Source organism: Marinomonas spartinae (genome assembly GCF_900089775.1).
In the GTDB taxonomy this organism is placed as follows: Bacteria; Pseudomonadota; Gammaproteobacteria; order Pseudomonadales; family Marinomonadaceae; genus Marinomonas; species Marinomonas spartinae.
Genome location: NZ_FLOB01000015.1, coordinates 1 through 91,949, shown reverse-complemented (window position 1 = coordinate 91,949; position 91,949 = coordinate 1). Strand labels below are relative to the sequence as shown.

76 protein-coding genes are annotated in these 91,949 nt (G+C 44.1%); 44 read left to right on the top strand and 32 right to left on the bottom strand.

Annotated features, from left to right (window positions below; translation table 11 throughout):
• Positions 1-571: 571 nt before the first annotated feature.
• Genes MSP8886_RS19550 through MSP8886_RS19520 form a run of 7 tightly spaced genes read right to left on the bottom strand, consistent with a single transcriptional unit; the run spans position 572 to position 7,410 of the window.
• Positions 572-1,858 (bottom strand): hypothetical protein, encoded by a 1,287-nt coding sequence (locus tag MSP8886_RS19550; RefSeq protein WP_067019960.1) that lies wholly within the window; start codon positions 1,856-1,858, stop codon positions 572-574.
• A gap of 46 nt (positions 1,859-1,904) precedes the next feature.
• Positions 1,905-2,693 (bottom strand): cyclase family protein, encoded by a 789-nt coding sequence (locus tag MSP8886_RS19545; RefSeq protein WP_067019957.1) that lies wholly within the window; start codon positions 2,691-2,693, stop codon positions 1,905-1,907.
• Between the two features lie 9 nt (positions 2,694-2,702).
• A complete protein-coding gene (locus MSP8886_RS19540; RefSeq protein WP_067019954.1) occupies positions 2,703-3,695 on the bottom strand; it encodes a fumarylacetoacetate hydrolase family protein in 993 nt (330 codons plus the stop codon).
• Between the two features lie 34 nt (positions 3,696-3,729).
• On the bottom strand, positions 3,730-4,077 hold the full coding sequence (locus MSP8886_RS19535) for a Rieske (2Fe-2S) protein (protein WP_067019951.1): 348 nt from the start codon (positions 4,075-4,077) through the stop codon (positions 3,730-3,732).
• A 36-nt stretch (positions 4,078-4,113) separates the two neighbouring features.
• Positions 4,114-5,052 carry a VOC family protein gene (locus MSP8886_RS19530; protein ID WP_067019948.1) on the bottom strand — a complete coding sequence of 313 codons (939 nt, stop codon included), beginning with the start codon at positions 5,050-5,052 and terminating at the stop codon, positions 4,114-4,116.
• A gap of 21 nt (positions 5,053-5,073) precedes the next feature.
• Entirely contained in the window at positions 5,074-6,204 is a 1,131-nt protein-coding gene (locus MSP8886_RS19525; RefSeq protein WP_067019945.1) for an FAD-dependent oxidoreductase, read from the bottom strand.
• 45 nt (positions 6,205-6,249) lie between these two features.
• Positions 6,250-7,410: an alpha/beta hydrolase family protein gene (locus tag MSP8886_RS19520; protein WP_067019941.1), complete on the bottom strand. Its 1,161-nt coding sequence runs from the start codon at positions 7,408-7,410 to the stop codon at positions 6,250-6,252.
• 249 nt (positions 7,411-7,659) lie between these two features.
• Between MSP8886_RS19520 and MSP8886_RS19515 the strand changes: the two genes are divergently transcribed.
• The 7 genes from MSP8886_RS19515 to MSP8886_RS19485 all read left to right on the top strand — a co-directional run bounded on the left by MSP8886_RS19515 (position 7,660) and on the right by MSP8886_RS19485 (position 16,430).
• The gene (locus MSP8886_RS19515; protein ID WP_067019938.1) at positions 7,660-8,565 is read left to right on the top strand and encodes a LysR family transcriptional regulator; all 906 of its coding nucleotides are present in this window, start codon (positions 7,660-7,662) and stop codon (positions 8,563-8,565) included.
• Positions 8,566-8,834: 269 nt separating this feature from the next.
• Complete coding sequence (locus tag MSP8886_RS19510) at positions 8,835-9,890, top strand: sugar phosphate isomerase/epimerase family protein (RefSeq protein WP_067019935.1); 1,056 nt, start codon at positions 8,835-8,837, stop codon at positions 9,888-9,890.
• A gap of 4 nt (positions 9,891-9,894) precedes the next feature.
• Positions 9,895-11,028: a Gfo/Idh/MocA family protein gene (locus MSP8886_RS19505; RefSeq protein ID WP_175365326.1), complete on the top strand. Its 1,134-nt coding sequence runs from the start codon at positions 9,895-9,897 to the stop codon at positions 11,026-11,028.
• A gap of 232 nt (positions 11,029-11,260) precedes the next feature.
• The gene (locus MSP8886_RS19500; protein WP_067019932.1) at positions 11,261-12,565 is read left to right on the top strand and encodes a C-glycoside deglycosidase beta subunit domain-containing protein; all 1,305 of its coding nucleotides are present in this window, start codon (positions 11,261-11,263) and stop codon (positions 12,563-12,565) included.
• Between the two features lie 101 nt (positions 12,566-12,666).
• Positions 12,667-13,893: an MFS transporter gene (locus MSP8886_RS19495; RefSeq protein WP_175365325.1), complete on the top strand. Its 1,227-nt coding sequence runs from the start codon at positions 12,667-12,669 to the stop codon at positions 13,891-13,893.
• 6 nt (positions 13,894-13,899) lie between these two features.
• Positions 13,900-15,537, top strand: coding sequence for a GMC family oxidoreductase (locus MSP8886_RS19490; protein ID WP_067019926.1), 1,638 nt, complete (start codon positions 13,900-13,902; stop codon positions 15,535-15,537).
• A gap of 218 nt (positions 15,538-15,755) precedes the next feature.
• Positions 15,756-16,430, top strand: a complete 675-nt coding sequence (locus tag MSP8886_RS19485; protein ID WP_067019923.1) for a TetR/AcrR family transcriptional regulator — start codon at positions 15,756-15,758, stop codon at positions 16,428-16,430.
• An 18-nt stretch (positions 16,431-16,448) separates the two neighbouring features.
• On the opposite strand, the gene soxR is transcribed toward MSP8886_RS19485, so the two are convergent.
• The gene (gene soxR / locus MSP8886_RS19480; protein WP_067019920.1) at positions 16,449-16,901 is read right to left on the bottom strand and encodes a redox-sensitive transcriptional activator SoxR; all 453 of its coding nucleotides are present in this window, start codon (positions 16,899-16,901) and stop codon (positions 16,449-16,451) included.
• 163 nt (positions 16,902-17,064) lie between these two features.
• Between soxR and MSP8886_RS19475 the strand changes: the two genes are divergently transcribed.
• Positions 17,065-17,490: a VOC family protein gene (locus MSP8886_RS19475; protein WP_067019917.1), complete on the top strand. Its 426-nt coding sequence runs from the start codon at positions 17,065-17,067 to the stop codon at positions 17,488-17,490.
• A 103-nt stretch (positions 17,491-17,593) separates the two neighbouring features.
• Here MSP8886_RS19475 and aphA read toward each other — a convergent pair whose 3' ends face one another.
• The gene (gene aphA, locus MSP8886_RS19470) at positions 17,594-18,304 is read right to left on the bottom strand and encodes an acid phosphatase AphA (RefSeq protein ID WP_083201058.1); all 711 of its coding nucleotides are present in this window, start codon (positions 18,302-18,304) and stop codon (positions 17,594-17,596) included.
• A 671-nt stretch (positions 18,305-18,975) separates the two neighbouring features.
• On the opposite strand from aphA, the gene MSP8886_RS19465 reads away from it, so the two are divergent.
• Complete coding sequence (locus MSP8886_RS19465) at positions 18,976-20,805, top strand: M4 family metallopeptidase (RefSeq protein WP_067019911.1); 1,830 nt, start codon at positions 18,976-18,978, stop codon at positions 20,803-20,805.
• 171 nt (positions 20,806-20,976) lie between these two features.
• On the opposite strand, the gene ileS is transcribed toward MSP8886_RS19465, so the two are convergent.
• Complete coding sequence (ileS, locus tag MSP8886_RS19460; RefSeq protein WP_067019907.1) at positions 20,977-24,150, bottom strand: isoleucine--tRNA ligase; 3,174 nt, start codon at positions 24,148-24,150, stop codon at positions 20,977-20,979.
• Between the two features lie 322 nt (positions 24,151-24,472).
• Between ileS and MSP8886_RS19455 the strand changes: the two genes are divergently transcribed.
• The 3 genes from MSP8886_RS19455 (at position 24,473) to MSP8886_RS19445 (ending at position 25,444) form a co-directional block, all read left to right on the top strand.
• Complete coding sequence (locus MSP8886_RS19455) at positions 24,473-24,661, top strand: type II toxin-antitoxin system Phd/YefM family antitoxin (RefSeq protein WP_442399533.1); 189 nt, start codon at positions 24,473-24,475, stop codon at positions 24,659-24,661.
• Between the two features lie 112 nt (positions 24,662-24,773).
• Positions 24,774-25,229 (top strand): Tse2 family ADP-ribosyltransferase toxin, encoded by a 456-nt coding sequence (locus MSP8886_RS19450; protein ID WP_067019904.1) that lies wholly within the window; start codon positions 24,774-24,776, stop codon positions 25,227-25,229.
• Positions 25,229-25,444 (top strand): hypothetical protein, encoded by a 216-nt coding sequence (locus tag MSP8886_RS19445; protein WP_067019901.1) that lies wholly within the window; start codon positions 25,229-25,231, stop codon positions 25,442-25,444. The genes MSP8886_RS19450 and MSP8886_RS19445 overlap by 1 nt, the downstream gene beginning before the upstream one ends.
• Positions 25,445-25,566: 122 nt before the next feature.
• On the opposite strand, the gene modF is transcribed toward MSP8886_RS19445, so the two are convergent.
• Both modF and ilvC read right to left on the bottom strand, forming a co-directional pair.
• Positions 25,567-27,006: a molybdate ABC transporter ATP-binding protein ModF gene (gene modF, locus MSP8886_RS19440; RefSeq protein WP_067019897.1), complete on the bottom strand. Its 1,440-nt coding sequence runs from the start codon at positions 27,004-27,006 to the stop codon at positions 25,567-25,569.
• Positions 27,007-27,151: 145 nt separating this feature from the next.
• On the bottom strand, positions 27,152-28,624 hold the full coding sequence (gene ilvC / locus MSP8886_RS19435) for a ketol-acid reductoisomerase (RefSeq protein WP_067019895.1): 1,473 nt from the start codon (positions 28,622-28,624) through the stop codon (positions 27,152-27,154).
• Positions 28,625-28,845: 221 nt separating this feature from the next.
• On the opposite strand from ilvC, the gene ilvY reads away from it, so the two are divergent.
• On the top strand, positions 28,846-29,724 hold the full coding sequence (gene ilvY / locus MSP8886_RS19430; RefSeq protein WP_067019892.1) for an HTH-type transcriptional activator IlvY: 879 nt from the start codon (positions 28,846-28,848) through the stop codon (positions 29,722-29,724).
• Positions 29,725-29,772: 48 nt separating this feature from the next.
• On the top strand, positions 29,773-31,134 hold the full coding sequence (locus tag MSP8886_RS19425; protein WP_067019889.1) for a GGDEF domain-containing protein: 1,362 nt from the start codon (positions 29,773-29,775) through the stop codon (positions 31,132-31,134).
• Positions 31,135-31,149: 15 nt separating this feature from the next.
• Here the strand turns inward: MSP8886_RS19425 and MSP8886_RS19420 are convergent, their stop codons facing one another.
• Positions 31,150-32,274: a DNA alkylation repair protein gene (locus MSP8886_RS19420; protein ID WP_067019886.1), complete on the bottom strand. Its 1,125-nt coding sequence runs from the start codon at positions 32,272-32,274 to the stop codon at positions 31,150-31,152.
• Positions 32,275-32,643: 369 nt separating this feature from the next.
• Between MSP8886_RS19420 and MSP8886_RS19415 the strand changes: the two genes are divergently transcribed.
• The 4 genes from MSP8886_RS19415 (at position 32,644) to MSP8886_RS19400 (ending at position 38,038) form a co-directional block, all read left to right on the top strand.
• Positions 32,644-34,383 carry an ABC-F family ATP-binding cassette domain-containing protein gene (locus MSP8886_RS19415; protein ID WP_067019883.1) on the top strand — a complete coding sequence of 580 codons (1,740 nt, stop codon included), beginning with the start codon at positions 32,644-32,646 and terminating at the stop codon, positions 34,381-34,383.
• A 179-nt stretch (positions 34,384-34,562) separates the two neighbouring features.
• Positions 34,563-34,961: a cupin domain-containing protein gene (locus MSP8886_RS19410; protein ID WP_067019880.1), complete on the top strand. Its 399-nt coding sequence runs from the start codon at positions 34,563-34,565 to the stop codon at positions 34,959-34,961.
• Positions 34,962-35,076: 115 nt separating this feature from the next.
• Entirely contained in the window at positions 35,077-37,557 is a 2,481-nt protein-coding gene (locus MSP8886_RS19405; protein ID WP_067019877.1) for a glycogen/starch/alpha-glucan phosphorylase, read from the top strand.
• Between the two features lie 49 nt (positions 37,558-37,606).
• Positions 37,607-38,038 carry a VOC family protein gene (locus MSP8886_RS19400; protein ID WP_067019982.1) on the top strand — a complete coding sequence of 144 codons (432 nt, stop codon included), beginning with the start codon at positions 37,607-37,609 and terminating at the stop codon, positions 38,036-38,038.
• A 202-nt stretch (positions 38,039-38,240) separates the two neighbouring features.
• Here the strand turns inward: MSP8886_RS19400 and MSP8886_RS19395 are convergent, their stop codons facing one another.
• Positions 38,241-39,128, bottom strand: a complete 888-nt coding sequence (locus MSP8886_RS19395; RefSeq protein WP_067019874.1) for a LysR substrate-binding domain-containing protein — start codon at positions 39,126-39,128, stop codon at positions 38,241-38,243.
• Between the two features lie 115 nt (positions 39,129-39,243).
• On the opposite strand from MSP8886_RS19395, the gene MSP8886_RS19390 reads away from it, so the two are divergent.
• Both MSP8886_RS19390 and MSP8886_RS19385 read left to right on the top strand, forming a co-directional pair.
• Positions 39,244-39,906, top strand: coding sequence for an FMN-dependent NADH-azoreductase (locus MSP8886_RS19390; RefSeq protein ID WP_067019871.1), 663 nt, complete (start codon positions 39,244-39,246; stop codon positions 39,904-39,906).
• 343 nt (positions 39,907-40,249) lie between these two features.
• The gene (locus MSP8886_RS19385) at positions 40,250-42,373 is read left to right on the top strand and encodes a methyl-accepting chemotaxis protein (protein WP_067019868.1); all 2,124 of its coding nucleotides are present in this window, start codon (positions 40,250-40,252) and stop codon (positions 42,371-42,373) included.
• A gap of 180 nt (positions 42,374-42,553) precedes the next feature.
• Here the strand turns inward: MSP8886_RS19385 and MSP8886_RS19380 are convergent, their stop codons facing one another.
• Complete coding sequence (locus tag MSP8886_RS19380; RefSeq protein ID WP_067019865.1) at positions 42,554-43,960, bottom strand: MFS transporter; 1,407 nt, start codon at positions 43,958-43,960, stop codon at positions 42,554-42,556.
• 141 nt (positions 43,961-44,101) lie between these two features.
• Between MSP8886_RS19380 and MSP8886_RS19375 the strand changes: the two genes are divergently transcribed.
• From MSP8886_RS19375 to lodB, 4 genes are all read left to right on the top strand, one after another.
• A complete protein-coding gene (locus tag MSP8886_RS19375) occupies positions 44,102-44,986 on the top strand; it encodes a helix-turn-helix transcriptional regulator (RefSeq protein WP_083201057.1) in 885 nt (294 codons plus the stop codon).
• 90 nt (positions 44,987-45,076) lie between these two features.
• Positions 45,077-45,658 (top strand): hypothetical protein, encoded by a 582-nt coding sequence (locus tag MSP8886_RS19370; protein ID WP_067019862.1) that lies wholly within the window; start codon positions 45,077-45,079, stop codon positions 45,656-45,658.
• Between the two features lie 191 nt (positions 45,659-45,849).
• Positions 45,850-48,252, top strand: a complete 2,403-nt coding sequence (gene lodA / locus MSP8886_RS19365) for a CTQ-dependent lysine 6-oxidase LodA (protein ID WP_245659154.1) — start codon at positions 45,850-45,852, stop codon at positions 48,250-48,252.
• Positions 48,253-48,254: 2 nt separating this feature from the next.
• The gene (gene lodB / locus MSP8886_RS19360; RefSeq protein ID WP_067019859.1) at positions 48,255-49,373 is read left to right on the top strand and encodes a lysine-epsilon-oxidase maturase LodB; all 1,119 of its coding nucleotides are present in this window, start codon (positions 48,255-48,257) and stop codon (positions 49,371-49,373) included.
• A 106-nt stretch (positions 49,374-49,479) separates the two neighbouring features.
• Here the strand turns inward: lodB and MSP8886_RS21990 are convergent, their stop codons facing one another.
• Positions 49,480-50,073, bottom strand: a complete 594-nt coding sequence (locus MSP8886_RS21990) for a helix-turn-helix domain-containing protein (protein ID WP_083201056.1) — start codon at positions 50,071-50,073, stop codon at positions 49,480-49,482.
• Between the two features lie 390 nt (positions 50,074-50,463).
• Here MSP8886_RS21990 and MSP8886_RS19350 point away from each other — a divergent pair, with 390 nt between their 5' ends.
• From MSP8886_RS19350 to dsdA, 4 genes are all read left to right on the top strand, one after another.
• A complete protein-coding gene (locus MSP8886_RS19350; protein WP_067019856.1) occupies positions 50,464-51,459 on the top strand; it encodes a bile acid:sodium symporter family protein in 996 nt (331 codons plus the stop codon).
• A 74-nt stretch (positions 51,460-51,533) separates the two neighbouring features.
• Positions 51,534-52,754 (top strand): sugar transporter, encoded by a 1,221-nt coding sequence (locus tag MSP8886_RS19345; protein WP_067019853.1) that lies wholly within the window; start codon positions 51,534-51,536, stop codon positions 52,752-52,754.
• 172 nt (positions 52,755-52,926) lie between these two features.
• Positions 52,927-54,414, top strand: a complete 1,488-nt coding sequence (locus tag MSP8886_RS19340; RefSeq protein ID WP_067019850.1) for an amidase — start codon at positions 52,927-52,929, stop codon at positions 54,412-54,414.
• A gap of 30 nt (positions 54,415-54,444) precedes the next feature.
• On the top strand, positions 54,445-55,767 hold the full coding sequence (gene dsdA / locus MSP8886_RS19335) for a D-serine ammonia-lyase (protein ID WP_067019847.1): 1,323 nt from the start codon (positions 54,445-54,447) through the stop codon (positions 55,765-55,767).
• 17 nt (positions 55,768-55,784) lie between these two features.
• Here dsdA and MSP8886_RS19330 read toward each other — a convergent pair whose 3' ends face one another.
• Positions 55,785-56,720, bottom strand: a complete 936-nt coding sequence (locus MSP8886_RS19330) for a LysR family transcriptional regulator (RefSeq protein ID WP_067019975.1) — start codon at positions 56,718-56,720, stop codon at positions 55,785-55,787.
• Between the two features lie 196 nt (positions 56,721-56,916).
• Here MSP8886_RS19330 and MSP8886_RS19325 point away from each other — a divergent pair, with 196 nt between their 5' ends.
• The 9 genes from MSP8886_RS19325 (at position 56,917) to MSP8886_RS19285 (ending at position 66,726) form a co-directional block, all read left to right on the top strand.
• Positions 56,917-58,467 (top strand): ABC transporter substrate-binding protein, encoded by a 1,551-nt coding sequence (locus tag MSP8886_RS19325; protein WP_083201055.1) that lies wholly within the window; start codon positions 56,917-56,919, stop codon positions 58,465-58,467.
• A 120-nt stretch (positions 58,468-58,587) separates the two neighbouring features.
• Complete coding sequence (locus tag MSP8886_RS19320) at positions 58,588-59,505, top strand: ABC transporter permease (protein WP_067019845.1); 918 nt, start codon at positions 58,588-58,590, stop codon at positions 59,503-59,505.
• Positions 59,506-59,515: 10 nt separating this feature from the next.
• Entirely contained in the window at positions 59,516-60,424 is a 909-nt protein-coding gene (locus MSP8886_RS19315; RefSeq protein WP_067019842.1) for an ABC transporter permease, read from the top strand.
• A gap of 17 nt (positions 60,425-60,441) precedes the next feature.
• Positions 60,442-61,437: an ABC transporter ATP-binding protein gene (locus MSP8886_RS19310; protein ID WP_067019839.1), complete on the top strand. Its 996-nt coding sequence runs from the start codon at positions 60,442-60,444 to the stop codon at positions 61,435-61,437.
• Positions 61,437-62,270: an ATP-binding cassette domain-containing protein gene (locus MSP8886_RS19305; RefSeq protein ID WP_067019836.1), complete on the top strand. Its 834-nt coding sequence runs from the start codon at positions 61,437-61,439 to the stop codon at positions 62,268-62,270. Before MSP8886_RS19310 ends, MSP8886_RS19305 begins: the two co-directional genes overlap by 1 nt.
• Positions 62,271-62,361: 91 nt before the next feature.
• Positions 62,362-63,777, top strand: a complete 1,416-nt coding sequence (locus MSP8886_RS19300) for a M20 family metallopeptidase (protein WP_067019833.1) — start codon at positions 62,362-62,364, stop codon at positions 63,775-63,777.
• Positions 63,778-63,787: 10 nt separating this feature from the next.
• Positions 63,788-64,984 carry a M20 family metallopeptidase gene (locus MSP8886_RS19295; protein WP_067019969.1) on the top strand — a complete coding sequence of 399 codons (1,197 nt, stop codon included), beginning with the start codon at positions 63,788-63,790 and terminating at the stop codon, positions 64,982-64,984.
• 30 nt (positions 64,985-65,014) lie between these two features.
• Positions 65,015-65,422: a Rid family detoxifying hydrolase gene (locus MSP8886_RS19290; protein ID WP_067019830.1), complete on the top strand. Its 408-nt coding sequence runs from the start codon at positions 65,015-65,017 to the stop codon at positions 65,420-65,422.
• A gap of 290 nt (positions 65,423-65,712) precedes the next feature.
• Entirely contained in the window at positions 65,713-66,726 is a 1,014-nt protein-coding gene (locus MSP8886_RS19285) for a 1-aminocyclopropane-1-carboxylate deaminase (RefSeq protein WP_067019827.1), read from the top strand.
• 104 nt (positions 66,727-66,830) lie between these two features.
• Here MSP8886_RS19285 and MSP8886_RS19280 read toward each other — a convergent pair whose 3' ends face one another.
• The 5 genes from MSP8886_RS19280 to MSP8886_RS19260 form a co-directional block, all read right to left on the bottom strand.
• Positions 66,831-67,283, bottom strand: a complete 453-nt coding sequence (locus tag MSP8886_RS19280) for an Lrp/AsnC family transcriptional regulator (RefSeq protein ID WP_067019823.1) — start codon at positions 67,281-67,283, stop codon at positions 66,831-66,833.
• 564 nt (positions 67,284-67,847) lie between these two features.
• Entirely contained in the window at positions 67,848-68,567 is a 720-nt protein-coding gene (locus tag MSP8886_RS19275; protein ID WP_067019820.1) for a riboflavin synthase, read from the bottom strand.
• Between the two features lie 235 nt (positions 68,568-68,802).
• Positions 68,803-71,064 (bottom strand): penicillin acylase family protein, encoded by a 2,262-nt coding sequence (locus tag MSP8886_RS19270; RefSeq protein ID WP_067019817.1) that lies wholly within the window; start codon positions 71,062-71,064, stop codon positions 68,803-68,805.
• Positions 71,065-71,572: 508 nt separating this feature from the next.
• Complete coding sequence (locus tag MSP8886_RS19265) at positions 71,573-73,162, bottom strand: methyl-accepting chemotaxis protein (protein ID WP_067019814.1); 1,590 nt, start codon at positions 73,160-73,162, stop codon at positions 71,573-71,575.
• A 487-nt stretch (positions 73,163-73,649) separates the two neighbouring features.
• Positions 73,650-74,348: an oligogalacturonate-specific porin KdgM family protein gene (locus MSP8886_RS19260; protein WP_067019811.1), complete on the bottom strand. Its 699-nt coding sequence runs from the start codon at positions 74,346-74,348 to the stop codon at positions 73,650-73,652.
• Between the two features lie 275 nt (positions 74,349-74,623).
• On the opposite strand from MSP8886_RS19260, the gene aroQ reads away from it, so the two are divergent.
• Positions 74,624-75,154: a gamma subclass chorismate mutase AroQ gene (gene aroQ, locus MSP8886_RS19255; RefSeq protein WP_067019808.1), complete on the top strand. Its 531-nt coding sequence runs from the start codon at positions 74,624-74,626 to the stop codon at positions 75,152-75,154.
• A 57-nt stretch (positions 75,155-75,211) separates the two neighbouring features.
• On the opposite strand, the gene MSP8886_RS19250 is transcribed toward aroQ, so the two are convergent.
• The 7 genes from MSP8886_RS19250 to MSP8886_RS19220 form a co-directional block, all read right to left on the bottom strand.
• Positions 75,212-75,574, bottom strand: coding sequence for a hypothetical protein (locus MSP8886_RS19250; RefSeq protein WP_083201051.1), 363 nt, complete (start codon positions 75,572-75,574; stop codon positions 75,212-75,214).
• Between the two features lie 101 nt (positions 75,575-75,675).
• Positions 75,676-77,088, bottom strand: a complete 1,413-nt coding sequence (locus tag MSP8886_RS19245; protein WP_067019805.1) for a DUF945 family protein — start codon at positions 77,086-77,088, stop codon at positions 75,676-75,678.
• Between the two features lie 210 nt (positions 77,089-77,298).
• Entirely contained in the window at positions 77,299-77,937 is a 639-nt protein-coding gene (locus MSP8886_RS19240) for a tetratricopeptide repeat protein (RefSeq protein ID WP_067019963.1), read from the bottom strand.
• Between the two features lie 14 nt (positions 77,938-77,951).
• Positions 77,952-78,758 carry an SDR family oxidoreductase gene (locus tag MSP8886_RS19235; RefSeq protein WP_067019802.1) on the bottom strand — a complete coding sequence of 269 codons (807 nt, stop codon included), beginning with the start codon at positions 78,756-78,758 and terminating at the stop codon, positions 77,952-77,954.
• Complete coding sequence (locus MSP8886_RS19230; RefSeq protein WP_067019799.1) at positions 78,755-79,441, bottom strand: iron-containing redox enzyme family protein; 687 nt, start codon at positions 79,439-79,441, stop codon at positions 78,755-78,757. The genes MSP8886_RS19235 and MSP8886_RS19230 overlap by 4 nt, the downstream gene beginning before the upstream one ends.
• Positions 79,438-80,907, bottom strand: a complete 1,470-nt coding sequence (locus MSP8886_RS19225) for an AMP-binding protein (protein ID WP_067019796.1) — start codon at positions 80,905-80,907, stop codon at positions 79,438-79,440. The genes MSP8886_RS19230 and MSP8886_RS19225 overlap by 4 nt, the downstream gene beginning before the upstream one ends.
• Positions 80,907-81,587: a thermostable hemolysin gene (locus MSP8886_RS19220; protein ID WP_067019792.1), complete on the bottom strand. Its 681-nt coding sequence runs from the start codon at positions 81,585-81,587 to the stop codon at positions 80,907-80,909. The genes MSP8886_RS19225 and MSP8886_RS19220 overlap by 1 nt, the downstream gene beginning before the upstream one ends.
• 367 nt (positions 81,588-81,954) lie before the next feature.
• Between MSP8886_RS19220 and MSP8886_RS19215 the strand changes: the two genes are divergently transcribed.
• Positions 81,955-82,152: a class II aldolase/adducin head domain-containing protein gene (locus MSP8886_RS19215; protein ID WP_245659153.1), complete on the top strand. Its 198-nt coding sequence runs from the start codon at positions 81,955-81,957 to the stop codon at positions 82,150-82,152.
• 2 nt (positions 82,153-82,154) lie between these two features.
• A complete protein-coding gene (locus tag MSP8886_RS19210; RefSeq protein ID WP_067019789.1) occupies positions 82,155-83,087 on the top strand; it encodes a 2-hydroxyacid dehydrogenase in 933 nt (310 codons plus the stop codon).
• Between the two features lie 43 nt (positions 83,088-83,130).
• Here the strand turns inward: MSP8886_RS19210 and MSP8886_RS19205 are convergent, their stop codons facing one another.
• Complete coding sequence (locus tag MSP8886_RS19205; RefSeq protein ID WP_067019787.1) at positions 83,131-84,336, bottom strand: Aq_097 family APC-type transporter; 1,206 nt, start codon at positions 84,334-84,336, stop codon at positions 83,131-83,133.
• A 26-nt stretch (positions 84,337-84,362) separates the two neighbouring features.
• Entirely contained in the window at positions 84,363-86,228 is a 1,866-nt protein-coding gene (locus MSP8886_RS19200; RefSeq protein WP_067019784.1) for a cation:proton antiporter domain-containing protein, read from the bottom strand.
• 406 nt (positions 86,229-86,634) lie between these two features.
• Here MSP8886_RS19200 and MSP8886_RS19195 point away from each other — a divergent pair, with 406 nt between their 5' ends.
• Complete coding sequence (locus tag MSP8886_RS19195; RefSeq protein ID WP_083201049.1) at positions 86,635-88,614, top strand: sensor domain-containing protein; 1,980 nt, start codon at positions 86,635-86,637, stop codon at positions 88,612-88,614.
• Positions 88,615-88,700: 86 nt separating this feature from the next.
• Entirely contained in the window at positions 88,701-89,762 is a 1,062-nt protein-coding gene (locus MSP8886_RS19190; RefSeq protein WP_067019779.1) for a zinc-binding metallopeptidase family protein, read from the top strand.
• Positions 89,763-89,862: 100 nt separating this feature from the next.
• Here MSP8886_RS19190 and MSP8886_RS22840 read toward each other — a convergent pair whose 3' ends face one another.
• Positions 89,863-90,297: a YebG family protein gene (locus MSP8886_RS22840; RefSeq protein WP_067019777.1), complete on the bottom strand. Its 435-nt coding sequence runs from the start codon at positions 90,295-90,297 to the stop codon at positions 89,863-89,865.
• 154 nt (positions 90,298-90,451) lie between these two features.
• Here MSP8886_RS22840 and MSP8886_RS19180 point away from each other — a divergent pair, with 154 nt between their 5' ends.
• Together MSP8886_RS19180 and MSP8886_RS19175 are read left to right on the top strand one after the other, a co-directional pair.
• Positions 90,452-91,324, top strand: coding sequence for a mechanosensitive ion channel family protein (locus tag MSP8886_RS19180; RefSeq protein ID WP_067019773.1), 873 nt, complete (start codon positions 90,452-90,454; stop codon positions 91,322-91,324).
• Positions 91,325-91,333: 9 nt separating this feature from the next.
• Positions 91,334-91,840, top strand: coding sequence for a YceB family lipoprotein (locus MSP8886_RS19175; RefSeq protein ID WP_067019770.1), 507 nt, complete (start codon positions 91,334-91,336; stop codon positions 91,838-91,840).
• Positions 91,841-91,949: the final 109 nt, after the last annotated feature.

The window sequence follows — 91,949 nt, the reverse complement described above, 5'->3', positions numbered from 1 at the left end:
TAGTTTTAAAGTATCCATAGTCTCTCTTTTGTTAAATGGCTTGTTTTTTGGTCGAAATAAAATCATTTAATGAGAGAGAGGCATCTATTACAACACCTTGTCAGACACACTTATTGGGACGGTATGAAGATTTTAAATAAGAAGGCCCTGATAGGTTATCCTTTCAGGGCTTTTTCTTGTCTCAAGCTTTTTTAACCCCTCCCCTTAAAAAGGGGAGGGGACAGAAGATTTACTGTTTACTCCTCCCCCTTGCCAAGGGGGAGGTTGGGAGGGGGTCAAGGCGTTGAACCACCTGATCCTACCCGCCTTTTACTCGCCACAGGCGTTCAGAATTGACTCTTGATTCGCCGCAGGCGCTCAGCATCGACGATGGTCGTATGGGGCTCTCTATGACAGACTAGCAGATTTGCCATTGTATTCGCTTGCGCCTGTTTCGCAGGCCCAACGCATCGGCGCAAATCCAATAGCAAGGTGTTGATTGGTCTGAATGTATCTTTTCAAAGATGGTGAGTTAAAAGGGTAGATATGGATAAACCTATCTACCCTTGTGTTGAGCTTTTTAGACAGAGGATTAGAATTTGTATATTACTTTCCCTAAAACGGATGAGCCATTAAAGTTAGAGGCTTTTCCATTGGCATCTAGATAGGGGTTGTTATCGAAGCCCCTTCTAAAGCTATTGTTAGGGGTGACGGCTAAAAGGAGTGTCAAACCTTTGACTTGTTGAGGGGTGTAAATGCTGACAAGTCCCACTTCATATTCATGCAAGCGAGCGCCTTTATAATGAAACCCAAAACCATAACGAGCTAAAAAGCCTGCTTTATAGCTTTCATTAAAGGTATGGAAGTAGATAGCCGCCAGTAGGTTTTCATTGTTGAAGTTAAAATCTTTTGTAAAAGCGTGGGTTAGATTAACGTTATTACCTTTGGTACCGGAGGCAAGGTCATTTTCAAAGCTCCCTAAGCCGTAGGCTCTATTTGCTTTTGTGTAACTGTAGCCTAGAGCAAGGTAATCAGAGGGGTAAAAAAATTCAGCTTTGATTTGCGCTAAATAAGCTTGTTTATCAAACATTTTGTTCCTAGCACTCATATTTTTATAGTTTTCTAGAGCGTTGACATAAAAGAGTTTAGAAGAGAGTCTTTTGTTGGAAAAACGGTAGGCATATTCAAAAATTTGACTGCGTAGATAGTCTTGCCCTTCACCAATGACGTATCGATAAGAGTGGTTATTGTGTTTGTATGTGACGTCTAAGGTATTGATGTAGTCAATATCAATACCTTCTTTGGTTTTAAAATCAGCACGGCTAGAAGCATTTGAATCTGAATATTGAGTTAAATAGCCACCTTTTATTAGCCAATTTTTGGATTTTGTTTCACCTGTTAGACCATAGTAGGCACTTTCGATAACTTCATCTTCTCGGTTCAGTGCCCCAAAATCTCTTAGTACCCGTAGCCCTTCATACAGGTGAGTGTCAAAGCCATTAACCTTAAAGTGTTGTGTCAACACAGCATGAGAGACCTTAGAAAAGCCTTCTGCTACGTATTCTCCATTAGGTTTTATTCTATATTTTAATACTTTTTTATTGTAAAAAGCTGGTCCATACCTGATTGGGCCAACGGCGTAAAGCCCAAAATTAAAGCCAAAGACATTTTCATCTGGTGAGGTAAAGTCGAATGCTGCTGCTTTTACCCAGTTTGTTAGATTTGCTTTGCCTGTTTTATCATAGCGTCCGCTTTTTATTCCTTGATAGACACTTTCGATTGTTACATCATATTTACTTTTGGTGAAAAAATCGCCCAAAGTATTATCTGCATGGGCTAATGGTGAAAGAGCGCATAGTGCTATTATTGTTTTTTTCATTTTATTCTCTCTTATTTTTATTGTTGAGCTTTATATAAAAAATTACTTAATCATTAAAAATGGCGACTGCTCTAATAAACCCCGCTGATGCATGTTTGATTTTGTAAGGGAAGCAAGAGACGAAAAAACCATTTGCAGGAAGGGATTCTAAGTTGGACAGTTTTTCCATTTGGCCGTAGCCGATGTTTCGGCCCGCTTTATGGCCTTCCCAGATAATAGACGCGTCTCCTGATTCAGCGAAGCGTTCTCGGGTGTATTTGAAGGGAGCATCCCAGCTCCAAGCATCGGTTCCGACAATGCGAACGCCGCGCTCTAGCAGATACATGGTGGCGTCTTTTCCAATACCTACACCAGCTTCTAGATACCCTGGCTCGCCATAAATTGCACCTGCGCGGGTGTTCACTAGAACAATATCGAGTGGCTGAAGGTCATGATTGATGCGTTTTAGTTCCGCTTCTATTTCCACTGCACTAATCACATGCCCATCTGGAAAGTCGCGAAAGTCGAGTTTGACGCCTGGCTGCAAACACCAATCCAAGGGCAACTCATCAATGCCATACGCAGGCTTGCCGCCATCGGTGGTAGACGCATAATGCCAAGGTGAGTCCATGTGAGTGCCGTTATGGGCACTGATTTGCATTTTTTCCACCGCCCACGCTTCGTTACCAGGTAGATCTTCTTTTTTTAACCCTGGAAACATGCCTGCCATTTCCGGCCAGCCTTGTTGGTGATCGGTGTACTCAATTTTAGGTAGTAGTGGTGGTGGGTCAGTGTATGGGTTGTTGTCTAAGGTGACGGATAAGTCGACGATACGTCTGTTTTTTGAAGGTTTCATAGTTTCTCCTTAATTCTTAGGGGAGTAGGGTTGCACGAATTGATCGATTCCACCGAACATCGACTGTCCGCTTTCGTCTAATATATCCATTTGGATACGGTCACCGAATTTCATAAATTCTGTCGATGGCACACCTTGATTGGCAATCATTTCAATGGCTCGACGTTCAGAAATACAAGCAGAGCCTGCTTCTCGATCAGCATTGGAGAGAGTGCCAGAGCCAATAATGCTGCCAGCACTGAGCTTGCGAGTTTTCGCTGCATGGGAAACTAGCTGGTGAAAACCGAAACTCATTTCGCGACCATTTGGGTGCCCGAACCACTGGTTATTCCATGTAACTTGTAGCGGTAAATGAATGCGTCCATCCTGCCAAGCATCACCCAGCTCATCTGGGGTAATGGCGATGGGGGCAAAGCTGGTAGATGGTTTGGCTTGAATGAAGCCGAAGCCTGTTTTCATCTCTTTAGGTGCAAAGGCACGCAGGCTGATATCGTTTAGCTGTACGATTAACTTAATGTGTCCTAGGCTCTCTTGCTTGCCGCATCCCATGGGCACGTCATCGACGATGACTGCCACTTCGCCTTCGAAATCAATGCCGTGATCTTCACTGATGGCAATGATTGGATCATAACCGCCCAAAAAATCATCCCCAGCGCCTTGATACATAAGTGGTGTCTTGTCGGCGCCAACAATAGGATCGAGATGAAAGGCTTTTTGCATCAGATCAGAGTGGTTTAGAAAGGCAGAACCATCTAGCCATTGATAGGTTTTTGGCAAAGGAGCGGTGGTTTGTTGTGGGTGGAAGGGGAAAGCATTGTGATCTTCCCCCTTATTTAACAACTCGTAGCGTGCTTGCAATGAGGTTTCGAGCTGCTGCCAATGGTTAATGGCATATTGTAGGGTTGGTGCAATGTCAGTGACTAACGATGCTTGGCTCATGTCTTTAGAAACCAGTATCAGTAGGCCATCTGAATGAGAGGATTGTAGACTCGCTAATTTCATACCTTTGTCCTTTTATTCTTATTGTTGTTGCTTGCTAGGCGATGGTGTCTTGTTCTAGGTAGAGGTTGTTGTCGATTAACTGAAAATTGACTTTGACCAATCTTTTACCTAAGCAAGGCCCATATATGCAGAGCCCTGTGGTGGGCTCAAACCGTGCACCATGGGCATAACAAATAATGTTTTTCTTATCTTTTGAGAGGAACCGATTTTTCTTATATTCCAAGCTCACAGGTTCGTGAGGACATTGGTTTTTATAGAGATATACCTGTTCCTCTTTATAAACGGCAAAGAGCGTATCTGACCCTGTGCTAAACGGGTCAACCCCCATGGTTGTTTTGTCTTTTAGTTCGTCTAACGGACATAAATAGAGGAGTGTTGCCATGATCTCTCTCGTTACGTTTATGAACATTGTTGGCGATCAGTGTTTTTCTGGTGGTGCTCCACCTGGTGCCCATTTGTCTTTTGCTGAGAACAAAAAAAGCTGCGAGGTATCGGCAGACATTGGCGCTTGTCGAACGGCCCATGTGTCATCGTGTTTGTCCATATCTGCATCGTATTCAATATGGCAACCCAGTGGGCTGTTGAAATACCAAAACCAATTAGAGCCAAATAGATGACGCCCTGGCCCCCAAAAGCTTTGGTAACCTTTTTCTTTGAATCGTGTCCCTGCGACTAACACTTCAGTGCCACTGCCCATGTGGAAGGTGAAATGCTCACAGCCTTTGACGAAAGGAGGGGTTTGAATCATGAACAAACAGTGATGATCGTCTGAGCCTGCTGGTCGCATAAATGGTCCTACACCTTGGAATTTATCGGTCGTTCTAAAGCCCAAACGTTGATAAAAGGCCTCGGCTTTGTCGGCATCATTAACGAAGTACACCACATGGGAGAGAGTACGAGGCTTGGCCGACATTTCAGGGTCAACCGCGACCTTATTCACTGGTCGTTGGGCGGGGTGGCCTGGTGCGTTGGTTAAATCATTCGGTGCCTCAATCGGGCGTCGTTCGGTGATTTTAAAGGCAAGGGCAAATTTTTCATCGTCAATAGAATGCAATACACCGTGCTCATCAACCGAGACTTGGCGATCTTTCTCAAGTTCTTGGCGAATCTCATCTAAGTCACTTTGCTTTTCGACAGCGTAAATAGTTTCGATCAGGCTTGGGGAGGGCAAACCATTCCTCGGCGCAGTAGGGTGATGTCCAAGGCAAATTTCTATGGCTGTGCCATCAAGTGCTTCGTAGCGGCTGATAGGCGCCGAAGTATTCACGCAGTTCAAGCCATAGTCGGTTAAAAACTCATGGCAAGCCTCTATGTCATCTACTTGAAAAACTAAGGTTTCAAGGCCAATTATGTTCATGTAATGCTCCTTGTGTATGACTTAAATGGCCTGTGCCATTGCTTGGAAAGAGGTTTTCATTAATTGACCATGCTCTTGCTTATCACCGTGTTGAATTTCGATTTCGGACAAGCGAGCTGAGTTTTTCACCACAAGTTCACAGCGTTTAAAGCGTCTTTCGTGAAAGGCATCTAGTGCGGCTTGAAGTGTGCTTTGACGGTGTAATTCGTCCGCCAGAACTATGCCGCTTTCTATACCGATACAAGCACCGGATGCTAGATGGGGCGTCGTTGCAGCGACGGAATCGCCAATCAACACGATGCGACCTTTATTCCAAGGTGCAGGCATTAATAGATTGAACAAAGGGCGATAGTCGATATTTGCTCCCTCTTCGAAAAGGTGGGGAATAAGTGCCTGTAAAGCTGGGTCTGGAAATGGTTTGATGAGATCCGCCATGATATTTGTCCATAGGATTGGATCGATGTGATCTTTCGTAGGACGACTTTCAGTAATGAACATATACATATTGGCATCAGAACAAGGATTCACTCCAATTTTGACGTCATCCGAAAGCCATATTCTGGTGCTGTTGATTTCGCTTGGCCTTGGAATAACGGCGCGCCATACACCTTGTCCAACGTATTCTGGAGTCGGAGCATTAGGGAAGAATTGGCCTCTTAGCTTAGAGTGCAGCCCTTCGGCACCAATCACTAAGTCATAATCTTTTTTCGTGCCATCTAAAAAGGTGACATGAACCTGATGTTCGTCTTGTTCGATGGTCTCAAAGCTGTTGCCTAAGAACACATTGGTCCCCAGCTCGAGCACTTTATTGGAAAGGATCTTGCCAAGTTTAGGACGCAAAATTGCACCTTCGCCCGTTACCTCCGAGCCTTCTACGCCGCCGCCAGAAATATGAGCAATTAGGGCGCCATGTGGTGCTAATAAGTCAGCTCCGGTAGAGTGATGACCTTCTTTTTCAAATTCCTCATACACACCAAGTTTCTCTAATGCTCGTAGAGTGGCCGCACCTAAGGAAATGCCAGCACCTTCTGGGCGCCATGAGGTGTCCAGTTCAACCAGATCCGCTTCGATATCGTGTTTGCGTAATTCAATGGCGGTTGCCATTCCTGAGAAACCACCACCAACGATAAGTACTTTATTGACTGCAGACATCGTTAACCTCTTATTTTTATTCTATAAATTGTTAATTTTATTTTTTTAAGCTTTGGTCCGGCCGCCTAAGTTCTCTGCGACCCAGTCAGCAATGTAGGTTCCGGCATTGGCTGAATTGTCAAAGCTAGAATGTTGCACACCGCCTTCACGCTCCGTGAAAATTTTTAATTCGCGTTTTGGAGAATTCACCAGCTGTTCATAGGTACGTTCAGCCCAGTGCAAGGGAATTTGTGAATCTTTGCTGCCATGGGTAACCAAGAAAGGAACCTTGATTTTTTCAACCACACCATCCAAATGAACGTTTTCCGCAATCTTGAAGAATTCATCGCGATCCTTCGCGCCCCACACCCATTGCACGTGCTCCCAGTAATGAGGGACAGGAAAACTGCCTTCTTTTTCTAGGCGCTTTTTCTGAACATCGCGCCAGTCATGGTTTGCGCCCCAGACCACACCACAGGCAAAGCGAGGTTCAAATGCCACAGCGCGTGGGCAGTAGTAGCCGCCAAGAGACACACCTTCACAGCCAATACGTGTTGGATCGATATCGTCCCGAGTTTCTAGGTAATCCACCACTTTTGATGCCCACACTTCTGCGTTGTATACCGCGTGAAAACCTTGTAAACGAATGGCTTCACCCGTGCCTGGCTGGTCAACAATCAAAGACGCGATACCGCGTTGTGCTAACCATTTAGGAAGACCGACGCGGTATTTCATTTCTTTGGTGGAATCCAAGCCATTGACTTGAACAAGTACAGGCATTGGGCCTGTCGCATTGTCGGCAGGAACAAATAGGGCTGAAAGATGTTTGCCTTCATAGGGAATTTCTACTCGCTGACATGCCTCTCCAGAAAGTTGAAGACCACGATGAAAGGTGGTTTGAAAACGATCGTACAGGGCCGCACGACCATCAGAATGAATCCCTTGCAAGCGCTCTGCTGTAAGATAGTAAATGGCGGCGCGGTTATATTTATCGCCAGCGGAATACAAGCGTCCTAAGGCTTCATCTTCTTCGGCTAAGCCACATAGTTTATTTGCCATTTTTGACCAGCTTTCCCGGAAGGCGATAGAGGCAGCGGCATCGGGTTTGTCAGCAAATTCTTTAAGAGGACCACACATTTCTTGGACTTCACCAATTTTTGCTCCCATTTCTAGGGCAAGATTAATGGACAAATCCCAAACGTAATTGGTCGGAAAAAAGCGAAACATACGAACTCCTAATTATTTTTATAGTGAGCATGGTGTTATTGGGCCAGGACGCTGCGGCTTTCGTCCGCCACTTCCTTGCTATGATGGGGATCATGGTATTGAAAAAAAAATAAAACTATAAATGGATTCTATTTCTATAATGTATTGATGGCATCGATACAACATGAGTAAAATTGACTTCTAGGTTGATGTATTTGAGTCGCTAAGATCACTCATCACGATAAAAACAAAACAATAAGAAGAAGTAACATGCATTTTCGTAAATTAGATTTGAATTTATTGGTTGCTTTAGATGCCTTGATTCGCCTGCAAAGTGTGAGTTTAGCTGCGGAAGAATTGCACTTGAGTCAATCTGCGATGAGTCATTCTTTATCGCGCCTTAGAGCTTATTTCAATGATGATATTCTGATGAAAGTAGGGCGTAATATGATGCTTACGGCCTTGGCTGAGCAGTTAGAGCATCCTATCCGGGATATACTGATTAGAATCGATGCCTCAATCATGATGAAGCCTGGGTTTGATCCAGCCCTCTCTGATCGTGAGTTTCGCATCTGTGTATCGGATTATATTTTAAACACCTTGATACCCTATGTGCTTGAAGTGGCGAGTGAGCAGGGCAGTAAGGTAAAAATGAATTTTTTGCCTCAGGTTAGCGACCCTAAAAAAGAATTAGACAGAGGCAGTGCGGATTTACTGATTGTACCCGATGTTTTTTGTTCCGAGGATCAGCCCAGCGAAACACTGCTAACGGATGAATTTGCTTGTATTGTGTGGAATCAAAACCCACTTGCCCAACAAGGGCTGACACGGGAAAGCTTTTTGGTCTCTAGTCATGTTTGCATGCAACCTCCTCATTCAGACCTTTCTTTTGAAGGCTATTGCTTTGAAAAAATGGGCATAAAGCGACAAGTTGAAGTACTGACTTATAGTTTTTCCAGTATCCCTAATTTAATTGAGGGAACCAACCGAATAGCCACAGTGCAGAAAAAGCTCATTAAAAAAGCCATTTCACAAGGCGCAGAGTTGACCAGTTTAGCGGCACCAGTCGAATTGCCCGCATTGCAAGAGAGTATGCAGTGGAGTAGATACCAAAATACTGATTTAGGCATGATTTGGTTACGCGAACTCATGAGAGAAGCCGCTAGAAGGCTTTAATCTAGCGGTTCACTTTTTGATGGTTCGTGATGACGTTATTAATATATTTGGATATTTTTTATATTTAAAAAACTTATCAATATATTTAAAAAATAAAATTAATTTAATTATTTTAATCGGGCACACTGAAAAAAGCAGTAAGGAATAGCGAGGTTTGCAAGCGCTCTTTTGGCTGAGTATGTGTCTGTTTTTTTATACTTAGCAGCGATTGAGCGTAAACTCACTTACTGAATTTTTATCAGGGCATTTGTATAAGGATAAAAAATAAAATGCAGACAATAAAAGGACCGGCCATTTTTTTGGCCCAGTTTGTGGGCGATGAAGCCCCTTTCAATAACTTTGATGCCATTTGTGGTTGGGTGGCATCATTGGGTTACAAAGCGGTACAAGTGCCAACGTGGGATAAACGTTTGATGGATTTGGAGCGTGCCGCAAGCAGCCAAGAATATTGTGACGAGCTAATTGCGACGGCAGCACAACATGGCGTGGTGATCTCTGAATTATCCACCCATTTGCAAGGCCAATTGGTAGCGGTACACCCAGCGTACGATGAAGCATTTGATGGCTTTGCCGACCCCAGTGTGAGAGGCAACTCTGATGCTCGGCAAGCATGGGCGGTTGAGCAACTCAAAATGGCTGCCAAGGCCTCCAAGCGTCTTGGTTTGACGGCTCATGCAACCTTTTCCGGTGCATTGGCATGGCCTTACTTTTACCCTTGGCCACAGCGTCCTGCGGGGTTAGTCGAAGAGGCATTTGCCGAGCTGGGTCGACGCTGGACACCGATTCTTGATGCGTTTGATGAGGCCGGCGTGGATTTGTGTTATGAGATTCATCCAGGTGAAGATCTCCATGATGGCGTGACATTTGAGCGTTTTCTCGATGAGGTCGATCATCATCCACGAGCTAATATCCTCTATGATCCAAGCCATTTTGTGTTACAGCATTTGGACTATTTGGCCTTTATTGATCATTACCACGACCGCATCAAGATGTTCCATGTAAAAGATGCAGAATTGAATCTTAGTGGTAAATGTGGTGTCTACGGTGGTTTTCAAAATTGGGTCGACCGTCCAGGGCGTTTTCGTTCCATTGGCGATGGCCAGGTGGATTTCAAAGGCATTTTCTCTAAACTCTCCGCTTATGATTTTGCGGGTTGGGCGGTATTGGAATGGGAATGTTGTTTGAAACACCCTGAAGATGGTGCTCGCGAAGGTGCGCAGCATATTCAAAATTTTATTATCCGCGTGACCGATAAAGCATTTGATGATTTTGCGGATAGCGGTGTGGATGCGAAAGCGAATCGTCGTATGTTGGGATTGGAGTAATAGGATGTCTGAAGTAAGTAAACGACGTTTACGTCTAGGTATGGTGGGTGGCGGTGAAGGTGCTTTTATTGGTGAAGTGCATCGTTTTGCTGCGCGTCTTGATGATCATTATGAGCTGCTGGCTGGGGCTTTATCGAGTCAGAGCGAAAAGGCAAAACGCTCTGCCGAATCGCTAGGTATTATTCGTTATTACACGGATTTTGAGGTAATGGCGGAGGAAGAAAGCAAACGAGAAGATGGCATTGAAGTTGTGTCTATCGTGACGCCAAATCACCTCCACGCTTCTATTGCCGCAGCCTTTTTGGCAAAAGGTATTCACGTTATTTGCGATAAACCCCTGACGGCAACCTTGGTTCAAGCGGAAGAATTATTAGAGAAAGCCAAGCATTACCAAGCGCAATTCTTATTGACCCATAACTATTCTGCCTACCCTATGGTGCGCGAGGCACGGGCCATGGTGAAAGAAGGTCAGTTGGGCTACATTCGTTCTATTCAGGTGGAATATGTCCAAGATTGGTTAACTTCTGCGCTAGAGAAAGAGGGTAATAAACAAGCCTCATGGCGATCGGATCCTAGCCAAGCGGGTATTGCAGGCTGTGTTGGGGACATCGGCAGCCATGCTTATCAGCTAGCCTGCTTTGTTGCAGATACTCAAGCTCAACAAGTATTGGCAGACTTATCTAGTTGGGGAGAGGGGCGTCAGCTCGATGATGAGGCGAATATTTTGATTCGTTTTAACAATGGTGCAAAAGGTCATTTGTGGGCCAGCCAAGTGGCACTAGGCAATGAAAATGGTCTGCGCTTGAGAATATATGGTGATAAAGCAGGGCTTGAATGGTCTCAGGAATCGCCTAATGAGTTGACTTTCTCTCCTATCGGATTGCCTCGTCAGAGCTTACGTCGTGGTAATGCGTATTTAAGCCAAGCTGCGAGCAGTGCGTCACGTATTCCCTCAGGTCATCCTGAAGGTTATCTAGAGGCGTTTGCTAATTTATATCGAGAATTTGCACTACAGCTTATGGAAAATACAAAGTCTGATGTCCTTCCAAGTTTGCTTGATGGTCTGCATGGTATGAAGTTTATTACTGCAACCGTGGTATCTAGCAAGCAAGGCAGTGAGTGGGTTTCGGTTTCTTAAAGAGATCTTATATTTAAAAATATTTCAAAAATAGAATTATATTTTATTTTTGGTCTTGCTTTTTTGTTGCTAAAATAGAATTATATTCTAGTAATATTTTCGCTGTCGAAAAATTAAAATAACTAACCGATAAAGTGATGGTGTCATTGTCCTTTGAAAAGTAACGCTTTTGGTGGGTTGGCCTAGGCCAACCATTGAGGTCAATGATCATTGCCATCCCAAGGAAACTAACATGTTAGAAAGAACCATTATTCAGTCTCGTGGCTGTAAAAATGTGACCTTGCCAAATGGCAAGCCTGGATTTCAATTTCAAATTCGTAATCCAAATTATCGAGGAGTGCAGGCGAGTTTAGTGGATGGCATCGACATTAAGCTAGATGGCCTTTCCTACGAGTTTGATAGTGCTCTGTGGACTTTGCAAGGGGAAACTTATCGTTTAGAACAGCTACGCCAGAGCGTCGACGTTCGCTGGCAGTTGGATGAATTAGCTACCATTACCTTGCCCGTAGAACAGCCCATTCAATGCGGTGTGCATGACTTATTTGTTTGTGTCTTTATTCGTCGACCTTACATTCCTGCTCAATTTTCTCGTTCCCCTTTTAAAACTTCAAAAAAAGTCGTTGTGGTTGATAAGGATGATTCCGCCTCTAATATCAAACTGGGCGTATCCACCTACAGTTATTCAGGCGATATCAATACCTTGATGACATTAGAAGATGTCATGGCAGACATGGCTGATATCGGCGCGAGCGGTTTAGAGATGCTGAGTGAGGGCGATATCCCAGGTTATCCAAATATCTCTAGCACTTGGCTGGATAATTGGTTTCGATTGCTGGATCAATATACGTTGCAGCCAACTAACCTAGGCACTTGGGTTGATACCAATATGTGGCTAGATCGAGACCTCACTGTAGCGGAAGGGGTGGCACAAATTCAGAAAGATCTTCAAATTGCGTCACAGTTAGGTTTTTCTTCTATTCGTCCAAAGTTTGGTGTGACGTCCCTTGATCTCTTGCCTCATCCCATTTGGCGTGAAGCGGTAGAGCGTTCCCTGGAGTTAGCGAATAAGTTGAATATCGTTATTTGTCCTGAAATCCATAGTCCAACCCCGATCAAACACATTGTTACTCAAGGGTATATCGACTTTATTGAGGAAACAAAAACCGATCACTTCAAACTCATTGTTGATACTGGAATCTTCCAAACAGCACCTTGTGATGATGGTCATGAAGGCATTGAGCTCAAGCCTGGGCAAAAAAGACCGCCATTCCTTGAGCCACTTAAAGTACCAATGGCGGACCTTGCCGAAATATTGCCACATGTTCACTTTATCCAATCTAAATTTTTTGAAGTGGATGATCAGCTTAATGATCTACATGTGCCTTGGTCTGACATTGTTCAGACCCTAGAGGCGAACAATTGGTCAGGTTGGTTATCGAGCGAATATGAAGGGCGTCGTGAATCGTATCGCGGCCGTGATCAAATTCGTCGCCAGCATGCGCTATTACGCTCATTGCTCAATCAAAATAATCACTGAATAACAGAGAGTGAAAAGACAAAAACATGACGCGGTATCGCGTTGAGAGAATGTATTTTACATACCAAAAAAACAAAAATAATATTTTGGAGATCAAACCTATGTTTGGCATCACACGATCCAGCGCTAGTCGGGGCCGGGGTACAACGGCAAAAGGCATTACCCTGCTTTACGCGCAAATATTACCGGTTATGGCAATCGTCTGCTTATTTCCAGCGATTCCAAAACTGTTTCAGCATTTTGGCGGCATAGAGCATGCGGCCATTTTTATCCCCATGATTGTCACCATCCCATCTTTATTCTTAGCGATTTTTGCACCTGTAGCAGGCATCGTATCAGACCGTTATGGTCGACGTGTCTGTTTTACTGCTGGAATGGCGGTGTATTCTATCGCTGGTTTGGTACCTGTTTTGGTGGATCGGCTCGATATGATTGTTGCGAGTCGCGCAGTGCTTGGGATCGCGGAAGCTTTTATTATTACGGTGTCCAGTACCCTAATAGCGGATTACTTTGGAGAGCGGCGCCATGGCTGGGTCTCTTGGGTTGGTATCTCGACTTCAATCGCGGGTACTTTATTAATCATCGCCGGCGGAGCTCTCGCCGATATCAGTTGGAAAGGCCCTTTCTTTATTTATCTGCTTGCCATCCCTGGCTTTATTATGACGCTGATATTCATTGATGAACCTTTGAAATCCAATACGGAATCAAGTGGTACGATACAACCACTTGGCTTTCCTTTCAAAATAGCCTTTTTAATCGGTGGTGTGACCTTTGTTGCTTCCATTGTTTACTATGTCGAACCCTTAAATATAGCCAATATTTTATCTGCTGCGGGTATTGAGTCATTTTCTACAATCGGTGTTATTCAAGCCTTAACGACCTTGCCTTATATTCTGGGAGCCATGTTATATCGTTGGTTATTCCGCTGGAGCATTGGCAATTTACTTGCTCTAGCAGGTTTGTTTATCGCGATTGGTCAAATTGTGATCGGCTTTGCCCCACATTATATCTATGTTTCCGTTGGTGCTTGTATTCAACAACTGGGCGCTGGCATGGTCATTCCTGCTTTATTAGCGTGGGGACAATCCATTTTACCTTTTGAGCAGCGCAGCCGAGGTATGGGGATTTGGGCAACGGCTTTTTTCACAGGCACTTTCGTGTGTCCAATGCTGGTCAATATGGTCGAGCAAGCCCATGACTTGCAAAAGGCGATGGTGGTTTTTGGCTTTATTGCTATGGCGCTTGCTCTGCTGAGTTTCTTTTTCGCTCAGAGCCAAAAAATGAATGCTGTTAATAATAAATCTCATGCTGCTCAGAAGGGGCAATAAATCATTATGACATTACAGACAAAACACTTTGATTACATAATTGTTGGTGCAGGTTCTTCTGGCTGTGTGTTGGCTGATAGACTCAGTGCCGATGGAAAAAGTAGTGTGCTTTTAGTTGAAGCGGGCGGGCGTAATCATTCCGAGTTAGTGAATATGCCACGTGCTTTTTTGAAAATGTGGGGGACACCGGGGTATTTTTCCTACTTTCCTATTAAGAATCAAAAAGATAGACCCGCTGATGAAACCTGGGTTTATGGCAGAGGGCTGGGTGGTTCCAGCTCAACCAATGGTACGTGGTTCTTGCGAGGTATGCAGGCCGATTATGACTCATGGCGAGACTTAGGGCTGAGTGAATGGTCATGGAAAGACGTATCCCGTTGTTTTAATGAAATGGAAAGCTATCAATATGATCATGCTGATCCCTCTCGCGGCAGAAAAGGTCCGTTACAAATCACGGAATTACCTTATCGATCCCCTGTGTTGGATGCGACACTAAAAGCAGGTCAGGAGTTTGGCCTGCCAATATTGAAGGATATTAATACGCCAAATACTCAAGGCATTGGCTATACCCAAGCAACAGTGGATCGCCGTGGTCGAAGAGCGTCGTCTTATCGTGCTTTTTTGAAGCCTGCATTAGGGCGCAGTAATTTGACGGTCATTACGGATACGTCTGTACTGCGTATTGTAATGGAAGGATGCAAAGCCACAGGGATTCGTTGTAAGCAAAATGATGAGACCTTCGACGTGTATGCTAACCGTGAAGTGATTGTCAGCGCGGGAGTGATGCAAAGTCCAAAGTTGTTACAGGTGTCGGGTATTGGCCCGGCTGATGTATTGGAACGTGCAGGCGTTGAGGTGGTAAAAGATTCCCCTAACGTTGGTCGACACTTGGTTGATCATGCCATGTTGTCTATTTCTTTTCGTATGAAAAATGCCAAAGGAGCAAATTTTGAATTTGACGGGTGGCGTTTGACGAAAAATGTACTGCAGTACTATTTAACCAGAACAGGTCAAATGGCCTATACTTCGCCTGAGTTGACCGCACTGATTTCTATGAAAGGAGAGCCAAACTGGCCTGATGTTCAATTTGGCATAGGGCCATTTTCTATGCGCTCATCTGAGGAGATGAAAGCGAATCCGGGTCAAGGTGCGCTTGAAGATAAACCAGGATTGACCGTCAACGCTATGTATCTTCGTCCTAAAAGCCGCGGTAGCATTTCAATCGAGTCAGCCGATATTAATGTGCCTGCGTTGAACGATGCCAATTGGTGGGGAGATGCAGAGGATCGGCAAACCTATATTCAGCTAGTAAAATTGATTCGTCGATTTATTGCTCAGCCAGCCTTATCGAAATACATTGAGCATGAGGTGTCACCGGGGGATGATTGCCAAACGGACGAGCAGATCTCTCAAGCATTAAATTGGTTAGTCAGTGCGGGTCTGCATGCGACTGGAACTTGCCGTATGGGCTCTCCTGAAGATTCTGTATTAGATTCAAGACTGAGAGTGCATGGTATTAAAGGGTTACGAGTCGTTGATTGCTCTTCTATGCCGACGCCACCTTCTGGTAATACTAACGGGCCAGCGATGATGCTTGGTTATAGAGCAAGTGAGTTGATTCTTGAGGATAGGGAGTCAGAATAGACTTTCATTCTGTCTCTGGCCTTTGTGTGGTAAAACTGCATATTAGTCGAAAGTCTGATATTGTTTCTTTAACATTCAAACGATCATTTGGATCGTTGCCAGTGTATTTATGAGAACCCAAGTATGTATGTACTTGGGTTCATTTCTTTCTTAAAAAGAATGAGTCACTTTTTTGTCTCTATCGCCTCATTTTAGGAGATAGATTTAAGTAGAACGTTATGTCTAAAAATTTGAAATTCGAAACAACGCTTGCGCAAAGTGCTTCCTGTGTCCGAAAACCCCAGCAAGGCAGAAGTGTAGCCTCACTTAATAGAATGTTTGATGCAGCAATGGGGTTGTTACAGGAAAGAGGAAGTGACGATTTTACGCTGCAAGAAGTGAGTGTAATAGGTAAGGTTTCAATTGGCTCTATCTATTATCGCTTTAAAAATAAGGACGAGTTAGTGAGGGAGTTGCTTTTTCAGGGCATGCATAAAATGGCTGAAAAAGAGCAGGATGCCATTAACTCGTTACTGGAAGAGTGTACAAATTTAGCGGATTACATGCCTCGTTATGTCAAAGCGTATTCCGACATATTAAAAGACCATGCGTTGTTGATGCGGCTAGCGATGCGTCGTGCCGGTATGGACCCTCAAGCAAGCAGCTCTGGTAATGAGAAAATGAGAAAAGCCATGAAGATAAGTGTCGATGCTGTATTGAATTTTCAGGATGAAATTACCGGCAACGCTGCGCTAAAAGCGAGTATGGTTTTCCAAATTATTTTTGCCTCTTTAGCGCGACACTTGAGTTTGGATACAGAGGATGATTCGACTCTCAAGCAAGACTGGAATGAATTGATCGAAGAGCTGAGCGCCATGACGCTTTCCTATTTAGAAAATGACATACGCTATTGAACTCCATCTATCTCGCTTTTATTTCATGGATACTTTTCGATCTAAGAGAATAGGGCCTGTGCCTTCGGTGGCGAGTTTGTCTTGGTCATTGTAGATGGGACACTGAGTTAAGGACAAGCAGCCGCAGCCAATACAGCTTGTTAGTGAGTCACGAAGATTTTCTAGATATGCAATTCGGGTGTTTAATTCTTCATTCCAGTTTGATGCGAGAAGCTGCCAATCTTCTTTTGTCGGTGTTCTATTCTCCGGTAGTGAGTCAAGGGCATGCTTAATGTTATCTAGTGTGATACCGATTTTCTGAGCGGCCTTGATAACCGATATTCGGCGTAAGGTATCTCGATGATAACGGCGCTGGTTTCCCTGATTACGCCAGCTTTTAATTAAGCCTTTTTCTTCATAAAAATGTAGCGTCGAGACATTAACACCGCAGCGTTTTGCCATGTAGCCTACGGTTAGTTCCTCTTTTTTCATAATCTTTCCAGTCTTAAAAAATAAATAGGGAAAAGTCTAAAAAACACTTTACCTCAATATAACTTGAGGTTCTATAGTGAAGACACTGCAACACAGAAGGCTGCTACGGTGTGTTTTTGCCTTTGTTTATTTCAACCCTACAAGGTAATTAAGGAGAAAAAGTATGAGACTGGAACATCTTAACTTAGTCGTGAAGGACATGGATGCAACGCTAACCTTTTACAAAGCCGTATTTCCTCATTGGCGAATTCGTGCCCAAGGCACATCGGATTGGTATGGTGTCCAGCGCAATTGGGTGCATTTTGGTGATGATTATCAATTTCTTACCTTTAACGATAATGGTGCTGGAGAAAATCGCGACCTTAAAGATCATCGAGTTGGATTGGCTCACTTTGCTTATGTCACTAATAATCTAGAGGCTGTTATCAATCGTATAAGGCTGGCGGGCTTTCAGGAGTCGCACAGAGGGCCAGAAAATCCACACCGGAAAAATGTCTATTTTATCGACCCATCTGGCTATGAAGTGGAGTTTGTTGAGTATTTATCTGACTTGCCTGAAGAGCGTAACAACTGTCATGATCTGGAATAGAGGACTTTGATCTGCTTTGATACGAATGCATTAAAGAAAATAGAAAGCCGCAAGACAAATAGTTTGCGGCTTTTAAATACCTATAGTTAAGGAAGTCGAGTGCCTAGTATTGGGAGTCTTTTAGGACTCGCTCGCCATAGATTCCATTCTTTGGAATCGGTTTATAGCTAGAGTTGGCTGCACGCATAACACGAATTCCTTCCGCGCCTGCATTACGTGCCGAAATGATATCGCCATCGGCATCACCATAATAAATCTTGATATCATGCTGTTTTATGTATTTCGTTTTTGTGTATTCCGTGCGGCTAGACCCTGCAAAAATGACATTGTGCATATTTTTGATATCAAAGGTCTTTTTCAAATACTCTGTCGTAAAATGACACTTAGAGCCAGTGCGACCCGTAATAAAGTAGATGCTATCACCACGTTGCTGGTGCATGGCAATTAACTCTTTTGCAATGTGTTTGGGCATACTGAATTTGTCCCATCCACAGTTCGCCTTATCCCAAAACTTTTGATTGCTTAAATAAGAGTAACTATTTGGTGAGAATTCTTGTTGGCCACGGTAAAACACGGGAGAGCTAAACAAGGTTGTATCATCAATATCAAAGCCAACGGCAAAAGGCGCTTTGCCTTGGAACTCTTGTTTGAGATCCGCAACAGAAATCATTTTCACATCCTTTGGCATGCCGGCAGTGGTCATATCAATGGTGGAATAGCCCTTATGAGTGCCTGGTGTTTTCGGGTCGGCATTAGCCGATAGACTAGCTATACAAGTCAGTACTAAAGTCATTGAGCGTAAAGTATGGTTCACAGTGTTCCCTCAGCGTTATTGTCATAATAGGGACTTTTGCATGACTGCTGCGTATGCCAATAGCGTATTAAAAATAGACTCAAAACACGTATTTATGGAGCATAAACTTTGCTTTTTCGTCTATTTTGCTTCGTCTAGGCTTTGCTCGTGATGTCCTACAAAGGGTCTCTAATGGCTTTTATTCTATAGATAAAAAATGTGACTTTCTATGATCTTGTTTTGATTCATTAAAGAGCAAAAGTAGGTGGCTTATTAAGACAGCAGGTTTAGGTGTTTGTGTGGATGTATACAGAACACTTAGAATAAATGTATTTTTTCATTGCTTTAATGTGTTTATTTTTAATGATGTAGGCGTATTTTATGAAGATGAAAAATGCCTATAGATAATATTTTGATGTTTACATGCTTTAAAATGATGGGAGGCTATTTTGTAACTTATTGATGTTTTGGCACTATTTTCTCTTTTTTTGATATTTATTTGAGTGTTTTGTTGATGCCATTTAAATGAATATGTATTCATTTAAATGGCATGTGTGCATTAGCCTTTTCTCTTCTCTACTAGATTGTTTCTGAAATGTCATAGAATGTTGTTAGTGCGAGACCTCGCATTTGGAGTTAATAGCTGGCGTACTAGATATTAACAATTAAGGAATACTCTCAAGGAATGAGAAATGAATAAAACACAACGACACAAAAATTGGTTTTTGGCTATTGGTATTGCGGCTGCTTTTCCTGTTTCCGCAGCAGAAATGGTAACAGTTCAAGATAGGGGGTTACTTGAACAGTCACTGCAAGCTCAGTCCCGCAGTATTGCTCCAGTCGAAACTGGATTCAAAGCCGTAAAACGCGTAACGCTACCCAACGGAAAAGTCAAAATCCGCTATCAACAAACGCATTATGGTCTTCCCGTTTTCAATACCTCTGTGGTGGCCTCAGAATCTCAATCTGGAAGTAATGACGTCTATGGGGTTATGGCACAAGGGATTGCCAATGATATATCTATCCTTCAGCCAGCTTTTGATAAGAAGAAAGCTATTAGTCTTGCAAAATCCAGCTATGAGGGCAAAAACAAATTAGTGGCTAGTGACACTAAAACAGAAAACGAAAATGCTAAGCTAATGGTTCGTCTTGATGAAAACAACCAAGCCCAGCTGGTTTATATGGTTAACTTTTTTGTTGCCACAAACACGCCAGCGCGTCCATTCTTTTTCATTGATGCCACCACAGGAAAAGTGTTGAAAACGTGGGAAGGGCTAAACCATATAGAGGAAAAGGGTACTGGACCTGGAGGGAATGAGAAAACAGGTCAATATATTTATGGTTCAGACTACGATGGATTTACTATCGATAAAACAGGGACAACCTGTACGATGGATAATAGCGTGGTTAAAACAGTCGATCTTAATGGGAGGGAATCTGGCAGTACTCCGTACAGTTATAAGTGTACTGACTCTCGAAACTATAACGACTACAAAGCGATTAATGGCGCTTATTCTCCACTCAATGATGCCCATTACTTCGGTCAAGTTATTTTTGACATGTACAAAGACTGGCTTAACACTTCCCCCCTTACATTTAAGCTGACCATGCGTGTGCATTACGGTAGTAATTATGAAAATGCTTTCTGGAATGGTACGTCAATGAGCTTTGGTGACGGAAAGAATAGGTTCTATCCACTGGTTGATATTAATGTCAGTGCTCATGAAGTGAGCCATGGTTTTACTGAGCAAAACTCTGGGCTTATTTATGAAGGTATGTCCGGCGGAATGAACGAAGCGTTTTCGGATATCGCAGGGGAAGCAGCAGAATACTACACCAGAGGTAAGGTCGACTGGCTTGTTGGTGCAGATATCATCAAATCATCTGGTGGACTGCGTTATTTTTATCAGCCTTCACTAGATGGCCGATCTATCGATAGCGCTTCACAATACAATGATAGTCTTGATGTTCATAACTCAAGTGGTGTCTACAACCGTGCTTATTATTTGCTAGCAACGAAATCTGGCTGGAACCCTCGTAAAGGGTTTGAAGTGTTTGCGGTTGCAAACCAATTGTATTGGACGGCAAATAGTACCTTTGATCAAGGAGCGTGTGGTGTTGCAAAAGCTGCGAAGGACTTAGGCTATTCCGTTGCTGATGTTGAATCTGCCTTTAAAACAGTAAGTGTAAATGCGTCATGTGGTACTGGATCAACGCCAGAATCAGTTCTAAAAAAAGGAGAGCCTAAAACCAACTTGTCAGGGGGAAAAGGATCTCAAACGTATTTTACTTTCACCGTGGATAGAACATCGAGATCAACCATAAGAATGTCTGGTGGAACAGGGGATGCGGATCTGTATGTTAAAGCCGGTCAAAAACCTACGAAATCGTCATACGATTGTCGTCCCTACAAAAATGGCAACACCGAACGCTGTACCATCATTACTCGCCCAAATACAACCTACTATATTATGTTAAATGGTTATCGCAGTTACTCTGGTATTACACTCAGCCTAAACTAGTGATTTAACCGATAGCAACCAATTTTAAAAGCGCACATCATCGTGCGCTTTTTTATGGTTACATGCCCTACTCAAGGATATATTGCCATCAGCAGAACTGACTTATGGCAACATGGGAAGGGAGCTTCATGGACCTCTCTGACAAGAAGGAGAGCCCACAGATTGATATAATTATTGTTGATTGCTTAAATCAACCATGACTTTAACCATGCCCAGATCCGTCACTAAGGGGGGAATCGTCTCAGATAAATTCGTAAAATGCAGTTTATCTGCCAAGGTGTCTGTCTTAATGTACTCAAGGTATTGCTGACACCAATGAGCCAGTTCGTCACTCGCTTCAATGCTAATGTCGATACGATCCAATACCTTGTAGCCCTGTTGTTTACGCATTTTCTGAATATGGCTGACAATCTCTCGCATGGCGCCTTCTGCCACCAGTTCTTCTGTCAGTTCTGGGTCGATGCTGATCGACACAAAACGGTTGGATGTGGTGTGTGTACCTGCTTTGGCCTGACGATAGACGTGAATCTCCTCTTGGTTAAATACTTGCCCGTCCACCTCGATTTGCCCTTGGGTTTCTAAATGCTCCAGCTCTTGCTCATTGAGTTGCGCAATGCGTGCAGCATAGTATTTCATCTGCTTGCCAAGGCGTTTGCCCAAAACTGGGAAATTCGCTTTCGCGTAGAAATCGATGAAGTCATTCTCTTGTTGGCTAAAGAGTACGTCTTTGATGTTCAACTCGGTTTGAATGTAATCCGTCAAACGGGCGATATCGTTTAGTACCTGAGCCTCTTTATGCAATACGGTCAGCGATTTGAGCGGGGTTTTTAGTTTAATTTTCAAATCGTTACGCAGTTGACGACCCATTACCAAGATATGCTGAACACGAGCGACACTGGCTTCTAAGTCTTCGTGTTTTAATGCCGTATTCGCTGTGGGGTAGTCACACAAATGCACAGACTCTGGCCTATCGTTAGCGGAAAAAGGCAGCAGCTCTTGGTATAGATGCTCCGCAAGGAAGGGCGTAAAAGGTGCCATTAACGTACCAAATGTATCCAAACAAGAGTACAAAGTGTCATAAGCCTGTTGTTTGTCTTCATTCATTTCTTTTTGCCAAAAGCAGGCTCGATTCAAACGGATATAGCCATTGGTGAGATCTTCGATAAACTCAAAGAGCGCAGGCACCACGTTGTAGAGATGGTAGGCTTGCATCTCCTGATTGACCTTGGTTGTTAAGGTTTGCAGGCGAGACAATATCCACTGATCCAAGATGTTATCAGAGGGGTTGTCCGATCCAGTGTCTTGCCATTGGTCGATCTCGGCGTAAGTCGAGAAGAAGCGAAAACCATTGAGCCAAGGCAACAAGACCTGACGCACCATATCTTGTACGCCAGCATCAGAAAAGCGTTGCTCTTCCGCCTTTACCAAGCCTGAGTTGATCAAATAGAGACGCAAAGCATCCGCTCCGTAATGCTCCATCAGAGTATCAGGGGGAGTATAGTTTTTGAGGCGTTTGGACATTTTCTTGCCATCTTCTGCCATCACAATGCCATTGACGATAACGTTTTTAAACGCTGGTCGCCCAAACAAACATTGGCTGAGAACTTGTAAGGTGTAAAACCAGCCTCGTGTTTGATCCACTCCTTCTGCGATAAACGCAGCAGGGAAGTTTTGCTCAAATTGCTCTTTATTTTCAAAGGGGTAGTGCACTTGTGCATAAGGCATGGCACCGGACTCAAACCAGCAGTCGAATACTTCCGCAATGCGTCGATAGGTGCCTGGCTCCTCTGGAAGGGAGAAAGTCAGTTCATCAACATGATCGCGATGCAAATCGTCGACAGTGACGCCGGTGTAGTTTTTTAACTCTTCTATAGAGCCAAGGCATAAGTGTTTTCCTGTTGTATCGTTTACCCAGATTGGCAGCGGAGTGCCCCAATAGCGGTTACGCGATACCGACCAATCGATCGCCCCTTCTAACCATTTTCCCATTCGGCCTTGTTGGATATGCTCTGGCACCCAATTGATCTGTTCATTGTTGGCTTGTAGCTCGGCACGCATCTGCTCTACCTTGATGTACCAAGAGGGCACAGAGCGATAGATGATGGGCGTATCGGAGCGAGGGCAAAAAGGATAACTATGGGTGATGGTTTCCTGACGGTACAAAAGATCACGCGCTTTTAATGTTTGCAGGATGGCTTTATCCGCGTCTTTCACATACAAGCTTTCGAAGTCTGTCACTTCATGGGTGAAGCGGCCACGACTGTCCAAAGGGCAAACAGAGGCGTGTAGACCATTGGCTTTGCAGACGCGGTTATCGTCTTCGCCAAAGGCGGGGGCCATGTGGACAATGCCTGTACCACTGCCAGTTGAGACAAAATCATCGGCAAATACTTGGAAAGCGCTGGACTCATTCAAGTGGCTAAAATACGGGAAAAGCGGCTCATAGTGTTTACCACTCAATTCCGCTCCTAGAGCTTTATCGAGTACCTCTATATCACGGCCTTTGCTCATAGACTCTAGTTGCGTCTCGGCAAGCCAAAGAGTTTTGTTGATAGAGGCATCATGCACTTTGACATAAGGAATGTCTGGGCCAACGCACAGGGCAAGGTTTGAAGGCAATGTCCAAGGAGTCGTCGTCCATGCTGCAAAATAGGTGTCTTCCTCTACGAGTTTAAACAACACTGTGACCGCAGGATCTTGAACTTCCTTGTAGTTAGAGCTGGCTTCAAAGTTAGATAATACGGTTTCCAGCTCAGTGGAGTAGGCAATGACCTTGTCGCCTTGGTAGACGAGCCCTTTATCCCACAACTGTTTAAAGACCCACCAAACGGATTCCATGTACCAAGGCTCCATGGTGCGATAATCGTTGTCAAAATCTACCCAGCGGCCAAGGCGCGTGATGGTCTTTTCCCACTCGCTGGCATAACGCTGAACAATGCCACGGCATGCCCCGTTGTAACGGGCGATACCCAGCGATTCAACCGCTTCTTTGGCGGACATGCCAAGGGATTTATCGATTTCATGCTCGATGGGCAAACCATGACAATCCCAACCAAAACGGCGTTCTACATGGAATCCTTTCATCGTAAAGTAACGCGGGATGATGTCTTTGATGGTTGATGCCACTAGATGACCATGATGGGGCAACCCCGTTGCAAACGGCGGCCCATCGTAAAACACATAGTCGGGTTTATTTTTCGACGCGGCAAGAGAACGCTTAAAAATCTGTTTATCCTGCCAAAATGTCAATACAGCCTGTTCGGCATCAACGAACGAAAAACGCTCGGATGTAGAGGGATTATTCGCCTCGGGGGCTAAATGCGAAGGGGAGTCTTGAGTGCGCATATCGGCTTCCTGTTAACACCCAAGAAGCCGAAAAAAGAAACCCGCCTCTTGGGCGGGTTTGCTTTATTTACTCAACAACGAACCCACCACTCCTAGGAATGATGATAATAATTCGTTGTTGAGTAAGGGATACGTTTTTCATAGCTCTATTTTTACCTTTGCAGAGAGGAGTCGTCAAGGGATATTCAGCATCTGTTTGCTTGATAAATGATCAGTCGCAAATTAAGATGACCTTTTATTAGGTCGATTAAAGGTGCTTTAAAATGACTTCTAGAATCCTTTCCGACGTGGCTGCCAGTATTACAGAGTTTAAGCCAACCCGATGAAAGTTGCCGCCAGCGCACACGGTAAAGCGGTTGCGGTATTAAATCGCAATGAACCTGCGTTCTACTGTGTCCCTGCCGAAGCGTATGAAGCCTTAATGGATAAATTGGAAGATATGGAACTGATAGCACTCGTGAAGGAACGCGCCAATGAAGAAAGTATCCCAGTCAGCATCACTGACTTATAAACTCGAATTCAAAAAGAGTGCTCTGTAAAGAATGGCAAAAACTTGGGGCGACGCTACAGCAGAAATTTCTTAAAAAAATATTCAATTTACATTAAAGTAAAAAGGGAAGAGTATGGATAATGTAGAACTTTTAGAAGATATATTATTAGAGTCAGGAAGTATTGATCGTTTTTTTGGTAGAAAAATACCAGTAGACTTGTGGAGGGCAAAGAAAGTAAAAAGTAATGAGCCATTGTTCAATTTGGTTGAGACTGAAATTGAAAGAAAAAGAGGTGCTCCAAGAAAACCTGATATTACTATAGAGAATGATAGGGTTTTTGTTAGAGATAGGCCAAGAGGAATTAGTACCTTTGATAGGCCAAATACTTTTAAAGGACAGTGGGAGTACTATAAGTTACCTGCAGGTTCCTTGTTACCTAAGGGGCTGGTCATTGTGAGAGATTCTTATAACCCTGTATTTAAAGCTACTCATCATACTATAGCTCCTGAAATGGATATGCCTCTTGTACGCTTTAAAATGTTACTTAATCAATTAGCGAGTATGATTGAAAAAGATGAGGTGGCTTAATGCAAATAAAAGATGATTGGTTAGCAACTATTTTGTGTGCTATGAATGATGCAATAAAGTTTAATGATACTTTAAGAAATAGTGAAACAGTTACGGATGTTGAGGATGTAGAAGAGTGGTTGATGCAAATTTTTGAATGTAAGGAATATTTGCAGGAAGAAATTTCGAAAAATCCACAGCTAATGAGCCGGTTAGAAAAGCATTTTAAAATTTAAAACTGTCGACTTAATACATTTCTAGTCGGAAATATAAAACATATTTTTTAATTTTGATAAAATTTTTTGATGAAAAGCCAACTCATTCAGTTGGCTTTTGTCGTTTCTGAAAGTCGAAAAGCCTAGTTGTTTTTCTTCAACCCCAAGTAGTTCTCTATCCCTTTGATCTGGTCTTCCGCGTGGTGGTTGACGTAGAGAACCGTGGTTTCTTTTCCTTCGCAGATTTTTTCGATTAGTGCGAGGACGAGCTGGCGGTTCATGTCGTCTAGACCAAGGCAAGGTTCGTCTAGGATCAATAATGGTGGGTGTTTCACCATGGCGCGGGCGATGAGTAATAAACGCTGGTCGCCGTAGGAGAGTTTGTTAAAGGGGTGGTCAGCGCGGTCTTCCATGCCTAGCAGTGCAAGCCATTGGTCGGCGATTTTCTTTTGGTTATCGGTGGATTTGCTGTACATGCCGATGCTGTCATAGAAGCCGGAAATAATGACGTTTTTGCAGCTGGTGCTGACGCGGTACTCCCACTGTAGTGCCGTGGAAACGTAGCCGATAAATTGTTTGATCTGCCAGATGCTTTCGCCGTTGCCGCGTTGAAAACCAAAGACGAAAATATCGTTGGTATAGCATTGCGGATGATCGCCGGTAATCAATGACAAGACGCCCGTTTTGCCGCTGCCATTGGGGCCGCTGAGTTGCCAATGTTGCCCTTGTTCTATGGTCCAATCTAGTTTATCGACAATCACAGTATCGCCGTATTTGATGGTGGCTTGCTTGAGTCTGACCAGTGGCTGGTTTGGATCGAGTGCTGGCAGTTTATTCGCTGGGTCGGCGTCTGGCACACTTAGATCTGTGGTTTTCAGATGCAGTAATTGATACAACTCGTTAAAAGCATTTTCGTCTTTTTTATCTACTGTTAGAGCCAGCTTGCCATTGTCTACATACGCAATGTGGGTGATAAAATCTGGCATTTCATCAAATCGGTTAAGCACCATGATCATGGGGGTGGTATCGACTATGCTTGCCAAATGTTTTTGTAGCATGGTAAGCGTATTGGCGTCTAAGCCGTCGAAGGGTTCATCGAGAATTAATACATCTGGTTTGCTGGACAAAGCGCGAATCAGCATGACTTTGCGCGTTTCGCCTGTGGAGAGTTTACGGAAGGCACGGTCAAGCAATTGGCTTAAACCGAACTTTTCTACCAGTGCTTGGGCCAGTTCTGGATCTTGGCAGTTATCGAAAATCATTTCATGAACGGGCGTCCCGAGGGAAATCACGTCCATGATGTCGGCGTCGTCTTTTTTTAGTTCTTTGGCAATCAGTTCGGCTTGGGCTTCAAAAGACACCAACCCCACATTTTGCGGAAGGCCTGTTATCGTGCCATTTTCAATCTCACCAACGCCTGCAAGCACGGCCGCCAAGGCCGATTTACCCGCGCCGTTTGTACCGGTAATTACCCAGTGCTGGTCAGGCTCAATGGTCCAGTTAATCTCGCTTAGCGTAAAGCGATCATCAAAGTTCACCGTTACCTTGTTGAAGAGAATATTATCTAAGCGGATGCTGCCCATGGTATTTCCTAATGTTTTGTTGAGAACAAGAAAGACAAAAAAGCCGAGTTCTGAAGCTCGGCTTTTTAAATGAAAATGACGATGTTATGAGCGAAGCCAATACGAGTCTATTTTTAACAAAGTATTGGCGAGCGCAATAATCGTATTAAACGATTTTTTTCATGTCCGCCATATGACCACGTAAAACAGAGCCTACCGCTTCAACTGGATGAGAGCGAAGCGCTGTGTTTACTTCGATCAAACGAGCGTTGTCTACGCCATTGTCTTCTACAGAAAGCCCTTTACCGATGACGTCAGACTTGATGCCTTTTATGAAATCAGCCAATAGAGGCACACAAGCATGGTTGTACAGGTAACAACCGTATTCTGCTGTATCAGAGATCGTCGCGTTCATTTCGTACAGTTTCTTACGAGCGATGGTGTTCGCGATGAGTGGGGTTTCATGTAGAGACTCATAGTAAGCCGATTCTGCAATGATGCCCGCAGCCGTCATGGTTTCAAATGCTAGCTCAACACCTGCTTTCACCATAGCCACCATCAAGATACCCTTGTCGAAGTACTCTTGTTCAGAGATTTCTACGTCGCCAGCAGGCGTTTTTTCGAAGTTGGTTTCAGCGGTATCTGCACGCCATTGAAGCAAGTTTTTGTCGTCGTTTGCCCAGTCTTCCATCATGGTTTTAGAAAAATGACCGCTCATGATGTCGTCTTGGTGCTTGTTGTACAAAGGACGCATGATTTGCTTAAGTTCTTCAGCCAGATCAAATGCTTTGATTTTAGCTGGGTTAGAAAGACGATCTAGCATGTTGGTCACGCCGCCGTATTTCAATGCTTCAGTTACAGTTTCCCAACCGTATTGGATCAATTTAGAGGCGTAACCTGGATCGATGCCTTCTTCAACCATTTTGTCGAAGCAAAGGATAGAGCCTGTTTGCAACATACCACAAAGGATAGTTTGCTCACCCATCAAGTCAGATTTCACTTCGGCGATGAAAGAAGACATTAGAACGCCTGCTTTATGACCGCCAGTACCCACTGCGTAAGCTTTTGCTAGGGCTAGACCTTCGCCTTTAGGATCGTTGTCTTCGTGAACAGCGATCAGTGTTGGAACACCAAAGCCACGAACGTATTCAGCACGTACTTCAGAACCTGGGCACTTAGGTGCTACCATGATAACCGTTAGGTCGTCACGAATTTGCATGCCTTCTTCCACGATGTTGAAACCGTGAGAGTAAGATAGGCAAGCGCCTTCTTTCATAAGTGGCATAACCGCTTCAACAACAGAAGAGTGTTGTTTATCTGGTGTTAGGTTAAGAACCACATCAGCTGTTGGAATCAAGTCTTCGTATGTACCAACAGTAAAACCATTCTCTGTGGCGTTTTTCCAAGACTGACGTTTTTGAGCGATGGCTTCTGGACGCAACGCGTAAGAAACATCAAGGCCAGAGTCACGTAGGTTCAAGCCCTGGTTAAGACCTTGTGCACCACAACCGATGACAACCATTTTTTTGCCTTTTAGCGCTTCTACGCCATCCGCAAATTCTGACATGTCCATGAAACGGCATTTGCCCAGTTGTTCTAGTTGCTCGCGTAGCGGCAATGTATTGAAGTAGTTAGCCATGGTAAACATTTCCTAGTTTTTATGTTTAATGTATCGGCCATAACAGCATGCCGATATTAAAAATGGATGACACAGCCGCCAAGCAAGATTCTGATGACGTTCTGCGAGTAGAGCTAATCTATCCTAGTAACATTTTTTCGTAAATTGATATATTCGCAATATAGTGTCCCACTTTTTGCAAACATGGTTTATGATGAGTAGTTCGTAGGCGAAGGTGTGTTATGAAGATTAGAACGATCAAGCAATTTCTTGCGTTAGCAGAAGCATTGAATTTCGGGCGCGCTAGCGACGAATGTCATATCAGTATTTCGGCCTTGTCGCGTAACATTCGACACTTAGAAGATGAACTAGGTGTTGTGTTGTTTAATCGTGATAATCGCACTGTTGTGTTGACCAAAGAAGGACAAAAGTTTCTCAAGTACGCCCGTGATACTAGTCGGCAATGGGATTTGATCCGCCATGAGCTGACGGATAATCCCGATGAGCTGAGTGGTGAAATCAGTCTCTATGGTTCGGTCACCGCCAGTTATAGTTTCTTGTATGAATTACTGCGCCGTTTTCGCATTGCCTATCCGGCGATTGAGATTAAGCTGCGTACTGGTGATCCAGAGCATGCGATCGGGCACATTCTGGATGGTAAAGAAGACATTACCATTGCTGCGCGGCCTGCGAATTTACCCCGTGGTATGGCGTTTAAGCCCATTGCCATTTCACCTTTGTTATTTATTGCGCCACTAGATCAGCAAGTACCGAATGTACCTGCCAATCCCCCTACTAGACCAGAAGAGTGGGCGCACATTCCGATGATCCTGTCGGAAAGTGGCGTGTCTCGAACCCGTGTCGATGAGTGGTTTCGTCAACATGACATTACGCCACGGATTTATGCGCAGGTAACGGGTAACGAAGCCATTGTGAGCATGGTGAGTTTAGGCTTTGGCATTGGTGTAGTGCCCAAAATCGTCTTAGATAATAGCCCGTTGATGGATCGAATTAAGGTGCTAGAGGTAAAGCCTGAGTTAGCGCCTTACGACATTGGTTTGTTTACCTTGAAGAAAAACTTAAAAAATCCCTTGGTCGACGCTTTTTGGAGTTTGATGTAAGACCTATTTGCCAATGTCTCGTTAGAGAGTAATTAGAAAGAGTAATATATGTTTAAGTGGTTTAATGCCTCCATTACAAGAAAAGTGAGTAGTCTTTCTTTTGTTCTGTTGTCTTTTCTGTTTGTGGTGATTCTTTATTCTGTTTTAAAGTTGCAGAAAATAAATTATGAAATGCGGGAAGTGGCTCAGATTGATGTGCCTTTATCGGACGTTATCTCACAGATAGAGCTTATACAACTTAAGCAACATTTATTGATGGAAACCATCCGTCAACAAAAACAAGCTCTTTTCGATCATCCATCACTGAAAAAGAAAGCCTTGCTCGGATTCAATGACTACAACAGGTCATTGTCTGAACAATTAGTTAAAGCCATGCAGGTCATTCAAAATGGCCTGAAGCGTGGCGGTGTACGAATACAAGTGGCGGATCATCAAACATTGATTAAACAGATTCGCTCATTGCATATTGAACGGGAGGCTTTTGATCATCTAGTAAACCAGTTTTTTTTACATGGAGATACCGATTTTTCTCTCCATTGGAGCAACATAGAAAAGCATTGTAAAAAGCTCGATACTCAGTCCGGTATGTTATTAAAAAATATCGATCAACTAACCCTCAAGGCGTCTCTTTATACTGAAAGACAAGAGCAAGAGTTGATGATAGTGAACGCGATCTTAGGTATCGCGGCATTGTTCATCGGGACGTATTTGACCTTATATATTGTGCAGTCGGTACGGAGCCGAGTGGGCTCTATTCGTTGGAAAATTGAATCTTTACATCGAACGTTAGGCGAAGACTCTGATGAAGTGGGTGCCAACTCCTATCAAGATTTAGATGAGTTTAGTGTGCTTGAAGCGGATTTGAATATCTTGACGAATCGGCTTTCTAAAGAGCGTAGCAATCGCTATGAAGTAGAGCGTCAATTGATTGAGCTTGCCACGCGAGATAAGTTAACAGGCGCCTATAATCGTCATAAATGGGATGAGTTATTAAAAGAAGAGTTAGCGTTAGCTAATCGTGGCGGTCGATTTAGTCTTGCGCTGATCGATGTCGATTACTTTAAAAAAATTAATGACATGCATGGTCACGGTGTGGGGGACAAAGTGTTGCAATTTCTGGTGACGGAGTTAAATAAACTCATCCGCGAGACCGACATGCTGTTCCGAATTGGTGGGGAAGAGTTTGCCATTCTACTAAAAAATACAGGTCTGGATGAGGCCGGTAAGCTTGCCGAAGCGCTTCGCTTGAAAGTTGAAACATTCAACACGCCTTCTCTTCCTAGGTTTACGATCAGCCTCGGTGTAACAGGCAGCCAAGAAAGCGACGATCAAGTTAGTATTTTAAAGCGTGTGGATATGCTGCTGTACAAAGCGAAAGGGGCTGGACGAAATCAAGTGAAAATAGGTTAGTTCCCCCATGCCCTATCAGAAGAGTGTTAATAAGAAATCCTCTTTCGCCATAGAGACGCCGTTAATCATGATTTCCACGCTATGTTGTCCACTGTAATAGGCTCTTGTGGTAATGGGCTTGAAAAGGTGCTTCTTGGTGATAAATAGGTGTTGACTCGCAGGCAGAGTGACTTTTTTCCATTTAAATACTTTGGGTGAGGTGGTGCCGTTTTTCTTTTGATGATGGATAACATAATCAATCATCAACGTTTGGTCTTTATTCAGATCTGAGCTTAGTGAAAAGGAAAACACAAGTGATTGGTTTAGTGAGATGCTCGGCGTTGCAATAGTCAGTTGATGGCTTTTTAATTCTGGTGTGCCATAACCGAATGCTTTTAGTGCCGTGGTGTGACCTTGTTTTAATAAGGTGCGACAAGCGTGACGAAGGAGTTGCTGGCGAGGTGTATTTGCCCCTTTCATCCAGTCGATGGCGAGATCAGCGACTAGGTCAGGGTGATCTTTGGCGATGTCATTCAGGTTGTTGGCAACCGAGCGGCGTACATATTCTTCTGGATCATCGAGGAGTTTTTCCAATAATCGAATCACGAGCGTAGGATCTTTAATAAAGTCTGGCAACTGCATCGCCCAAGGTAAGCGCGGACGAGTTCCTTCGGATATTAAGCGTCGTACGTGTTTATTTTGGTCAGTAATCCAGCTATCTAGTGTATTTAAGGTTTTTTCTGGTACCGTTAATAAGAAAAAACGAATGCCAAACTCGGAGGTAAAGCGACGAGTCATGGCGTTTAGCAAGGTCATCGAAAATTCATGGTAGTCGATGCCATATTGCCCCACGTAATCCGCCATCGGCATAATGGCCCAACCTGTGATGCCACTTTCCTCTGTATGTGAATCGTTGCTGTCTGACTCCGTTGCCAAGCTGGCAAGCAGAATATTGCCCGCTTGGATAAAATCTTTGGGTAAATAAGAGGCCATGGCCTTGGTGATTTGCGCTGAGCGTTCTTTCAGCTCTAGCGTTTCAAGTTGATAACAAGCCGCTTCGGTAAAGCCTTGAGCATCAAACTCTGTCCAATGATGTTGAAAGTGGCCTGCCATTTTTCTTATAACAGTGTCATTGAAGAGGTTTTTAAACGGTTCAGACATTGGTTTCGTTTCCTTCAGCGGTTTGATCTTAAATTCCACCTAAATATGCCGCTATATTGGCACATACCTGTGTCAATTTCTGTCAGTATAAAAAAACACTTTTTGTTGGCCGCGTTGATATTCTGACAGACTGCGGTATATACTTTCTAGACCCCATTCACTCGTCAGATAAAGGAGGCCACCCATGCAAGAAATTGCATATCAATGTGAATTAGATTTCGCATTTCATCTTGGTGATCCACGCACAGCGCAAATTTGTTGTTAACGCACAGATTTCGCTGATATTACTATTCTGAACTGATACACAACGTCTGAACATGTCAGTGCTCATCTGTGCCTATCTTTTGATATGTTGCGCATAGGTGATTTATGTCTTTAATTTCTGTTATCGAATTATCTTATCAAGCGGGTAGTAAGCGCCTGTTTGACTCTTTGTCTTTTTCCATTGAATCTGGCGATCGTATTGGCCTTGTGGGCCACAATGGTTGCGGTAAATCGACGCTATTAAAACTTCTTCTTGGCGAGCTGACGCTAGACAGCGGTCAGTTGCATCGTCAGCGGGGGCTTAAGATTGGCTTGGTTGAGCAATTTTTATCCCCAGAGTTAGAAGCCATTTCGGCCCATCAAGCGGTACTGGATAAGATTCCAGCGGATGAACAGGTCGTACGTGGTTATCAAGTTGATACCTTGTTACAACAGCTTGGCTTTGACGAGGCGACCTTACAACGTCCCTTAAACTCTCTCAGTGGCGGTCAGAAAAACCTCGTATTATTTGCTCGTGCCATCATTGAAGAGCCTGAATTGCTGTTGTTGGATGAACCGGGTAACCATATGGACAGTCGTGCTATGTATTGCTTAAAACGTTATTTGAGCTTGCCGGATACGCCGTCGTTTCTGATGATTTCCCATGACCGTGATTTATTGGACTCGGTGACACAACGGACTTTGTGGCTTCGTGATGGGCGTTGTTATGCCTTTCATCTTCCTTATTCACAAGCCAAGGTCGCGCTTGCGGAGTCGGATGAAGCGGCCCGAAAAACTCGGGAAGCGGAAGAAAAAGAAATCGATAAGCTAAAAGCCAGTGCCAAGCGATTGGCTACCTGGGGGAAAGTGTACGACAACGAAGACTTAGCACGAAAAGCCAAGTCTATGGAAAAACGCATCGATAAGTTGGAAATCAATAAAACCTTCGTCACTCAAGGGTCAGGGTTATCGTTAAAAGTGGACAGTGAGTTTTTAAAAACCAAACAAGTCTTTGTTTTTGAAAATGAAACCATTAGCAGTCCGGATGGTCGACCGCTGTTTAGCATTGCTGATCTTAACTTTCGCCCCGGTGATCGTATTGCTCTACTGGGTGTCAATGGGAGTGGTAAATCCAGCTGTATTGAGCACTTGATAAAGGTGCATCAACAAAATGTTGGTGAGCAGAGTGCCACCCGTTTTAATCCTAATGTGCGCATTGGCTATTTTGACCAAGAGCTTGAGCAGTTCAATGTTGAACTGGGAATCGCGGATTGGATCCGGCAAAACTGTACTGCCAGCCAAGAAGAGATTCGTCGTGTGCTGATCCAATGGGGCTTTCCCTACCTTGATCATGGCCGACGAGTCAATGTACTCAGTGGTGGAGAACGGGCACGTATTTTGCTGCTAACCTTTCTGTTGGAGCAACCGAACCTGTTGATCATGGATGAACCGACCAACCATATTGATTTGCAGGGTAAGGAAGAATTGGAGTCTGACCTGACGCAAGAGGGCATCTCTTTGCTGTTTACTTCCCATGACCAGCGGTTTATTGAAAATATCGCCACGCGTTTTTGGTGGATCCACAATGGTCAGCTGGTGGAACTGCACGATAGTGATGTTTATTTCACTTCTCAGGGAGATGACGCTGGTAGTAAACCAAGTGCACTCACTGATGCGTCTCCTTTATTTCCAGAAGAGTCGGTTGCTACAGCGGCCATGACGGAAGATGAGCGAATATTGGAGCGTATTTGCGAATTGGAGCGGTTGCTAGAGGAGGATCTGGCTCGTAAACCCAAACGCCAGAAGCCCGCTAAGCAACAACAATGGCAGAAGGAATTGACTGTCTTAAACCAACAACTTGAATAGAGTCGCTTTTATTCCTGATGTAAGCAGGGCTTTTCGAACGTGAAATGCCCTGCTTTCGGTGTTAAATACAGGATAAATGATCGTGACGGAATACCAAGTCATTTGTGGTATCGTCCTTTGAAACGTGTCGATTGAGCGCCATATTTGTTCAACCGTCCTAACAAAAAAAGGTGAGCTAAATGAGTAAATTGGCGAAAAAATCTATTGAAACGGCCTTTTCGGGCTTGGAATATCTGCCGAATCGCACACCAGAAATGGCCTTTTCTGGTGGGGCGAGTAAGGCCTTTCTTGAATTATCCCAATACCGAGATGGTGCCATTTATGTGGGGCATTACTCTGGTAACAGTGAGTGGGAGCGGCATTCCGTTGGTGATGAAATTGTCATGGCTTTAGAGGGAACGACTACGCTGGTGTTATTAATCGAAGGTCAGGAAGAAAAGCATCTGCTTAACGAGCAGGAATTATTCGTTGTTCCTAAGAATGTATGGCATAGATTTGAATCATCGACCCACTTCAAGGTGATGACTGTGACACCACAACCCACTGACCACTCTTTAGAGAGACCAACAGACTCATAACGGTATTTGGTTATCAGACGTGACAGGAGCGAATTAACATAATATAAGACCTGTATAGTGCGTATTGTTTTCAGTCCGATCTTTTTCATTTAACCCATCATAAGGTGAGCAGGTTATGTTTTCAGTGACGGATTCTTCCCATGAAGATTCTCATAACGGTTTGGCTTCTTATCAAAGTATGAAAGACAGTATCTTGCATCATTTGCGTTATACCTTGGTGCATTTGCCTCAGCAAGCTACCCCAAGAGACTGGTGGCTGGCCTTGTCCCTTGCAATCCGTGATCGTATTACGGATGACATGGTAGAAACGCAGGTGTCGCATACGCGAGAGAATGTGCGACGGGTGTATTATCTATCAATGGAATATTTGATGGGGCGAATGCTGATCAATAATGCTCATAATGTTGGTGTGTATCACGAAGCGAAACAAGCCATCGAAGAACTGGGCCTGGATTGGGAGCAAATTTGTGATGAAGAAATGGACATGGGTCTAGGAAACGGAGGGCTCGGGCGCTTAGCGGCCTGTTTTCTGGATTCGTTAGCGACCTTAGACTTACCTGCGATTGGCTATGGCATTTATTATGAATTTGGTTTGTTCAAACAAGAGTTCTTGCAAGGGAAACAGGTAGAGCATCCTGATACTTGGATCAAATATGGTACACCTTGGGATGTCATGCGTCCGGAGTATTCGCAAACTATTCAGTTTTATGGCCGCGTGGAGGTCTCTTACGATAGCGCTGGTAACTGTCGGCCGAATTGGGTGGATACACGAAGTGTTATGGGCGTACCGTTTGATATTCCCGTCGCCGGCTATGACACGAAAACCGTTAACTTTTTGCGATTGTGGTCTTCCCATTCCACAGAAGACTTTGACTTGGAAGAATTCAACAAGGGCGATTATGTAGAAGCAGTGCATTCTAAAGTCCTTGGGGAAACGATTTCCAAGGTATTGTATCCGAATGACCAAAATGCCAATGGTAAAGAGCTGCGTTTAATACAACAGTACTTTTTTGTGGCATGCTCTTTAGCGGATATTTTACGACGGTTTGAGGTGATGAATTCGGATTGGTCAAGGTTACCAGAAAAAGCCGCCATCCAATTGAATGATACGCATCCCGCCATTGCCGTTGTCGAATTGACCAGGACGTTACTGGATGACAAACATTTAAGCTGGGAGACCACCTGGGATATTGTCACTCGTACTTTCGCTTATACCAATCATACTTTACTGCCCGAAGCGTTAGAAAAATGGGGGGTGGAATTATTCGAAAGGGTTCTACCACGACATTTGCAGTTAATCTATGAAATCAACTATCGCTTTCTAGGTGACGTTGAGCAGCACTGGCCTGGTAGGGATGATATCAAACGGGCGATGTCCATCATCGAAGAAGGGAATCATAAAATGATCCGCATGGCCCATTTGGCGGTGATTGCAAGCCATAAGGTCAATGGTGTGGCAGAACTGCACTCACAATTACTCAAGAGTGAGTTGTTCCCTTATTTTGATCAGCTTTACCCTCATAAATTCACCAACAAAACCAATGGCATCACTCCACGCCGCTGGTTATTGAATTGTAATGAAGGGCTGGTGCAACTCTTTGACCAATATGGTATCGAAAACGACTGGCCAAAGAACTTAGATAGGCTGCGTCAGTTAGAAACCTTACAGGATGACGAGGACTTTTTGACCGCTTTTATGGACGTCAAACATCAAAATAAAGTCCATCTTGCCCAGATTATTAAAAGAGAATGTCATATCGACGTGGATCCCCATGCTTTGTTTGATGTGCAAATCAAACGCTTGCACGAATATAAACGTCAGCATTTAACGCTATTAAATATTCTGACGCTCTACCATCGATTATTAAATTCACCCGAGTTAGATATGGTCCCGAGGGTCTTTATTTTTGGCGCCAAAGCGGCTCCGGGCTACGCATTAGCCAAAACCATTATCCATGCCATCAACTCCGTTGCGGATGTGATCAATAATGACACACGTATTAATGGGAAATTGAAAGTGGCCTTTCTGCCCAATTATCGAGTTTCCTTGGCATCACATATTATTCCAGCGGCCGATTTGTCCGAGCAAATCTCCACTGCTGGGAAAGAAGCCTCTGGAACAGGGAACATGAAATTGGCATTGAATGGCGCGGTGACGATTGGCACCTTGGATGGGGCGAATGTGGAAATATTGGAAGAAGTGGGGCCAGAGAACATTTTTATCTTCGGGCTCAATGTCGACCAAGTCCAAGAACTGGATCGCCATGGTTACCAGCCTTATCAATATTACCAGCAAGATGAAGAACTGAAAGGTGCCTTAGATTGGCTCTGTTCGGGTCATTTCTCGCCAAACGACCCCCATGCCTTTGATGATATTCGAAATAGCCTCCTTCAAGGTGGGGATCCTTATAAAGTCATGGCAGATTATCGAGCTTATGTTGATTGCCAACAACGCGTCTCAGAAGCCTATCAAGACAAAATGCGTTGGGCAAAAATGGCGGTGATGAATACCGCTCGGGTGGGTAAATTCTCATCGGATCGTACCATCCAAGAATACGCTGATGAGATTTGGACATTACCACCTTATTCGGTTTAAAGCGTATTGGCTGCTCTTAGAACCATTAGAAAAAGAGAAAAAAGAACACATGAAACAAGACGTAGTACATATTGCCCTAGTGGTTCGAGACTATGATGAAGCCATTGATTTTTATGTTAATAAGCTAAAGTTTGAGCTGTTGGAAGACACCTACCAGCCAGAGCAAGATAAACGCTGGGTGGTCGTGTCGCCGCCAGGTTCAAAGGGTGTGACTTTGTTATTGGCAAAAGCCTCTAAACCAGAACAAATGGACTTTATCGGCCACCAAGCGGGTGGTCGTGTCTTCTTGTTTTTAAACACCGATGATTTTTGGCGAGACTACGAACGTATGCTCGCCGAAGGGATTCACTTTATCCGACCGCCTGCCGAGCAGGAATACGGCACAGTGGCGGTATTTGAAGACTTATATGGCAACCTATGGGACTTGCTACAACTCAAAGACGACCATCCTATTTCTAGTCGGTTGAAAGCGCTCACCTGATATGTCGTTTTATCAGATTATTCCTTCCCCTTTTGTCTTCCAAGGTTAGGAGGTTAGGACGGGGTGTTCTGGTAGGCCGTGCTTGTTTTATCGTTGCGTCGAAGGCTGAGGATAGGGAGAAACAACCGTGATTAGCCGAGTTATTTACGATAAGACGATGTAACGAAGGAGATATGGATGGACAGGTATGCTTTATTTTTAATCATTGCAATAACAACCATTCTTTAAAATGAATTGCAGCTTGGTTGGTTTTCAATCGCTTGGGCATAACAAGGTAGTAATGTAAACCAGTAATAGATCTTGCCATTTTGTCCGTACCTTGCATTAACCAGCCATTTTTAATCGAGTTTGCGACGGCAAGCTGGCTGATGATGGCGATGCCTTGTCCAGAAAGTGCGGCCTGGGCGGTGAGGTTTTCATCGTTAAAATAACGAATATGTGGTTGAGTGTTGGCAACGATGCTTTTTATCGTTTCTTCTATTCCTAAATTTGGTAGGTTTGGGTTTTTCCATTGAGTACAGAAAAATACGGCTTCAGATAGGTTTTCATTGTGTTTTTTCCAATAGTCAGGTGTTGCAAAGAAGCCAATTGATTCTTGAATTAAAGGTTGGTGAATAAGTGTCTTAGTTTCAAGTTGTTTAGGCGGCTCTCCGTAACGAATCGCCATATCGACTCGTCTATCATGTTCCATATCTATAATAGATTCTTCTGCTCTTATTTGAATATCGATGTCTGGATATCGCTGCTGAAAATGCGCAAGCTTGGGAACCAGCCACATGGCCGCAAACGAGTTGGTGGTGCTGATGGTGAATGTTTGAGGGGATCCTTTTAATTGATTTACTGTTGAGAGTAAATCCTGCAGAGATTGATTGGCAGACGCTGCCAGTAATTCGCCTTCTTTCGTTAACGTCACCGCTCGCGTTTTTCGTTCAAATAATCTTACTTTTAAGCTGTCTTCAAGTGTTCTGATTTGATGAGAAATCGCCGTCGGCGTCACATTCAATTCATTGGCAGCGTCTTTAAAACTGCTTAACCGAGCAGCGGATTCAAAGGCTTTGATGGCATTTAGAGAAGGGAGTTGATGAAACATAAAGGTACTCTATGGATGAGAATAATTACTTTATAGGAAAAATAACACCATTTGTCACTAAAACGATTGCCGAACACACTATGCCTACTCACTATCAATGAAAGAGGCATAAAATATGAAAACTATTCTACATATCGACTCCAGTGTTCGTCGTACTGACAGCTCAACGCAAAGCTATAATTCGATTTCGAAGTCATTTGGACGTTATTTTATTGAGCTATGGCTGAATAAAAATCATCATGACAAAGTGATATATCGAGACCTCGGTCTCAACTCTCCCAGCTTTATTGATCAGGATTGGATTGCGGCCGCTTTTACCCCTAAAGGGCAAAGAAGCCCGTCTCAACAACAAACATTGGCCGAGTCCGAGGAATACTTTTCTGAACTGACCCAAGCCGATGTGATTGTGATCACCTCACCCATGTATAACTATGGGATGCCAGCAGTATTGAAGGCGTGGTTTGATCAGATGCTGAGAGTGAATAAAACCTTTACTTTTGATCTCGCTCGTGGGGATTTTCCCATTGAACCGACCTTATCGGGCAAAACCTTAGTCTTATTGACGTCATCTGGGGAGTTTGGTTTTGGTGCTGGTGGAGTACGTGAGCATATGAACCATTTAACGCCGCATATTAAAGCGTTGGCGCAATATCTGGGAGTGGATCAGTTCTATGAGATTGGTTCGGAATATCAAGAGTTTTCCGATGAGCGCCATCAGGCTTCGGTGGAAAACGCGCAACAGGATATTGCTGCATTAGTCGATCAGTTAAGCGAATGAAGGATCACCTAAAACCGCTAGTAGAAAGTGGATGCTTGTTGTTTGTCCCAGTGTATTCCATTCGTGCCAAATTGGTGATTAAAGGTAAGAAAGGCATTATCAAGAATAGAGAGCCAACTTTGGTATTGGAGGCTTTTTATAGTAATGATATTCACTATTATTAATCTCTTCTTAAGTCAGATGATATTGGTAAAATGAGCAATATTGCTCTAAAAGTGTTAGTCGGTTGGGGAGAGAAGCTAAATAATAGTTTTTAGATACAAATCTAAACTGTATTAATATATCTTTTAGTGCTTAATTATAGTTTTTAAGAAAGAAATTATCATTGATAAGTAGGTTTGCTATGGCGAGTGTCTCCCTTAAGAATAAGTTGTTACTCATTAGTATCGGCTCTGTTTTATTTATTTCTTTGTTATTCACGTGGCAAACTTACTCAAAAATTTCTTCCTTAAGTGATCAATTAAAGCAGGATGCTGTTGTTGATCTCAAAGATTCGGCTATATCTAAACTTAAGCTGAATACTCGTGTTGCTGGCGAGAAAATCCAAGCTTACATTGAGAAAAACCTTGATGTGGTGAATGTTTTGGCAGCGCAATTGTCTAATAATTTGAACTTATCAGCGCCTTTGTCTAGAGAGCAAGTCTTGCCTCTTATAACGGCCGCAAAGAAAAGCGCCCCCAATGCCAGTGTCCTATATAGCTTTTTTGAGCCTAATGCATTCGATAATAAAGATAGCGAATACGTGGGCAAAGACTCCAATGTCGGCGCTAAAGATGATGGTTCCTTTAGTATCACGGTGGCTGTAGGTGAAGATGGAAAGGCCGTTTACTATCCAATTGATAGCGCAAAAATAAAATACAATACCGAGAAAGATCCTAACGGGCAGCGCATTTCTGAGTGGTATTTATGTCCGCGTGATACGAAATCCGTTTGTCTTGTTGAACCCTATTTGTTCGATTTGCCTAATGGCTCTAAAGTTCTCATGACGAGCTTAACGGTGCCTATTATGAACGGTGGTGTGTTTAAAGGTATTGTTGGTGCGGATCTTGATTTGCCTGTTATACAAGTGTTTGCTAATGAATTATCTAAGGGGCTTTATGATGGGCAGGGCTCTGTCACTATCGTTAGTAAAAAAGGACTGATTGTTGCTTCTAGCAAATATAAGGAAAGTTTAGGTAAGCCGTTTAAGACAATCGATACCAAAAACGGTCAAGCGTTGTTAGCACTGTCTAAGAAGGGAGGCGTATTGGAGCAAGATGGCCAATTGATTGTTGCTCAGCCTTTAAACCTTGAAAGTGCGAATACTCAGTGGCACTTTTTGATTAGCTTGCCTATGTCAGTTGCCATGGCGAAGCTAGATAAAAAATTAGCGTTGATGGCAAGCGTTAAACAAAGAGCACTCATTGAGCAGTTATCATTGGCTGTGATTATTGCTATCGTTGCGACACTGCTAATGTTGTTGATTATTCGCTCCATTATCCGCCCATTGCAATTGCTGAATAAGCAAGTGGCTCAGTTGTCTGGTAATGAAGGGGATCTAACACAAACTCTAGATTTACATTCACATGCCGAATTGAACGAATTGAGCGCTAACTTTAATGTGTTTCTACAAAAACTTCGTGGGATGGTGAACTCATTAAAATCCATTGGAGTAACGGTAAGGGCATCTTCGGGTGAGAATGTGAGCGCGAGTCAGAGCTCTTTAGCAGAAACTGCACAGCAAAAAACAGAAATTGCGAATGTGGTTCTGTCGACTCAAGAAATGTCTAACACGGCCCATGAAGTTGCCGGAATTACTGCTGAATTAGCAGAGAAAATGAAAGAAATGAATCATACAGTTAGTAACTCTCAGCATAGTATCGTGAGTTCAACGAATACGGTTCAAGAGCTTAGCAGCAGTATGGAAAGTGCAAAGGACTCTATAGATAAAGTCTCTGCGCGTTCGAATGATATTAATCAAATTCTAGAAGTCATTCGTAGCGTGGCTGAGCAAACGAATTTGTTAGCTTTGAATGCCGCGATTGAGGCGGCTCGAGCGGGTGAGCAAGGGCGAGGTTTTGCAGTGGTGGCGGACGAAGTACGCAGCCTTGCTTCTAAAACACAAAACTCTACCGAAGAAATTGACAGTTTAATCAGTAACTTGCAACAAGAAGTGAAAATTGCGGTCAGTAGCATTGCCAACAGTGGTGAAAAAGTTGCGTTATCCGTTAAGTCTACTCAAGAGGTGAACGATAGTCTCGCCGCAGTGGTTAACGAAATAGAACTGATAAATGACCACATTCAACAAGTGGCGGCGGCGGCAGAAGAGCAAAGCCAAGTCAGTATTGATATCACTGGTATGTTGAAAAAAATAGAAGACGCGGCCGAAGTGTTAGCACACTTTGCGCACCAGACGAATGACAGTAGTGAGCAAGTGACTCACCAGTTGGATGAGTTGGATAGCCAATTGAATAAACTGAAGAGTTAATTGTCTCAGAAAGTGTCATGATCTGTTGATAAAAAACGGGTAGGCTCAGTCTACCCGTTTTCTTTTGGGGCCACTTTACTATTTTTTATCTATCCATAAGTGACGAAATAATCGCAATCGAATCAACATCATTACCCTCACTTATCTGGTGATCAATGTGAGTTTGTAGGACGTATTCCCCTAGATATGATGCAATTTTCGACGATAGATAAGCCCAAAGATGACTAAGGTGCCCATCAAACACACTTCGGCGCATAAGGTGGTGGATATGGCGATTTTATGGCTTTGGGTGATATCAAAGGTTTGATAGGCGATGGAGCCAAGTAGGGCGGACCCTAGACCAAAAGCGGCTTGTTGTATTGTGGTCAGCATGGCGCTGCCTGCTCCAGCATCTTTTGAAGCCACTTCGGACAAGCCAATACGGAAAAAGCTGCCAACGATAAAAGACTGTCCTAACCCGATAAATAAGGTGGTTGGTAGTAAGGTCGTAATGCCGATATTTGGCCAAAAATGGTAAAAGGTCCACGCTAAGCCAAGCAGCCCAGGCATTTGTAATGCACAACCTACAAACAGCGTATTGAGCTTGCCAATGCGGTTGGATATTTTTGCCGTGAAAAGAGAGCCTACAAAATACGCCATACCCAGCATGATAAACGCATTCCCAGATTCCAGAGGAGACTTCCCTAAGCCAGATTGAAAGGTTAGGGCGACCGAGAACATGAAGCCACTCCAACTGGCGAACATAAAGATCGCCAGAATAAAGCCAAATTGAATGGAATGAAGACGTAACAAACGAGGCGGCATTAGTGGGAAGCGCTGACGATTTTCTTGGCGCTTTTCAATATTCCAAAATGCATACAAAAGAGGGATAACACCTAAGAGCATAACAATAAATGGCCATGACCAGTGGTATTCCGGTCCAAGCGAGACAGGAATCAGCAGACAAAGCAGTGCTGCTGCAAGAATAAAAGTACCAGGCCAGTCCACATTGGCAGGGTGCTCTGAACGACTTTCAGGTACCCAAACACGAGCAAAAACAAGAATGCCGAGACAAACGGGAATATTGATCAAAAAGACACTGCGCCAGCCCAGTCCTGCCACATCGCCAGAGACTAAAAAGCCACCGAGAACCTGTCCTAAGACAAACGCCAAACCACCAATGGCGCCATAGAGGCCAATTGCAAAAGAGTGACGTCTGCCCGTTAGTGTGACATGTAAGGTGGCGAGAATTTGCGGCACAATCATGGCTGCACCGACACCTTGAATAGCACGAGCGAACAAGAGTCCATTGATGGAAGAGGCAATCCCACAAGCGAGAGAGGCAATACCAAAGACCCAGACGCCGAGAATAAACAAATGACGGCGGCCAAAGTTATCGCCTAGTCGTCCCCCCATTGCCAAGCATACTGCGAAACTCACACCATAGGCGGCCACCATTAACTCGAGTTGAATATGGCTGGCATGGAGGGACTCAGCGATGGAAGCGAGCGCTACGTTGACGATGGAAAAATCAATTAACGGCAGTAGCTGGCCTGCCATCAGAATGATCAAACCAGCTCGGCTTAGTGTCTTTGCTGTTGTCGTCATTTTCTCTGTTTCTCTTGATTTATCATTGAATGGTCGACAGTATGTAAAAACCGTTAAACAGGTACCAGTGTTTGGTTATCCTAGTACTAGAACTACCTGTTTGGCTTCTATTCAGCAGACCTATGCTATGAAAGAGGGAGTATGACAACCGCCTTGCTTGATTCCCATCAACAACACCGTACAAAAAATGTTGGCTTTATTGCTCAAGATAATCGCAAAGAGCTTGGGTTGTATTTACGTCGGCGCCGAGAAAGTTTAGACCCATCACGCCTGGGTATTTTACACAGTGGTCGGCGACGCACGCCCGGCTTACGTCGTGAAGAAGTGGCCATGCTGGCAGATGTGAGTACCACTTGGTACACCTGGTTGGAACAAGGTCGAGAGGTGAATGCTTCTGTTGCAACCTTAAGTGCGATAGCTAAGGCGTTACAATGTAGCGAGGTAGAAACCGCCCATGTGTTTACCTTGTCTGGCTTGTCTCGACCAGCTGAGTACCAGCGACAATGTCAGAAGTTATCGTCAGTGAATCAAATGATTCTCGACCAACTGAATCCCATGCCAGCGATAGTGCAAAATGCGCGTTTTGATATTTTGGGCTTTAATCAAGCTTATCGTGAGTTAATGGGGGTGGATTTAGCGTCGTTACCGGATGAACATCGTAACTGTATGTATTTGGCCTTTACTAATGATGAGTGGCTTATACGAATGGACAATAAGGAGGTAATTTTGTCGCGTATTGCGGGGAGCTTTCGTGCGGCAATGGCAAACTATATGGATGATCCTAGTTGGCAAGCTAGATTGAGCATGATGCAAGCCGCTTCAGCTGAGTTCAACCGTTACTGGGAGCAATATGAAATCCTTGATGTTGAAAATCATGTGAAGAAGTTTCTTATTCCAGATCTTGGTAAGATGGCTTTTCATCAGGTTAACTGGTGGTCTGCCCCGAAAAATGGTGAACGCCTAATGGTGTATGTGCCGGACGATGAGGACACCAAAGCCAAACTGGAGCGTTTGGTGATTGGCTAAAGCTATCCTATTAACTGATACTCTATTGATACTGGAAAGCTTTGGTATTCATGCATATTCTCTAACAACACGCAGAGTAAGGAAAAAGTGATGGACTATACTGTAACGCTACAGGCTGACAAAAGAATGCTTTCAGGTGTTGGCAGAAAACCTATTCATCAGGAGGGCAGTATTGGTATAACGGCTTGCCAATTTGGTGAAGAGCCTGCACCAGAAGGCTCTTACAAGTTGTATACCAGTAATGTGGCGGCAAATAATGAAGATACAGATGTGTTTGCTTTCGATATGCCTCAATCGATACCTGAAGGAGCGCATGTTCGTTTCAATCTAGCCATACAAATTGATATTAATAATGCTGTTAACGTCCAAATCCGAATCAACCCTGATAAGACAATAGAGTGGCGCTGGTTAGCCTATATTGGGGCGTCTTCTGATTGGAGCGAAAATAATACTGACGCTAGTTGGCAAGACAATGGGCATGAATATTTGATCTATATGGTTAACCAGCAGAACGAAAAGAACTTTTGGATATACGTAGGACGCGTTCCAATGGTATACAATTTGCCACCTGCTTTTTTTCCTCCTGATTCGCTCATCCCTAAACCGTTACAACCGACGGTTGAGATTGGCGGACGCAAATTTAAATTGCCAAGAACGCTCTTTGATAACTAGGCAAAAGTAGCTAAGCAAATGACTGATAGACGGCACGATAAATGCTATTGTGCTGTTACTCCTCTTCTTTTCTTCCCTTTGTCAATAAGACAACTGACACCAAACTGATACTGCTAAAAATGCCCCCGCCTGTTTTACTGAAATGGTAATGGAAACACCCCCCATTTTAGCTTGAGTAACAGGAGCAAGATATGACACTTTCAATTCACCCTTCCGTTGGTGTGGCTCGATTGGGCAATGCAGAAGGTAATAATTTTGTTTTAAACCCCACGAAGATTGGTGGTTTGCCCCATGAACACGATGAGAATATGCAACCGACGACGGAAGTTATCAACTTTAAAGATGAAGCGGGTCGTATTCGTCGCCAAGGACAGGTATTTAAAGTCTTTGATGAGTCTGGTGAAGAGTTAACACTGCAATCGCCTAATGTTGAGCGTATTGAATGGACGGTGCATTTAGCCAATAAAAAAGCGGCATGGTATGACTTTAACGAACTTAATGGCAACCTGCTTTATGGAGAAGAAAACAGTTACAGAAACAGAAAAACGGAGCTACGCAATCCATCGGTTGGCTGTAACATCGATGATGTAGAGAGGCAGAAACTGATTATTGATCTGGGGCCACGAACAGTATCAGGATCTGCTGAAAGTATGGCATCTCATCCGGTTATCAAAGCTGAGTTTGATATAAGTAGTATACCAGATGACTACTATACAAAAGATAAGTATGGAGCAAACGTAAAAGAAGAGGATAGATACTTTCCGCCACTAGATGTGAAACAAGGGGAAGATTTTAAAAGCTTAGGAACGCTTATTATGAATAAGCATGGTCATTTGATTGTATTGGGAGGTTATGGTCGCGCTGGTGGTAATACCGACTTAGAAGGTTACGGCGGTGGTAATGATTGGTTTGACGATATTTCGGACGGACCTGTCTCATGTATTGTTACTTTCAAGGGCGGTTCTAAATCCGATCCGGTTAAAGCTTGGGTTGTGGTGGGGTCCCCCGACTTTGCTCCTGAAATCGTCAATATTTCTACCTTAAATGATACCTTTTTTGATGTCGGTGTACGGAATTTTAACTTGGCTCCAGATATATATGATCTGAAAAAATATAAGAATCGTTATGATCAGGATGGTTATCATTACAATAAGAATGGTTATGACAAAGACGGTTATGACTCAGATGGTTGTAATGATAGTGGCTATAATAAGAATGGCTATCAGAAAGGCTTTAATGAAAACTATATCGCCAACTACGAGCGAGATATCCTTCCTATTATTCAGCGTATTAGTCAATATCAGTGGGTAGCGAATGTGCAGTCCATGAGCGGTTTCTTTTCTTATCAGTTTGATTATCGTGACAACAGTGAGGCAAGAAAGCCGGAACGGATGAAGTATTATAACTACTTTCGCCAGCTGGATAAGAAAGTCATTGGTGATTATGATCAGCCCCAGCAGCAGCTTATTAGTGGGGATTCTGATGGAAATAGATTCCCCATGATGCCACTGAACTCGGGCAGCAACTCAGTAAAAAGCGCCAATGCGTATGATCTAACTAACAATGTAGTGGAAAAGTTTCTTGCCTTAGATGCCACGCAAATGTTTTTGTTAAAGCAGTGGGCTGAAGGGAAATTCAGTGTTGGAGACTGCCAAGCTTTCCCTGTTAACCCTATGGATGCTGCCAGTATTGGTAATTGCGTGGGCTTGCCTATGTGTCCAGGTATTGAAGTGACATGGAGCCTACAGAATCCGGCCTTGTACGAAGATGCATATAAAATTAAGCACTATAAGAGTATTGATGATTACGCTGAAACTGGCTTATCACCGGGTCGAGATGAATGTGAAGGTGGTGGTTGTGAACCAGGGGATTTAACCAAACGTATGGCATGCCCTTGGCAGGCGGATTTCTTCAATTGCACAGTGCAGACGATTAATTTTAATGAGCCTAAAGTCAATAAGGCGACTCAGACAGAGACGAGTCGTACTTTCAAAGAGACGGATGTCCAATGGAGTGGATTGCCCGAAGGCGTTAACGTTTCCCCTGTTATCACGGCCTCAGCAACGAAAGAAGTTGGAAAAAATGACAGTAAGCCGCTTCCGCCAAACTACTACAGTTATTGGTGGCCGCCACAAAGCCCTTGGGATGTGCTAACTGGGGAAATGGATGCTAAGGGTCAGCTCCTGAGTCATTTTCCTGCTGGTCAGCAAATCAACTATGCTCGTGGAATTAATAGCTATGGTCAGATGGTGGAGCACTGGTCTGCGCTGGCTTTTATTCGGGATCAAAACTCGAAAAATGAAGGCTTCCCCTATTTCACGGAATCCGAAAGAAACCATGAACTGTTTGAATACAGAGAAATAGGCGTGGGGCAAATCAGTGGGAACCCTAAAGATAACGAGACTACCTTACCCGTGCTTTTCATTAATGATAAGAAAGTGCCTTTTGGAACCGTCAAGGATGAATTAAGGGATATTAGTAGCGGGGAAACGGAGAAAGGTAGAAATATGGCGAAATATCTGGAAGAGCGTGCTTTTAAACCTGTTCGCTCGACAAATATTCTTCCACGTTCAGGCACTCGGGCGAGAGGTTAGTGATGCAAACGTATGATGCCATTATCATCGGAGGCGGCCCCGCTGGGGCCGCTTGTGCGCTCTCCTTGATGTTGTTCCACGATAAAAAAGTGTTGTTGCTTGAGCGTGGCGATTTCACACAACCGCGTATTGGTGAGCAGGTTTCTCACAGTATCTTTGATTTTTTGGAGTATCTGGACATACCACGAGAGGCGTTTGGAGCAGGGTGTTTTACACCAAATTATGGCAAAGAAAGCTATTGGGGCAGTGATGTGGAGACTCATCATTTCAGCCTGTTCACGGCACAAGGTAAAACCTATCAACTGGATCGCGCGCGTTTTGATGAGACCTTGCTGATGACAATATCAGAACGAGGAGGCACGATTATTCCTCGCTGTAAACAAATTAGCATGGCGCAACAAGAAGGCTGTTGGCAAGTTCAGTGTGTTCATCCTGAACAAGGTACACTGCACTATCAAAGTGAGTATTTGATCGATGCGTCAGGTCGACAGACAAAAATAGGTCAATTGCTAGGAATTGAACGAGTGGTGACCGATCAGCTTGTGGGTATTGGCGCCTTTGTTGAGCATCCTGAGCGTGTCTTCGAGCAGCAACAGAAAATTGAAAGTTGTGAATATGGCTGGTGGTATATGGCAGGCTTGTCGAAAGACCTTGCTGTGGTAACCTGCTTTACCGATATGGATATCATGAAAGAGAAGCAGCTTAATCATCAGGAGGTTTGGAATCAGTGTCTCGCTAAGACAACTGCTATTGGTGGCTCTTTGCAGGGCTGTATTTCTACGCAGCCAAAGCTTTGGGTAAAACAAGCCAACAGTCAGTATTATGCTTCAGATTTCCCAGAAAAGTTTGTTGCCGTTGGTGATGCGGTCGCCTCTTTTGACCCGATTTCTTCTATGGGAATAGGGTTTGCAATGCTCAGTGGTTGCCATGGTGCTTATGCGCTAATGCATGAACAAAAAACAGCCGTTCGGGATTATCAACAAGATGCCATACTGACTTTTGATGAGTACTGCGAAACCAAATGGGACTTTTATAAAAAAGAGCAACGTTGGCCTAATCACCCTTTTTGGCAGCGCCGTCTAATTAAGCCTAGTAAACAACAACATAGAGTAAGCGCCTAGTTTGTTGGTGTTTGCTTGGCTAGAAGTGATTGTAGCCACATCGCGTGGCTTCCATTACTTATTTTGATCCTAATAGATGCGGCGCGAATGCCGCTAGGTCGTGCTATTAAACACTATGGTCCAATATACGATCGGGCCTTTTGTTGTGAATAAATAAAGGCTGGAAATTTGCCTCTGAGTTGTGTTCCGTGATGGTGGATTCAATAAATAAACGAATATCCGCTTGAAACGTCGATTTTAGCTTGGCACATAGACACTGGATCTGTTTATACACCTGTGTGTCGTCTTCACTGATGTGCCAGTCAATTGTTATATAATTGCCTTGTTGGTGGCAGCGTTTCTGTGAGCTATCTAATAGAGAGTCAATTTTTGTTCTGTGTATTGGATTTTTTGTTTCGATAACAATGGTTAAGGTATTTTTATTCTGAGTGTGGGAACCTGATAATACTCTTGGAGAGCTTGCAGACTTGTTATCGGTTATGAGTAATTCAACCGGAATACCATAAAACGTAGCGAGTTGTGTTGCAGTGCGATAGAGGACATTCATCCCCAGTTCCGCTCGCTTAATGGAAGAAACGGACACGAGAAGGCTTTGCTTCATACATGCTTCAGCGACTTTTTCTTGGCTTAAACCTCGCTGTTTTCTTTGTGCTTTTAACACATCAACATTTAATGAAATACGTCCATCCTTGTTGTTCATGATTCTCTCCAAAAGTCTTTGCTAAGTAACCAATAGCCTTTTTATTTTATGGATGGCAGCGGTTCCGCTTGTCATCAAAAGTCAGTCTATTAAGTTAGTAAGCTTTCTTTCAAAGGGCAATTACACAGTATTACACAAGTTTTATTTGAGCCGCTCATGGCATTGCGTTACATAGAATCCATTGTCATGCTCTGTTTGACTTCGGTGTTGTCACAATGCCTCTTTCAGTGACTTAAACTCGTGAAAAAGTATGCTGTTGTCCGCAATATTCATATTTTTATTGCTTTTGTTTTGTCTCAGACAGTGGACAATACGTCTTGTAAAAAACACGCTGGCATACGGTTATTTAGAAGCCTATGAGCGGCTTTTTTGAGGTAATAAAAGAGGGAGATGACGTTGTTTGCGTTGATAAAAAAAGAGTGGTTTTTGGTGGGAATGTTGCTGGCAATTGTTTTGGCGGCATTGTTGCCTAAGGTGGGGTCAAGTGGTGGTGTTTTGCACTTGGACCAAGTGACACAATGGGGGATTGCCCTTGTTTTCTTTTTACATGGTATCGGGCTTTCGCCTCGGGATATACGCAAAGGCTTAAGCAACTGGCGGCTTCACTTGTTTATTCAATCCGCCACTTTCGTCATTTATCCTCTGGTTTGGCTCACGTTGGGGCATTGGTTTGAGAGCTTTTTGCCTAAAGCTTTGGCGTTTGGCTTTTGTTATTTACTGGTTCTGCCAAGTACCATTTCCTCTTCTGTGGCGATGACAGCAATAGCAGGTGGTAATGTGCCTGGGGCGATTTTTAATGCTTCCTTATCCAGTGTGTTAGGTATTTTTCTGACGCCTCTTTATGTTCAGTTATTTATGGGCTTTACCAGTAGTCATGCGGACTTTAGTGGTACTGTTGCCCACATTGCCTTGTTATTGTTTGTCCCCATGGTAGCAGGCCAACTGCTGCGCCCATTTATTGGACAATGGGTGAGTCGCCATAAAGCGATCACTGGCAAACTGGATAAATGGGTTATCTTGCTGATTGTCTATAATGCATTTTGTGATTCGGTTGTGCGTGGTATTTGGCATGATTTTACCATCGTCACTTTGTTGTACGCGGTGGGGCTATGTGCCTTGATATTGGTTTCCATGATCGCGCTAATGTATTTTTTAGGCCATCGCTTTCAATTTCACGAGGAAGATCAATCCGCTGCCTTATTTTGTGGTACGAAAAAAAGCCTTGCAGCAGGTGTGCCTATGGCAAAAGTTATTTTTGGTGCAAACCCTATGCTAGGTATGCTGTTACTGCCCATTATGATTTATCATCCGCTGCAAATTTTTGTATGTGCGTTATTGGCAAATCGGTTCTCAAAGCGTAAAGCGGCGATAACATCCGTCGCATAATATAGGATGTTCTTTGTATCTTGGTGTTGATTTTAAACAGGATACTTTTTTCTTTTATTACTTTGCAGGTCAAAATGAATTTGGATTCTACTGAGGTTGATAATACCTCTAAAAAGACGCAATACTTGCGCGTGATATTAATGGGGATCGCTGCATTTATCGTCAATACCACAGAGTTTGTGCCTGTGGGCTTGTTATCGTCTATTGCTCAAAATTTTTCTATAACGCCTGCCCATGCCGGTTGGATGCTAACCGTATATGCGTGGATTGTGGCGTTAATGTCGCTGCCCTTAATGCTGCTAACGGGGAAAATGGATCGTAAGACCTTGTTGCTAGCAAGCTTTGTGTTGTTCTTTATTAGCCATATTTTGTCTGTCTTTGCTTGGTGTTTTGAGGCCCTATTGATTAGCCGTATTGGCATTGCCTTTGCCCATGCCATATTTTGGTCTATTACGGCTTCCATCGCGATTCGGGTGGCCCCTTGGGGGAAGAAAAACTTTGCTTTGAGTGTGCTGGCGACGGGAACAGGACTCGCCATGGTATTGGGTGTGCCATTAGGTCGTTTGATAGGGGAGTCGTTAGGGTGGCGCATGACGTTTGCGACAATTGCTGTAGCCTCGTTTGTGATGCTTATCGCGCTATTTCGGTTATTGCCAAGTTTACCCAGTTTGTTCTCTGGTTCTTTGAGTAAAGTGTCTGAGTTGATGAAAAAGCCCATTTTGTTGCACATGTACTTTTTTATCTTTTTGATGTTCACTGCCCATTACACCGCTTACAGTTATATTGAGCCTTTTTTAAAAGTCATTGGGCATAATTCGGCGGGATTCACCACATTGATTCTGCTCTTGTTTGGTGGTGCAGGCATCATCGGCAGTGTGGTATTTGGTTATCTTGGTGAGCGAGCTAATAAGCAACTACTGATTGGTAGTACCTTGATCGTGACCTCTTCTACGGCTCTTCTGTATTTTGCTGCTCAGTATAGTAGCTATATGATCGCTTTGATTATCCTATGGGGCGCGGCCATGATGACCATTGGTCTTGCCATGCAGGTACGCGTGTTTAACGTGGATGCTAACGCCTCTGACATTATCATGTCGTTGTTTTCCGGCATTATTAACTTGGGTATTGGTGCGGGGGCTTTGTTTGGTAACCAGGTAATACAACGGATTAATTTACAAAGTGTTGGCGTGGCGGGTGCGATATTTGGCGTTGTAGGTTTAGTGGTGCTTTTCTTTTTGTTACGTCGGGTCGCCAGAGAGGAGCGAGTTGAAATAAATAGCCACATCGTTAATTGATTCAGAAACGACCTTTAAAAAGGCGCGAATAAATGACGTTGTTAGCGCTTTTTTTGTATTGCCAAAATAGCAATGATCTCTTCTAAAAATTCATCTTTTGCGATGCCTGAGTGTGACGTTACCATTTGTTTATTCTAACAAATAACCGTGATGATTCACTAAGAAGGTATGGATGGAAGCATGTGATCTTAACGCAGCCGAAGCGCGCCGTTTAATGGCAAAAAAGTCATTGTCCGTTATGGAACTGGCACAAAGCTGCATTGCTCGAATGAATTTGGTGAATCATGCGGTGAATGCGATTGTTGCTTGTGACCCAGACGATTTTATGGCCCAAGCCAAGCAAGCCCAACAAGCCATTGATAAAGGGGAACCCTTGGGGGCGTTACATGGTTTGCCATTGAGTGTGAAGGACATGGTTGACTTAACAGGATTCCCAACGACGTTCGGCAGTACTATCTACAAAGACAATATGGCAACCTCAGACGACCCTATGGTAGCGCAATTACGCCAAGCAGGCGCTTTGCCACTGGGCAAAGCCAATAATCCGGAATGGAGTGCAGGTGGTAATACGCGCAATGCGGTGTACGGTGCGACGGCGAACCCGTTTGATGTGACCCGTTCAGCGGCAGGGTCTTCCGGCGGTTCAGCCGTGGCGTTGGCTTGCGGCATCACCCCATTAGCAACGGGATCAGACACCGGGGGCAGCTTGCGTAATCCAGCGGCGTTTTGTGGTGTGGTTGGCTTTCGTCCGTCACCGGGTGTGGTGCCCGGGCACAGTCGTCCGATTGGCTTAATACCATTACCAACCAACGGACCGATGGCGCGTTCTGTCGAAGATGTGAGTCTGATGTTATCACAAATGATTCGTCCTGATCGCCGTGATCCTTGGGTATCTGTGGTGGAAGGAGTTGGGCAACACAATGGGGATGCTTATTGCCATTTGCCTGACTTTGATTTGAGCAGTGCTAAGGTGGCTGTTACCCATAATTTTGGTTTTGCCATGACGGAAAAATTAATCAAAGAGTCCTTTCAAGAAAAAATCGATCAGTTTGGCTCGGTCTTTGCGAAATGTGACCAGGCCCACCCTAACTGTGACAATGCAGATCATATTTTTGCGGTGCTAAGGGCGCTTAACTTTTCCGGTCATCACCGGGAATTGTCCCACCAATACCCAGATCAAATGGGACCAAATATTCTGATGAATATTAAAGAAGGCGAGTCATACAGTGCATTAGACGTAGTGAGTGCACTAAACAAACAAACGCTTATGTATCGTGCATGGCAGATATTTTTTGAAGAGTATGATTTTATTCTGGCTCCCACGACGACCATTAGCCCACGAGACTGGCACGAACTTTACCCAGAGCAGATTGATGGTAAGCCGACACAAAGTTATTATCACTGGCTTGCGATGGCATATGCTTCGACTTTAACAGGGCATCCGTCTGTGACCTTGCCTGTTGGGCGAGATAAAAACCATATGCCGTTTGGTTTACAGATTATTGGCCGACGAGGCGACGACTTATCTACCTTGGCGTTTGCCAAATCGTTAGAAGCTCTGTTAGAGAAAACACCCGATTTGGCGCGTCCAAGGGTCGATATCGCCATGTTATCCCGTTTACCCACGCTGAAACATGCCGAGGGTTTTATGGGGTTTTAATTTTCTATAGATCTTTAATGGAGTCTGTAAGTGACTGACTATATTCATACCCCTGTTGTGCAGTCGCTTATTGCGTTGCAAGAAATCACTTGGTTCAATCCAAAAAAAGCGCGCTTTGATGATGTGCAATCTACGCTACCACTGCAAATGTCAGATATGCTCGATGCTTCCGATAGACTAACGCGTTTTGCGCCTTACCTTGCTCAAGTCTTTCCCGACACGGCTGCCACGAATGGCATTATCGAGTCCGAATTGATAGCCGTGCCGGCTCTGCAACTTGCCTTGTCGGATGTGATGAATCTAGATATACCGGGTCGTTTATGGATGAAGTGCGACAACCAATTACCGATTGCAGGTTCCATTAAAGCGCGAGGGGGTATTTATGAAGTCTTGTTGCATGCAGAGAATTTGGCATTGGCGAAGGGCTTTTTGAAAACCAGTGATGACTATCGTTTGTTTGATTCAGCCAGCTTTCGAGAGCTGTTTTCCAAGCATCAAATTATTGTTGGATCGACCGGCAACCTTGGTTTAAGCATCGGTATTATGAGTGCTAAATTGGGCTTTGATGTCACGGTTCATATGTCGTCGGATGCCCGTGAATGGAAAAAGGTTTTGTTGAGAAGCAAAGGCGTCAATGTCGTTGAACATACTGCCGATTATGGTGTGGCAGTGGCGCAAGGGCGACAAGAAGCCATGCAACAAGACACGGCATATTTTATTGATGATGAAGATTCTAAGTCGTTGTTTTTAGGCTACAGTGTGGCCGCGTTACGATTGCAAAAACAGCTGATCGAGCAGGGGGTTGTGGTTGATGAAAACCATCCCTTATTTGTCTACTTGCCTTGTGGTGTGGGTGGCGCGCCTGGCGGTATTACCTTTGGTTTAAAACAAGTGTTTGGCGATCATGTACATTGTTTTTTTGCTGAGCCGACCCATTCTCCTTGCATGGTGCTAGGTATGGAAACGGGTTTGCATAATGCTATTTCCGTACAAGAGTTGGGTATCGATAACCAAACCTGTGCCGATGGGTTGGCCGTTGGCCGACCTTCCGCCTTTGTAGGTCCCATGATGGATACACTGCTCAGTGGTGTTTATACCGTTTCTGACGACAACCTATATCGTCACTTGGCTATACTGGTGGACACTGAAAACATGCCAGTAGAACCATCAGGTGCAGCGGGGGTAAGCGGTGTGCTGCGTATGTTAACCGCCGGACGTAGCTATCTTAGTGATCACCAACTGGATGATAAACTGCCACAAGCGACGCACATTATGTGGGCCACTGGTGGAGATATGGTGCCGCAAGAAGAGAGAAAAAACTACTACCAAAAAGGCCAAGCTCTGTTGCGTTAACGCTTATTAAGGCGCGGTTAGTCTATTGTTGGCTCTATGTTTTCTTCAAACTGCATTTTTTCGATCATGTAATCCAAAAAGACCCTCACGGCAGCGGGTAAGGTGCGTCCTGTTAAGGTTTGCACTTCAATATTGCGGATGTCCATACCACGGTCTCGAATGGGGATGGCGACTAATTCGTTACTGGCCAATTGATGGCGCATGGAAATCTCCCCAGCGAGATGGATGCCGCCCTCATAGGTCGTAAAGCGGTTTAATGTCGCCATGTTATTGGAGACCAGCACAGGGTCGAATAACAGGTTTAAACGACTGCAGCAGATATCAAATAGCTGTCTGACGGTGGTGTTTTCTTCTGGTAAAGCAATTGGATAGGGTTGTAGCTGGGCTAGAGTGACGGTTTTTCTGTGGGCTAGAGGGTGAGTAGGATGAAAGACGGCCACCACTGGAGAAGGCTGTCGGTAAGCCACCTTAATGTCCTTGGCTGGGGACAAATTTAACGTGACTCCGATGTCTGCGTCTCCATGGCTGACGCGCCGTGAGACTTCCGCTGGTGAGCTGACATTGATGTGGAAATGAATACCTTGGTGTTGTTTGCGAAAATTGGCAATGTTACGAGGTAAAAATTCCATGGCAAAGCCTTCAGAGCAAGAGATTTTTACATGACCTCGGTTTAGGCCCTCTAATGCAGCAATTTCCGATACGACTCTGTCCGATTCTAATGCATTTTTACGCGCATACACGGCGAGCATTTCCCCTGCAGCACTCAATTCCATCCCTCTAGGGCGGCGTTCGAAGAGAGTTGTGCCAAGAATATCTTCTAGACTATTTATTTGTCTGCTTATCGCACTGGATGCCACATTTAGGTGCAAAGATGCTTCGCTGATCGATCCGTATCTCGCTACCTCTAAAAAATAGCGAAGGGCTGTATCTTGTAAACGTAATGCCGCTTTCATCTTGTTTTTCCTGTAATTTATGGATTTTATCCACTTTTTAGAAGATTTAATGCTTTTTTTATTTCGCCATAGCCATGCCTTTTTGGCAATGTTTCCTTGCATTTTTTTTCATTGTGGCAAAGGTTTTTTTTACTTAGTGTGAATAAAAGTTGCATACGATCAGATTACGTTAAGCCGCCCAAAAGGAATGAAACCGATGAAAAAATTAGCTCTTTTTAAGTCCCTCTCGCGTTTTTCGTTGCTCAGCTCTGTATTTATTTGCTCGCTCGTTGTATTGCCCACTACTGCGCTGGCAAATAAAGCGGATAATACTCTCGTTTATGCCTCTGACACGGAACCGGAGAACGTTAGTCCTTACCATAATAACGCTCGGGAAGGGGTTATTCTTTCCCACTTAGCTTGGGATACACTGATTTATCGGGATCCCAAAACAGGTAAATATGAAGGGGATTTGGCGACAAGTTGGAAATGGCAGGACAGCACGCATCTGTTGCTGAATTTACGCAAAGGTGTGACGTTCCAAAATGGTGACCCTTTTACCGCTGATGATGTGGTATTTACTTTTGATTATATGAATTCCCCGCAAGCAAAAGCCGTTACCGCCCAAAATATTAACTGGATAGACCATGTCAAAAAAATCAACGATTACACCGTTGTTTTAGTCCTTAAAAAACCCTTTCCTGCGGCGCTAGAATATTTATCTGGTCCGACGCCTATTTATCCAGAAAAGTATTATAAAAAAGTCGGCCTAAAGGGCTACTCAAAAGCGCCTATCGGCACTGGTCCATATAAGATTACTGCCGTATTAAGTGGTCAAGGTGTCAATTTAGAACGCAATGACCACTACTTTACTGGCGGCCCCATTAAAAAACCCGCGATCAAGTATATTAAATTTAGGGTTATCCCAGACCCTGATGCACGTATTGCACAACTTTTGACAGGTTCTGTGGACTGGATATGGCGAGTACCTTCTGATCAAGCGGATAAGATGAAAAACATGCCAAACATCCAGGTAAAAAGCGCGGAAACCATGCGTATCGCTTATTTGGCAATGGATACAACCAGTGCGTCATTAAAAGACTCGCCATTTAGAAAAAAATTGGTTCGTGAAGCCGTGAATTATGCCATTGATCGTAAGGCGTTTGCTGACCAACTGGTTCGCGGTGGCAGTCGTCCTTTGTATACGCCTTGTTTTCCTAGTCAGTTTGGTTGCGATGTGTCTGCTGCCAAAAAATACCCATATAACCCCGCTAAAGCCAAAGCGTTGCTGGCTAAAGCTGGGTATCCCAATGGCTTTACCACCGATTTTTATGCCTATCGTGAACGAGGTTTAGCCGAAGCCATGCTGGGGTATTTACGTGCTATTGGCATTAAAGCGAAGTTGCATTTTATGACCTATGCCGCACTGCGTACTGCCCAGCGTGCAGGACATGTTCCCATTGCGTTCCAAACCTGGGGATCTTATTCAGTGAATGATATCTCTGCGTCTACCAGTGTGTATTTTGAAGGGGGTGCGGATGATCTTGATAAAGATCCAAAAGTGATCAGCTTGTTAAAAAAGGGTGATGCAACGGTTGATCCAGCCATGCGTAAAAAGGACTACAGTGCGGCAATAAAACGTATTACAGACGAAGCTTATTGGGCGCCTATGTTTACCTATTCTAGTAATTATGCGTTTGATCGTGATCTGAATTTCACACCTTATCCTGATGAATTACCACGCTTTTATTTGTCAACTTGGAAATAAGATGAGGGCGCCCATGCTACTTTTTGATGGGTGCCACCATTTCATCCAATCACGTCGTTCATGGCAATTCCTGTAATGGCATGGTTTATCTAAGTGATGCGTTATCTATGAGGAGTTTCTATGTTGGTGTTTGTGACTCGTCGTTTGTTGGTTGCTTTGAGTGTCGCGTTGACTGTCTCCATCGTGAGCTTTTTATTGCTGCATTTCTCTGGTGATTTAGCGACGTCTATTGCTGGCCCTGATGCGACGGCTGAGCAGGTAGAAAAAATTCGTGTTGAATTTGGTTTAGATCAACCGATTGTAGAGCAGTATTTTCACTGGCTGGTGTCGGCTGTACAGCTTAATTTTGGTCGCTCTTACTACTTTCAAGATACGGTGATCTCTTTGATCCGTGAGCGCTTACCTATCACTTTAACATTAGGAGGGCTGGCATTGGGCTTGGCTATTTTGGTGGCTATTCCGCTTGGGGTCATTGCTGCGATTAAACAAAATACTTGGATTGACCGTCTTGCTTTAAGCTTCGCGGTGATTGGTCAAGCCATGCCCAGCTTTTGGTTCGGTCTGACATTGATCATCGTGTTTGCGGTGAATTTACACTGGCTGCCCGCTGGTGGGAACTCATCCTGGCAACATTTTGTGTTACCTGCGATTTGCCTTGGCTACTACGCCATGCCTGCCATGATGCGTTTAACCCGAACGGGTATGTTAGAAGTATTGAACTCTGACTATATCCGCACCGCACGCTCTAAAGGGTTGAACGAATCGACGGTGGTGTTAAAGCATGCGCTCAGAAATGCGGTTATTCCTGTGGTCGCTTTAGCGGCGGTTGAGCTGGGTTTTATGCTTGGTGGTTCCGTGATTGTAGAGTCCGTGTTTTCTTTAAGAGGGTTAGGACAACTGGCTTGGGATGCGATTTCCCGCAATGACTATCCGGTTGTTCAGGCGGTTGTTCTAATCATTGCGGTGTTCTATATCGCGTTAACTTTTTTTGCAGATGTGCTCAACGCTTTGCTTGATCCACGTTTGCGTGTTCGCTAAGGGGGCCTCTATGTCCAACTTGACACTTACTGCTAACTCAGTGATGACGTCGTTACCCGCTGTGCCGGAGTGGCGTCGCATCATGCATCGCTTTTTTGGTCATCGTGGGCTAATGATTGGTTCCGTCATTCTTGCCGTGATTATCTTGGCAGCACTCTTTGCTCCTTGGTTAGCTCCCCATGATCCTTATGTGCAAAATGTTTCGCAACGTATGATTCCCCCCATTTGGCATGACAAAGGAACTTGGAACCATATCCTTGGTACCGATAAATTGGGGCGAGACTATCTCAGTCGCCTTTTATATGGCGCTCGTATTTCGTTGATGATAGGGATTTCTGCAGCGGTTATATCCGGTCTGATTGGCACCACACTTGGGGTGTTAGCCGGGTATTTTGGTGGCCGTGTGGACGCGGTAATCAGTTATATCATCACCACTCGTTTAGCGTTACCTGTGGTATTGGTCGCACTGGCGATGGCCTCTTTGATTGGTGGTTCTTTGCAAACGGTTATTGTTCTTTTAGGGTTGCTTTTATGGGACCGTTTTGCGGTTGTGGCACGCTCTACGACTCAGCAATTACGTGATGCGGAGTTTATTGCCTCGGCGAAAGTGTTGGGTGCGTCGACCTCTTATATCCTTATTCGTGAGCTGCTACCGAATATTCTCAGTGCCTTGATTGTGGTGATGACCTTAGAAATGGCTCATGCCATTTTATTGGAAGCGGCATTGTCATTCTTAGGTATTGGCGTGCAACCGCCTTCACCTTCTTGGGGGCTAATGGTGGCGGAAGGTAAATCCTATATGTTTTTCCAGCCTTGGGTGATTGCCATCCCTGGTGTGGCCTTGATGGTGTTGGTATTGGCGATCAATCTTGTGGGTGATGGCTTGCGGGATATGAATGCACCGGAAGGCCGTAGCTAAGAGAAGAGGAATCAATCATGAAACGAATACTAGAGGTTAAAAATTTGCAAGTGGATCTACCTACGGCAAACGGTACATTACGGGCGGTGCGTGGCATTGATCTACATGTCAATAAAGGTGAAATGCTGTGTATCGTTGGGGAATCTGGCTGTGGTAAATCCATGACATCGATGGCGTTGATGGGATTGTTGCCCAAGCGCGCCGCTATCACGGCAGAGGCAATGCAATTCGATGGTATGGACTTGTTGTCTTTGTCGAAAAAAGAGCGCAACCAAGTACGTGGTATGCGGATGTCGATGATTTTTCAAGAGCCGATGACGTCTTTAAACCCTTCTTACACCTTAGGCAATCAATTGTGCGAAGGCATCATCAAACACAAGGGGTTGAGTAGAGAGAAAGCAAAAGAGAGGGCGGTTTATCTACTGGAGAGAGCAGGCGTACCTTATCCAGAAAAGCGATTAAACCAATACCCACATCAGCTATCTGGAGGCTTACGTCAGCGGGTGATCATTGCGATGGCGCTGATGTGCGAGCCAGACTTGATCATTGCTGACGAGCCAACCACCGCGCTAGACGTGACGATTCAAGCGCAAATATTACGTTTGATTCGTGAACTTCAACAAGAGTTTGGAACAGCGGTTATCTTTATTACTCATGACTTGGGGGTCGTCGCGCGCATTGCGGATCGTGTGGCGGTGATGTATGCCGGACAAGTGGTGGAAACGGCCAGCGCTGAAGCGTTGTTTGCCAATCCATTACACCCTTACACACAGGGGTTGCTAAATTGCATTCCTATTCCAGGCAAAACCAAACCGGGCAGTCATTTGGCCTCTATTCCTGGGGTGGTGCCAAGCTTAATCGGTGAATTCAAAGGTTGCGCTTTTGAGAATCGTTGTTCTGTATCAACCAGTGAGTGCCGTCGTCGAACCCCTAATTTAGCCATTAAACCGAGTTCAGCAGACCATCAGGTGCGTTGTCCTGAGGTTAGCTTGTCATTTCAGGAGGCTGTGTGATGCCAGATTATGCATTGGAATTGTCGAATCTGTCGCGCCATTTTTATCTGAAAAATGGCGCGTTTAAAGAAGCAACCTTGCTCAAGGCGGTGGATGGTGTTTCCCTGCGTATACGCCCCGGTGAAACCTTAGGATTGGTAGGAGAATCTGGCTGCGGCAAAAGCACCCTGGCAAAAATGATTCTAGGGTTATTGGAACCAACGGATGGTGATGTATTGGTGAATGATAAGGCCAGAGGGGCAAGTTCTCGCCTCGCTATGGCGCGTCAGCTTCAGCCTATTTTTCAAGACCCGTATTCCTCGCTCAACCCCCGTAAAACCATTGAGAAAATCATACGTCTACCGTTACAACTCCATAAAGTGGGCGACAGGCATAGTCAGAAAAAAGCGGTAAAAGACATCAGTGATCTGGTTGGGTTGCCAGAGCGCTTACTAAAGCAATATCCAGGTCAGTTATCAGGCGGACAGCGACAACGGGTTGCCATCGCGCGTGCACTCATTTTAAGACCCAATATTTTGGTTTGCGATGAACCGACCTCGGCACTGGATGTCTCGGTACAAGCGCAAATTCTTAACCTGTTGATGGATCTGAAAAAAGAATTGAATTTAACCTATTTATTTATCAGTCATAACTTGGGAGTCGTGGAACATTTAGTCGATCGAGTCGCCGTTATGTACCGTGGAAAGCTGGTTGAACAAGGCACTCGAGAGGAAATATTTCATCATGCCAAACATCCTTATACTCAAGCCTTGCTGTCTTCTGTATTAACTCCAGAGCCTGCTTTAGGCGTCCCCGAGGTGTTGGACTCCAGTTCATGGGATAAAGCCTCATAATTTCATTGCTATGGTCGTTTTTGAGTCCGCTTTATTGCGCGCTTTTGAGTTGAGCTTTTAGTGTTTTTTTTATTTTACCCAAGGAGAGAGCATGAGCCGTCAATCCACTATTCAAGGAGCGGAATCGTATTTTGATTCAGGGGCGTTTTTCACGGCATTAGAACAGCGTGTTAGCGTGCACAGTGAAAGCCAAAATCAGGACGCTTTTGATCAGCTACATGTCTATTTACAAGATAGTATTATGCCCGAATTGGCCTCACTGGGGTTTCAATCTCGTATTGTGGCCAACCCCGTTACCGACGCAAAACAACCCGGTTCCTGGCCTTTTCTCATCGCTGAGCGAATAGAGGATCCAGACCAACTGACGTTACTAACTTATGGTCATGGGGACGTCGTACGTGGTTACGATGATCAATGGAAAGCGGGGTTGTCGCCTTGGAAAATGGTTGTAGACGGTGAGCGTTGGTATGGACGTGGAACGGCGGACAATAAAGGCCAACACACCATTAACTTTGCGGCTTTAAAACAGGTAATAGAGGCGAAAAAAGGCAAGCTGGGCTTTAACGTCAAAGTCATTTTTGAAATGGGGGAAGAGGCCGGTTCTCCGGGCTTGGCGGAATTGTGTGACATCCACAAAGAAACCCTTGCTGCGGATCTATTTATTGCCTCCGATGGTCCGAGGTTAAGCGCGGATCATCCGACCATTTTTCTTGGGTCCCGAGGTGGGTTTAATTTTGATTTGCAAGTGACGTTGCGCGATGGGGCGCATCATTCCGGCAATTGGGGGGGATTATTGAGTAACGCGGGGACACGTTTGGCTCATGCTTGGGCTTCTATGGTGGATGCCAAAGGTAAAATTTTGGTTAAAGGCTTGTTACCGGCGCGTTTACCCGAATCGGTGCGCCAAGCCCTCAAGGATATTCCTGTGGGCGAGGGCGCGAACAGCCCGGAGGTGGATACAAATTGGGGAGAGCCCGATTTAACTCCGGCTGAGCGTGTGTTTGCTTGGAATACGTTGGAAATGTTGGCATGCAAAACGGGTAATCCTGATATGCCTGTGAATGCCATTCCAGGTTACGCCAGTGCCCATTGTCAGCTGCGCTTTGTGGTAGAAAGCGACAGTAAAAACTTCCTAAAGCACATCCGTGAGCATCTTGATCATCACGGTTTTTCGGATGTGGAGGTTATTGCCAGCAAGGATATTATGGAAGCCACACGCCTTGACCCAAAAGATCCTTGGGTGGATTGGGCGTTGGGTTCGCTGGCTCAGACGACGGGTAAGAAGTCTGTGTTATTACCTAACTTAGGTGGTTCATTACCAAACGATGTCTTTGCCAATATTCTTAACTTACCAACCGTTTGGGTGCCCCATTCCTACCCCGCCTGTAGTCAACATGCGCCGAATGAACATGTGCTGGCGCCTGTGTGTCGTGAAGCTTTACAGATTATGACCGGGCTGTTTTGGGATTTATCCGAGCAAGGTGCATCGATTCATGCAAAACGTTAGGGAGAACAAAATGATCACAGATAAGGCGCTGCTACCTTATGCGGACCTCTTGTGTGAATGGCTAGCCACACAAGAAGAGAAAATGATTCATTGTTTGCAAGCATTGGTAGAGATCGATTCGAACAGCTATGACAAAGAGGGGGTTGATGCGGCAGGCCGTTTGATCGCTTCTTGGTTGGAAGTGGATGGTATTGAATGCCGTTGGCATACATCGGTGAACTCAGGGGATGTGTTAGAAGCGCGTATTGATTCAGGTTGCGATAAGCAAGATACATTACCCGCTATTTATCTTATGGGTCACCGAGATACGGTTTTTCCAAAAGGTACCGTTGCTACGCGAGGTTTTAGTCGAGAGGGGATGACCGCGTTTGGACCAGGGGTGGCCGATATGAAATCCGGTTTGGTGCTGAACTGCTTTGTCTTAAAAGGGTTGCAGTATTTATTGACCCACTCTGATATTGGCGAGTTGCCTTGCCCTGTCATCGGCTTGTTTACGGGAGATGAAGAGATTGGCTCGCCAGAAGGCCACCATGTGATTCAGCGGATGGTGAAGGGAGCGAAAGCGGTGTTCAATGCCGAACCTGGTCGAATCAGCGGTAATGTGGTATCCGCCCGAAAAGGCGGTGCGAGCTTTGACATCTTAGTCAAAGGCAAAGCCGCGCATTCTGGCGTTAACCATGCCGATGGAGCCAGTGCCATTGCTGGCTTGGCTTTGATTATCACCGATCTTCATGGACTGACGGATTATGACAGTGGCGTGACGACAAACGTAGGATTAATCAGTGGTGGCATGTCCTCTAACACCGTTGCCCCCGAGGCGAGTGCGCGCCTAGATCTACGCTACATAACCAAAGAGCAGATGACAGAAGCCATAGCGGCGATTCAGGAGATTATCGATAGACCCAGACTCCAAGGGGTGACCGCATCCATGCGTTTGTTAGCCGCATTTCATCCGTTTGAAGCAAGGATGAGCGAAGCGTTATTAGCGCATTATCAACAACAAGCAGAAACCTTAGGTTTTTCTGTTGAAGGGGAGTTTACTGGTGGGTGTTCTGATGCTGGATTCACTTCCTCAATGGGGGTTCCGACCTTATGTGGAACGGGCCCAGTGGGAGCCAAAATGCATACGGACGGTGAGCTGTGTTTATTAGACACATTTGTGCCTAGGGCTCAAGCGGTGGCGAAGAGTGTGTTGCTTTTACCCTAATGAATCACAGGCTGCTATAGGAGAGACATAATGCTGCATTCAATTGAAACCAAGTTGGCCCCATCGGAATCAGAGATTTGTTCCCAAGCGATAAAATCTGGCAGCTGGGTATTCTTGTCAGGACAGATTCCATTGCTGGTTGAATCCAATACCTTACTAGACGGTTCGATCGAAGAACAAACCGCTCAGGTCTTTCGTAACTTAGAGAACATTGCAAAGGCATCTGGTGGCTCGCTTAGCGATGTGGTGAAGCTCACTATTTACCTAAAAAACATGGCAAATTTAGCGGAATTTAACCGTGAGATGGTAAAGCACTTTCAAGATCCATTGCCTGCCAGAGCGGTGATTTCGGTAGCGGCTTTACCCATGAATGCCGAGCTAGAAGTCGAGGCGATTATGATGATTGCGGATCCTGCTTGGGCTCTTGCTGTGACTTAATAGGTTAGCGCTTTAATCGCGTGTTTTGGAATGCCGTTAACGCATAAATAGGATGCGTTAACGGCATTTTTTTGTTCCATCTATAGGGGTAAAAGTGGCTCAATGAACCGTTTTTTAGGGGTGAGTTTTTAATGAAAGAATATCTCTATATTTTATATTTTTATGAATTTATATCTCATTATTTCGATTTTTTAATGTTTTTAAGATCAATAAAAATCAAAATTAGAAAGCACATTTCATCTTGGTTTCGGTAGTCTGGTTACAACTTCACTCACTAAGGAATGACTATTATGAACTTACAAAAATTTGAACGTTACCCACTGACATTTGGCCCCACACCTATCGAAAAGCTAAGCCGCCTTTCTGAGCATCTCGGTAATATTGAGGTCTATGCAAAGCGCGAAGACTGTAATTCTGGTCTTGCCCTCGGAGGCAATAAACTGCGTAAATTGGAATACATCGTACCTGATGCGATAGCCTCGGGTGCGGATACACTAGTAAGTATTGGTGGTGTGCAATCGAATCATACTCGTTTGGTTACAGCGACAGCCGCCAAGATTGGTATGAAATGTCGTTTGGTCCAAGAAAGCTGGGTACCATTTGAAGATGCTGTGTATGACCGCGTTGGTAACATCTTAATGAGCCGTGTCATGGGGGCTGAGATTGACCTGGTCGATGAAGGCTTTGATATTGGTATTCGTGAGAGTTGGAAAAATGCCATTGAAGACGTGAAAGCCAAAGGCGGCGTTCCTTATCCTATTCCTGCCGGAGCGTCCGTTCATAAATATGGTGGCTTGGGTTATGTCGGTTTTGCTGAAGAGGTGCGTGAGCAGGAAAAAGAGCTTGGCTTTAAATTCGACTACATTGTGGTTTGTACGGTAACCGGGTCGACTCATGCGGGGATGGCGGTAGGTTTTGCCGAAGATGGTCGTTCACAAAAGGTGATTGGCATCGATGCATCAGGAACGCCCGCTCAAACTCGAGATCAGGTATTAACCATTGCTCAGCAAACAGCAGAGTTGGTGGAATTGGGCCGCGAAATAACAGCTGAAGACATCGTCATTAAAGAAGATTATGCCTACCCTGCTTATGGTGTGCCATCCAATGAAACCAACGAGGCGATTCGTTTGGTTGCACGTTTAGAAGGCATGATGACGGACCCTGTTTACGAGGGTAAATCCATGCAAGGTTTGATCGATTTGGCGCAAAAAGGCTTCTTCCCCGAGGGCTCAAAGGTGCTTTATGCGCATTTAGGCGGTGTGCCTGCTATCAATGGTTACAGTTATATTTATCGTAATGGTTAATTTCGAGAAAATGCCTGGATTCCATTAATGGGATTTTGTTTATTGATAATCAAGGCATCCATGAGGTGCCTTTTTTTTGCGTCATGTCGCTGGCAAGGACAAGCCTAGAAATCCAAGGGGGCGTTGTCCTTGACTTCTTTCATCACAAAAAACGTACGCAACTGGCGCACGTTCGGTAAAGCGAGTAATTGCTCGCTGTGCAGTTTATTGAAATCGGCAATGTCTTTTACGCGAACTTTGAGAAAGTAATCAAAATCCCCTGCCACAAGATGACAGTCCAAAACAAAGGAAAGTGTCGCGACGGCGAGTTCGAAGGTGGCGAAACTTTCTTGAGTCGAGCGATCTAATACCACACCAACCAAGACTAATGCACCGCGTTCGACTTTTTCCGGTTCAATCAAAGCCCTGACTTCACTGATATAGCCGTCTTTAAACAGCTGATGGGTGCGCCGATGGCAGGTTGCGGCACTCACATTTACTTTTTCTGCTAAATCAGCGTTGCTTAGACGGCCATCTTGTTGCAGTAAGCGCAGAATCTTTTTATCAATTTTATCCATTTAACGGTTCCGTTTTATGGGCCATGCGAATAACGGTCATTATAAACAAAAAATGCCCCTTACTGTGTTTTAGTAAGAGGCAGGGGAGCTAAAGGTTAAAAATCGTTATATTGAGCTTAATCCAGTGAGAGCGGACATGGCGACTCATGCTTCAGAGTACCCTTGGTCAAGTTATCAAAGCAATGCCATTGGAAAAGAGATTGCACTGATTACACCGCACAGTGAATCCCTTAATCTTGGATAAGGATAAAGAAGACACACACTAGGCTCGAGTATTGGACGATGATCGTTTTAAAGCTGAAATCGAGGATAAAACAGGCAGGAGAGCGAATCCTTTAGGGCCAGGAGGAGACAGGAAATCCAAGGCATTTCAAGATAAGAAGAATCAATGACATTGACCCTATAGGTACTTTTAAAAGTTCTAAAAATAGCATGGCGTCTCTTGTCTGAAACGCCATTGTTCAGAGGCTACCATCAAAGGTTGGCCTTTCATCTCAATTCACCTATGAGTGTCGCACTTATTATCTGAAATCAAGTATCACCTGGTTAAATAATAGATTCTCATTAAGAATTGATTTTATTTAATTTGACCGTTGCTTCTTGAGAAATTTTATTAATATCAATTCCTTTGCTTTCAAGTAATTTCTCAAAAATGGGTAGTAAATCGCCGAGAGTTTCATGTAATGTATCTTTAATAGTATCTACGACTACTTGCGTCCCTCTCTCTATTTCTATATTTAGATAGTCATTGATCGATTTTAATTCAAATGTTGTTGATTTTCTTGTTTCAGGTATAAGCCAAACTTCGAACCAATTATTTTCTTTATCTACTTCAGATAATGTTAAGCTTGCTCCGTTAATTGCTATATATCCTTTAGGAAATATATATTTTTTCCAATGCGAAGGTAGGTGTATTCTGAGACAATAATTATCACCATCTTGTTTAATATTAAGTATTTTTGTTTTAAAATCAATATGCCCAGATAAAGGATGTCCACCTATCTCAGCACCGTCTTTTGCAGCTCTCTCAACATTAACATAAGTTCCATTTTCAAAAGTGTTCAGAGTTGTCACAATTAAACTTTGAAGCATTATGTCAAAGTTTGCTTTTTTATCTGTGATAATTTCTGTTACGGTTAAACAAACACCATCTACAGCGACACTAGCACCAATTTCTAACTCTTCGCAGAAGTTTTCTTTAAACTCTAATTGAAAAGTTTTGATACCGTTTTTTTCTTCAATGTCGATAATTCTAGCAACTGATTTTATAATCCCTGTGAACATTTTTACCTCATTTTATTTTTTTGATACAATATATGCTTAATTCAGAAAAGTCTTATTATGCTCTTGTAGTTATTTCTGAAAACTTCATTTTATGAGAGTCGTGATTCAATAGCTAGGCTACTTTGTTGGGCCGATTCGGTTGTGGAATTAATAGGCTCAGAGTCATTGAGTTTTATTTAATTAGAATCAATGGCACCGACTCTATTCATTCCAAGTGGGATTATGAATGCACACATTATTCCCTAGCCAGTAGTACCGTTTTGTGTGTAAACAAACGCTTCACGGTATCCAGCTTCATTGGCAACTGAATATACTGCCCGGCTTGCCATAACTCGACTTGATCCGCAAAGTTGTCACTGCCGATCCAACCATCTTGACCGCCTATCATTACAAAGTAATTACTGTCTTCATCGCTCATATCACTGATATGACGAATACAAGAACCAAAACTGACTTTGTGTTTTTTACTGACTAATGGGTGTCCAGTTTTATTTACCGTGTTAGCTCCACCGCTTGCTGGCACATCCGCGAAGCGATAACGACGGCCAATAAAGGGCAGATGTGCAAACATATGGTCAAATCGTAAACGGTGAATATCTCCCCAGTTCGAATGATGGGTAAGTTGTTTACTTAGCTTTTTAAGACCTTTAATGACAGCATTCGCCAATCGCTCAGTTGCCACCTCTTGAAGGTCATCCAACAAACGAGAATAGGCCATCCAAATCGTCTGATAATGTTTTGCTGTTTTCATCAGTTGCAATTGCTTAACGACTTCACAAAGCAAAAGTTCAAATGCCAAAGGTTCAACACGCTCCGCCTGATAACCGCCATCCCATTCTTGTAATAAGAAAATCATACTTTGTAAGTTGGCGGGGTACTGCTTGTCTTTAATACTGCATAAAAACAACTGACATAATGGCAATGCACTGGGCATAAGCACATCGAGCTGACTGTTGCGAAAGTCGGCAAAGGTCAGTTTACGATCTTGTTGATAAAGCGCGGTTAACCTTTCACTGCGATCAAATGGGGAAAAGAAGTAGCCCACAGGGAAATCACTGTTTTCTGGACGTTGATTGGCGGATACCACAAAACCTTGTTCAGTATCTACTCTGACAGGCATATCTTTGGTGTTCGCCATATCCTGCCAATTTTCTGCTGCACTGCTGGGTAAAATAACATCTTCTGGTGCCTGATTTGGACGTTTTGGCAAATGACCTGCCAGACAATGACCCGCTCGCTGGCCGTCACCACCCACGGCGATCATATTCAAGCCAGCAACACCAAATGGCGTCAATGCGTCATGAAACTCATCCCAACTTTTAGCACTGGCGATGGTCAATAAAGCGCCTATTTCATTACTCGCCTTGTGTCCTTGCCAACGCATCGACACTGCTTGATCACAGCGCATCAATTTACCATCTGAAACCATGGGTCCAAGTGCCGTCCGACGCAGTTTGATTTTACGAGGTCGGCTCCAACGAGGTTGAATTGTTTGCCATTCTTCTTCGATTTGTTCATCTGTAAAGCCGGACACATCGAACAAATCACTGCTTTGCGCATGTAGGTTGGTAGCTCCCCAAGCAATATGCTGGTTTCTCCCCAATAGGAAAAATGGAATACCCGGCATCATAGCCCCAACCAAATGCATACCAGGGGCTTGTGCACCAATAAATAGGCAAGGGCTGGGAGCGGCAATCGGCAAATGTGGGTCGCTGACAATGGCAGCATAACCACTTTCAGTACGTTGGCCGGAAATCCCTGAGGAATTACTGCCACTTCGAGTTTGTAACGCCAATACATGTTCTGCACTAAACCGACCTTGTGCCGCATAGGCACTTGGACTGTCGGCGTTTACCAAAGTAGGCCATAACGCTCGCCAATCTTTCGTCGACATGCTTCTACGAGCTTTCAACAATTTTAACCACACTAACCAACTGATGTCGGCGGAATTAATGCGTGCAAAGGTCATCAAATCTTCCATCGTCCATGGCTTTGGTTGAATCCCCAGCACTTTACATTCGTGTGGCAGCTCAGGGCAATGACAAATGGCTGTGTTCAAGCCTGTTAGAAAGTTATCTGTCCACTCACGAGTCTCTGAATCCATTGTCGCTATCATCTCAGGCACTGCCTTAGCGATATCCAATAAGCGTAGAGAACGATCAATTTCAGCGCCCAGTGGACCAATCAGTTCAGAGATTCGTCCCGTTCCCAAGTAGCGCATGATTTCAATTTGTGCCAATCGAAGGTGGCCGTGAATTAAGCCTAACGTTTGTGCCAGATCGGTCTTTGATTGCGCATTCACAAAAGGAACCTGATGATGATTCCAATATATGTCAACGGGAGACCCCAGTGTTAGCTTATCCGTTGGCAACATAGCCAGACGTTGCTGCAGTGTTTTAGGGGGGGGGGTGGTGATAAAAGCTTTACCAATTACCCCTAGGCCAACCAATACTCCCCAGCATTTATCGAAAAATCCAAACTCTTTATATTGCGTCATGCAATGTCTCCTTGCCAAAACTAAATCCATGTTTTAAATAAGTTACTAACCTAGGGATAATGACAATTGGGGAAGAGTAAAATTAAATCTACTCCTTAGCTAATCATCTTTGATCAATGGGGTCAGTGTCACCGGTTTTTATCTAATTAAACGATAGCCTTTCACATTCTCACTTTAACGCATGGAATGGATTGTTAATGGCTCGTTTATCTTATTTCTATCTCCCTGTTTATACTCACTATATTATCCAGAGCGGAAACAACTATGCAGCGTGCTTTTTCGATGACGCTAACTAGAAAGCGTATCTCTCTTTTCCACTTTTTCTACCAAATTAGCGTTGCTTGGACAGCCATTTTGTTGCAATAAGCACAGAATCTTTTTATCCATTTAACTGTTCCGTTTTATGAGCTATGTGAATAAAGGGCATTATAAAAAATTCCCCTTACTGGGTTTCAGTAAGGGGCAAGGGAGATAAGGTTAACAATAGTGCTTTTTAGAACCGCCAATTTTAGATACGGAAGCGAGCTACTAAACTGCTGAGTTTATTAACATCTGCAATCAGGCGTTGTTTGATGTCCACGGCTTTTTGTGTGTGTTCCACATTCGATGCCGCTGTCGCCATCACGTCATTAGTTTGCTCGGAAATGTCTCCTGCGTGTTGATTTTGCTCTTGAATTGATAGGGATATTTGTTGGTTGGTTTGGCTAAGCGTATTGATCGAGTCCATGATGGTGTTGAACATTTCTATGGTTTCTTGTGCTTGACTTGAAACACCTTCGGTAAGCTTTTGCGATGAGCGCATGACTTGTGCAGCATCAGCCGAGCCTTTTTGGATACGCTCAACGACGGTTTCTATTTCGAGAGTGGATTCATGAGTACGATTTGCTAGGCTACGAACTTCGTCTGCTACGACTGCAAATCCTCGGCCTGTTTCTCCAGCACGAGCCGCTTCTATTGCTGCATTCAGTGCTAATAAGTTGGTTTGCTCTGCGATCTCTCGAATGACATTTAAGACATTGCCAATATTTTGTCCGTCGTTTTCGAGGGTGGAGACAACGGAAGAGGCTTTCTCCATTTCATCAACAACCGAATGGAGTGATTGCAGTGTTTGGGAAAGGTTGGTTTGTCCTTTAGTGGAATTGCTTGTCGCTTCGACGGCCATTTCGCCACACTTGTTGGCATCAGCAGAGACCTCGCCTAACGCCTGTGACATGGCGCTGACAGAATTGGATATTTCATTGGTACCCTGCTGTTGATGTTGGGATAGACGATCCACTTGTTGAAGTGTGTTATCTATTTGTTCTGCAAAGTGTTGTGTTGAGGAGACGGTGGAGGACACTTGTTTAATAATAGAGTGAACAAGGTCGATAAAGCCATTTAGATGTTTTGCTACTTCGGCTATTTCATCTTTGCCTGAACTGTTGAGACGCGTCGTTAAATTACCATCGGTGCTACTCAAGCCTTCTAAAACGGTTATCATTTGGCGCAAAGGTCGAATAATCAGGCGGTTTGCTGCCAATGCAATGATGGCAGAAAGGATTAGCATAATACCTAAACTGATGTAGTTATTGAGTTCAACGTTATGAATAACGGTATCTAAGCCAGCAGCGCGGGTTTCAACTTGACTGTCTCCAACCTCTTCCAACTTCTCAATGAAGTCGAGCAATGTTGTTACATGTTCATCAAAATTTGTTAACGTCTTTGCTATGGACTCTTTGTCTCCAGACAAAATCTGCGCTTTTAAACTTTCTAGCGTCGCTAAATAGCTGTCTAGGGTTTGTAGCTCTTTAGGGTCCATTAAACCGGACGCTTTCATTCTATTAAGGGCTTCTAGAGTGAATTTGTTGGTTTCGGCAATTTTGTTTTTGGTTTCTTCAAGAGAGGCTTCGTTGGATATAAACGAATCAAGAGCAATGATTTGTGCTTGTATTCCAATTGTCCCTTCCATTGCCCCGTCTGCAGCATTCCAAGCATTTCCTGTAATGTACTTTATTTCTTTACTCACTTTGTTAATCGATAAAAGCGCAATGACTGAGCTACTTAAAACAATGATCACGAACAAGAGTATACCAAAATAAACTTTTAGCTTTATCGACATTTCCTTCCCCTCGAAGTTCAATTGATATTACATAATAGTAGTAAACAGTGGGTATAGAGCTCTTATTTATGTTCTAAAAAGGTAATGAAGTGTAAGGTCGTCAAAACTCATCACTATCTATCGCTCGCCTTTGATTGAGGCAAGAAAATGGCATCCATTTTTACACAATGGGTGAGTCTGACCTCTCAGCGGACAGTCTTCGTTATTTTTCTTTCTTTTGTTGACTTGTCTGATTGATGACGGGAGGGTGATAGTACCAACTATTGGATGACATAGGCGTTATGCTAGATCGAAGTTGATACTATGTCGACTGTCTTATCTTAAGGAAACAGGAGCGAACCTGATTGGTAAAATAGTTTCATGGTGAGGGCATTAAGAACTTGATTTAGAGGCAAGGTTCACTCTTTACCTAAATGTGAACCTTGCCTTTTTCAATTTTTCTAGGGGTAAAGCATAAAAACTAAAGGTGCTTCATAGCAACTTCCTATTAGATTTTAAGCGCAAAACCGATATCAAATTCTGTTTGTCGCTGGTCAGTTTTAGAGCTAACAGACTCATTTTTAACAGCAATATAAGGAGAGAAGGTTTTGGTTAGTTTATAAGCGGCTTCAATCTCATGTTGGTAATCATTTCGCTTTTTATCAAATAGGTTTTGGTTGCCATGGTAGTAGGTATAGGTATAGCCAAGAGTCACTTTCTCTATTTTTTGGCTAACGCCTAAATCTATACGGTCCACTTTTTTATTCTTTTTACCGCTTGCATCGGTGATTTCCTTGCGATAACGGATGGAAGCGTGGGTATCGTCGGTGATGGCTGTTTTTAATTTAAGTGAAGGTTTGTATTTGTATTCATTTTGTTTTCGAACCCAAGAAAACCCTGGTGTTAGCTGCCAATCATTATTCAATTGAATGGTATAGCTGCCGCTAATTTTACTTTCATGCCAGCGATCATCGTGAAATGCCTTTCCACTATCCCCGTTGGCTTGTTCATGAGGCTTGAACTTGAGGGCACCTGCTAATTTGAAACCTGAGTCAAATTTATGCGATAGTTCAATTTCATCAACATGGTCTTTGCTTACATCTTCGTATTGATGTTCATAGCTCAGTTCAGTGGCCGATGCATGTTGGATAAAACCGATTGCACAGGCTGCGAATAAGATGTTCAGTCGTAAGTGTCTTTGTTTCACGTTTAAGCTCTTTCTAGGTTGGAGAATTTAGGCGCCAATTTAAGTGGTTTTCGTGACATTTTTACGACATTTTTTTTACTATTTTATTTTTTGTAACTTTCAATCTCTCTTTATCTTAAATAATTGTTTTATATATCAAAGCTTTATTGTATTTTCTTTCTGTTTGTAAAAAGCTTTTGTTGGATAAGTGAGTGGGCATAAAAATAGTGATAAGAAGCTTTATTCGTCTATAAATGTCTCTATTATGATGCTTTTAGTGAATCGGAGTGTCTGTCATGTTGAAAAAAATGCTTTTAGTAACGATGTTCGTTGCTTCTTTTTCTTGCTTTGCAACCCCGCCAACTGTTCACACGATTTTTGTTACCATGAATAAACGCTTGAGTTATATGGAGGACGTGGCTTTATATAAGGCACAGCACCACAAAGCCATTGAAGATCTGCCAAGAGAAGCAATCGTGATTAAAAAGGCGGGAGAGTCGGCGCAGCAGTATCATTTAAACGCTCACAGTGTAGAGCGATTGACCAAGGCTCAAATTAGCGCAGCTAAAGCCATTCAATATCGTTACCGTGCGGATTTATTGAGTAAAACCACCAAGCAGACGCCAAGAGATCTTAAAAAAGGCGTACGACCTGCACTTATTAAACTCAATAATGAGTTGAATAGGGAGTTAGCTGCGTATTTAAAAACGGGGTATAGTATTCAGAGCAGTGACTGGAAACGTTTCCAAGCAACCGTAAACAATCGTTATTTGAGTGAGTCTGATAAGCGCATGTTGTTCAATGCACTTGAAAAAGTGGAGCGGTAATCGAACAAGGACAAGAGACCTTTGCCCGTCGTACCCAGCAAAGGTCTCCAGCTATATTTATTCTATGGTGATGGTCTTAGGTGTGTGATGAACTACCTTAAGTTGGGTGCCTGCGATGGCGGTTTTTATGGCCGCAAGAATCGACATTTTACCTTCGACAGAATGGACTTTAACCGCTCCCGTCTTGGCTAAATTTGTCCTGATAAAGCAGCCACTTGCGTGGGCCAGTTGTTGGGCCATTTCATCAAAACGTGAAAAATCTTGATTGCTCAGGTGGTAATCATATACGTCGTTACAGCTTCTGTGCTCTATTAATGTCGGTGGAGGAGGTGTGTCCACGTTTTGTTTGGCTCCAGAATCCGTTGTCGTACATCCAGATAAGGCTAACGCACCAAATAGAAGACTGAGTTTGGTGTTCATGGTTCTTCTCCTTTTTATTTTATCGAGTCGATACAGAGACTCTGTACGGGTAGATAACGCTTAAAAGCCTGCTAATTATGGCTTTCAAGCGTTATCCAAGATTAGTTCTGTCCGTCTAGAAGTGCTGATGGTTTACCGTTCAGCAGGGCTTTGCCTTTTTTTACGCTGACATCTAAATGATACATGCCATCTTTCACTACCACAGCACCTTGGTCCATTGCTTGCTTAATCAGCACGTCCGCTTGATGGCTGACTAACTGATTGTATTCTTGTGTGGTCAGTGAGTGGATGTTGGGATTATCAGCGAGCTGATCTTCAATAGCGAATTTGGCCAAATCTTTGACTAGTGCTTTATCCGCATTGATAGCTGTGCTGACGTTGGCATTAGCCAGCCAGTAGTCTGGTTGACTGAGCTGCTCGAAAGTCATTTTGTCATGAGGGACGGTAAGGTGTCCATCGAACTGGGCGTTGAATTTGCCATTCGGTAATGTTCCCTTAACGTTATTAATCACCAGTTCTGGGGTGGTTTTGAAAAATTCACCAATATGATCGTGCATAAACTGGGTCATTGCTTGGGTTCGATCAGTGGTATTTTTTGGGTCAAGTTGTTGGTTAAAGGCGACATAATCTTTAAAAAACTGATTGTTCAATTGGTTTAAGGTGACATTCATGGAAAAATTGGAGACGTTTTCATCTTGAGAGTTAAGCTGGTTAATATTGGTTTTAAGAGCTAGGCTTCCCACTTGGTCAGCACCATTTAATTGACTGTTGGCTTGGAAAACCACACCTTTGGCCGTGAATAGCGGGTCAACCTGTAGCGCTGCCATTTTGATCGTCATGTCGCTATTTTTTAGTCCACCTGAGGTTAAATCCTTTAAGTCGCCATCAAAGTTGAGTGTGGTGGATAACCCTTTTACTTCCAGAGTGGAAACGTCTTGGATGGACGCATGGTCTAGTTTACTGTCGTATGTTAGGTGGTGATTTGCCCAGCTACCATGTCCTTGATAGCCACTAAATATGACATTGCTTTTAGACTCTGACGGCAGTGTTGCAGTAAAAGGTGCGATGGTATCTTGGAAGGTGAGTTTTCCACTAAGGGTTTGAAGACCTGATAGAGTGAATAGTGGTGTGTTTTTGTCCCATTTTATGCTTTTGCGTAGGTCGTCCCCTTGGATTTGACCATTGAAAGAAAACAACGCCAACTTGAATCCCTTATCCATGATAACGGGGCCATAGTGAGCCTGAAGGGTGAGTTCGCTTTTAAAGTCACTTTGCTTCAGCTCGTGAGCCAGCTCAGGATCGACTTTTTTCAGGTCCACTTCAATTTGTAGGGTAGTTTGAGAACCAAACCAGCCATTTTTCGACTTGACGATAGTGGCATGATAAGGGGGAGTCGCATTGATGGTTTTGACCACATCGGTTAATTGTTTTTGATATTGTGATCCCATTATTTTAGGAGTAATGACAGCCACTGCTGCGATAGCGATGAGGAGAGCGATTAATAGTTTTTTCACTGACAGTTCCTTTGAGTCTTCAGTCTTAGATGGCCGCATTTTAGCGAGAATTCATGACTAAGAGGGGATTGCGCCGGTGAGTTTTGAGATTGTTCTATTTTAATTCTCAATCATGTCTAAATATAGAGAATCATTGCTAAATACAGAATGTTATTGATCTATGAAAAGGCGCCGTCAGGGCACCTTTTCAGCCACTAAATGCTTGGCTATCTATTGGAGCTTTTTGTTTACCTTCTCTAATAGAGTGTTGAGATCTTTACGGCGACCAGCGTCTGCCACGGGGCGGTTTTCTCTTGGGGCTGCTTGTTGAGCAATTTCTAAATATTTTTTGGCTTCTTTATAATCGCCATTGTCGTATAAAAATTCGCCGTAGAAGAAATTGTTATCCAGCCCTTTGGGGTTAATCGCAATGGATTTTTGTAACAGTTCTTTGGCTTTACTGTCGCTGCCAAATCCAATTGGCCAGCCAGGTACTTTATGGTACAACACACCTAAGCTGGTATAGGCACTACCTTCAGAAGCATTAGGATCGATTTTGATAGCATGTTCGAGGTTTTTCTTGGCTTCTTTAGCAAAAGATAATGCACCAAGCCCTCCTTTTGCCTGGGCTGTACTGGCTTGAATAATACCAAGCCAAATATAATCATCGGCATTGTTTGGGTCGGCTTTTACCATGGCTTTCATTTTTGTTGCCAAGGTTTTTAACGCCTCGACTTTTTTATCGTTATCCGTCATTTGATAATTGATATGGGACCATTGGTGTTGAATATCGAGCAGGGGGTTGTTGTCTTGAGCCCAAGCGCTGGACAAGAAGCCAAGGGTTATAAGGGCAACAAATAGGGACTTCATAATCATACCTCTTCTTATTGTGTGTTTAAGAAACGTTTTATCACAGAGAGCTTTTTAAAGAGAGCTTTATCTACAATATTAGGAAAAGAGCCGTTAATTTTGACAAAAAGTCGTTCAGGGAAACCAACGAATTGACGAGGGTTGCCTGTTTCCAATTGCCTAATAAGCGCTTGGGCTACCGTTTCTGGTGAGTCAACGGCGTTGCCAAGTTGTTTATTCATCGCCATGGCTTTTGCACTGTTAATTGTTGTTGCAGTGGCGCGAGGGGCAAAATAGGACACTTTTATATTCGTATCCGCTAATTCCCGATAGAGGGCTTCAGAGAAACCGCGTATCGCAAATTTGCTGGCGCAGTAAGTTGTTTGACCCGCAAAACCAATACTGCCAAAGGTGGAGCCGACATTGACAATATGGGCCTGTTGTTGGTTTAAAAGCGGCAATAGCGCTTGAGTCAATAAAATAGGGGCAATGACGTTCGTGCTAATGGTGTGGGTGATTTCCTCCTCTGAAAGCTGCTCAAATGGGGAAAATTGTCCCACCCCTGCATTATTAATCAGCATGGTGAAGGGGCCGGATTCAGCCATTGTTTGACGGATTTTTTCTCTGTCATTTGCTTGGTTGATATCCGCCACGAGAATGTGATGCTGACCCTTAAGGGACTGGGCAAGCGTTTCTAAACGCTGCTTATCTCGGCCTTGTAGAATTAAAGTGGCGCCTCTGTCAGCGAGCTCTTTCGCGATGGCCTGACCAATGCCGCCTGTTGCTCCAGTTAATAGGCAACGTTGTTGTGCCCAGAGTCCTTTTACACCTTGTTTTTTCATTTAGCCTCCTTGGACTCGGCGTTCACCTGCTGATCTACATGGCCTATTTCACGAAAAATATTCGCATATAAGGTAAAGAACATATTGGCACTGTGGATGATCATATCTTGTTCTTCTTTATCGGTAATCTGATTCATGAGATTTTCAAAGAAAACAATATGTTCTTGATCCAGAGATCCATGCGAACGCAAATAACTAAACGCTTGTGGGGGTAAGTTTAGCTTATCTTGAATATGTTGTGCGGCATTATCCGCTAAGGCAATGCTTGTTCCTTCCAGTACGAATACCATGCCGAAAAAGCGCAACGGGTTACGCCGCTGAATCGCGTCGTAAGCATAGGCTACCATTAATTCTGTGGATGCATTGGGTTGGCTATGGCGGGCCGCGTTTTTATCGCCTCCAGCGGCCGCGATGTCGTTAAGAATCCATTCTTGATGTCCCATTTCTTCTTCGATGTATTCCCCCGCGGCCTCACGCAGCCACTCTTTCTCTTCGGGAAGGCGGCTGCCCGTCGCCATTAACAAGGGCACCGTATGTTTGACATGATGATAAGCTTGGGTCAGGAAGGCTAAGTAGTCGTTAAGGGTAATGGTGCCATGAAAACAACGTTCAATGATGGGGGATGTGACCAAATAGTGGCGCGCTGTTTGGGTTTCTTGCTGTAGGCGTTGATAAAGGTTCATCGTATGTCTCCTATGGAAGAGGGGTAGGCACTATCGTAAGAAGAGGCATATAAGGCGGTAATTTCTTGTTGAAAGTGCGTTAAAATTTTGTCTCGAATTGGTTTGCCTGTGGCCGTAACCAGTCCGTTTATCGATATAAAAGGCTGCGACAAGGTGATCCAATGAACAATCTGCGCATAGTCAGGCAGGCCTTGGTTGGTGGTTTGAAGGCAGTGCGCTATTTGCTGCTCGCTGATGGCTTCATGGAGGGGTGTTAATAAAGCGCCACAGCAGGGCAGTGCATCTCCAAAGACGAGTACCTCACGAAAACAGCCCGTTGCCATCAGCTCTGCTTCTACCCATTCTGGTGAAATATTACGGCCAAAGGAGTTAATCAACACATTTTTGCGACGTCCTTCTATGGTTAAGAAGTGCTGATCCAAGCGGACTAAGTCGCCTGTGTGGACTTCTTGAGGATAAAAGCTATCTGGCTGATTTAAATAACCTAAAAAGAGGTTCCCTGAGACGATGAGTTCATCATCCTCAATGCGCAATTGATTATGTGGTAAGACTTTTCCGGCGCTCGATAACAGCTCTTCTTGGGGGGTATTGAGCGCTACAACGGACGCACATTCTGATAGTCCGTACCCTTGATAAACGGGCAAGCCTAAAGCGCGTGCTTTATTCAATAAACCTGGGGCTACCTTACCACCTCCGACTGCGATAAATTGCAAAGAGCTTGGTGGTTGCCAGCCTTGGATGCAAGCACCGATGAATAGAGACAGCAACTCCGGTACTAAAATGACGCTATGGGGCTGTTGCTGACTGATAAGCGTAAGCATGTTTTGTGGCTGAGTGAGCCGACTTCCGCTAAAGCCGCGATCAGATTGACTAGCAAGAATAACCGTGCCGCCGACCAGCAGCGGTGCATAGACCCCTGCTACGTTCTCTAATAAGGTCGTTAAGGGTAACAAACACAAATGACGAACTTGAGGAATCGCGACGGCTTCGGCTAAGGATTGTGCGACATTTTGCTGTGACTGAGTGCTTAAACAAACGCCTTTTGGGTTGCCCGTGGTGCCAGAAGTAAAGGTGATTTTGTGAGTACCTTGAGGCATGACTGGTGGTGTATCGACTTGAAAGCGCTGCATGAACACCTGCTGAAAAGGCGTCTCGTTTGTTTGCTCCGATGAATCTTCTGTTAACAGCAGTTCAACACCGCTTTGTGTTAATAAATGGGATGTTTGTGCTGGACTAAAGAAGCTGGGGACGGGAACACAACACAGGCCAGCTTGTTGGCAGGCAAGGTCAAATAATACCCATTCCACACAGTTGTCCATAGCGATTGCAAGCGTTTGGATGGATTGCGCTTGTAACCAAGTCTGATGAGCGGTGACAGCGTCTGCCAATTGCTGATAGGTCAGCGACTGTCGGGAGGATTCTAAGGCAATTTTATTGGCCCAATCCGGTGAAGAAAAGTACCACATTATAGCGTCCTCATCTGTTGTAAAAGTGCTGAATGATTGGCTTGAACTAGGCCAAACAGTGCTTGTAACTCGGGTTGCATTAACGCCGTTGCGACTGCTTTTGCCACATCAATAAACATGACTTTTGGCTGACTGGTGTAATAGTTTCCCCAATTGGACTGATCTTGCAGCTTGCTAGGATCTGCATCCGCTAAAAAGGTGAGTTTGAGCTTGAGTTTCTCTAATAGCTGACGAATTTTATCTGTGCCTGAAAAGACTAAATATTGAATCTCAGAGAGATATAAACTCATCACCACCGTCATTAATAAAGGCAAGGTAAAGCGTTGGTTCTGGCTGTATAAGTTACCCAGTTCAGCTATGGCATGACGCTGTGTCCAAACACCATGTTTTTGCAGCATATTGGTAATGGGAACAGGTAAATATTGCTCAATAAAAAGAGGTTGAGTCGCTCGTCTTACGCCCACTACCGCTCTTAAGCGTTGTGCATGAATCCCTAACAACAATGGCATAAAGTTTGTGACATGAGCTTGGTATTTTTTGGCGAAGCCTTCTTGGACAAAGGCTTCTAGGTTTATTCTTTTTGGGTCTTCCATGGCAGCAGAAAGAAACTCGTAAGGCAGAGTTGGCGTGGGAATAAGAGATTGCTCTGGCATTACATAGAGTGCATTGGATGACTGCATAATGGTCTCACTTGGCAAGTTAACTCAGGTAAGCGACTCAGATGAAAAGGAAAAGAGTTTGCTTGTTTTTACAGTAAAGGGAGCCTAGTGAAAAAAAGGTTTATGAAAAAAATATGCTTTAATTTGTCCGATTTAATTTTTAACTAATTGAATTATTTGAATAAAAAATGATGAGAAGCAGGAAAAGAGCGAGGGTTAGAATATCTTCTTAATAAAAAAGTGAATGAACTTTTTATATAATGAGGGCCTAAATTGCGTCAAAATGGCTTTTTGATGTCAAAAAGCGGGTTCAAATCACGCTAGTTTCATTATCTGCCATTATGATTTGCTGAGCGTAGGGGAAACGGTTGCCGATGCCTTTCAAATTATGTATTACTTAAACAAAGCGTGTGAGATTCAACTCGCAGCCGCGCAAATGGCCAGTCTAACGCCCGTTTCTACTATCCCTGAAACGTTAGCAAGCTATGTATGCGAGCAGTTTAAGAAAGTAGCGCATGAACGTCATTTGGTTTGGCAGGCATGGCTAAGAAAGTTAGACCGTATTGATCCATCGTACCGAGAGTAAACATGAAGATACCTATTTTATTGGCTAACAATGATGCGGCGTTTACCGAGCAATTGATAGCGGCGTTTCAGCAACGACATCCTGAGGTGGATGTTCTACTGCCTGGACAGCCAGGTTCAGACAAGGTGCAGGTAGCCGCCTGTTGGTTCCCAGATGATACGCTTTTAACGAATTATCCTAACATCAAGTTTATCCATGCTTTGTCAGCCGGAGTCGATCATTTGGGGGAATCATTGCTAAGCTCTGGTTTGCCCATTTGTCGCATTGTTGATGAGCGTCAGAAGCAGGGCATGTTTGAGTATGTTCTGTGGGGCGTATTGAATGTTCATCGTTATTTTGATCTTGCCGCTTTGAATCAAAGACAAAATCGTTGGCAACGGTATAAACAAAAGGCCGCGTCTGACATTCGTGTCTCGGTCCTCGGGCTAGGAGCATTAGGGGAATACGTTGCAAAAGGCTTAGCGGACTTGGGTTACAGCGTCTCTGGCTGGTCCCGAAGCCAAAAGGCGATGGCAAATATCACCTGTTATTCGGGGGAAGCCTCTTTGTCCGACATGCTTGGTCAAACCGATATTCTCATTAACTTGCTGCCTTTAAGTCCGGTGACAAGAGGCATCTTAAGTCACAAGTTATTCGATCAGCTTCCGCAAGGAGCCTATGTGATTAACTGTGGTCGTGGTGGTCATGTGAAAGAAGCGGATCTGATTCAAGCGGTTACACGTGGCCATTTGCGTGGTGCCATGTTGGATGTGTTTGACGAAGAGCCTTTGCCAGAAACTAACCCGCTTTGGACAACTCAAGGGATAGTGATTACCCCGCATATGGCTTCCGATGCGGGGGAAACCGTCGTAGTGGATCAGGTTGCAGAGAATGCCGCGAGGTTTTTACGAGGGGATGCATTGCTAAACCCCATCAACCTTGATCATGGCTACTAAACCAAGCCCCATTCGGCTCTTGACTATCCTAACAGCTCTATTATTAAGCCGATGGCACGCCGAATAAAAACACCATTAAGCAAAGCAATGAAACCACGCTATAGAGAGCCGCTTTTTTGGTGTGTTTTTCGACTGATTTCGTTTGCAGTGCCACAATGGCGGCGACGGCGGATTGTAGTGTATAGAACAGAGCAAATGCCCGTGAGGCATAGGCGATAATGCCATTCACATCGGTGGCCCAGGTTAAGAAAATAGTGACGATCAAAATCAGCATATAGGCATAACGCACAGGAATTTTTTCGCGTGCGATGTCGACCACCAATCCGCCCGCCCCCGAGGTATCCGCAACGGAGGCGGAGAATTGGCTGCCAATCGCGGCGACAGAAATTAAGATAGGCAATAGCACTGCCACTGGTGCCACCATACTGGTAATCGCGGTGACATCGGCCCCCATACCTTTATGAAATAAGACGGTCATCAGGGTTAAAAATACTAGGTAAATGGCCGCTGAAATCCACTGGGCGATGCGCATGGTTTTGATACGTAACTCAGCAGGATGTTCACTTTGCAAATAGCGAGAAGTTTCAAAACCTTGTACCACGATTAATAGCCCTAGCAGCACACGTAAATCGTGTAAGTCGATACGGGAGTCTAGGGCGGGTAAATGCCATTGGCCAGAGTGGAAAAGATGAAGGTTATATACCGCGAGTGAGAAGAGCAGCCCGGCGATCATGCCAAGGTTTAAGCTCACCGCGTAGGTTTCGATTTTCTCTAATTCCCCTAAGCCGCGCCACATTCCCACACTACAGATAACGGTCAAAATCAGTGTGGTGATAATGTTTGCCACAAAGTCGCTTTCGTAGCCAAAAGCTTTGAGTAAAAATGCCGACAGCAGCTGAAGGTAATAGGTAACGGAAATAAAATAGGCGCCTGCTAAAACAATGCGAGAGACAAAGGAAACGGCCTGAGCAGGGCCCTTCTGGTGTTCGATGGGCTCAAAGTGACGAATGTTGAAGCGGATCGCGCTGCCCACGGCATAGGCTAAAATAAGCAATAAGCCCATGCACAGCACGGCAAAGTAGCCTACGGATTCTGCCAATAACGGAGCCACTACCAAAAAGCCACTGCCCATAATTGAAGCCAATGGTGTGACGGTGGCTTTCCAGCCCTCAGAATGGGCGAGCTTACGGGAAAAGGCCAGAAAGAGAGTGACCACTAGGGCAATGGCAATAATATAAAAATTCAACATCGTGGTGCCTATTCCTTTTGTTAAAACTAATGCGCCTCTTTATTCAGAATGTCTTTCATCTGAGCCTTTAACGAGGGGTCCTGTTGATCTAAATATTGTCGGATGCGTTTGATGTAAGCCTCATTTTCATGGGCTGGTACGCCTGTTTTATGAGCATCTGCCACCGACACCATGGCCATTTGATCATGTTTATTGTACAGCTCAATGATCTCTTCGGCCTGTTGTCGTGAGCTTCCCAGTGTTTCTAAAACAGAACGGCTCATGCGTAAACTACTATCGTAGTTTTCACGCACAATATCGCGACATCCGTAAGACCATAAGTCATAAACATGATGACGATCAAACGCTCGGGAAATAATGTGAACGTGTGGGTAAGTGCCAATAACATACTTCACTAGCTTGGATATCTGTTCTGGATTATCAATGGCGACAATCAAAATGGTGGCGTCTTTAATGCCTGCCGCTTCCAAAAGTTCTGGACGTGTAGCGTCGCCAAAGTAGTTTTTTACACCAAAACGCTGTAAAGCCTTCAAGCGTTTCACACTAAAATCGATGACGGTGGAATCATAGCCTGCTAGACGAATGACTCGGTCAATTTGACTGCCGACTCGACCTGAGCCAGCAATAATGATTTTGTTGCTATCCGGAATGTCTTCGTGTTTCCCCGCTGGATGATCGGTTAGATAACGGGGGGCCACTAGTCGGTCATAAATGATAAACAGCATTGGTGTCAGCAACATCGACAACGCCACCACTAAGAGCAACTGATCCGCGATCGCTTTGGGTAAAATGCCATTAGCAACAGTGAAAGACAACAGCACAAAACCAAATTCGCCGGCTTGCGCCAAGCCCAAGGCGAACAGCCACTTATTTGCCCCACGAATATGAAAGACGGTGCTGAGTAAGCGAAGAATAAAAACCTTAATCAGAATGAGCCCCACCGTGAGACCTAAAATAGTTGCAAATTGACTGAACAATAAGTGGAAGTTGATACCAGCACCGACTGTCATGAAGAACAGTCCTAACAGCAGACCTTTGAACGGTTCGATATTGCTTTCCAACTCATGACGATAAGGTGAACGGGCGAGCACTACGCCAGCTAAAAATGTACCTAATGCGGGAGACAGACCGACCGCAGACATAAGTAAGGTAATGCCGATAACAAACATAAGGGCAGCAGCGGTAAATAGCTCACGCAGTTGGGCTGTGGCAATAAAACGCAAAATCGGCGACACCAGAAAGTTGCCTCCTAAAATTACTGAGCCAATGGCAGCTAAAGTGATGAGGGTTTTTTGCCAAGCATTAAAGTCGCCAAGTAAGTTGCTATGGTGGCTCGCCCCTGAACTGGTAAAGGCTTGTTGCAAGTGAGCTAATAAGTCTGGTGTGGCCAGCAGTGGTAAAAGTGCTAACATGGGGATGACAATGATGTCTTGTGCAAGTAACACGGCAAAAGAAGACTGACCGCCATCAGAGCGCATCAGGCCCTTTTCGCCCAGTGTTTGCAATACGATCGCCGTGGAAGATAGAGAAAATAACATGCCGATGGTCAGTGCAATACGCCAAGGTTGTCCTAGCAACATGGCGCTTCCCATGACCAATAGGGTTGTTAAGACAACTTGTCCACCACCTAAGCCTGCTAAACGACTTTTCATTTCCCAGAGCTTTTGAGGTTTGAGCTCTAAACCGACGAGAAACAGCATCATGACAACGCCAAGCTCTGAGAATTGTTGAATAGAATCGAGATCGACCTGTAGCAATGAGAGCAAGGGGCTAATAGCAATGCCTGCTAGTAAATAGCCCAGTACTGAGCCCAGTTTAAGCCGAGCAGCAAGGGGCACAGCTATTATACCTGCCACGAGGAAAATAAAAGCGAGAAGGAGAGTGTCTGTCATTCTAAAGGCTCTAAAAGTAAAAGGTGCGGAAGCTAAGCTCGACGCCTAAGTGTCCTATTATAAAGGGAAATATGAGAACAAAATTAGGTTTTATTACTGGAATTTGCGATTCATCATGACTTTAGGGTTACGAGCTAGATAGAGGCTGTTAGCAATGTGTTGTGAAGTATAGACCTTAGGTAAAAAAAAGTGGCTATTTGTTGTAGGGCAGGGTGGTTAGCTCGCCCTGAGTAGGTGACTCATCTATAATCAACTCAATGCTTACCATTTAAAGCAGGCCGTTTCTTTATCGTCATTAATAGGCTTGTCTTATTATTTCGTTGGGATCGTTAAGTTAAGGTACGAACAAGCCCTCTGACAGCTAAAGCCTATTCTCATTATTCTTAATTTTACCTGGATACTCATATTGTACTCTAAAATATTTGAACAAATTAACTTACCCGTGTGGGTGTTTGATGTAGAGAACTCCCGGGTTATTTTTGCCAATGCAGCGGCGCTTGTTGTTTGGAATGCGCCTGATATTGACTCGCTTCGAGCAAGAGATTTGGCGACGGACATGTCTCCTGCAGTGCAGCGCCGTTTAAAGCAATATTTAGTGGATTTTTTAGAGTGTGATGCCGAGTTTTATGAACAATGGACTTTGTACCCAGATGGCAAACCTGTGAGCTTAAATATCCGCTACACAGGGATTAAAATGGACAATGGACGAATTGTTATGCTGTGCGAGGGACAGGAAATTCAGCGTGCTACGCCTGAGGCTTCCCGTGGGAGAGATGCATTGATGCATACGCATTTAATGATTTCACTGCATACCTCTGAAGGGGCCAATTTATATTTAAATCCGGCAGCGCGCGAGTTTGTCGAGAACAGTCAACAGGGATTGTCAAAGCGTTTTGTTTTTAAGCGTGACTATACCCGCTTGATGCAGATGGTGGAGCAACAAGGAGAGGGGGAAACGACCGCCTTGGTGCATACTGTCTCTGGTAAAAGGTGGCATGAATTGACCGCAAGGGCGTGTCACGATCCAGTGACAGGTCAGCCATCGGTGTTGATTAGTGCAACTGACGTCAGCAAATTGAAAGAAGCCGAGGCTTTAGCCTCTAAACGAGCCCTATTGGATTCGTTAACCAATCTACCGAATCGCCATGCTCTACCTTATATTTTTGAAAAATTTATCAAAGCGACGCGACAAGATAATGAGACCATTGCTGTATTGTTTATTGATTTGGACGAGTTCAAGGCGATAAATGACACAATGGGGCATGCTGAAGGGGATCGTGTATTGGTGGAAGTAGCGAAGCGCTTGTCTTCTCTATGCGGCCCTTGTGACTCGGTGGTGCGGCTTGGTGGTGATGAATTTTTTATTTTGACATCTCGAGAAAATGATGGAGAAGCATTAGCAGAATTTGCTCAAAGCTTATTGCTACTATTGTCCGAGCCGATCACAGTAAAAAATCGCTCGAAAAAAGTGACGCCGAGTATTGGTATTGCGACCTATCCTAGCCATGGAGCAGGTCTAGAGGAACTGATGCAGTCGGCAGATATTGCTATGTATCAGGCTAAGTCGTTAGGGCGTAACCAGTATTGTCTCTATGATGCCGCTATGCGAGAAGCCTTCGAATATGAGCATACTTTGCTTGCACAACTAAAAGAAGCGCTTAGTAATGATGAATTTGTTTTGCATTACCAGCCAAGAGTTAGCGCCAAAGATAAATCCGTAGTTTCTTTTGAAGCGCTGTTGAGATGGAATCATCCAGAGAGTGGTTTGATGTATCCCGATAGCTTTATTGATCTGTGTGAGCGTTCTGGACAGATGACACAAATAGGCGAGTGGGTATTGCGTGAAGTGATTAAGCAGATTGCCCATTGGCATGTGTTAGGAAAGGATGTGGCTGTGTCTGTGAATGTGTCGATCAACCAATTGTTTAAAGAAGATTTTGTGACAAACTTGGAGTGTATGTTGGATGAAAATGACTGTGCACCAAATAGTTTAGAATTGGAACTGACTGAGTCCGCTTTAACAAAGGGAGATGTGGTGGTTATTAAGAATCTTCAGCAGCTTCGCCATTTAGGTGTTAGAGTGTCGGTGGATGATTTTGGCGTGGGGTATTCGAACTTTGCACGTTTAAATGACATCGCTTTTGATTTTATTAAAATTGACCGTAGCCTAATTGCCAGCCTTCCCGATAACCCACAATTGGTTAAAATGATCATTAGTATTTGTTTGTTAATGCGTGCTCAGATTGTTGCCGAGGGTGTGGAAAATGAGGCCACTGCTCAATGGCTAGCGGATCATGGCTGTGATGAGTTGCAGGGATATTTGTTTAGCAAACCTATGTCCATTGATCAGGCTACAGACTATTTATTTAATCCTCCCAAACCATAGTACATATCACTGGATGGCGTGTTGGACAGCGAGTAATCAAGCGAACGTTATAGCAATGAGCTTACCGTCTTAGACGAAGAGGCATTATGAAAATTTTTACCTGTCAGCAATGTTCTCAAACGGTTTTATTTGAAAATACTTTATGTGAGAGCTGCGGCTCTTCTTTAGGTTTTTTATCTACCCCAATGGTCTTGAGCGCATTAAAACCAGATGGTTCTGGTTTTAATGCGCTAGCAGACACCAATATGCCTGCTAAAAAGTGGTATTACTGTAAAAATGCGCAATATTTTGTTTGTAATTGGCTGGTGGATAGTCCTGATACCTTGTGTGAAGCTTGTCAGCTGAATCGCCATATTCCCAATCTAGAACGCGTCAAGCAGCGTGACGAGTGGCAAAAGCTCGAGTTTGCTAAGCATCGCTTGGTGTACTCGTTAATTAAATTAGGGCTCCCTATATTAAATAAAGCAGAGAACCCAGAAGAGGGATTGTCGTTTGACTTTATTTCCGAAGAGAATGCGGTTCCTGTGAACGCACAGTCCACAACGGGTCATGCCCTTGGACAAGTGACCATCAATACATCCGAAGCAAACAGTGCAGAACGAGAGCAAATGCGTGAGGACATGAAGGAGTCCTATCGAACTTTGATAGGTCATTTTCGACATGAAGTGGGGCATTATTACTGGGATCAGTTAATCGCTGAGAATGATATTGAGCTGGCAAACTATCGGGCTTTGTTTGGAGATGAGCGTGCAAGCTACGCTGACGCCCTGCGCAAGCATTATGAAAACCCTGTTCAAAATTGGCAGGACAGCTTTGTTAGTGCCTATGCCTCTTCGCATCCTTGGGAAGACTGGGCCGAAACTTGGGCGCACTACCTGCATATTGTTGATACCTTAGAAACGGCCAGCGAATTTGGTATTAGTATGTCGCCTCCGAATAATCTGCATCAAGGTTTAGCGGCGACTATTAACATTGACCCTTACTGCCATGCTAATTTTGAGGATATCATTGCCCAATATCTGCCGTTGACCTTTGCTGTGAATAATTTGAACCGAAGTATGGGACAACCGGATTTATACCCCTTTGTGTTGGTGCCAAAAGTACGAGAAAAGCTGGCGTTTATTCATCGTATTGTGCATACCAGCTAGCCTTTTTGTGAGCTTGCTGTATTGAGAACAGTCTACACGTAGACCGTTCTCAAACCTTATTTCTACTTTTGGCCATAACAAAATGCCTTATCAGGTATTGTTAGGCGGCATCGCTATCTGTGTAGCCCGTTAATTCTTCTTCATCAATTATGATGTCTGGTTCTTCGTAAAAGGCATCTTCATCTGGTTCAATGACAAGATCTTCAAGGGGCTTTTTAGCCTCTTTGTGAGCCAGCTCTAATGGTGTGCTGTGATTGGTTTTTTGAGGCGCATTGTTGTTCTTTTTTTGGCTTTTCGATGCCGTCTTGCGCTTTGCTCCCAACGCCTCTAGCAATTCGTCTTTATGTTCGGCTAAGTACAGTGATAACGCTTCTTTTTGATTGTGATCACCAGCTAAATGACTGTTATCCAATAATTCGTAAAGTGCGTCGGCAGTGTCTAGCATTTTGTCATAGGCATCGGCGTCGGCTTTTGAGGTAAAGGTCATTTTTTCAATTCCATCACGTGCTACAACGTATTTAATAACAACAGGCATAATCCACCTCGGGAAAAATAGTACTGTTTAAATATACAGTACTATTTCTGTCAGTGTCTAGCTTTTTTTCTTTTCAATTCTTACTGCTTTACATTGTTTTTTGATTGGGCTGATAGTGCTAAAGTAGCGCCCTAAATGAAGGAATCCGAACGTTATGCCAATTGAAATTTCACACTTTGATACGACGATCATTAGAGATCACGTTGAAATCGTATTAACCATTGCTTGGGCGCTTATTTCTTATATTGTCCGTCGTTATACAAGACGGGTGATACGTCGTCACCCTACGCTTGAGCATGATAAAAAGCGTCAGCGGATTAACACGCTTGATAATATATTTAATCTTTTTTTAGTGGTTGGGTTTATCTTAATCTGGTCCTCTGAATTACAAAACCTTGCGATCTCTATTGCTGCCTTCATGGTTGCCTTGGTCGTGGCAACGAAGGAATTTATTTCTTGTATCGTGGGTGCGTTTTATCGCGCGAGTACTCGGCCTTACCAAGTGGGGGATTGGGTAAGGATTGGTAATTTCGAAGGCGAGGTGACTGACAGTGATTGGTTGTCCACGACCCTATTTGAAGTGGATTTGAAGGGTGGAAGTTATGGTTATACAGGACGTACCACGGTTGTGCCGAATAGCCTATTACTTACGAGTACTGTGCAAAATTTGAACTACATGCGGCGTTATGTCACCCATGTGTTTGCCATTACGAGACAAGCTGATGATGTGAACCTGTTTGAAATAAAGCAAGCCATTTTGGATAAGTTGAAGGAATACAGTGAGCACTTCCATGGGGTTGCCATTCGCTATAACAGCCTGATTGAAAAGCGTCTCGATATTAAAATATCAGGGCCAGAACCACGGGTTCGCATTACCACCTCCCATGAGGGGCATACCCAGTTCACCATATCGCTATTTTGCCCAACCAATGAAGCGATGGATATTGAGCAAAAAGTCACCGAAGACTTTATGCATTTTTGGTATGAAAAACGGGCTAAAATATTACAAAAGTCCCAAACAGCTTAGGAGCTTAGAATGATTCGTCGTGTTATTGCAGCCTGTACACTGGTCTTTTTTTGTTTGTTTCTGAGTGGATGTACGAACGGTATAAGCGTCACACAAGCGCAGTTAAATGAGGCGATTAAAAAGGAAATCGCACAAGGAAAAGAGCGTCAAATAGCGCTTGGTTTAAAGGATAATGGCACCTTGAATATGGCGCTCAAGGTAAAAAGTGTGCAGGTGAATTTAACCGAAAAAGACGGTGGAATGGCGTTAGTCGATATGGTGTGTTTGTTATCGGGTAAGGTCAACGCCTTTGGGCAGAGCTTTACCTTCAGTACCCAGGTGAAACCGTCGCTATCATCCGGTGTGAGATTAGATGAGAATCGTATCTATCTTGTTTCTCCTAGAATAACGAACATTGAAGTTTATGGTTCTAAATTCAGTGACCAGTTGTTACGTTCCACGCTGGGGTCTCTAAATGGGGATTTGGAAAAAGCGTTAACGAACTATTTTAATCAACACCGGCGTTTTTCAAGGTAGTTGTCGCCTAAAATAATTAGGCAGCGTCTTTGTGTTGCTCTGGATTTAATTCCACATCACCTATTGGCTGCCAGTTTCTTTCTGCTTTTGACCAACGCTCAGGGCGTTC

What these genes read in the sequence shown, in the direction of transcription:
- MSP8886_RS19330 (WP_067019975.1), bottom strand. Translation starts at nt 56,720, where the DNA reads ATGAAAGCGGCATTACGTTTACAAGATACAGCCCTTCGCTATTTTTTA.
- MSP8886_RS19180 (WP_067019773.1), top strand. Translation starts at nt 90,452, where the DNA reads ATGCCAATTGAAATTTCACACTTTGATACGACGATCATTAGAGATCAC.
- MSP8886_RS19315 (WP_067019842.1), top strand. Translation starts at nt 59,516, where the DNA reads ATGTCCAACTTGACACTTACTGCTAACTCAGTGATGACGTCGTTACCC.
- MSP8886_RS19485 (WP_067019923.1), top strand. Translation starts at nt 15,756, where the DNA reads ATGTCTAAAAATTTGAAATTCGAAACAACGCTTGCGCAAAGTGCTTCC.
- MSP8886_RS19275 (WP_067019820.1), bottom strand. Translation starts at nt 68,567, where the DNA reads ATGTTCACAGGGATTATAAAATCAGTTGCTAGAATTATCGACATTGAA.
- MSP8886_RS22840 (WP_067019777.1), bottom strand. Translation starts at nt 90,297, where the DNA reads ATGCCTGTTGTTATTAAATACGTTGTAGCACGTGATGGAATTGAAAAA.
- lodB (WP_067019859.1), top strand. Translation starts at nt 48,255, where the DNA reads ATGCAAACGTATGATGCCATTATCATCGGAGGCGGCCCCGCTGGGGCC.
- MSP8886_RS19320 (WP_067019845.1), top strand. Translation starts at nt 58,588, where the DNA reads ATGTTGGTGTTTGTGACTCGTCGTTTGTTGGTTGCTTTGAGTGTCGCG.
- MSP8886_RS19285 (WP_067019827.1), top strand. Translation starts at nt 65,713, where the DNA reads ATGAACTTACAAAAATTTGAACGTTACCCACTGACATTTGGCCCCACA.
- MSP8886_RS19280 (WP_067019823.1), bottom strand. Translation starts at nt 67,283, where the DNA reads ATGGATAAAATTGATAAAAAGATTCTGCGCTTACTGCAACAAGATGGC.
- MSP8886_RS19550 (WP_067019960.1), bottom strand. Translation starts at nt 1,858, where the DNA reads ATGAAAAAAACAATAATAGCACTATGCGCTCTTTCACCATTAGCCCAT.
- MSP8886_RS19515 (WP_067019938.1), top strand. Translation starts at nt 7,660, where the DNA reads ATGCATTTTCGTAAATTAGATTTGAATTTATTGGTTGCTTTAGATGCC.
- MSP8886_RS19220 (WP_067019792.1), bottom strand. Translation starts at nt 81,587, where the DNA reads ATGCAGTCATCCAATGCACTCTATGTAATGCCAGAGCAATCTCTTATT.
- lodA (WP_245659154.1), top strand. Translation starts at nt 45,850, where the DNA reads ATGACACTTTCAATTCACCCTTCCGTTGGTGTGGCTCGATTGGGCAAT.
- MSP8886_RS19540 (WP_067019954.1), bottom strand. Translation starts at nt 3,695, where the DNA reads ATGAAATTAGCGAGTCTACAATCCTCTCATTCAGATGGCCTACTGATA.
- MSP8886_RS19500 (WP_067019932.1), top strand. Translation starts at nt 11,261, where the DNA reads ATGTTAGAAAGAACCATTATTCAGTCTCGTGGCTGTAAAAATGTGACC.
- MSP8886_RS19305 (WP_067019836.1), top strand. Translation starts at nt 61,437, where the DNA reads ATGCCAGATTATGCATTGGAATTGTCGAATCTGTCGCGCCATTTTTAT.
- MSP8886_RS19425 (WP_067019889.1), top strand. Translation starts at nt 29,773, where the DNA reads ATGTTTAAGTGGTTTAATGCCTCCATTACAAGAAAAGTGAGTAGTCTT.
- MSP8886_RS19455 (WP_442399533.1), top strand. Translation starts at nt 24,473, where the DNA reads ATGAAAGTTGCCGCCAGCGCACACGGTAAAGCGGTTGCGGTATTAAAT.
- ileS (WP_067019907.1), bottom strand. Translation starts at nt 24,150, where the DNA reads ATGCGCACTCAAGACTCCCCTTCGCATTTAGCCCCCGAGGCGAATAAT.
- MSP8886_RS19345 (WP_067019853.1), top strand. Translation starts at nt 51,534, where the DNA reads ATGAATTTGGATTCTACTGAGGTTGATAATACCTCTAAAAAGACGCAA.
- MSP8886_RS19445 (WP_067019901.1), top strand. Translation starts at nt 25,229, where the DNA reads ATGCAAATAAAAGATGATTGGTTAGCAACTATTTTGTGTGCTATGAAT.
- MSP8886_RS19380 (WP_067019865.1), bottom strand. Translation starts at nt 43,960, where the DNA reads ATGACGACAACAGCAAAGACACTAAGCCGAGCTGGTTTGATCATTCTG.
- MSP8886_RS19395 (WP_067019874.1), bottom strand. Translation starts at nt 39,128, where the DNA reads ATGTTTCATCAACTCCCTTCTCTAAATGCCATCAAAGCCTTTGAATCC.
- MSP8886_RS19530 (WP_067019948.1), bottom strand. Translation starts at nt 5,052, where the DNA reads ATGAACATAATTGGCCTTGAAACCTTAGTTTTTCAAGTAGATGACATA.
- MSP8886_RS19290 (WP_067019830.1), top strand. Translation starts at nt 65,015, where the DNA reads ATGCTGCATTCAATTGAAACCAAGTTGGCCCCATCGGAATCAGAGATT.
- MSP8886_RS19410 (WP_067019880.1), top strand. Translation starts at nt 34,563, where the DNA reads ATGAGTAAATTGGCGAAAAAATCTATTGAAACGGCCTTTTCGGGCTTG.
- aroQ (WP_067019808.1), top strand. Translation starts at nt 74,624, where the DNA reads ATGTTGAAAAAAATGCTTTTAGTAACGATGTTCGTTGCTTCTTTTTCT.
- MSP8886_RS19175 (WP_067019770.1), top strand. Translation starts at nt 91,334, where the DNA reads ATGATTCGTCGTGTTATTGCAGCCTGTACACTGGTCTTTTTTTGTTTG.
- MSP8886_RS19525 (WP_067019945.1), bottom strand. Translation starts at nt 6,204, where the DNA reads ATGTCTGCAGTCAATAAAGTACTTATCGTTGGTGGTGGTTTCTCAGGA.
- MSP8886_RS19205 (WP_067019787.1), bottom strand. Translation starts at nt 84,336, where the DNA reads ATGTTGAATTTTTATATTATTGCCATTGCCCTAGTGGTCACTCTCTTT.
- MSP8886_RS19225 (WP_067019796.1), bottom strand. Translation starts at nt 80,907, where the DNA reads ATGTGGTACTTTTCTTCACCGGATTGGGCCAATAAAATTGCCTTAGAA.
- MSP8886_RS19325 (WP_083201055.1), top strand. Translation starts at nt 56,917, where the DNA reads ATGAAAAAATTAGCTCTTTTTAAGTCCCTCTCGCGTTTTTCGTTGCTC.
- MSP8886_RS19310 (WP_067019839.1), top strand. Translation starts at nt 60,442, where the DNA reads ATGAAACGAATACTAGAGGTTAAAAATTTGCAAGTGGATCTACCTACG.
- MSP8886_RS19230 (WP_067019799.1), bottom strand. Translation starts at nt 79,441, where the DNA reads ATGAACCTTTATCAACGCCTACAGCAAGAAACCCAAACAGCGCGCCAC.
- soxR (WP_067019920.1), bottom strand. Translation starts at nt 16,901, where the DNA reads ATGAAAAAAGAGGAACTAACCGTAGGCTACATGGCAAAACGCTGCGGT.
- MSP8886_RS19265 (WP_067019814.1), bottom strand. Translation starts at nt 73,162, where the DNA reads ATGTCGATAAAGCTAAAAGTTTATTTTGGTATACTCTTGTTCGTGATC.
- MSP8886_RS19370 (WP_067019862.1), top strand. Translation starts at nt 45,077, where the DNA reads ATGGACTATACTGTAACGCTACAGGCTGACAAAAGAATGCTTTCAGGT.
- MSP8886_RS19535 (WP_067019951.1), bottom strand. Translation starts at nt 4,077, where the DNA reads ATGGCAACACTCCTCTATTTATGTCCGTTAGACGAACTAAAAGACAAA.
- MSP8886_RS19495 (WP_175365325.1), top strand. Translation starts at nt 12,667, where the DNA reads ATGTTTGGCATCACACGATCCAGCGCTAGTCGGGGCCGGGGTACAACG.
- MSP8886_RS19415 (WP_067019883.1), top strand. Translation starts at nt 32,644, where the DNA reads ATGTCTTTAATTTCTGTTATCGAATTATCTTATCAAGCGGGTAGTAAG.
- MSP8886_RS19235 (WP_067019802.1), bottom strand. Translation starts at nt 78,758, where the DNA reads ATGAAAAAACAAGGTGTAAAAGGACTCTGGGCACAACAACGTTGCCTA.
- MSP8886_RS19510 (WP_067019935.1), top strand. Translation starts at nt 8,835, where the DNA reads ATGCAGACAATAAAAGGACCGGCCATTTTTTTGGCCCAGTTTGTGGGC.
- ilvC (WP_067019895.1), bottom strand. Translation starts at nt 28,624, where the DNA reads ATGGCTAACTACTTCAATACATTGCCGCTACGCGAGCAACTAGAACAA.
- MSP8886_RS19545 (WP_067019957.1), bottom strand. Translation starts at nt 2,693, where the DNA reads ATGAAACCTTCAAAAAACAGACGTATCGTCGACTTATCCGTCACCTTA.
- MSP8886_RS19190 (WP_067019779.1), top strand. Translation starts at nt 88,701, where the DNA reads ATGAAAATTTTTACCTGTCAGCAATGTTCTCAAACGGTTTTATTTGAA.
- MSP8886_RS19200 (WP_067019784.1), bottom strand. Translation starts at nt 86,228, where the DNA reads ATGACAGACACTCTCCTTCTCGCTTTTATTTTCCTCGTGGCAGGTATA.
- MSP8886_RS19520 (WP_067019941.1), bottom strand. Translation starts at nt 7,410, where the DNA reads ATGTTTCGCTTTTTTCCGACCAATTACGTTTGGGATTTGTCCATTAAT.
- MSP8886_RS21990 (WP_083201056.1), bottom strand. Translation starts at nt 50,073, where the DNA reads ATGAACAACAAGGATGGACGTATTTCATTAAATGTTGATGTGTTAAAA.
- MSP8886_RS19385 (WP_067019868.1), top strand. Translation starts at nt 40,250, where the DNA reads ATGGCGAGTGTCTCCCTTAAGAATAAGTTGTTACTCATTAGTATCGGC.
- MSP8886_RS19450 (WP_067019904.1), top strand. Translation starts at nt 24,774, where the DNA reads ATGGATAATGTAGAACTTTTAGAAGATATATTATTAGAGTCAGGAAGT.
- MSP8886_RS19420 (WP_067019886.1), bottom strand. Translation starts at nt 32,274, where the DNA reads ATGTCTGAACCGTTTAAAAACCTCTTCAATGACACTGTTATAAGAAAA.
- MSP8886_RS19215 (WP_245659153.1), top strand. Translation starts at nt 81,955, where the DNA reads ATGTATTACTTAAACAAAGCGTGTGAGATTCAACTCGCAGCCGCGCAA.
- MSP8886_RS19505 (WP_175365326.1), top strand. Translation starts at nt 9,895, where the DNA reads ATGTCTGAAGTAAGTAAACGACGTTTACGTCTAGGTATGGTGGGTGGC.
- MSP8886_RS19270 (WP_067019817.1), bottom strand. Translation starts at nt 71,064, where the DNA reads ATGACGCAATATAAAGAGTTTGGATTTTTCGATAAATGCTGGGGAGTA.
- MSP8886_RS19375 (WP_083201057.1), top strand. Translation starts at nt 44,102, where the DNA reads ATGACAACCGCCTTGCTTGATTCCCATCAACAACACCGTACAAAAAAT.
- MSP8886_RS19490 (WP_067019926.1), top strand. Translation starts at nt 13,900, where the DNA reads ATGACATTACAGACAAAACACTTTGATTACATAATTGTTGGTGCAGGT.
- MSP8886_RS19250 (WP_083201051.1), bottom strand. Translation starts at nt 75,574, where the DNA reads ATGAACACCAAACTCAGTCTTCTATTTGGTGCGTTAGCCTTATCTGGA.
- MSP8886_RS19210 (WP_067019789.1), top strand. Translation starts at nt 82,155, where the DNA reads ATGAAGATACCTATTTTATTGGCTAACAATGATGCGGCGTTTACCGAG.
- MSP8886_RS19240 (WP_067019963.1), bottom strand. Translation starts at nt 77,937, where the DNA reads ATGAAGTCCCTATTTGTTGCCCTTATAACCCTTGGCTTCTTGTCCAGC.
- MSP8886_RS19405 (WP_067019877.1), top strand. Translation starts at nt 35,077, where the DNA reads ATGTTTTCAGTGACGGATTCTTCCCATGAAGATTCTCATAACGGTTTG.
- MSP8886_RS19340 (WP_067019850.1), top strand. Translation starts at nt 52,927, where the DNA reads ATGGAAGCATGTGATCTTAACGCAGCCGAAGCGCGCCGTTTAATGGCA.
- MSP8886_RS19350 (WP_067019856.1), top strand. Translation starts at nt 50,464, where the DNA reads ATGACGTTGTTTGCGTTGATAAAAAAAGAGTGGTTTTTGGTGGGAATG.
- MSP8886_RS19300 (WP_067019833.1), top strand. Translation starts at nt 62,362, where the DNA reads ATGAGCCGTCAATCCACTATTCAAGGAGCGGAATCGTATTTTGATTCA.
- MSP8886_RS19390 (WP_067019871.1), top strand. Translation starts at nt 39,244, where the DNA reads ATGAAAACTATTCTACATATCGACTCCAGTGTTCGTCGTACTGACAGC.
- MSP8886_RS19295 (WP_067019969.1), top strand. Translation starts at nt 63,788, where the DNA reads ATGATCACAGATAAGGCGCTGCTACCTTATGCGGACCTCTTGTGTGAA.
- MSP8886_RS19475 (WP_067019917.1), top strand. Translation starts at nt 17,065, where the DNA reads ATGAGACTGGAACATCTTAACTTAGTCGTGAAGGACATGGATGCAACG.
- MSP8886_RS19400 (WP_067019982.1), top strand. Translation starts at nt 37,607, where the DNA reads ATGAAACAAGACGTAGTACATATTGCCCTAGTGGTTCGAGACTATGAT.
- MSP8886_RS19465 (WP_067019911.1), top strand. Translation starts at nt 18,976, where the DNA reads ATGAATAAAACACAACGACACAAAAATTGGTTTTTGGCTATTGGTATT.
- ilvY (WP_067019892.1), top strand. Translation starts at nt 28,846, where the DNA reads ATGAAGATTAGAACGATCAAGCAATTTCTTGCGTTAGCAGAAGCATTG.
- modF (WP_067019897.1), bottom strand. Translation starts at nt 27,006, where the DNA reads ATGGGCAGCATCCGCTTAGATAATATTCTCTTCAACAAGGTAACGGTG.